This window comes from Sphingomonas sp. SFZ2018-12 (assembly GCF_022496715.1).
Lineage (GTDB): Bacteria > Pseudomonadota > Alphaproteobacteria > Sphingomonadales > Sphingomonadaceae > Sphingomonas.
The window spans coordinates 1,646,647-1,758,363 of record NZ_WTFM01000001.1 but is presented as its reverse complement, the minus strand read 5'-3'; the positions used below and the strand labels follow the sequence as shown (position 1 = coordinate 1,758,363).

The 111,717-nt window shown below is 67.6% G+C and carries 110 protein-coding genes, 2 tRNA genes, 1 other RNA gene and 1 pseudogene (2 of these 114 cut by a window edge); 69 read left to right on the top strand and 45 right to left on the bottom strand.

Annotated features, from left to right (window positions below; all coding sequences use genetic code 11):
* The 12 genes from tolQ to GO308_RS08190 all read left to right on the top strand — a co-directional run.
* Window positions 1–660, top strand: partial view of a protein TolQ gene (gene tolQ / locus GO308_RS08245; RefSeq protein WP_066476473.1) — the 3' portion only. Its footprint begins 27 nt before the window's first position; the window shows 660 of its 687 coding nt (coding positions 28–687); its start codon lies off the left edge, out of view; the stop codon is at window positions 658–660.
* A 4-nt stretch (window positions 661–664) separates the two neighbouring features.
* Window positions 665–1,105, top strand: a complete 441-nt coding sequence (gene tolR / locus GO308_RS08240) for a protein TolR (RefSeq protein ID WP_240885098.1) — start codon at window positions 665–667, stop codon at window positions 1,103–1,105.
* On the top strand, window positions 1,102–1,989 hold the full coding sequence (locus GO308_RS08235; RefSeq protein ID WP_240885097.1) for a cell envelope biogenesis protein TolA: 888 nt from the start codon (window positions 1,102–1,104) through the stop codon (window positions 1,987–1,989). Before tolR ends, GO308_RS08235 begins: the two co-directional genes overlap by 4 nt.
* A 74-nt stretch (window positions 1,990–2,063) precedes the next feature.
* On the top strand, window positions 2,064–3,389 hold the full coding sequence (gene tolB / locus GO308_RS08230) for a Tol-Pal system beta propeller repeat protein TolB (RefSeq protein WP_066673165.1): 1,326 nt from the start codon (window positions 2,064–2,066) through the stop codon (window positions 3,387–3,389).
* Between the two features lie 43 nt (window positions 3,390–3,432).
* A complete protein-coding gene (gene pal, locus GO308_RS08225) occupies window positions 3,433–3,951 on the top strand; it encodes a peptidoglycan-associated lipoprotein Pal (RefSeq protein WP_240885096.1) in 519 nt (172 codons plus the stop codon).
* Between the two features lie 151 nt (window positions 3,952–4,102).
* A complete protein-coding gene (locus tag GO308_RS08220; RefSeq protein ID WP_197417154.1) occupies window positions 4,103–4,597 on the top strand; it encodes a spore coat U domain-containing protein in 495 nt (164 codons plus the stop codon).
* Between the two features lie 139 nt (window positions 4,598–4,736).
* Entirely contained in the window at window positions 4,737–5,414 is a 678-nt protein-coding gene (locus tag GO308_RS08215) for a fimbria/pilus periplasmic chaperone (protein ID WP_240885095.1), read from the top strand.
* Window positions 5,415–5,436: 22 nt separating this feature from the next.
* Window positions 5,437–7,794, top strand: coding sequence for a hypothetical protein (locus GO308_RS08210; protein ID WP_240885094.1), 2,358 nt, complete (start codon window positions 5,437–5,439; stop codon window positions 7,792–7,794).
* A 67-nt stretch (window positions 7,795–7,861) separates the two neighbouring features.
* Complete coding sequence (locus GO308_RS08205) at window positions 7,862–8,758, top strand: SPFH domain-containing protein (RefSeq protein WP_240885093.1); 897 nt, start codon at window positions 7,862–7,864, stop codon at window positions 8,756–8,758.
* A gap of 10 nt (window positions 8,759–8,768) precedes the next feature.
* Window positions 8,769–8,972 (top strand): hypothetical protein, encoded by a 204-nt coding sequence (locus tag GO308_RS08200; protein ID WP_066476446.1) that lies wholly within the window; start codon window positions 8,769–8,771, stop codon window positions 8,970–8,972.
* On the top strand, window positions 8,972–9,190 hold the full coding sequence (locus tag GO308_RS08195; protein WP_197419062.1) for a hypothetical protein: 219 nt from the start codon (window positions 8,972–8,974) through the stop codon (window positions 9,188–9,190). Before GO308_RS08200 ends, GO308_RS08195 begins: the two co-directional genes overlap by 1 nt.
* A gap of 73 nt (window positions 9,191–9,263) precedes the next feature.
* On the top strand, window positions 9,264–10,250 hold the full coding sequence (locus GO308_RS08190; protein ID WP_240885092.1) for an alpha/beta hydrolase: 987 nt from the start codon (window positions 9,264–9,266) through the stop codon (window positions 10,248–10,250).
* Window positions 10,251–10,459: 209 nt separating this feature from the next.
* Here GO308_RS08190 and GO308_RS08185 read toward each other — a convergent pair whose 3' ends face one another.
* From GO308_RS08185 to GO308_RS08175, 3 genes are all read right to left on the bottom strand, one after another.
* Window positions 10,460–11,347 (bottom strand): S1/P1 nuclease, encoded by an 888-nt coding sequence (locus tag GO308_RS08185; protein ID WP_240885091.1) that lies wholly within the window; start codon window positions 11,345–11,347, stop codon window positions 10,460–10,462.
* Between the two features lie 227 nt (window positions 11,348–11,574).
* Window positions 11,575–12,525: an isoaspartyl peptidase/L-asparaginase gene (locus tag GO308_RS08180; RefSeq protein WP_066548209.1), complete on the bottom strand. Its 951-nt coding sequence runs from the start codon at window positions 12,523–12,525 to the stop codon at window positions 11,575–11,577.
* A gap of 46 nt (window positions 12,526–12,571) precedes the next feature.
* Window positions 12,572–13,780, bottom strand: coding sequence for an acyltransferase family protein (locus GO308_RS08175; protein WP_240885090.1), 1,209 nt, complete (start codon window positions 13,778–13,780; stop codon window positions 12,572–12,574).
* A 118-nt stretch (window positions 13,781–13,898) separates the two neighbouring features.
* Between GO308_RS08175 and ispG the strand changes: the two genes are divergently transcribed.
* The gene (gene ispG / locus GO308_RS08170; RefSeq protein ID WP_240885089.1) at window positions 13,899–15,014 is read left to right on the top strand and encodes a flavodoxin-dependent (E)-4-hydroxy-3-methylbut-2-enyl-diphosphate synthase; all 1,116 of its coding nucleotides are present in this window, start codon (window positions 13,899–13,901) and stop codon (window positions 15,012–15,014) included.
* A gap of 21 nt (window positions 15,015–15,035) precedes the next feature.
* On the opposite strand, the gene GO308_RS08165 is transcribed toward ispG, so the two are convergent.
* The 4 genes from GO308_RS08165 to GO308_RS08150 form a co-directional block, all read right to left on the bottom strand.
* Window positions 15,036–16,052: a glycosyltransferase family 2 protein gene (locus GO308_RS08165; RefSeq protein ID WP_240885088.1), complete on the bottom strand. Its 1,017-nt coding sequence runs from the start codon at window positions 16,050–16,052 to the stop codon at window positions 15,036–15,038.
* Window positions 16,053–16,401: 349 nt separating this feature from the next.
* On the bottom strand, window positions 16,402–18,684 hold the full coding sequence (locus GO308_RS08160; protein ID WP_240885087.1) for a UvrD-helicase domain-containing protein: 2,283 nt from the start codon (window positions 18,682–18,684) through the stop codon (window positions 16,402–16,404).
* Between the two features lie 50 nt (window positions 18,685–18,734).
* Complete coding sequence (rsmD, locus tag GO308_RS08155; RefSeq protein WP_240885086.1) at window positions 18,735–19,274, bottom strand: 16S rRNA (guanine(966)-N(2))-methyltransferase RsmD; 540 nt, start codon at window positions 19,272–19,274, stop codon at window positions 18,735–18,737.
* The gene (locus tag GO308_RS08150; protein ID WP_240885085.1) at window positions 19,275–20,348 is read right to left on the bottom strand and encodes a pseudouridine synthase; all 1,074 of its coding nucleotides are present in this window, start codon (window positions 20,346–20,348) and stop codon (window positions 19,275–19,277) included. It abuts the gene before it with no gap.
* A 132-nt stretch (window positions 20,349–20,480) separates the two neighbouring features.
* Here GO308_RS08150 and GO308_RS08145 point away from each other — a divergent pair, with 132 nt between their 5' ends.
* Window positions 20,481–20,915 carry a response regulator gene (locus tag GO308_RS08145; protein ID WP_066476414.1) on the top strand — a complete coding sequence of 145 codons (435 nt, stop codon included), beginning with the start codon at window positions 20,481–20,483 and terminating at the stop codon, window positions 20,913–20,915.
* Here the strand turns inward: GO308_RS08145 and GO308_RS08140 are convergent.
* Together GO308_RS08140 and GO308_RS08135 are read right to left on the bottom strand one after the other, a co-directional pair.
* Window positions 20,887–21,258: a YdeI/OmpD-associated family protein gene (locus tag GO308_RS08140; protein ID WP_331709948.1), complete on the bottom strand. Its 372-nt coding sequence runs from the start codon at window positions 21,256–21,258 to the stop codon at window positions 20,887–20,889. The two genes, GO308_RS08145 and GO308_RS08140, sit on opposite strands and share 29 nt — an antisense overlap.
* Window positions 21,255–22,388 carry an aromatic ring-hydroxylating dioxygenase subunit alpha gene (locus GO308_RS08135; protein ID WP_240885084.1) on the bottom strand — a complete coding sequence of 378 codons (1,134 nt, stop codon included), beginning with the start codon at window positions 22,386–22,388 and terminating at the stop codon, window positions 21,255–21,257. Before GO308_RS08135 ends, GO308_RS08140 begins: the two co-directional genes overlap by 4 nt.
* 56 nt (window positions 22,389–22,444) lie before the next feature.
* On the opposite strand from GO308_RS08135, the gene GO308_RS08130 reads away from it, so the two are divergent.
* Window positions 22,445–24,097, top strand: coding sequence for an MFS transporter (locus GO308_RS08130; protein ID WP_346769042.1), 1,653 nt, complete (start codon window positions 22,445–22,447; stop codon window positions 24,095–24,097).
* Window positions 24,098–24,214: 117 nt separating this feature from the next.
* Here the strand turns inward: GO308_RS08130 and GO308_RS08125 are convergent, their stop codons facing one another.
* The 7 genes from GO308_RS08125 to glpK all read right to left on the bottom strand — a co-directional run bounded on the left by GO308_RS08125 (window position 24,215) and on the right by glpK (window position 31,178).
* Window positions 24,215–24,640, bottom strand: coding sequence for a DUF6628 family protein (locus GO308_RS08125; protein WP_066673687.1), 426 nt, complete (start codon window positions 24,638–24,640; stop codon window positions 24,215–24,217).
* Window positions 24,641–24,710: 70 nt separating this feature from the next.
* Window positions 24,711–26,033, bottom strand: coding sequence for a folylpolyglutamate synthase/dihydrofolate synthase family protein (locus GO308_RS08120; RefSeq protein ID WP_240885083.1), 1,323 nt, complete (start codon window positions 26,031–26,033; stop codon window positions 24,711–24,713).
* Between the two features lie 19 nt (window positions 26,034–26,052).
* The gene (gene accD, locus GO308_RS08115) at window positions 26,053–26,910 is read right to left on the bottom strand and encodes an acetyl-CoA carboxylase, carboxyltransferase subunit beta (protein ID WP_066548118.1); all 858 of its coding nucleotides are present in this window, start codon (window positions 26,908–26,910) and stop codon (window positions 26,053–26,055) included.
* Window positions 26,907–27,698 carry a tryptophan synthase subunit alpha gene (gene trpA, locus GO308_RS08110; protein WP_066476400.1) on the bottom strand — a complete coding sequence of 264 codons (792 nt, stop codon included), beginning with the start codon at window positions 27,696–27,698 and terminating at the stop codon, window positions 26,907–26,909. Before trpA ends, accD begins: the two co-directional genes overlap by 4 nt.
* A gap of 34 nt (window positions 27,699–27,732) precedes the next feature.
* A complete protein-coding gene (gene trpB, locus GO308_RS08105; RefSeq protein ID WP_240885082.1) occupies window positions 27,733–28,962 on the bottom strand; it encodes a tryptophan synthase subunit beta in 1,230 nt (409 codons plus the stop codon).
* A gap of 49 nt (window positions 28,963–29,011) precedes the next feature.
* The gene (locus GO308_RS08100) at window positions 29,012–29,647 is read right to left on the bottom strand and encodes a phosphoribosylanthranilate isomerase (RefSeq protein ID WP_240885081.1); all 636 of its coding nucleotides are present in this window, start codon (window positions 29,645–29,647) and stop codon (window positions 29,012–29,014) included.
* Window positions 29,648–29,705: 58 nt separating this feature from the next.
* Window positions 29,706–31,178, bottom strand: a complete 1,473-nt coding sequence (gene glpK, locus GO308_RS08095; RefSeq protein ID WP_240885080.1) for a glycerol kinase GlpK — start codon at window positions 31,176–31,178, stop codon at window positions 29,706–29,708.
* Between the two features lie 70 nt (window positions 31,179–31,248).
* Here glpK and GO308_RS08090 point away from each other — a divergent pair, with 70 nt between their 5' ends.
* From GO308_RS08090 to GO308_RS08080, 3 genes are all read left to right on the top strand, one after another.
* On the top strand, window positions 31,249–32,472 hold the full coding sequence (locus GO308_RS08090) for an AI-2E family transporter (protein ID WP_082731185.1): 1,224 nt from the start codon (window positions 31,249–31,251) through the stop codon (window positions 32,470–32,472).
* Window positions 32,473–32,495: 23 nt separating this feature from the next.
* Window positions 32,496–32,572 (top strand) — tRNA-Asp (locus GO308_RS08085).
* Window positions 32,573–32,700: 128 nt separating this feature from the next.
* Window positions 32,701–33,057, top strand: a complete 357-nt coding sequence (locus tag GO308_RS08080; protein WP_066476393.1) for a PRC-barrel domain-containing protein — start codon at window positions 32,701–32,703, stop codon at window positions 33,055–33,057.
* 29 nt (window positions 33,058–33,086) lie between these two features.
* Here GO308_RS08080 and GO308_RS08075 read toward each other — a convergent pair whose 3' ends face one another.
* From GO308_RS08075 to GO308_RS08055, 5 genes are all read right to left on the bottom strand, one after another.
* Window positions 33,087–34,451 carry an AarF/ABC1/UbiB kinase family protein gene (locus GO308_RS08075; RefSeq protein ID WP_240885079.1) on the bottom strand — a complete coding sequence of 455 codons (1,365 nt, stop codon included), beginning with the start codon at window positions 34,449–34,451 and terminating at the stop codon, window positions 33,087–33,089.
* 154 nt (window positions 34,452–34,605) lie between these two features.
* A complete protein-coding gene (locus GO308_RS08070) occupies window positions 34,606–34,812 on the bottom strand; it encodes a DUF2842 domain-containing protein (protein WP_066548133.1) in 207 nt (68 codons plus the stop codon).
* Complete coding sequence (locus tag GO308_RS08065; protein ID WP_346769040.1) at window positions 34,812–35,375, bottom strand: 5-formyltetrahydrofolate cyclo-ligase; 564 nt, start codon at window positions 35,373–35,375, stop codon at window positions 34,812–34,814. Before GO308_RS08065 ends, GO308_RS08070 begins: the two co-directional genes overlap by 1 nt.
* A 441-nt stretch (window positions 35,376–35,816) precedes the next feature.
* Window positions 35,817–36,119, bottom strand: a complete 303-nt coding sequence (locus GO308_RS08060; protein ID WP_240885078.1) for a cell division protein ZapA — start codon at window positions 36,117–36,119, stop codon at window positions 35,817–35,819.
* The gene (locus GO308_RS08055; RefSeq protein ID WP_240885077.1) at window positions 36,116–36,331 is read right to left on the bottom strand and encodes a hypothetical protein; all 216 of its coding nucleotides are present in this window, start codon (window positions 36,329–36,331) and stop codon (window positions 36,116–36,118) included. Before GO308_RS08055 ends, GO308_RS08060 begins: the two co-directional genes overlap by 4 nt.
* A 166-nt stretch (window positions 36,332–36,497) precedes the next feature.
* On the opposite strand from GO308_RS08055, the gene tkt reads away from it, so the two are divergent.
* From tkt to GO308_RS07890, 33 genes and pseudogenes are all read left to right on the top strand, one after another.
* On the top strand, window positions 36,498–38,462 hold the full coding sequence (gene tkt / locus GO308_RS08050; protein ID WP_240885076.1) for a transketolase: 1,965 nt from the start codon (window positions 36,498–36,500) through the stop codon (window positions 38,460–38,462).
* Window positions 38,463–38,486: 24 nt separating this feature from the next.
* Window positions 38,487–39,494, top strand: a complete 1,008-nt coding sequence (gene gap, locus GO308_RS08045; RefSeq protein ID WP_066476370.1) for a type I glyceraldehyde-3-phosphate dehydrogenase — start codon at window positions 38,487–38,489, stop codon at window positions 39,492–39,494.
* A gap of 9 nt (window positions 39,495–39,503) precedes the next feature.
* Complete coding sequence (locus GO308_RS08040) at window positions 39,504–39,962, top strand: MOSC domain-containing protein (RefSeq protein ID WP_066548145.1); 459 nt, start codon at window positions 39,504–39,506, stop codon at window positions 39,960–39,962.
* Window positions 39,959–41,149 carry a phosphoglycerate kinase gene (locus GO308_RS08035; protein ID WP_240885075.1) on the top strand — a complete coding sequence of 397 codons (1,191 nt, stop codon included), beginning with the start codon at window positions 39,959–39,961 and terminating at the stop codon, window positions 41,147–41,149. Before GO308_RS08040 ends, GO308_RS08035 begins: the two co-directional genes overlap by 4 nt.
* Window positions 41,150–41,182: 33 nt before the next feature.
* Window positions 41,183–42,088: a fructose bisphosphate aldolase gene (locus GO308_RS08030; protein ID WP_240885074.1), complete on the top strand. Its 906-nt coding sequence runs from the start codon at window positions 41,183–41,185 to the stop codon at window positions 42,086–42,088.
* Between the two features lie 7 nt (window positions 42,089–42,095).
* On the top strand, window positions 42,096–42,812 hold the full coding sequence (gene thiE, locus GO308_RS08025; protein ID WP_066673664.1) for a thiamine phosphate synthase: 717 nt from the start codon (window positions 42,096–42,098) through the stop codon (window positions 42,810–42,812).
* 249 nt (window positions 42,813–43,061) lie between these two features.
* Window positions 43,062–45,383 carry a TonB-dependent receptor gene (locus GO308_RS08020; RefSeq protein WP_240885073.1) on the top strand — a complete coding sequence of 774 codons (2,322 nt, stop codon included), beginning with the start codon at window positions 43,062–43,064 and terminating at the stop codon, window positions 45,381–45,383.
* Between the two features lie 208 nt (window positions 45,384–45,591).
* Window positions 45,592–46,155: an elongation factor P gene (efp, locus tag GO308_RS08015; RefSeq protein ID WP_066476360.1), complete on the top strand. Its 564-nt coding sequence runs from the start codon at window positions 45,592–45,594 to the stop codon at window positions 46,153–46,155.
* Window positions 46,156–46,160: 5 nt separating this feature from the next.
* Complete coding sequence (locus GO308_RS08010; protein WP_240885072.1) at window positions 46,161–46,478, top strand: cupin; 318 nt, start codon at window positions 46,161–46,163, stop codon at window positions 46,476–46,478.
* Between the two features lie 128 nt (window positions 46,479–46,606).
* Window positions 46,607–47,422, top strand: a complete 816-nt coding sequence (locus tag GO308_RS08005; protein WP_066548158.1) for an inositol monophosphatase family protein — start codon at window positions 46,607–46,609, stop codon at window positions 47,420–47,422.
* A gap of 128 nt (window positions 47,423–47,550) precedes the next feature.
* On the top strand, window positions 47,551–47,925 hold the full coding sequence (ndhC, locus tag GO308_RS08000; protein WP_066476354.1) for an NADH-quinone oxidoreductase subunit A: 375 nt from the start codon (window positions 47,551–47,553) through the stop codon (window positions 47,923–47,925).
* A gap of 5 nt (window positions 47,926–47,930) precedes the next feature.
* Window positions 47,931–48,473: an NADH-quinone oxidoreductase subunit B gene (locus GO308_RS07995; protein ID WP_197419061.1), complete on the top strand. Its 543-nt coding sequence runs from the start codon at window positions 47,931–47,933 to the stop codon at window positions 48,471–48,473.
* Window positions 48,470–48,718, top strand: a complete 249-nt coding sequence (locus GO308_RS07990; protein ID WP_240885071.1) for a hypothetical protein — start codon at window positions 48,470–48,472, stop codon at window positions 48,716–48,718. Before GO308_RS07995 ends, GO308_RS07990 begins: the two co-directional genes overlap by 4 nt.
* Complete coding sequence (locus tag GO308_RS07985) at window positions 48,711–49,643, top strand: NADH-quinone oxidoreductase subunit C (RefSeq protein ID WP_240885070.1); 933 nt, start codon at window positions 48,711–48,713, stop codon at window positions 49,641–49,643. Before GO308_RS07990 ends, GO308_RS07985 begins: the two co-directional genes overlap by 8 nt.
* 2 nt (window positions 49,644–49,645) lie before the next feature.
* Window positions 49,646–50,014, top strand: a complete 369-nt coding sequence (locus GO308_RS07980; protein WP_066476345.1) for a cupin domain-containing protein — start codon at window positions 49,646–49,648, stop codon at window positions 50,012–50,014.
* 65 nt (window positions 50,015–50,079) lie between these two features.
* Window positions 50,080–51,246: pseudogene (locus tag GO308_RS07975) on the top strand (NADH-quinone oxidoreductase subunit D); the annotation flags it as partial.
* Window positions 51,243–51,698, top strand: coding sequence for a hypothetical protein (locus GO308_RS07970; protein ID WP_240885069.1), 456 nt, complete (start codon window positions 51,243–51,245; stop codon window positions 51,696–51,698). The pseudogene GO308_RS07975 and the gene GO308_RS07970, both read left to right, overlap by 4 nt.
* Window positions 51,691–52,362: an NAD(P)H-dependent oxidoreductase subunit E gene (locus GO308_RS07965; RefSeq protein ID WP_240885068.1), complete on the top strand. Its 672-nt coding sequence runs from the start codon at window positions 51,691–51,693 to the stop codon at window positions 52,360–52,362. Before GO308_RS07970 ends, GO308_RS07965 begins: the two co-directional genes overlap by 8 nt.
* Window positions 52,359–52,529, top strand: coding sequence for a hypothetical protein (locus tag GO308_RS07960; protein WP_156454185.1), 171 nt, complete (start codon window positions 52,359–52,361; stop codon window positions 52,527–52,529). The genes GO308_RS07965 and GO308_RS07960 overlap by 4 nt, the downstream gene beginning before the upstream one ends.
* Complete coding sequence (locus GO308_RS07955) at window positions 52,529–52,762, top strand: hypothetical protein (RefSeq protein ID WP_066548168.1); 234 nt, start codon at window positions 52,529–52,531, stop codon at window positions 52,760–52,762. Before GO308_RS07960 ends, GO308_RS07955 begins: the two co-directional genes overlap by 1 nt.
* Window positions 52,762–54,066 (top strand): NADH-quinone oxidoreductase subunit NuoF, encoded by a 1,305-nt coding sequence (gene nuoF / locus GO308_RS07950; protein WP_240885067.1) that lies wholly within the window; start codon window positions 52,762–52,764, stop codon window positions 54,064–54,066. Before GO308_RS07955 ends, nuoF begins: the two co-directional genes overlap by 1 nt.
* On the top strand, window positions 54,066–56,072 hold the full coding sequence (gene nuoG, locus GO308_RS07945; RefSeq protein ID WP_240885065.1) for an NADH-quinone oxidoreductase subunit NuoG: 2,007 nt from the start codon (window positions 54,066–54,068) through the stop codon (window positions 56,070–56,072). Before nuoF ends, nuoG begins: the two co-directional genes overlap by 1 nt.
* A gap of 115 nt (window positions 56,073–56,187) precedes the next feature.
* Window positions 56,188–57,369 carry an NADH-quinone oxidoreductase subunit NuoH gene (gene nuoH, locus GO308_RS07940; RefSeq protein WP_066673646.1) on the top strand — a complete coding sequence of 394 codons (1,182 nt, stop codon included), beginning with the start codon at window positions 56,188–56,190 and terminating at the stop codon, window positions 57,367–57,369.
* Window positions 57,366–57,851 carry an NADH-quinone oxidoreductase subunit NuoI gene (nuoI, locus tag GO308_RS07935; RefSeq protein ID WP_066476314.1) on the top strand — a complete coding sequence of 162 codons (486 nt, stop codon included), beginning with the start codon at window positions 57,366–57,368 and terminating at the stop codon, window positions 57,849–57,851. Before nuoH ends, nuoI begins: the two co-directional genes overlap by 4 nt.
* Before the next feature lie 185 nt (window positions 57,852–58,036).
* Entirely contained in the window at window positions 58,037–58,648 is a 612-nt protein-coding gene (locus GO308_RS07930; protein WP_066476311.1) for an NADH-quinone oxidoreductase subunit J, read from the top strand.
* 106 nt (window positions 58,649–58,754) lie between these two features.
* Entirely contained in the window at window positions 58,755–59,060 is a 306-nt protein-coding gene (nuoK, locus tag GO308_RS07925) for an NADH-quinone oxidoreductase subunit NuoK (protein WP_066476309.1), read from the top strand.
* A 148-nt stretch (window positions 59,061–59,208) separates the two neighbouring features.
* Window positions 59,209–61,323, top strand: coding sequence for an NADH-quinone oxidoreductase subunit L (gene nuoL / locus GO308_RS07920; RefSeq protein ID WP_240885063.1), 2,115 nt, complete (start codon window positions 59,209–59,211; stop codon window positions 61,321–61,323).
* Entirely contained in the window at window positions 61,320–62,927 is a 1,608-nt protein-coding gene (locus GO308_RS07915; RefSeq protein WP_082731666.1) for an NADH-quinone oxidoreductase subunit M, read from the top strand. The genes nuoL and GO308_RS07915 overlap by 4 nt, the downstream gene beginning before the upstream one ends.
* Entirely contained in the window at window positions 62,927–64,372 is a 1,446-nt protein-coding gene (nuoN, locus tag GO308_RS07910; RefSeq protein ID WP_240885061.1) for an NADH-quinone oxidoreductase subunit NuoN, read from the top strand. The genes GO308_RS07915 and nuoN overlap by 1 nt, the downstream gene beginning before the upstream one ends.
* An 8-nt stretch (window positions 64,373–64,380) precedes the next feature.
* On the top strand, window positions 64,381–65,082 hold the full coding sequence (locus GO308_RS07905; RefSeq protein ID WP_240885216.1) for a biotin--[acetyl-CoA-carboxylase] ligase: 702 nt from the start codon (window positions 64,381–64,383) through the stop codon (window positions 65,080–65,082).
* A gap of 21 nt (window positions 65,083–65,103) precedes the next feature.
* Window positions 65,104–65,910, top strand: a complete 807-nt coding sequence (locus tag GO308_RS07900) for a type III pantothenate kinase (protein ID WP_066476302.1) — start codon at window positions 65,104–65,106, stop codon at window positions 65,908–65,910.
* A 40-nt stretch (window positions 65,911–65,950) separates the two neighbouring features.
* Window positions 65,951–67,585, top strand: a complete 1,635-nt coding sequence (locus GO308_RS07895; RefSeq protein ID WP_066476592.1) for a ribonuclease J — start codon at window positions 65,951–65,953, stop codon at window positions 67,583–67,585.
* 4 nt (window positions 67,586–67,589) lie between these two features.
* The gene (locus GO308_RS07890; protein WP_066476300.1) at window positions 67,590–67,850 is read left to right on the top strand and encodes a DUF1467 family protein; all 261 of its coding nucleotides are present in this window, start codon (window positions 67,590–67,592) and stop codon (window positions 67,848–67,850) included.
* A gap of 26 nt (window positions 67,851–67,876) precedes the next feature.
* On the opposite strand, the gene GO308_RS07885 is transcribed toward GO308_RS07890, so the two are convergent.
* Window positions 67,877–70,159, bottom strand: a complete 2,283-nt coding sequence (locus GO308_RS07885; RefSeq protein ID WP_240885059.1) for a hypothetical protein — start codon at window positions 70,157–70,159, stop codon at window positions 67,877–67,879.
* A gap of 110 nt (window positions 70,160–70,269) precedes the next feature.
* Between GO308_RS07885 and GO308_RS07880 the strand changes: the two genes are divergently transcribed.
* Entirely contained in the window at window positions 70,270–70,563 is a 294-nt protein-coding gene (locus GO308_RS07880; protein ID WP_066476297.1) for an Hpt domain-containing protein, read from the top strand.
* 106 nt (window positions 70,564–70,669) lie between these two features.
* Here GO308_RS07880 and GO308_RS07875 read toward each other — a convergent pair whose 3' ends face one another.
* The 6 genes from GO308_RS07875 to moaA form a co-directional block, all read right to left on the bottom strand.
* A complete protein-coding gene (locus GO308_RS07875) occupies window positions 70,670–71,848 on the bottom strand; it encodes a VWA domain-containing protein (protein ID WP_240885057.1) in 1,179 nt (392 codons plus the stop codon).
* A gap of 28 nt (window positions 71,849–71,876) precedes the next feature.
* A complete protein-coding gene (locus GO308_RS07870; protein WP_240885055.1) occupies window positions 71,877–73,301 on the bottom strand; it encodes a hypothetical protein in 1,425 nt (474 codons plus the stop codon).
* A gap of 102 nt (window positions 73,302–73,403) precedes the next feature.
* Window positions 73,404–74,540 (bottom strand): FMN-dependent L-lactate dehydrogenase LldD, encoded by a 1,137-nt coding sequence (gene lldD, locus GO308_RS07865; RefSeq protein WP_240885054.1) that lies wholly within the window; start codon window positions 74,538–74,540, stop codon window positions 73,404–73,406.
* 148 nt (window positions 74,541–74,688) lie between these two features.
* A tRNA-Asn gene (locus GO308_RS07860) sits at window positions 74,689–74,763 on the bottom strand.
* A 76-nt stretch (window positions 74,764–74,839) separates the two neighbouring features.
* The gene (locus GO308_RS07855; RefSeq protein WP_066478077.1) at window positions 74,840–75,616 is read right to left on the bottom strand and encodes an NAD kinase; all 777 of its coding nucleotides are present in this window, start codon (window positions 75,614–75,616) and stop codon (window positions 74,840–74,842) included.
* Window positions 75,613–76,614 (bottom strand): GTP 3',8-cyclase MoaA, encoded by a 1,002-nt coding sequence (gene moaA, locus GO308_RS07850; protein WP_240885045.1) that lies wholly within the window; start codon window positions 76,612–76,614, stop codon window positions 75,613–75,615. The genes GO308_RS07855 and moaA overlap by 4 nt, the downstream gene beginning before the upstream one ends.
* A gap of 94 nt (window positions 76,615–76,708) precedes the next feature.
* On the opposite strand from moaA, the gene GO308_RS07845 reads away from it, so the two are divergent.
* Window positions 76,709–78,709, top strand: a complete 2,001-nt coding sequence (locus tag GO308_RS07845; RefSeq protein WP_240885043.1) for a GGDEF domain-containing phosphodiesterase — start codon at window positions 76,709–76,711, stop codon at window positions 78,707–78,709.
* Between the two features lie 7 nt (window positions 78,710–78,716).
* On the opposite strand, the gene chrA is transcribed toward GO308_RS07845, so the two are convergent.
* From chrA to GO308_RS07830, 3 genes are all read right to left on the bottom strand, one after another.
* Complete coding sequence (chrA, locus tag GO308_RS07840; protein WP_240885036.1) at window positions 78,717–79,901, bottom strand: chromate efflux transporter; 1,185 nt, start codon at window positions 79,899–79,901, stop codon at window positions 78,717–78,719.
* A 125-nt stretch (window positions 79,902–80,026) separates the two neighbouring features.
* Entirely contained in the window at window positions 80,027–83,626 is a 3,600-nt protein-coding gene (gene mfd, locus GO308_RS07835; RefSeq protein ID WP_240885034.1) for a transcription-repair coupling factor, read from the bottom strand.
* Between the two features lie 64 nt (window positions 83,627–83,690).
* Window positions 83,691–84,011, bottom strand: coding sequence for a succinate dehydrogenase assembly factor 2 (locus GO308_RS07830; protein WP_240885032.1), 321 nt, complete (start codon window positions 84,009–84,011; stop codon window positions 83,691–83,693).
* A gap of 152 nt (window positions 84,012–84,163) precedes the next feature.
* Here GO308_RS07830 and recG point away from each other — a divergent pair, with 152 nt between their 5' ends.
* On the top strand, window positions 84,164–86,224 hold the full coding sequence (gene recG, locus GO308_RS07825; RefSeq protein ID WP_240885031.1) for an ATP-dependent DNA helicase RecG: 2,061 nt from the start codon (window positions 84,164–84,166) through the stop codon (window positions 86,222–86,224).
* Window positions 86,225–86,246: 22 nt separating this feature from the next.
* Window positions 86,247–86,690 (top strand): DMT family transporter, encoded by a 444-nt coding sequence (locus GO308_RS07820; RefSeq protein ID WP_066478061.1) that lies wholly within the window; start codon window positions 86,247–86,249, stop codon window positions 86,688–86,690.
* Window positions 86,691–86,698: 8 nt separating this feature from the next.
* Here GO308_RS07820 and GO308_RS07815 read toward each other — a convergent pair whose 3' ends face one another.
* A complete protein-coding gene (locus GO308_RS07815; protein ID WP_066478059.1) occupies window positions 86,699–87,019 on the bottom strand; it encodes a PilZ domain-containing protein in 321 nt (106 codons plus the stop codon).
* 115 nt (window positions 87,020–87,134) lie between these two features.
* The gene (gene tyrS, locus GO308_RS07810) at window positions 87,135–88,364 is read right to left on the bottom strand and encodes a tyrosine--tRNA ligase (protein ID WP_240885029.1); all 1,230 of its coding nucleotides are present in this window, start codon (window positions 88,362–88,364) and stop codon (window positions 87,135–87,137) included.
* A gap of 616 nt (window positions 88,365–88,980) precedes the next feature.
* Between tyrS and GO308_RS07805 the strand changes: the two genes are divergently transcribed.
* Window positions 88,981–89,808 (top strand): hypothetical protein, encoded by an 828-nt coding sequence (locus GO308_RS07805; RefSeq protein WP_240885026.1) that lies wholly within the window; start codon window positions 88,981–88,983, stop codon window positions 89,806–89,808.
* 206 nt (window positions 89,809–90,014) lie between these two features.
* Here GO308_RS07805 and GO308_RS07800 read toward each other — a convergent pair whose 3' ends face one another.
* Window positions 90,015–90,611, bottom strand: coding sequence for an alpha/beta hydrolase (locus GO308_RS07800; RefSeq protein ID WP_240885025.1), 597 nt, complete (start codon window positions 90,609–90,611; stop codon window positions 90,015–90,017).
* Between the two features lie 381 nt (window positions 90,612–90,992).
* The gene (locus GO308_RS07795; protein ID WP_066481211.1) at window positions 90,993–91,673 is read right to left on the bottom strand and encodes an alpha/beta hydrolase; all 681 of its coding nucleotides are present in this window, start codon (window positions 91,671–91,673) and stop codon (window positions 90,993–90,995) included.
* Between the two features lie 568 nt (window positions 91,674–92,241).
* Here GO308_RS07795 and GO308_RS07790 point away from each other — a divergent pair.
* Together GO308_RS07790 and GO308_RS07785 are read left to right on the top strand one after the other, a co-directional pair.
* Window positions 92,242–93,834: a P-loop NTPase fold protein gene (locus GO308_RS07790; RefSeq protein ID WP_240885023.1), complete on the top strand. Its 1,593-nt coding sequence runs from the start codon at window positions 92,242–92,244 to the stop codon at window positions 93,832–93,834.
* A 57-nt stretch (window positions 93,835–93,891) separates the two neighbouring features.
* Window positions 93,892–94,389, top strand: a complete 498-nt coding sequence (locus tag GO308_RS07785) for a hypothetical protein (RefSeq protein ID WP_240885021.1) — start codon at window positions 93,892–93,894, stop codon at window positions 94,387–94,389.
* Window positions 94,390–94,587: 198 nt separating this feature from the next.
* Here GO308_RS07785 and GO308_RS07780 read toward each other — a convergent pair whose 3' ends face one another.
* The 3 genes from GO308_RS07780 to GO308_RS07770 form a co-directional block, all read right to left on the bottom strand.
* The gene (locus tag GO308_RS07780; protein ID WP_240885019.1) at window positions 94,588–95,019 is read right to left on the bottom strand and encodes an MAPEG family protein; all 432 of its coding nucleotides are present in this window, start codon (window positions 95,017–95,019) and stop codon (window positions 94,588–94,590) included.
* Window positions 95,020–95,400: 381 nt separating this feature from the next.
* The gene (locus GO308_RS07775; protein ID WP_240885017.1) at window positions 95,401–96,462 is read right to left on the bottom strand and encodes a deoxyhypusine synthase; all 1,062 of its coding nucleotides are present in this window, start codon (window positions 96,460–96,462) and stop codon (window positions 95,401–95,403) included.
* 149 nt (window positions 96,463–96,611) lie between these two features.
* Window positions 96,612–97,853, bottom strand: a complete 1,242-nt coding sequence (locus GO308_RS07770; protein WP_240885016.1) for a type III PLP-dependent enzyme — start codon at window positions 97,851–97,853, stop codon at window positions 96,612–96,614.
* Window positions 97,854–98,004: 151 nt separating this feature from the next.
* Between GO308_RS07770 and GO308_RS07765 the strand changes: the two genes are divergently transcribed.
* The gene (locus GO308_RS07765; RefSeq protein ID WP_240885015.1) at window positions 98,005–98,997 is read left to right on the top strand and encodes a threonine/serine dehydratase; all 993 of its coding nucleotides are present in this window, start codon (window positions 98,005–98,007) and stop codon (window positions 98,995–98,997) included.
* Between the two features lie 62 nt (window positions 98,998–99,059).
* Window positions 99,060–99,497 carry a hypothetical protein gene (locus GO308_RS07760; RefSeq protein WP_066480087.1) on the top strand — a complete coding sequence of 146 codons (438 nt, stop codon included), beginning with the start codon at window positions 99,060–99,062 and terminating at the stop codon, window positions 99,495–99,497.
* A 54-nt stretch (window positions 99,498–99,551) separates the two neighbouring features.
* Here GO308_RS07760 and GO308_RS07755 read toward each other — a convergent pair whose 3' ends face one another.
* Window positions 99,552–100,256, bottom strand: a complete 705-nt coding sequence (locus GO308_RS07755; RefSeq protein WP_240885013.1) for a Crp/Fnr family transcriptional regulator — start codon at window positions 100,254–100,256, stop codon at window positions 99,552–99,554.
* A gap of 106 nt (window positions 100,257–100,362) precedes the next feature.
* Between GO308_RS07755 and GO308_RS07750 the strand changes: the two genes are divergently transcribed.
* Entirely contained in the window at window positions 100,363–100,536 is a 174-nt protein-coding gene (locus GO308_RS07750) for a hypothetical protein (RefSeq protein WP_197417173.1), read from the top strand.
* Between the two features lie 110 nt (window positions 100,537–100,646).
* On the opposite strand, the gene GO308_RS07745 is transcribed toward GO308_RS07750, so the two are convergent.
* A complete protein-coding gene (locus GO308_RS07745) occupies window positions 100,647–101,303 on the bottom strand; it encodes an alpha/beta hydrolase (protein WP_066480083.1) in 657 nt (218 codons plus the stop codon).
* Between the two features lie 105 nt (window positions 101,304–101,408).
* Here GO308_RS07745 and GO308_RS07740 point away from each other — a divergent pair, with 105 nt between their 5' ends.
* From GO308_RS07740 to GO308_RS07710, 7 genes are all read left to right on the top strand, one after another.
* Window positions 101,409–102,512 (top strand): aminotransferase class V-fold PLP-dependent enzyme, encoded by a 1,104-nt coding sequence (locus tag GO308_RS07740; RefSeq protein WP_240885011.1) that lies wholly within the window; start codon window positions 101,409–101,411, stop codon window positions 102,510–102,512.
* Entirely contained in the window at window positions 102,509–103,594 is a 1,086-nt protein-coding gene (locus tag GO308_RS07735) for a cysteine desulfurase family protein (protein ID WP_240885005.1), read from the top strand. Before GO308_RS07740 ends, GO308_RS07735 begins: the two co-directional genes overlap by 4 nt.
* Window positions 103,591–103,926: a 2Fe-2S iron-sulfur cluster-binding protein gene (locus GO308_RS07730; RefSeq protein ID WP_066480080.1), complete on the top strand. Its 336-nt coding sequence runs from the start codon at window positions 103,591–103,593 to the stop codon at window positions 103,924–103,926. The genes GO308_RS07735 and GO308_RS07730 overlap by 4 nt, the downstream gene beginning before the upstream one ends.
* Window positions 103,927–103,929: 3 nt before the next feature.
* Window positions 103,930–104,811, top strand: coding sequence for a class A beta-lactamase (bla, locus tag GO308_RS07725; protein WP_240885003.1), 882 nt, complete (start codon window positions 103,930–103,932; stop codon window positions 104,809–104,811).
* Window positions 104,812–104,862: 51 nt separating this feature from the next.
* An RNA gene (ffs, locus tag GO308_RS07720) (signal recognition particle sRNA small type) lies at window positions 104,863–104,960 on the top strand.
* 352 nt (window positions 104,961–105,312) lie between these two features.
* Window positions 105,313–106,944 (top strand): DNA polymerase III subunit gamma/tau, encoded by a 1,632-nt coding sequence (locus tag GO308_RS07715; RefSeq protein ID WP_240885001.1) that lies wholly within the window; start codon window positions 105,313–105,315, stop codon window positions 106,942–106,944.
* Window position 106,945: 1 nt separating this feature from the next.
* The gene (locus tag GO308_RS07710) at window positions 106,946–107,269 is read left to right on the top strand and encodes a YbaB/EbfC family nucleoid-associated protein (RefSeq protein ID WP_240885000.1); all 324 of its coding nucleotides are present in this window, start codon (window positions 106,946–106,948) and stop codon (window positions 107,267–107,269) included.
* Window positions 107,270–107,370: 101 nt separating this feature from the next.
* On the opposite strand, the gene GO308_RS07705 is transcribed toward GO308_RS07710, so the two are convergent.
* Window positions 107,371–108,066: a YafY family protein gene (locus GO308_RS07705; protein ID WP_240884998.1), complete on the bottom strand. Its 696-nt coding sequence runs from the start codon at window positions 108,064–108,066 to the stop codon at window positions 107,371–107,373.
* On the bottom strand, window positions 108,066–108,443 hold the full coding sequence (locus tag GO308_RS07700; protein WP_240884996.1) for a VOC family protein: 378 nt from the start codon (window positions 108,441–108,443) through the stop codon (window positions 108,066–108,068). The genes GO308_RS07705 and GO308_RS07700 overlap by 1 nt, the downstream gene beginning before the upstream one ends.
* Window positions 108,444–108,631: 188 nt before the next feature.
* Between GO308_RS07700 and GO308_RS07695 the strand changes: the two genes are divergently transcribed.
* The gene (locus GO308_RS07695; protein WP_066551148.1) at window positions 108,632–108,919 is read left to right on the top strand and encodes a hypothetical protein; all 288 of its coding nucleotides are present in this window, start codon (window positions 108,632–108,634) and stop codon (window positions 108,917–108,919) included.
* A 137-nt stretch (window positions 108,920–109,056) separates the two neighbouring features.
* Here GO308_RS07695 and mtgA read toward each other — a convergent pair whose 3' ends face one another.
* From mtgA to GO308_RS07680, 3 genes are all read right to left on the bottom strand, one after another.
* Window positions 109,057–109,773 (bottom strand): monofunctional biosynthetic peptidoglycan transglycosylase, encoded by a 717-nt coding sequence (gene mtgA / locus GO308_RS07690; RefSeq protein WP_240884994.1) that lies wholly within the window; start codon window positions 109,771–109,773, stop codon window positions 109,057–109,059.
* A gap of 92 nt (window positions 109,774–109,865) precedes the next feature.
* Window positions 109,866–110,771 (bottom strand): RNA polymerase sigma factor RpoH, encoded by a 906-nt coding sequence (gene rpoH, locus GO308_RS07685; RefSeq protein WP_240884992.1) that lies wholly within the window; start codon window positions 110,769–110,771, stop codon window positions 109,866–109,868.
* A gap of 44 nt (window positions 110,772–110,815) precedes the next feature.
* Window positions 110,816–111,717, bottom strand: partial view of an RluA family pseudouridine synthase gene (locus tag GO308_RS07680; RefSeq protein ID WP_240884985.1) — the 3' portion only. Its footprint extends 49 nt past the window's final position; the window shows 902 of its 951 coding nt (coding positions 50–951); the start codon falls outside the window, past its right edge — the gene reads right to left on this strand; the stop codon is at window positions 110,816–110,818.

Below are 111,717 nucleotides of genomic sequence, written 5' to 3'. Positions count from 1 at the left end.
GCGACGCTGTCGCCACTTGCGTTGTTCCTCCAGGCCGACTGGGTGGTGAAGGCGGTGATGCTGGGCCTGCTCGCCGCCAGCATCTGGACGTGGGGGATCATCATCGCCTTTCTGACCCGGCTGGGGGGCGTACGCAAATCGATCGCGCGCTTCGACGCGGACTTCGACCGGGCGGAGGACATCGACGCCTTCTACCGCATCCATTCAAAGGGCGAGACCGCGATCGAGCGCGTTTTCGTCGCCGGCGTCGATGAATGGCGGCGATCGACCAGCGGCAAGGTGATCGACCGCGAAGGCACGCGCGAGCGCCTCGCCACCGCGATGGGATCGCGCGTCGCCGCCGAAATCGACGCGCTGGCGGATCGCTTGAACGTGCTGGCGACGGTCGGTTCGGTCGCGCCGTTCGTCGGCCTGTTCGGCACGGTGTGGGGGATCATGCGAAGCTTCACCGCGATCGCGCAGGAACAGAGCTCGTCGCTCGCGGTCGTCGCACCGGGGATCGCCGAGGCGCTGTTCGCGACCGCGATCGGCCTGTTCGCGGCCATCCCGGCGGTGATCGCCTACAATCGTTTCGCGCACCGCATCAACGGCGTCGAGGCACGGCTGAGCCGTTTCGCCGACAAGTTCCACGCCCAGCTCAGCCGCGCGCTGGAGGGGTAGGGCGATGGCGATGAACCTGCCGTCATCCAAGGCGAAGGGGCGGCGCGCGCCGATGGCCGACATCAACGTCACCCCGCTGGTCGACGTGATGCTGGTGCTGCTCATCATCTTCATGGTCACCGCGCCGCTGCTCACCGCGGGGGTGCCGGTCAACCTGCCCGACAGCCGGGCTAGGGCGCTCGACCAAGACCAGCAGCCGGTCCAGGTCGCGATCGACGCGGACGGCCGCATCTTCGTCGACAAGGACGAGGTGACTGAGGCGATCCTGCCCGACGTGCTGGCGCGAATTGCCGCGCGCAGCGGCCCCGATGGGCAGCCGCCCCAGGTCTATCTGCGCGCCGACCGCTCGCTCGGCTATGGCCGGGTGATCGGGGTGATGGGCGAGCTCAACCGCGCCGGGCTCAATCGCGTGGCGCTGGTCAGCGCGAGCCGGGACGCGCGGTGAGCGCGGCGACGGCAGGTCCCGGGCGCGCGGAATGGGCGGGGATCGCGGTCGCCGCGATCGCCCATGTCGCGCTGTTCGGCCTGTTGTCGCTCGGCTTCCTCGAAACCCCCAATCCGCTCAATCTGAAGTCCAAGGCGATCGACGTATCGCTGATCGACGATGTGGCGCTGGAGGCCGCCGCCCCGGTCACCGCGGACGCGCCCGCGACTTCGATCGCGCCCGATGCCGGCCCGCCCGAGGATGCCGCGCCCGCCGAGCCGGTGCGGCCATTGCCCGAGCCCGAGCCGGTTGCCCCGCCCGCACCCAAGGCCGCGCCGCCGCCCCGGCCCGAGCCTGCGGCCAGCCCCAAGCCGCCGACCCCCGCCAGGGCGGAGCGCAAGCCGGAGCCGGCCAAGGCGGAGGCGAAGCCCGCGCCCAAGACGACGACCGCCAAGGCGTCGGGTAGCGATCCGGCAGCAAAGCGTCCGCGACCGACCGGGGCGCGGCTGGGCAGCGATTTCCTGAAGGGAATCGTCGATCGGCCGTCGGCGGGCAAGGCACAGACGCCGCGCGCTGCCAATGTCGGTGCCCAGGCGGTCGCGGGCCTGGCCGACGCGATTGCGCGCCAGGTCCAGCCCTGCGCCAACCGCATCCCCAATCCGGGCCCCGGCGCCAACCTGATCCGGTCGCGCATCCGGCTCCAGATGAAGCCCGACGGGACGATGGCGGTGCGCCCCGAGCTGCGCGGCCAGACCGGGGTCAATGACGGCAACCAGCGTTATGCCCAGCGCGTCGCCGAACTTGCGATCGCTGCGTTCATTCAGTGCGCGCCCTACACGCTGCCGGCGGAGCTTTACGAAGGCGGCTGGGAAGACATCATTATCAATTACCGGCTTCCCGAATGATGCCGATGCGAAACGAACTTGGATCACGACCGTTCAACGCCCTAACGACGGCGACGAAGAGGATGAGGACCCCGATGCGTAATTCGATCGCCCTTGCGCTTGCTTTGTTCGGTGTGGTCGCTGCCACGCCAGCCTTTGCCCAGGTGGAGGTCGACATCGTCGGTGGCATCAGCGCACCCATGCCGATCGCCATCCCGCCGATGCCGACGCCCAGCGTCGCTTCGACCGCCGCCGGCTCGACCGACGCGCTCGGCCGCGAAGTGGCGCAGGTGGTGACCAACGACCTGCGCAATTCCGGCCTGTTCCGCCCGCTCGGCCCCAATGTCCTGCGCAACGTGACGATGGCGGAGGTGACCGCGCCCGATTACGGCTATTGGGGATCGACGGGTGCACAGGCGCTGATCGAGGGGTTCGTGCGCGCCAATGGCGACGGCACGCTGACCGTCGGCTGCTATCTCTACGACGTATTCGCCCGCACCGAACTGACCCGCCAGGGCTTCGTCGTCCAGCCTGCCGAATGGCGGCGCGCCGCGCACAAATGTGCCGACGCGGTCTATACCCGCCTGTCGGGCGAGGGACCCTATTTTGACAGCCGCATCGTCTATGTCTCGGAAACGGGGCCGAAGAACAAGCGGATCAAACGGCTGGCCATGATGGACCAGGACGGGGCCAACCACCGTTTCCTGACCAACGGCCAGTCGATCGTGCTCAACCCGCGCTTCTCGCCGTCGGGCGACACCCTTGTGTTCATGAGCTACGAGAATGACCGGCCGACGATCTACAGCTACAATCTCGCCACCCGAGCTCAGCGCGCGCTGGTGACCAATGTCAGCCTGGCCTTCGCGCCCAAATTCTCGCCCGACGGCCGCTATGTGCTGTTCTCGATGGCGCGGGCGGGCAATACCGACCTGTATCGCGTGCCCGCCGGCGGCGGCACGCCGCAGCGGCTGACCACCGCGCCCGGAATCGACACGTCGGGCACCTATTCGCCGGACGGGTCGAAGATCGTGTTTGAAAGCGACCGTTCGGGCGGCCAGCAGCTTTACGTGATGAACGCCGACGGGTCGAACCAGCAGCGCATCAGCTTTGGCGGCGGGCGCTATGCGACGCCGGCATGGAGCCCGCGCGGCGACCTGATCGCGTTCACGCGCGTCGGCGGCGGCAAATTCTCGATCGGGGTGATGAGCCCGTCGGGCGGTAACGAACAGATCCTGACCGACGCCTGGGGCGACGAGGGACCGAGCTGGTCACCCAATGGCCGCGTCCTCACCTATCTGCGCACCGCGCAGGGGTCGGGCCGCGCCGAAGTTTGGTCGGTCGACCTGACCGGGGTCAATGAGCGGCGCATTCCGACCCCGCTCGATGGATCGGACCCCGATTGGGGACCGTTACGCAAATGAGCCTGCGGGCGCGACGCAACCTATCTCACAAGGAGAAACGATCATGGCCAAGACGATGACCAAGCTGGTGCTGCTGGCGGCACTCGCCGCGACCGCCGGATGCGCGAAGAAGCGTCCCGACGTGCTGCCGCCCGCCGCGGGCGAGGCACCCGCCCAGACCACGCCGGAAACCACCGGCCCGGTCGGCAACGCCGTCGTCCCCGGGTCGGCGGAGGATTTCCGCCGGACTGTGCGCAGCGACACGGTCAATTTCGCGCTCGACCAGTATGAGATCGACGCGACAGCCGGCGGCATCCTCGACAGCCAGGCGGCGTGGCTGTCACGCTATCCCAATGTCCGCGTGACGATCGAAGGCCATGCCGACGAACGCGGCACGCGCGAATACAACCTCGCGCTCGGCGACCGCCGCGCGAATGCGGTCGCGACCTACCTCGCCAATCGCGGGATCGCGGCCACGCGAATCACCACGATCAGCTATGGCAAGGAACGCCCGCTGGCACTCGGCTCGGACGAAGCGAGCTGGGCGCAGAACCGCCGTGCGGTGACCGTCGTCGTCGAGTAAGCCAGACGCGGCGCAGCGGGAAACGACGCTGCGCCGCGCTTTTTCATCGCGGTCAAAACGCGTTCCAGCTCGCGAGACACTGTTAACACCCTTCATCATCTCTTTACACTAAGTCATTAACTTGACTGGGCAATATGGGATGGTGGTTCCGATGCTCTTTCGTCTTACATCGACTGCATTCGCGGCGGTTTCGCTGGCGGTAGCGACCCCGGTTCTGGCGCAGTCGCGCTCCACGACGATGGCGGTCACCGCCACCGTGCTGGAGAATTGCAATATCGCGGCAACGCCGATGGCGTTCGGGACGCTGGGTGGCGTCGGCGGCACCGATAGCGACACGACCGCATTGGTCACGCTGACCTGTACGCCCAACGCCGACTTCGAGGTCGCGATGGACAACGGCCAGAACGCCCAGGCGTCGCAGCGCCGCCTGCGCAGCGTGCTGGGCACCGAATATCTGCCGTACCAGATCTATCGCGACGCGGGCCGCACCCAGGCGTGGGGCAGCACGAGCGGGCTCAACACCCAGCCCGGCACCGCACCGCTGGGTCTGGCGACCTTCACCGCTTATGGGCGCATTCCCGCGAGCGCGACCCCGGTCACCGCGGGCGTCTATACCGACACGGTCACCGTGACGGTCAATTTCTGAACATGCGATGGGAACGCGTCGCCCCTTGACGATTGCCCGCCGTGCCCCGCCGCGGGTCGATCACGGGCCTGTCGGATCACGCCGGCGCGGTTCCGGCCGGCCGCGTCGCATCCGGACGGCGGCGGCGATCGGGTTGGCAATGCTCACGGTTGCGACCGCAACCCGCGCCGCGTTGCCGGGGGGCCTGGAAATGAGCCCGTTGCGGATCGACCTGACCCCGGAAGTCCCGGCACAGCGGCTGACGCTGCGCAACGGCGGCGATCGGCCGGTCGCGGTGCAGCTTCGCGCGTTCGAGTGGCAGCAGGACGGGCAGGGCGACGTCTATTCGCGCACCGATCGCCTGAGCGTGACGCCCGCGATCGTCGAGATCGCGCCAGGCGCGACGCAGCTGTTCCGGGTTGCGCCGCGCGCCGCCGCCGACGTGCCCGAGCAGCGGTATCGCGTCGTCGTCGACGAGTTGCCCGCCCCCGAGGCCACGCCGGTCGCAGGCATGGCAACCCGGTTGCGGATCACCGTGCCGGTGTTCGTGGCTGCCCCGGCGGCACGCGACAGTCGCCTGCGCTGGACCCTGTCCGCAGCGGGGCTGCGCGTTGCCAACCTGGGCGACCGAAGCGCGCGCCTCTATCCCGGCAGCATCGTGAACGCGGCCGGGCAGACCGTCGCGATCATGGCCGCGCCGCCGCGTTACCTGCTGGGCGGCAGCGCGTTACCGGTCATGCTCGACCGGGTGCCGAGTTGCGCGGCGGGGGAGCTGACGCTCGTTCGCGCCAACGCGGACGGCTCCTCCGATGCACCCCAGCCGATCCTGTGCGGCTAAGCTTGCGCACGCCCTGTCCCCGGTGTCGCTACTGGTGGGCTTTGCGGCGGCGTGGCCGGCGGCGGCCGCCGACCGGGACGATCCGTTCAGGCTCAATCCGCTCGAACTGAAACGCGGATCGACGGGAGCGACCGAGTGGCTGGTCGAGGTCGAGATCGACGGCGACCGCACCGACATGCTGGTCGCGTGCCGGGTGACGCCCGAGGGGCTGCTCCTCGCCGCGGAGGATGCCCGGCGCATCGGGGTGTCGGGCATAACGGTTCCCGGCGGGGTGCTGTTGCGCGCGGGCGCTCCGGGGTGGCGGCTGGATCGTGCGAACGGGGTGCTGATCGTCACGACCGCCGATCGCGTCCAGCAGATCGACCTGGGCGCGCCGGCGCAACCGCAGGCGACGGGGCGGGTGCGGCCGGTGGTCGCGGTGATCGCCGACTATGATCTCAACCTGATCGCCGACCGCGACGGCGTTCGCCCAGCAGGTCTGGTCGCCGGAAGGCTGGCGCGCGGGCCGAGCGCGCTCGACACCGGATGGGCGATCACGGCGGGTCCGGGCGGCGGCACGCGGCTGGCGCGGCTCGACACCAGTTTCTCGACCTTCTGGCCCGATCGCACGCTGGGCATCCGGATCGGCGACTTCATTTCGCGGCCAGGCCCGGCGACGCGCGCGCTGCGGCTGGCGGGCGTCCAGTTCGGGACGCGGTTCAACGTCGCGCCCGATCTGATCACCCGGCCGGTGGCCGAGCTGTCGGGATCGGTCGCAGTCGCCTCCACGCTCGACCTGCTGCTCAACGATCGGCGGGTACGCCGCGACCAGGTGAGCGGGAATTACGCGCTCAGCCGCGTTCCCCTGGTGCCCGGGCGCAACCGGATCGACGTCGCGCTGACCGACGTGACCGGGCGACAGGTGATTGAGACGCAGCGGGTCTACAGCCTGAGCGACGCGCTGGCCGCGGGGCGCACCGACTTTTCGATCGAGGCGGGCCTGATCCGCAGAGGATATGGCTTCCGCAATCCGCGCTATCGGGGTGCCGCCGCCAACATGGTCGTGCGCCACGGCCTGAGCGATCGCATCACCGGCGAGATCAACGCACAGCTTGCCGGTGACTTCGCCTCGATCGGCGGGGTCGGTCACCTCACGGTCGGGGGGCTCGGCGCGCTCAGCCTGGGGACGCAGGCGAGCCGGTCGGCGCGCGGGGGCCGGACCCGATCGGGCGCGGCGTTCACCGCGGCGTTCGAATCGATCGGCCCCGTGGTGTCGGGGCGGATCGCGGCGCGACACACATCGGGCGACTATGCCGACCTTGCGCGATCGGCGGGTGACCCGCAACCCGAAGCGTTTGTCGTTGGGACCGTCGATTTCGACCTGGGTCGCCTGGGCGCGATCGACCTTCAGGTGGCGGAGCGGAGCGGGCCGGGAATCCGCCGGCTTGACGATGCGCCGCCGCGCAACAGCCGGGGCGTTTCGATCGGGTATCGCCAGACGCTGGCGCGCCGGATGAGCCTGTATGTGCGGGCAGACGGGCGGCGCGACGCCGGGTGGCGCTTTTCGGCGATGGCTGGGCTGTCGGCGGCCTTCGGGCCGCGCACGACCGTGTCCGCGTCGGTCCTGGCCGCACAGGGCGGGACGCTCGCCACCGCCGGCGTCTATCAGGGCGACACCGCTGCGGGCGAATGGGGATATGCCGTCCAGGCCGTCACGGGTGGCGTCGATGCGGCCGAGGTCGCCGTCGCCCGGCGCTGGCACGGCGTGCGCGGCGAGGCCGGACTGCGCCTGGTCGAGGGGACGGCCCAGGGTCGCGTGAACGCACGCGGCACCGTCGTGTTCGCCGATGGCAGCGCATTCGCGACGGCATCCAGCCATGGCGGCATCGCCATCCTGCGGACCAGTTCGCCGACCGCGGTGCGGGTGATGCATGAAGGGCGTCCCGCCGGTGAGGCGAGCGCGCGGCGTCCCGCCATGATCGCCAACGTTCCCGCCTTCGTTCGCTCACGGTTCGAGATCGACCCGGTGAGCATTCCGCCCGACGCAGTGGTGCGTCAGGCCGGTGTGGTGGCGTCGGTGCCCGACCGCGGCGTGATCGCGGTCGACCTGGCGGTCGAGCGCTATGTGGCGGCGCGGCTGGCCCTGCGCGATGCGGACGGCAACCCGATCCCGCCGGGCACCGCGCTTTACGCCTTTCCCTCAGGCGCACGCTACCGGGTGGGTTTCGATGGCGAGCTGGAGATCAACGCGGCGCTCGCGGATGCTGAACTGCGCGTCCGCCATGGTCCGTCGACCTGCTTCGTCGCGCTCGACGGCCGCGCGAATCCTGTCGCCGACACGCCGGCGGTGCGGACATGCCATCCCCGGATCGCGGACACGGGCGGTTCGGGTCCGCGTTAGCCGAAATGGCTTGCCCGCCACCGTTGCGTGATATAAAAGTGATATCACATTAACGGGAGGCAAAAGCATGAATACGGCGAACGACCGCGCGCTGCGCATGACGTCGGAACGCGAAATAACGACGCGAAGCGGCTATGGCATGTTGGCGGTGGCACTGGTCTTGAGCGTCGCCAGCGTCGGGGCGACGACGATGGTGCGCGCCGCGCCGGCGCCGACGGTGACGGTCATGGTGATCGCCGGGCTGCTTACGATCTTCGTCCTGGCGGGCTTCTACCTGCTCCAGCCCAATCAGGCGGCGGCGATCCTGCTGTTCGGCGATTATCAGGGGACCGATCGCACCACCGGGCTGCGCTGGACCTGGCCGTGGCTGTCCAAGAAGAAGGTGTCGGTGCGCATCCACAACATCACGTCGGAAAAGCTGAAGGTGAACGACCTGCGCGGCAATCCGGTCGAAATCGCGTCGAACGTGGTGTGGCGTGTGGCGGACACCGCCCAGGCGCTGTTCGACGTCGACGATTATCGTGAGTTTATCAACATCCAGATCGAGAGCGCGGTGCGCGCGATCGGGTCGCGCTATCCCTATGACGATTTCGACGCCGACAGCGTGACGCTGCGCGGCGACGGCGATCATGTCGCCAACGAACTGCGCCGCGAGCTGCAGGAACGCGTCGAGATGGCGGGCATCCAGATCGACGAGTGCCGGCTGACCCACCTCGCCTATGCGCAGGAAATCGCGCAGGCGATGCTGCGCCGGCAACAGGCCGAAGCGGTCATCGCCGCGCGCGCCAAGCTGGTCGAGGGCGCGGTGTCGATGGTCGAACATGCGCTGGAACAGCTGTCGAGCAAGCAGGTGGTCGAACTGGACGACGAACGCCGCGCGGCGATGGTGTCCAACCTGATGGTCGTGCTGTGTTCGGAGCGCGACACCCAGCCGGTGGTGAACGCGGGTTCGCTGTACCAGTAAGCATCGAAAGGTGGCCGTTCCCCCCAAAAAGGCGTTTCCGCTAAGGCTCGACCCCGCATTGTTCGCGGCGATCGAGCGGTCGGCGGCGGGTGACCTGCGCAGCGTCAACGCGCAGGTCGAGTGCCTGCTGCGCGAGGCGCTGGCGCGGCGCGGCGTGCGGCTGGCCCCGCCCGAGCGCGCCCGGCGGGGGCGGCCACCCAAGGAGAGTGAATGATGCGCGGAAATTCGTGTTTCAAGTGCGGCGGCTCGATGACGGAGGGGTTCACCTTTCGCACCAATCACAGCGGCCAGCATGCCGTGGCGGAATGGATCGAGGGCGCGCCGCAGAAAAGCTTCTGGAACGGGCTCAAGCTCTCCGGTCGCAAGCGGATCGACATCCAGACCTATCGCTGCAGCCGCTGCGGCCTGCTGGAATCATATGCCCGCAGCTGAGGACCCCAAGCTTGCGATGATGCGAACGTGCCGGCGACTTGGGTCGCCGGGCAAACCGGGAAGGGGACGGACGATGCGACCGAGACTGACGGGACTGACCAGCGCCGTGCTGGCGATGGCGACACCCTGCGCGGCCCAAGGGGCTGATCCGACCGCGCCGGTCGAGATCGCGACCGCCGGCCCCCGGGGGCCGCTGGCCGGCACGCTGATCCCGCCGGCGCCCGATCGGCCCGTGGTGCTGATCCTGCCCGGATCGGGTCCGACCGACCGCGACGGTAACAGCCCGCTGGGTATCCGGGCGAGCAGCTACCGCCTGCTCGCCGAGGCGCTGGCACGGCGCGGCATCGGCAGCGTGCGCGCCGACAAGCGCGGCCTGTTCGGCAGCAAGGACGCGGTCGCCGACCCCAATGCGGTCACCGTCGCCGACTATGCCCGCGACGCGGGCGGCTGGATCGACACGATCAGGAAACGGACGGGGCGGCCCTGCGTCTGGCTCGCCGGTCATAGCGAGGGCGGGCTGATCGCGCTGGTGACGGCACAGGGGCGCAGCGATATTTGCGGGGTGGTGCTGATCGCCGCGCCGGGCCGCAAGCTGGGCGACGTGTTGCGCGAACAATTGCGCGCCAACCCCGCCAATGCGCCCCTGCTGCCCGCGGCGATGGCAGCGATCGACACGCTGGAGGCCGGCGGATCGGTCGACGCGGCGACGTTGCCGCCGCCGTTGCTGGCGCTGTTCAATCCGGCCGTGCAGCCGTTCCTGCGCGACCTGATGGCGCAGTCCCCGATCGCACTTGCGGCGGCGTTGAAGGCGCCGCTGCTGGTCATCGCCGCCGAGCGCGACATTCAGGTGCCGCCTACCGACGGTGAGGCGCTGGCGGGCGCGAAGCCCGGCGCGGTGCTGGTCCGCGTGGCCGATGCCAACCACGTGTTGAAACGCGTGACGTCGGACGACCGTGCGGCCAACCTGGCGACCTATGCCGACCCGTCGCTGCCGGTGGTGCCGGAGATCGTCGACGCGATCGTCGCGTTCATCGGCAAGGATTTGGGTTCGGCCCGCTAACGGATCTGCGTATGTCGCAAGGCCTCTCCGTCGAACCCGATTGGATCGTCACCCCGGCCTCGTGCCGGGGTCCACTGCGCCACATCGCGGCCGCCGCGCCGGTCTGAGCCGCCTCAACGGCGTAAGGTCATGTATCCTCGCGTCGGGTCAGAGGCCTGTGCCGGCTGACGGCGGGTGTTGGAAATGACCCGTGATGGCATCGACCCGTGTCAGCGCCGCCGCCGCTCCGCGCGCGAGTCGTACGCGTTGGCGGGGTCGAACGCCTCGTCGAGCAAGCGGGCGAGGCGCAGGCCGGCGCGCTCGACCTGAAGGCGCTGGGGATCGACCGAGCGGTTGATCGAATCGTTGCTGAGCTTCACCGCCGACTGGGGCGGGCCGCACGGGTCGCCGCCCTGCGCTTCGGCATAGGCGACGTCGCGCGCCACCTGCCACGCCTGCTGCGCCCAGTCGGCGGTGGTGCCGGCGGTGATCGCCGACTTTTCATCGGCGGTATAGCTGCGGACGAGGCTGGGCGGCGTCGAGATCGCGCGTTCGGCCAGTGCGCCGTCCCAGATCGAATGCAGGTTCAGCCGCTCGCTCTCATAATCGCCATAGGCCGCCTTGACCGCATTGCCGCCGCGATCCTGGCGATTGCCCGAATGGAGCGGCATGTGCATGTCGCCGACGAAGTGGATGAGGAAAGCGAGCGCGGCCACCTTCTCGCGCATCGGGATCGAGCTGTCCTGCAGCAGCTTCACGTCGCGGTCGATCTGTGCCGAGACGCAATTGCCGTTGGCGCACGCGCTTTCCAGATCGAACGGCTTGCAGATGTCGATCGTCTGGTAATGCCAGGGTGCCGAATAGTTGAAACGCAGCCCCATGCCGCGGATGCAGTCGGGCCAGACGCTTGCGTCCTCGGGCGTCGCCGCGCGGCACGTCGGCGTTTCCAGCAGCGCCGATTTCGCCAGCATCGCGCGCACCTTGGCGCGGGTCGCGGGGCGGACATTGGCCATCGCGATATCGGCAATCGTCGCGTGCGCGTAACGGCCATAGGCGTTCGCCGTCGACGGCAGGAGGAGGCTGGCGATGGCGAGCGCGGCGAGGAGATGTCTGAGCATGAATGGCCTGCCTGAAGATGGATTTCAGTTACGCAACCCGCTCATCCTGAGTAGCCGCTGAGCGAAGCCAAAGCGGCGTATCGAAGGACGAGCGCGCGGTCTCTGTCCTCCGATAGCGGCCTTCGACTTTGCTAAGTCCCTACTCAGGATGACCGGTTTGGGTGTGTGGCTGGCCGCTACCGGCCGATTGCGACGATTGAAAGACGGTCGCGGGGCCGACTTTCCGATTATTCCTCATCCCCGTAAATCGCGACCTTGCGCGTCCCGCCGGCGATGGCGCGGCCGCGATACATGCCCGGCGTGTTGAAGCTCCACGCTGCCTCCCCGGTCGGGCCGGTGACGATGACGCCGCCGTCGCCGCCCAGGTCGGCGGTTTCCTTCATCACGGCGTCGGCGGCCTGTTGCAGCGTTTCGCCCTTGAAGCGCACGCGCGCGCAGATTTCGTGCGCGACGCCCTCGCGGATGAAGAACTCGCCCGCGCCGGTGGCGGAGACCGCGCAGGCGCGATCGTCGGCATAGGTGCCCGCCCCGATCACCGGCGCGTCGCCGATCCGGCCCCAGCGCTTGCCGGTCAGCCCGCCGGTCGAGGTCGCGGCGGCGACATGTCCTGCCTTGTCGAGCGCGACGGCGCCGACGGTGCCGTATTTCAGGTCGATATCGAACCAGCCCGCCGAACGCGACTTGAGCTCGTCGAGCTGGCGACGGCGCTCGGGCGTGGCGAACCAGCTGGGGTCGACCGTCTCGACGCCGTTGTCGCGCGCGAACTCCTCCGCCCCCGCACCCGACAGCATCACGTGCGGGCCCTTCTCCATCACCTTGCGCGCCAGCGTGACCGGGTTCTTGATCGTCGACACGCCGGTGACGGCCCCGGCACCACGCGTAGCGCCGTCCATGATCGCGCTGTCGAGTTCATTGGTGCCGTTCCAGGTGAACACCGCGCCGCGCCCGGCGTTGAAATGGGGGTCGTCCTCCAGGATCCGGACTGCAGCCTCGACTGCATCGAGCGCGCTGCCGCCGCGTTCGAGCACCGCCGATCCCGCGACCAGCGCCTGGTCGAGCGCGGCGCGCACCGCCTTGTCCTGTTCGGGCGTGATCCGTTCGCGTTCGATCACGCCCGCGCCGCCATGAATGACGAGCGTCCATTGCGGGCGATCCTGGGCGTGGGCGGGCAGGGACATCAGCAGGGCTCCGATCAACAGGGGAAGACGCATCAGATGGGTTCCTTCACGACTGGGTCGCGACCCTAGCAGGCATCGCGCGCGGTTCCAGCCGGGGACGCAGGCCGATCAGTGGCCGCAGCCAGCCGATGCGCCGCCCGGCGAGATAGAAAGCCCAGCAGCCCGCGACCGTCGCCGCCAGCGTGATTGCGAACTCGATCGGCGCCGAGGGGGCAAATCGACGCAGCGCCCACACCACCGCGACGATGATCGTCTGGTGGATGAGGTAGAAGGGAAAGACCGCCTCGGTCAGCATCGTGCGGCGCGGATGGTCGCGGTCGAGGAAGCGGTCGGCAAGCCCGATCAGCGCGACGATCGCCCCCCATTGCTGGACGCTGTGCGCGGACAGATAGACCGGCAGGAAGTCGCGCGCGATCGGGATCGCACCGGGCCAGTTGAGCTCGGCTGCCGCCTTGACGCCATAGCCCGCGATCGCGGCCAGTCCGGCGACTTTCCACCACCGGCGGATCGCCGCCATCGCCGCCGCCGACCCGGCCAGTCCGAAGCCGAACAGGAAGGCCGGTAGATAGATGGCATGGGCGACCGGATCGTCGAACAGCGCGTGCGTCTCGCCGCGCATCGGGAACCAGCGCAGATGGACCGCGAGCAGCCAGGCGAGCGGCAGCACGAGCACGCCGACGCCGCCGAAAGCGCGGTCGAACACGCGCTGGAGCCACGATGTGCGCACAAGTGCGATCAGCACCGCCAGCGCCATGGTATAGACCCACAGATAACCGACGAACCACAGATGGTTCCAGGTCGGCAGGACGAGCCCGTCGAGCGTGCCGAAGCGGAAATAGTCGTGGATCCAGAAATGCGGCAGCCCGAAGCCGTAGCCATGCTTGGTGACGAGCTCGATCCAGGGCTGGGGCGGCACGACGACGATGACGCCGAACAGGAGCGGCACGACCAGCCGCATGGTGCGGTTGCGCGCGAACGCCGTCACACCGCCGGCGCGGCGCAGCAGCGCGCGCGTGGCGTAGCCCGAGACGACGAATAATAGCGCCAGCCGCCACGCGTTGAGCGCCAGCATCGGTACCACCACCCAATCGGCAACGTGCGGCGACTTCACGTGGAAGTTCCACGGCGCATAGACGAGGCCGATATGATAGAGGATCAGCAGCGCGAACGCCGCGATCCGCAGCCAGTCCATCCCGTAATGCCGCGCGATCGGCGGGGCCGCGTCCGGGCGGGGGGCGGTCGCCGTGTTCGTCATCGCTTCGCTTTAGGGGGAAACCGACCGCGACGATAGCGGGGTCGGCGCGTATCGCCTTCCGCTGTCGCGGCGGGGCGGCTATACCGGCCGCATCATCGGCTCTTCAGCGGGAAACCCCATGTCTGTTCGTCCCTGGCGCGATATCATCCGCCGCAAGTCCCGCCAGATCATGGTCGGCAACGTCCCCGTCGGCGGCGATGCGCCCGTCACGGTGCAGACGATGACCAATACCGAAACTTATGACGTCCGCGGCACGATCGACCAGATCCGCCGTTGCGAGGAAGCGGGGGCCGACATCGTCCGCGTGTCCTGCCCCGATGTCGAAAGCACCGCGGCGCTCAAGCAGATCGTCCGCGCCGCCCGCGTGCCGATCGTCGCCGACATCCATTTCCACTACAAGCGCGCGCTCGAGGCCGCGGATGCGGGCGCGGCATGCCTGCGCATCAACCCCGGCAATATCGGTTCGGCCGACCGGGTGCGCGAAGTGGTCAACGCCGCCAAGGCCAATGGCTGCGCGATCCGCATCGGCGTGAATGCCGGCAGTCTGGAGAAGGACCTGCTCGAAAAATATGGCGAGCCGTGCCCGGAGGCGCTGGTCGAAAGCGCGCTCGACCATATCAAGCTGCTGCAGGACCATGATTTCCACGAATTCAAGGTGGCGGTGAAGGCATCCGACATCTTCCTGGCGGTCGCGGCCTATCAGCAGCTCGCGGAAGCCGTGGATTGTCCGCTGCACCTGGGCATCACCGAAGCCGGCGGGTTCGTCGGTGGCACCGTCAAGTCGGCGATCGGTATCGGCAGCCTGCTCTGGTACGGTATCGGCGACACGATCCGCGTCAGCCTGTCCGCCGAGCCCGAGGAGGAGGTGCGCGTCGGCTTCGAGATCCTCAAGAGCCTGGGGATCCGCAACCGCGGTGTGCGCGTCGTGTCGTGCCCCAGCTGCGCGCGCCAGGGCTTCGACGTGATCCGCACCGTCCAGACGCTTGAGGAGCGGCTCCAGCATATCCGCACGCCGTTGTCGCTCAGCGTGTTGGGCTGCGTCGTTAACGGCCCGGGTGAGGCGCGTGAGACCGATATCGGGCTGACCGGCGGCGGTGCGGGCAAGCATATGGTCTATCTGTCGGGCGTGACCGACCACACGGTCGAGGACGCCGACATGGTCGATCACATCGTCCGGCTGGTCGAGGCCAAGGCCGCCGAGATCGAGGCCGCGAACGAGGCGAAGGCGGCCTGACCCGAGGCGCCGGGCCGCGGGTCAGGCCGCGTCCGGTTCCGGCCCCGACGGCATGTTGGGTGCGACATCCTCCGCGCGGAAGCCCAGCGTCACGTGGCGCTTCACCTCGCCAGCGACATCGCTGACGAGATAGAGCGGCCGCCGCTTGGCCTCGACATAAAGGCGGCCGAGATATTCGCCGATCATGCCCAGCACGAACATCTGCACTGCGCCCAGCACGACCACGACCAGCATCAGCGACGTCCAGCCCGGCAGCGCGTGGCCCATCGCGAACGCGCCCAGGATATAGATGACGAGCAGCACCGACGCCGCCGTCAGCCATAGTCCGACATGGCTGGCGAAACGCAAGGGCGCGGTCGAGAAGCCGGTAACCGCATCGAGCGCGAATCGGATCATCTTGGCGAGCGGATATTTGCTCTCGCCTGCGATGCGTTCGGCGCGGTCATAGGCGAGCGGCACCTGGCGGAAACCGATCCACGCGACCATGCCGCGCACGAAGCGCGCCTGTTCGGGCAGCGCCAGCAGCGCATCGAGCGCGCGGCGGCTCATCAGGCGGAAATCGCCGGTGTCGAGCGGGATCGGCGTGTCGGTTACGCGGTCGAGCACGCGATAGAAGGCGGCGGCGGTCAGCTTCTTGAAGAAGGTCTCGCCCTCGCGCTTGCGGCGCACGGCATAGACGACGTCGGCCCCCTCCGCCGCCATCACGCGGCGCATTTCGCTCAACAGTTCGGGCGGATCCTGAAGGTCGGCATCGATGATCAGGATCTGGTCGCCCGCGCACAGATCGAGCCCGGCGGTCAGCGCCAGCTGGTGCCCGTGATTGCGAGAGAGGTTGATCGCGACGACGTGGCGGTCGCCCGCCGCCAGCCGCTGCATGACCGGCCAGCTGGCGTCGCGCGACCCGTCATTGACCAGAACGACCTCGTAATCCTCGCCCACCGCCGCGCGCGCCGCCGCCGATACACGCGCGTGCAGGGCGTCGAGGCACCCTTCCTCATTGTAGCAGGGGATGACGATCGAGAGCGCGGGGCGAATCATGGCCGCGCGGTCTACGCCTTTTCGCTGCCGAGTCGAGGGGGCGGGGGCGGAGCGCTACCGCGACATCGTTGCTGTCCTTCTCAGAGGCTGACCGGGAAAGGGGATGATCGCAAGACCCCGCCACTCCTTCTTCGTCACCCCGGCCTCGTGCCGGGGTCCACCGCGCAACCCGCACGGGTCCATCATCGGCGCGCTTCCCGTGCCCAGCGCATTGGCTCGGCTCCAACTGGCGCGCAACGGTGCTTTGCGGCGCGGTGGACCCCGGCACAGGGCCGGGATGACGGGTTCTGGTGGTGGGAAGCGCGCGCGGGCCTGGCTCAGCGATGGCGCTATGTTCGCGGCTCCCGCCTCAGGCCGCCACCGTCACAAAACTGTCCATCACGCGCTTGCGTCCGGCCTGCTCGAAATCGATCTCCAGCTTGTTGCCCTCGATCTCCGCGATCGCGCCATAGCCGAATTTCTGGTGGAAGACGCGCATTCCGACCGCGATGTCCTTGCGCGCCGGGGCGCCGACGCTGACCGCCGACGCGCGGCCCTCGAACACGCGCGGGCTTTCGCGGACGAAGGTGGAGGCGGGCGACGCCGCGCGCTGCCATCCGGGCCCACGCCCGGTGCCGCGCGCGACGTCGGCGAACGGATCGCTGCGTTCGGACCAGTTGGCGCGCCACAGGCTTTCGCCGCCGCTCATCGTCGTCTCGCTTTCGATATGCTCGGGTGGCAGTTCACCGACGAAGCGGCTGGGGATGCTGCTCGTCCACTGGCCATAGATGCGGCGGTTGGCCGCGTGCAGGATCACCGCGCGCCGCCGCGCCCGCGTGATCGCCACATAGGCCAGCCGGCGCTCTTCCTCCAGGCTGGCGAGGCCGCCTTCGTCGATCGCGCGCTGCGAGGGGAAGACGCCTTCCTCCCACCCGACCAGGAACACCGTGTCGAACTCCAGCCCCTTGGCGGCGTGGATCGTCATGATCGTCACCTGCGGCTCGTCGCGCCCGCCGTCATTGTCCATGACCAGGCTGACATGCTCCAGGAACGCGCCGAGGCTTTCATATTCCTCCATCGCGCGGACGAGTTCGTTCAGATTCTCGAGCCTCCCCGCCGCCTCGGCGGTCTTGTCCGCCTGCCACATCGCGGTGTAGCCGCTTTCGTCGAGCAATTGCCGGGCGAGCTCCGGGTGCGGCAGGTCGCGCGCCATGTCGCGCCAGCGCCCGATGTCGCCGATCAGGCTGCCGAGCGCGCGGCGCGCCTGCGGCGTCAGCTCGTCGGTGTCGAGGATGCGCGCGGCGGCGTGGAGCAGCGGCAGCCCCTGCGCGCGCGCCAGCTGATGCACCTTCGCCACCGCCTTGTCGCCCAGACCTCGTTTGGGCACGTTGACGATGCGCTCGAACGCCAGGTCGTCGGCGGGCTGGTTGACGATGCGCAAATAGGCGAGCGCGTCGCGGATTTCCTGCCGCTCATAGAAGCGGAAGCCGCCGACGATGCGATAGGGCATGCCGATCGCGATGAAGCGGTCCTCGAACTCGCGGGTCTGGTGCTGGGCGCGGACCAGGATCGCGAACTGGTCGAGCGGCTGGCCATCGCGCTGGCCGCGCTCGATCTCCTCGCCGACGCGGCGGGCCTCCTCCGGCCCGTCCCAAACGCCGATGACGCGCACCTTCTCGCCCGCGTCCAGCTCGGTCCACAAGGTCTTGCCCAGCCGCCCGCCATTATGGGCGATCACCCCTGCGGCTGCGCCCAAGATGTGCGGGGTCGACCGGTAATTCTGCTCCAGCCGGATGACCTTGGCGCCTGGAAAGTCGCGCTCGAAGCGCAGGATATTTTCGACCTGCGCGCCGCGCCACGAATAGATCGACTGGTCGTCATCGCCGACACAGGCGATGTTGCGCCGCTCCTGCGCGAGCAGCCGCAGCCACAGATACTGGACGCTGTTGGTGTCCTGATACTCGTCGACCATGATGTAGCGGAAGCGCTGCTGATAGCTGCCCAGCACCTCACGGTCAGTTTTCAGGATCGTCAGCACGTGGAGCAGCAGGTCGCCGAAATCGCAGGCGTTGAGGGCGCGCAGCCGGTCCTGATAGGCGCGGTACATTTCCTGACCGCGGCCATTGGCGTAGAGCTCGTTCTCCCCCGCATCGAGATCGGCCGGGGTCAGCCCCTTGTTCTTCCACCCGTCGATCAGCCCGCCCAGCTGACGCGCCGGCCAGCGTTTCTCGTCCAGGTCGGCGGCGGCGATCAGCTGCTTGAGCAGGCGCAGCTGGTCGTCGGTATCGAGGATGGTGAAGTTGGATTGCAGCCCGACCAGTTCGGCGTGGCGGCGCAGCATCTTGGCCCCGATCGCGTGGAAGGTGCCGAGCCACGGCATCCCCTCGACCAGGTCGCCGACCATGCGGCCGACCCGCTCGCGCATCTCGCGCGCCGCCTTGTTGGTGAAGGTGACCGACAGTATCTCGCTCGGATAGGCGCGGCGCGTGTAGAGCAGATGCGCGAGCCGGGCGGTCAGTGCCGCGGTCTTGCCCGTGCCGGCGCCCGCCAGCATCAGGACCGGCCCGTCGGTGGTCAGCACCGCCTCGCGCTGCGGCGGATTGAGCCCGCGCAGATAAGGGGGATCTTCGGGGGCGGACGCGGGAAGACTCATCGGTGAACAGTTAGGGAACGCGCAGGCCTGGGGCAACCCGGTTCGCGGGTTCAGGCGCGGCGGAGCAGTGTCAGCTTGGCCTTGCCGTGCACCCGCTCGGCGTCGATCGCGAAGCCTGTGGCATCGACATCCTCGTCGCGCGCGGTTTCGACGCTGATCCAGGTCGCGGGGCCGATCCAGCCGAGCCGCGCCAGCTTGTCGAGCGCGACATTGCCCGCCCCGCTGCGATAGGGCGGATCGACCAGCATCAGGTCGACCGGCTGGCTGACCGGGCCCAGCGCCAGCACCGATTGCGCACGCACATCCGCGCCGGTTGCGCCGAGCCGCGCGACATTGGCCTTCAGCGCGTCGAGCGCGGCGCGGTCCTGTTCGACGAACAGGCATGCGGCAGCGCCGCGCGACAGCGCCTCCAGCCCCAGCGCGCCCGATCCGGCGAACAGGTCGGCGACGCGCAGCCCGTCGAAGCTGCCGACCCGACTGGTCAGCATCGAAAACAACGCCTCGCGCGTGCGGTCGGCGGTGGGGCGGGTGGCGTCCCCTTTGGGCGCGATCAGCGGCCGTCCGCGCCATGTGCCGGCGATGATCCGCATCTATCGCGCCTTCTTCGTGGTACCGCCGGGGTCGCGCTTGCGCCGGGGCGGACCCGGTTTGGCCTTTTTCTTCGCCCAGCCTGCGGGCTTCTTGGCCGGTCGCGGCGCGCGTTCGGGCTCCGGTGCCGGCGACTCGCGCGCGGTCCGTTCCGCCGGTGCCGCCTTCACGCGCCGCGGCTTTGCCTCTTCGGCGGGCTTTGGCCGGGGCTTGGCCTCACCGGCTGGCCGCGCATGCGACCTGGTCTTCGGCGGCGAGTCCGGCTCGCCCCTGCGCTCCGGCCTGGGTCGCCTTTCGGCCGCGGCCGCGACCGGAATCGTCACGCGGACCGGAGCCATCGCGTTCATGTCCTTGCGGAACGCGACGACGTCGTGCTGGCGGATTTCGTCGACCGCGCCGATGCCCAGCCCGTCGAGCAGGAACGGGCCATAACGCGTGCGGATCAACCGGGAGACCTGGAGCCCGAGATGTTCGAGCACGCGGCGGACCTCGCGGTTCTTGCCCTCGGTCAGCGTCAGCTCGATCCACATGTTCGCGCCCGTGCGCCGTTCCAGATTGGCGTTGATCGAGCCGTAGCGCACGCCATCGATCTCGACGCCGAGCATCAGATCCTCGAGCTGCGCCTGGCTGACCTGGCCATAGGCGCGCGCGCGATAGCTGCGCTCGACCCCTGATTTGGGCAGTTCGAGCTGGCGCTTCAGTTCACCGTCGGTGGTGAGCAGCAACAGGCCCTCGGTATTGAGGTCGAGCCGCCCGACCGGCATCACGCGCGGCAGGTCGCGCGGCAGGCGGTCGTAAATCGTCGCGCGGCCCCGCGGATCGCGCTCGGTGGTCAGCACGCCGCTGGGCTTGTGAAAGCGGAACAGCCGGGCCGGGGCAGGAGCCTTCACCGCCTGCCCGTCGACCGTCACGCCCCTGAGCGATGTGAGCACGGTCGCAGCGGTCTCCAGCGGCTTGCCGTCGAGCGCGATGCGACGCTCGTCGATCATGCGCTCGATTTCGCGGCGCGACGCGATGCCGGCGCGCGACAGCAATTTCGCGATGCGCTGCGGTTCTTTCGGTTTGGACGGCCCCATGGCGACGGTGATATAGACACTGCTGGCCGACCGACAAAAAAACTTTGCTGCCGGGCGGCGATTTCGTCGGCAGGACGTTGTGCGGAAGGGGCCGCGCAGACGGTCGCTTCAGGGACGAGCGAATACGACAAGATGCTGTTTACCCGCAAAACCCGGCGCATTACGCGCATCATGGTGGTCGAGGACGAGCCGCTCGTCGCGTTCGACACCGAATATCATCTGACCGAATCCGGCTTCGAAATCGCCGCGACGGTCGATTCGGTCGCGGATGCGCTGGCGGTGATCGCGCGTGACGAGCCGCTGGACCTGGCGCTGGTCGACCTGACGCTCGCGGACGGTTCGGGAATCGATGTCGCGCGCGCGGCGGTGGCGCGCGGCGTCATGGTGCTGTTCGTTACCGGCAATTGTCCGGGCGATGCCCGCGCGCTCGCGGCGGGCTGCCTGTCGAAACCCTATGGTCCGCGTGACCTGACGGCGGCGATCGACGCGATCGAGGCGGTGCTTGACGGCCAGCAGCCCAAGAAGCTCTCGCCCCCGTTCAGCCTGTTTCTGGAGCGCGCCGTTTGACCCCGTCGATCAGAACGGCCTTTTGCCATCGGCCCGGTGCCTTGTCGGGACGGTGAATGCAGCCGGCCCAGCAGCAGGGCCGCTTCTTTCCCTCCAGCAATTCCTCACAGGTTCGGCGCAGCCGTCGCGCGCGGGTCGCCGGCTGTTTCGCATCCTCGACCCAGCAGATGAATTCGTTGCGCCCGAGTGGGGTCAGCGCCTGCCACCGCGCATATAGTTCGGGGCTTGCCCGCAGCGCGCGCTGCAGGTCCTCGGCGGCCTGATGGACCGTTCCGTGCTTGAAGTCGTCAGCCATGTCCGCGGTCGTGTCGCGCGCCGCCGCCCTGCCGTCCAATCGTTTCACGCACCGAGCATCCCCTCCACCGCGTCGTGGAAGTGCCGGATGCCGCGTTCGAGCTGGCCGAGCGTCAGGCGGTCGATCGCGCCGCTGGCCAGACCCTGCTGACCGAGCTCGGCGGCGCGGAAATCCTCTGCCGCGAACACGCCCTGGTCGAGCAGCTGCCAGCTGCGTTCCCAATGGTCGCGCGCCTTGTCGGTCGCCGGGGCTTCGGGGATCAGCATGAGATCCTCGACCAGGACGCGGTCGTGCGCCTGAGGCATCAGGATCATCAGGTTGATGTAATCGGGGCTGACGATGAGGACCGTGCCCGGAAACAGTTGATAGGTATAGGTGATCGCACGGCGCAGCACCGCCCAGTCGCCCGACGACAGCGCGTCGGCCTCCGCCGCGCGGCCGACCGCCGAACGCTGGTGCGCGCCAATCGTGTCGGCGGTGGACACCCCGTCCTGGAAGAACGGCGCGATCGTGCCGGCGTGAAGCCGTTGCACGTGATACGCCTCCAGAAATGCATCCATGATCAGCTTCCAGTTGGCGCGCACCTCATGGGTGCGGCGGCGGAACAGGTGCTGTCCGGCCAGGTCGAACGCCGCGAAGTCACGCGCCAGGATGTCGGCATCGGCGAAGTCCGCATCCGCATCGAAACTGAACCAGATCAGGCCGCCCGCTTCATGCGTCGGTAGCCGCTTCAGGCCGAACTCGCCCTTGTCGAGCCCAGGAAAGGTTTCGGGTCGCGGCAACCCGGTCAGCCGGCCGTCGAGCGCATAGGTCCAGGCGTGGTAGGGGCAGACGAGACGCGGCGATTTTATCGCAGCACAGCCCTCCACCAGACGCGTGCCGCGATGGCGGCAGACGTTGAGGAAGACATGCGCCCGCCCGTCACCGTCGCGCGCAACCAGCAGCGGCTTGCCGAAGCCGTCATGCGGCACCGCCATGTTGCGATCGGGCAGCAACGCCGATGGGGCGATGACCAGCGGCACGCGGTTGAAGATCCGCGCCTGTTCGGCGTCATGCCGCGCCGCACGGGTATAGGCGTCCGCCGCGACGTGCGCGATGCCGTCGTCGCGCGCGGTGCCGCCGCGGCCAAGTTCCGCCGCCAGGGCGAGCTGGCCCGGCGTCGGGGTGAGCGCGTTCATGGCTATTCTTCCCTCTCGTTTTGGCTAGTGTTGCGCCTTTGGGACAAGGGTTCAAGGTGACGGACAGGGTGAAGGGGGTGGCGCTGCTGCGCGCGGCGCTGCGCAATCGCAAGACATCGGCGATGCTGGTGCTGGGCTTTGCCTCCGGCCTGCCGTTCGTGTTGCTGATTGGGACGCTCAACGCGTGGCTGGGCGAGCTGAAGGTCAGCCTGGCGACGATCGGGGTCGTGTCGTGGATCGGTCTGGCCTATGCCTTCAAGTTCCTGTGGTCGCCGCTGGTCGATCGCGCGCAGTTGCCGCTGCTTGGCCGGTTGGGTCGCAGGCGATCCTGGCTGGTGCTGTGCCAGGGGGGGCTGGCGCTGCTCCTCGTCGCGCTGGCGCTGACCGATCCGGTGACCGCGATCGGCAGCTTTGCCGTGCTCGCGGTGATCGCGGCCTTCCTGTCGGCGACGCAGGATGTGGTGATCGACGCCTGGCGCATCGAGGTGGCGGACGAGACCGCGACCGTCGACCTCCTTTCCGCCATCTATCAGCTCGGCAACCGGCTGGCGGCACTGACCGGCGGCGCGCTGGCGCTGGTGCTGGCGGCGCGTATCGGCTGGCCGGCGGTCTATATCGGCTTTGGCGGTGCCATGATCGGTGCGCTCGTCATGACGCTGTTCACGCCGGAGCGGCCGCGCGACCGGATGGACGAGCGCGCGCCGCTCGCCGGGCATGTCGTCCCCGAGCCGCGTGAACGCGCCATCGCGCTGGGCATCGTCGCGGTCTGCTGGCTTTGGGCGATCGCGGTGCTGGGCAGCTTCATGGCCGCGGCGCTCAGTCCGGTGCCGCCGGGCGAGAGCGCGCCATCGGCGGGGAACTTCACCCGCGACTGGGGGCCGTGGATCATCGTCGCGACCGTCATCATTCCCGCGATGGTGTCGGCGTGGACCAACCGGCTGCCCCGCCGTATCGAGGATGCGGCGGGGCAGGGCGGGCTTCAGGCGACCGCCAATCATTGCTATCGCGCGCTCATCCTGCCGCTGGCCGAGATCGTCGGGCGGCTGCGCTGGGGCGCGATTCTCGTCCTCGCGGTCATCCTGCTCTATCGCATCGCCGATTCGATCTGGGCGCCGTTCGCCTTTCCCTTCTACCTCGATTTCCTGGGCTACACGAATGACGAGGTCGCGTTCGCGTCCAAGCTGTTCGGGGTGATCATGACGATCGCCGGGGTCGCGATCGGCGGGGTGATGCTGGCGACGCTGGGGCGGATGCCGACGCTGCTGCTTGGCGGGATCGTCGCGGCGCTGTCCAACCTGCTCTATGCCGATCTCGCCAATGGCGGCGCGGGAATTGACGGCTTTGCCGGGCTGCTGTTCCTCGACCAGATCGGGGTCGACCCCCGGATGCTGCGGCTGATGGTCGCCATTTCGGGCGAGAATATCGCGGGCGGTTTGGCGGGTACCGCCTTCGTCGCCTATATCAGCGCGATGACGTCGCGCGATTTCAGCGCGGTGCAGTTCGCGCTGCTGTCCTCCATGACCTTTCTGGTCGGCGCGCTTGGCCGCGCCGCGATCGGCGAGGCGCTCGAGCTGTACGGCTATGCCAACATATTCTTGCTGACCGCCGCGTTGGGCGGCGTCGCGGTGGTCCTGGTGCTCGCCGACTGGTGGCGCCAGCGGACGAGCGCGTCGGGGGTCGAGGGCGAGGCGGTGGCGACCGCGGCTTGAGACCGGTGTTCAAAAACTTGGCGCAGTTTCCGTTCGTTTCGAGCGAAGTCGAAAAACGTATCTCGACTCCGCTCGATACGAACGGGTGAGCGTAGATCGACGAGAAGCGTGGTCCGTTTATTCCAGCGCCAGCCCGGCTTCGGCAAAACTCTGCGCCAATAGCTGCGCGGTCGCGATCGGCACCGCGCGCTGCGGCGCGCCGAGCACGTCCGCAAGCAGGATCAGTGCGCGCTCCGGCCGGTCGGGCGCGGCGGTCAGCGCAGCGATGATCCCCGCTTCGTCGCGGGTCATGCGTTGACAGCACCACGGCGCGATCTGGATCGGGCGGGACGATACCGACGACATGTCGCTCATCAGCGCGCGGAGCAGCACCAGCGGGCGGCGAAAACGGCGGCCGAACGCGGTGACGAAGGCATTGGCGACGGCCGCGTCGTGCAGACCCTGCGCGCCGGTCTGGCGGATCGCGAACAGCAGCAGGCGCACCGCCGGCGCATCGGGTGCGCGATGGGGCAGGGCGGTGGCGATCGGGTTGGCAGGCGACATCGGACGTTCCTCTCGACAGGGACGCCAGGCTATCAAACCGCTATTGATAGTCAATCGCAAAAAGGGTGGATCAGTCGGGCAGCTCCTCGTTTGCGGCGAGTACGCGTCCGGCGAGGTAGAGCGATCCCAGTACCAGCACGGTGACTGGCGAGCGGGTTGCTGACGCGATCGCATCGAGGGCGTCAGGAACATCGGCGGCGGTGTCCGTCACGCCGATCCCCAGCGCCTTGCCCAGCGTGGCGAGGGCTTCGGGCACGTGATGCGCGTGGCCGGGAACCGGCACGGCGACAAGCCGGTCGGTCATCGCTGCGAACGGGGCAAGCAACCCGTCCGGATCCTTGTTGGCGAGCATGCCGAGCACGATCGCGATCGGGCGGCTTTCAGCCACCCCGGCGAGGGCGTCGCGCACGGCCTGAGCTGCGGCGGGATTGTGCCCGCCATCCAGCCACAGCGTCGACCCGGCGGGCAGCCGGCGGGTCAGCGGCCCGTCCGACAGGCGTTGCATCCGCGCCGGCCAACGCGCTCCACTGGGCATCGCGGCGATCGCAGCGTCGGGGATGTGCAGGGCGCGTTGATGTCGCAGCATCGCGGTTGCCAGCGCGCAGTTTGCCGCTTGGTGCGAGCCGGCCAGCACGGGCAGGTCGAGCCTGAGTACGCCCCCGCCATCGCGATAGGTGAGGCGGCCGTCGGTGATGTCCCAGTGCCAGTCGGCGCCGGCGCGCAGCACCGGTGCGCGGCGCGTATGGGCGGCGGCTGCGACGACGTCGCGTATCGCTGGCGGATAGTCGAAGGTGACGAGCGGCACGCCGGGCTTCGCGATCCCGGCCTTTTCGGCGGCGATTGCCTCGATCGTGTCGCCGAGGAACGCCTGGTGATCGAGCCCGAGCTGGGCGATGCCGCACACCGTGGGATGGTCGATCACGTTGGTCGCATCCAGCCGCCCGCCCAGCCCGACCTCGATCACGCATGCGTCCGCCGGCGTGCGCGCGAATGCGAGAAACGCGACCGCCGTCGTCACCTCGAAGAAGCTTGCGCCGATATCGCTGCCCGCGTCGAGCACTTCGGCGAGCAGCGGGGCAAGCGCCGCATCCCCGATCAGCTGGCCCGCGACCCGGATTCGCTCGTTGAAGCGCACCAGATGCGGACTCGTATAGACATGGACGCGATGGCCCGCCGCCTCCAGCCCGGCGCGCAGATAGGCGCAGGTCGATCCTTTGCCGTTGGTGCCCGCGACATGGAACACCGGCGGCAGGTGGCGGTGCGGGTTGCCGACCCGGTCGAGCAGCCGGGTGATGCGGTCGAGCCCCAATATGTCCGCACCCGGCCCGAGCAGGCTCAGCCGGTCGAGCTGGCGCTGCACCGCCGGATCGGTCGAGGTTGCGAAATCGGGCATGATCGGCGGGGGTAGCGCGTCAGGCGGCCTGGCGCTCCCCGCACAGATAGCCGATCACCTGCGCCAGCGTGTCGCGCAGCGCCTTGCGCTCGACGACCATGTCGATCAGGCCATGGTCGCGATAATATTCCGCGGTCTGGAAATCGTCGGGCAGCTTTTCGCGGATCGTCTGCTCGATCACGCGCCGCCCGGTGAACGCCAGCGTCGCCTTGGGCTCGGCGATGTGGATGTCGCCCAGCATCGCATAGGCAGCCATCACCCCGCCCGAGGTCGGATCGGTCAGCACGACGATATAGGGCAGGCCCGCCTCGCGAAGCATCTCGATCGCGACGGTGGTGCGTGGCATCTGCATCAGGCTCAAAATGCCTTCCTGCATCCGCGCGCCGCCCGATGCGGTGAAGACGATGAACGGAGCTTTGGCGGCGATCGCGGCCTCGGCGCCCGCGATGAACGCCTCGCCCACCGCCTGGCCCATCGATCCGCCCATGAAGGCGAAGTTCTGCACGCCGATCACCGCACGGTGCCCGTGAATCGTGCCGCGCGCGTTGACGAAGGCATCCGGATCGCCGGTTTCGACGCGTGCGGCCTTCAGCCGGTCGACATAACGCTTGGAGTCGCGGAACTTGAGCGGGTCTTCGGGCACGCGCGGCGCGGGCAGCAGCTTCATCGATCCTTCGTCGAACAACTGCGCGAACCGCTCCTTCGGGCCGATGCGCTCATGATGGCCGCAGGACGGACAGACGTGCAGATTTTCCTCGAACTCGCGGGTGAAGATCAGCTGCTGGCATTTGGGGCATTTATGCCAGAGATTGTCGGGCGTTTCCTTGGTCGCGACGACGGAGGCGATCGCGTTGCGAACGCGGTTGAGCCAGCTCATGCAGGTTCCTTCTGCGCCGCGTCGATCGCGGCGCGCAGTGATTGGACATAGGCGGTGACGGCGGCGGGCGCGTCGGCACCGTTCGCGGCGATCAGCTCGACGATCGCCGATCCGACGACCACGCCGTCGGCGACGCGGGCGATGGCCGCCGCCTGTTCGGGCGTGCGCACGCCAAAGCCGACCGCGATCGGCAGGTCGGTCGCGGGCTTGAGCCGGGCGACTGCCGTTTCGATCGAGGCCTGCGCGGCCTGTTGCAGCCCGGTGATTCCGGCGACCGAGACATAGTAGAGAAAGCCCGATGCGCCATCGAGCACGGCTGGCAGGCGCGCGGTATCGGTGGTGGGGGTGGCGAGCCGGATCGGCGCGATGCCCGCGGTGCGCAGCGCCGGGCCGAGCTGATCGTCCTCCTCGGGCGGGATGTCGACGCAGATGACGCCGTCGATACCGGCCGTCGCGCACTGCTCAGCAAACCACTCCGCCCCGCGCCGGAGCATCGGGTTGGCATAGCCCATCAGGACGAGCGGGACGCTGGGATGGCGGGCGCGAAAATCGGCAGCGATCGCCAGGATATCGCGCGTCGTGGTGCCGACGGCGAGACTGCGCAGATTTGCCGCCTGGATCGCCGGACCATCCGCCATCGGATCGGTGAACGGCATCCCCAGCTCGATCACGTCCGCCCCGCCCGCGACGAGCGCGTCGAGGATGGCGGGGGTGGGGCCGTCGCCCGCCGTCACGAAGGTGACGAGCGCGGCGCGATCAGCCGGGAAAGCAGCGGAAAGGCGGGTCATATAGCCCTCTCGCCTGACGTGGAGTGGCTCCGATTCACATCGCCACTCCCAGCGCCTCGGCGACGGTGAAGATATCCTTGTCGCCGCGTCCGCACAGGTTCGCGAGGATGACCTGGTCGGCGCGCATCGTCGGCGCGACCTTGGCGACGGCGGCGATTGCATGGCTCGGTTCGAGCGCCGGGATGATGCCTTCGGTGCGGCAGAGCAGCTGGAACGCATCGAGCGCCTCAGCGTCGGTGATCGAGGTATAGTCGACCCGGCCGATATCCTTCAGCCACGCGTGTTCCGGCCCGATGCCGGGATAATCGAGGCCGGCCGAAATCGAATGCGCCTCGGTGATCTGGCCGTCCTCGTCCTGGAGCAGGTAGGTCTTGTTGCCGTGCAGGATGCCGGGGAAGCCCCCCGCCAGCGACGCGGCGTGTTCCTTGTCGAGCCCATGCCCGGCCGCCTCGACGCCGAGCATCCTGACGTCCGCGTCGTCGAGAAAGGGGTGGAACAGCCCGATCGCGTTCGATCCGCCACCGATCGCCGCGACCAGCAGATCGGGCAGGCGGCCGGTGCGGCTGAGCATCTGCGCGCGCGCTTCACGCCCGATCACGCTCTGAAAATCGCGGACGAGCTCGGGATAGGGGTGCGGCCCGGCGGCGGTGCCGATGATGTAGAAGGTGTCGTGGACGTTCGCGACCCAGTCGCGCAGCCCCTCATTCATCGCATCCTTGAGCGTCGCAGCCCCGCTCGTCACCGGGCGGACCTCCGCGCCCAGCAGCTTCATGCGGAACACATTGGGCTGCTGCCGCTCGATGTCGCGTGCGCCCATGTAGATGACGCACGGCAGGCCGAAGCGCGCGCATACCGTGGCGGTCGCGACGCCATGCTGGCCGGCCCCCGTCTCCGCGATGATCCGCGTCTTGCCCATACGGCGCGCCAGCAGGATCTGGCCGATGCAGTTGTTGATCTTGTGCGCGCCGGTGTGGTTGAGCTCGTCGCGCTTGAACCAGATTTCCGCGCCCATGCCGTCGGGGGCACCCGCGCGGAGCGCCTTGGTTAGCCGCGGCGCATAATAGAGCGGGCTGGGGCGGCCGACATAATGTTCGAGCAGGTCGTCGAACTCGGCGTGAAACGCCGGATCGGCCTGCGCCGCGCGATATTCGCGCTCCAGGTCGAGGATCAGCGGCATCAGCGTTTCGGCGACATAGCGGCCGCCATAATCGCCGAAATGCCCGCGCTCGTCGGGTTGGGCCCGGAAACTGTTGGGTGCGTTCATGATGCGGGTGCGTTTAGCACCTGCGGGCCCCAAGTCGATACGGCATCGCCTATCCGTGCACCGCCTTCAGGAACGCGGCGATCTTCGCCGGGTCCTTGGTGCCCGGTGCGCGCTCGACGCCGGACGACACATCGACCAGGGTCGCGCCGGTGCGCCGGATCGCTTCGGCGACATTGCCCGCGTCGAGCCCGCCGGACAGCGCCCAGGGCAGCGGGTGCCGGAACCCGTCGAGCAGCGCCCAATCGAAGCGTACACCCATGCCGCCGGGCAGCGTCGCGCCCTCCGGCGTCTTGGCGTCATAAAGGATGCGGTCGGCCGCGCCCGCGAAACCGCGCACCTGGTCAAGATCGCGCGCGGTCTTGATCGCCACCGCCGCCCAGGTCTCAAGCCGGGTGCGCGCGCCGATCGCCGCGACGCGTCCGGGCGCGGTCTTGTGAAGCTGCAAGGCATCGAGCCTGCCCGCCGCAACCGCCGCGTCGATCAGGGTGTCGTCGGGATCGACGAAGACGCCGACCCGCGCGACCCGATCGGGCACGCGCGCCGCGAGCGCCATCGCCTGTTCGAGGGCGAGGTTGCGCGGGCTTGGCGCGAAGAAGACGAACCCGACATGGCTCGCGCCGCCGCCGATCGCGGCATCGAGCGTGTCGGCGGTCGACAGGCCGCAAATCTTGACCGTGGCGGGCATCGCGCCGCCATAGAAGCCTCGGCGGCGCGCGCAAGCCCCGGCAGTCAGGCGCCGGTGGTCAGGCGGGCGCCAGCACCTGCTTCACTGCGTGCGCCCAGCCCGCCAGCCGGCGCGCGCGCAGGTCCGGGTCGATCGACGGGGTGAATTCGCGCACCGGTCCGCGCATCGCCGCCGCCGCCTCCAGCGAGGCGAAGCGGCCGCAGCCCAGCCCGGCAAGCATGGCGGCACCCATCGCGGTGGTCTCCGCAAAATCCGGGCGCTCGACCGTCACGTCGAGCATGTCGGCCAGGTCCTGGGCCATCCAGTCGTTGGCGACCATGCCGCCGTCGATGCGCAGCCGCGCCCAGTCGGCACCATCGGCGGCGAAGGCGGTCTTAAGGTCATGCGCCTGGTGCGCCATCGCCTCCAGCGCGGCGCGGACGATGTGCGCGCGGGTACTGGAAAAGCTGAGGCCGGAAATCGCGGCGCGGGCGTCGGGTTGCCACCACGGCGCGCCGATGCCGCTCAGCGCCGGGACCAGATAGACGCCGCCATTATCGGTGACGCTGCGGGCCAGATCCTCGGTTTCCTGCGCGGTTCCGATCAGGCCGACCTGGTCGCGCAGCCATTTGATCAGGCTGCCGGCGACGAACACCGACCCTTCGATCGCATAGGCGCGCCGCCCGTCGATCTGCCACGCCAGCGTCGCCAGCAGCCGGTGGCGCGATACCGGCGGCGTCGCGCCGGTATGGGTCAGCACGAACGCGCCCGTGCCGAACGTCGCCTTGGTCTCGCCGGGATTGAGGCACGCCTGGCCGATCGACGCGGCCTGCTGGTCGCCGGCCATGCCGGTGATCGGGACGGGATGGCCGAACAGGGTCGTCTCGCCGAACGATCCGGCGCAATCGACGATCGCGGGCAACGCCGCGCGCGGCGCGCCGAACAGCTCGATCAGCCCGTCGTCCCAGCTGCCGCTGCCCAGCGCCATCAGCAAGGTGCGCGATGCGTTGGTCGCATCGGTGACATGCACCCCGCCGGTCAGTTTCCACACGAGCCAGCTTTCGACGGTACCGATTGCCAGCCGGTCGGCTTGCGCCGCCGCGGCGACCTCGGGCCAGTTCGTCATCGCCCAGGCGACCTTGCTGCCCGAGAAGTAGGGATCGAGCCGGAGCCCCGTGCGCGCCTGCACCCCGGGTTCCTCGCCCGCGTCGCGCCACGCGGCGCACAGATCGGCCGTGCGGCGGTCCTGCCACACGATCGCCGGGGCGAGCGGCTCGCCCGTTGCCCGGTCCCAGAACACGACGGTTTCGCGCTGGTTGGTGATGCCGATCGCGGCGATCCGGTCGGCGCCGCCGGCACGCGCGACCATCGCGTGTGCGCACGCCAGCGATTCGCGCCAGATTTCGCCGGCGTCATGTTCGACCCAGCCGGGGCGTGGGTAATGCTGCGTGATCGGCCGGCCTTCGTGGGCGACATGGCCGCGGTCGGGGTCGAACAGCATCGCGCGGGTGGAGGTGGTGCCCGCGTCGAGCACCAGGATCAGCTTTTCCATCGCATCAGCATAGGCCGGACGACCGGCGGGGGGAATTCCCCTTGCCCGCTGGCTGTTCTACACAGGCAGCATGAACCAGCACAACGTCACCGGGCCGGGCGAGCATGATCCCGAACGCCTGACCGGCGATACCCATCATGACGAGGAACTGCGCCGCGACCGCCTGCTCGCCGGGCTGACCCTGATCGCGGGCGTCGGACTGGTGCTCGCGCTGCCCTTCGCGCTCCAGGCCGGATATCGCTTCTTCCTGCCGCTGACCGCGGCGATCGTCGTCGCGATCGCGCTGGTGCCGTTGCTGGAATGGCTGGAACGGCGGCGGCTGCCGTCGCCGCTCGCGGCGTTCCTGTGCGTGTTCGTGTTCCTGGCGATCGCCAACATCGCGCTCGCCTCGATCGTCGTGCCGGCGTGGAGCTGGGTCCAGGTGCTGCCCGAGCGGATCGCCCGCATTCAGACGAACATCGCCCCGCTCATCGATTTCTATTCGAGCTTCGAGAAGTTCGTGAACCGCCTGATCAGCGAGGTGGCGAGCGCGCCCGCCCGCCGCAACGAAGCCGTCGTGGAGCCGCCCCGTTCGCTGCTCGACCTGGTCGGGACGTCGGCCCCGTCGGCGCTCATCGAAATGTTCTTCGTCATCCTGGTCATCTATTTCTTCCTGTCGGGGTGGACGCGGCTGCGCCAGTCGGCGATCACCAGCCGATCGAGCTTCGGCGGGGCGCTGGCGACGGCGCGGGTGATCCAGGACGTCGTCGACGACACGTCGGCCTATCTGGGCACGATCACGCTGATCAACCTGTCGCTCGGCCTGGTCGTCGCGGGCGGCGTCTATCTGATCGGGATGCCGACGCCGCTGATGTGGGGCGGGATCGTCGCGCTGCTCAACTACATCCCCTATTTCGGGCCGATCCTGGCGGCGGCGCTGCTGGCGCTGGGCGGCCTGATGACCTTCGACCAGCTGTGGTGGGCGCTGATGCCGGCCTTCATCATGATCGCCGCGCATCTGGTCGAGGCGAACCTGTTCACGCCGCTGGTCATCGGTCACCGGCTGACGATCAATCCGCTGTCGATCCTGATCGCGCTCAGCTTCTGGGGCTGGGTGTGGGGAACGGCCGGCGCGCTGCTCGCGGTGCCGCTGCTGATCATCTTTCAGCGGGTGCTGCGCGCGGCAGGGCGTCCCGATATCGCGGGCTTCCTGTTCGAGCATGGGACGCTGGTGAACGAGCCGCCGCGCGAGCATGCGCCGAAGCGCGAAACATCGCCCGCCGGGGGTGTTGACAGCCCCGAGGCCGTCCTCTAGGTGCCGCGCTCTCGCAAGGATATGCGGGTGTAGCTCAGTTGGTTAGAGCGCCGGCCTGTCACGCCGGAGGTCGCGGGTTCGAGCCCCGTCACTCGCGCCATTGCCCGCGCAGCGCCGCGCGTTTGGCCGCGCCAAAATTTCTCGAAAATCGTTGAACTTAACCCGGACACGGGGCGTTCCCTTCCTGTCGCCGCCGCCAAGGAGCGGCGACCAGTATGGAGGGTAACCATGGACATCGACTCACGCGAAACCATTGATCTGATCGCTTCGGACAAGGTCGAGGGCACGGCGGTCTACGGCGCCGACGGCGACCGGCTCGGCACGATCGAGCGGTTCATGGTCGGCAAGATGTCGGGCCAGGTTGAATATGCGGTCATGTCGTTCGGCGGCCTGTTCGGCATGGGCCACAGCCACTATCCGCTGCCGTGGCAGACGCTGACCTATGACACCGACAAGGGCGGCTATGTCGTCAGCCTGACCAAGGAGCAGCTGGAGAACGCACCGCGCTACGATCAGGACGAGCCGACCTATGATCGCGCCTATGGCGAGCAGGTCCATGGGTATTATGGCCTGAACTACGCCTGATCATCCAGAAACGGGCTCCGGCGCCGCCGTCATATGACGGCGGCTGCCGGCGTCGGCAATTGCACGTCTGCGGGCAGATAGCGCTCGAACAGCGTGCGCACGTTCACCCGCGCGCGCAGTCGGGTAGCCAGTAGATACATGCCGCCGATCTTGCGCTGGATGAACAGCGTGTCGACCGGGGGCAGGAACCACTGGCTGCGGTCGGCGGCCAGTTCGACGCCCTCCGCCCGCATCTCCGCCAACATGTCGCGCGCGCCGAAATCAAACATCGCGTCGCTACGCAGTGGCGCGAGGCCGCGATCCAGCATCGCAATCACCTTTTCCTGCCGCCAGCGCGGCGCGTCCGCATTGATGAAGCCCGCCGCCGCCGCAACCTCGCGCGCGCGGTCCAGATCGCCGTCGAGTGCGGCGTTCAGCAGGCGCGCATACCCCGCCGCGGTTTCCGGCGCGATTTCACGCGCGGCCCCGAAATCGAGCAGCGCGATCCGCCTGGTCGCGGGGTCGTAGAGATAGTTGGCGAAATTCGGATCGGTCTGCATCAAACCGAATTCAAAAAGCTCGCGCAGCACCAGTTCGAGCAGCAGCGTGACGACGCGGTCGCGCTCGGCTTGCGGCGCATCGACGAGCGACTCGACCGGGACGCCCGTCACGAAATCCATGGCGAGGATGGTCGGGCGGGTAAGGTCGGCGTGCGAGTCGGGCACGACGAATTCCGGCCGATCGGCGAGCAAGGTCTTGAACCGCGCCAGATAAGCGCCCTCGCGCGCATAATCGGCTTCGTCGTGCAGCTGCCGCTTCGCCTCCGCCAGCAGCGGCGCGACGTCGATCTGTTTGGGGACGAGGCCCGATACGCGGAGCAGTGCGGTGACGTTGTCGACATCGCTGTCGATGCTGCGGGCGACGCCCGGATACTGGATCTTGATCGCCAGATCGCGGCCGTCGCGCGTGCGCGCACGGTGCACCTGGCCGATCGACGCGGCGGCGATCGGGCGCTGACCGAACTCGGCGAACTGCCGGCGCCAGTCGCGGCCCCATGCCTGGCCGAGGACCGTGTTGAGCTGACCCGGCGGCATGTGATCGGCGTCGGCGCGCAGCCGGGCGAGGATGTCGGTCAACTCGCGCGGCAGCAGCTCGCCCGCATCCATCGACAGCAACTGCCCCATCTTCATCGCCGCGCCGCGCAGCTGCGCGAGCTGCGCCGTCACCCGCATCGCATTGGCAGGAGTCAGCAACAGGTCGCCGACGTTCGGCCGCTTGCCGGCGGCGAATTGTCGCGCCCCGTCGACCAGCATGCCGCCGGCCACGCCCGAGGCAAGGCCGCCGAACCTGGCCAATCGCGCGAACCGTCCGGTGGGCACTGCGGTGCCGTGCCGGCGATCGGGGGGAAGGGCCATTTGGACATGCTCCGGTGAAAGGCTTTATCCCACGCAGGTAAGGCGCGGCGGTCGCGCTTCAATGCGGGCTATGGGGCAGGGGGCGTTCCCGCATTCGTCAATGGTTCCGGCCTCCGCCGGGGCGACGCGCGCAACCTTCGTCCCAGATCGGGCGCTATCGCCAGTGCCCGGTTTCCATCCAGCGCAGCAACGGCTTCATCGGCGCGATCCAGATCACGCCGGTCACCGCGTAGACCAGCGCCTGCACCGCCCAGTGCAAGCCCCCGATCGTCGCCGAAAAGCTCGCGACGAGGCCGATCCACACGAAGGCGGCGACCAAAATCGCCAGCATGCCGACGGGCTTGCGCCAATTGGGTTCCATTACCAGTCTCCGGTCATGAACAGGCCGCGTTCGGTGATCACGGCGTGCAGCGGCACGTCCCACGGGTCGACCGGCACGGCGGGCACCTCCTGCACCGACCATGCGACGCCGATGCGGAGCGCATCGGGGAAGCGGGCAAAGGCGCGGTCGTAATAAGCTGCGCCCTGGCCGAGCCGGTTGAGCGCATCGTCAAAACCGATCAGCGGCGTCAGGATGATGTCGGGGACGAGCTCGGTCGCGCTGGCGGCGGGCTGCTTCAGGCGCATCGGCCCGTCGACCAGAGGCTGGCCCGGCGACCAGGCGAGGAAGCGCATCGGCACCGCACGCGAGGCCGCGACATGCGGAAGCGCGATCGCCGCGCCCAGCATCCGGGCATCGCGCTCGATCCCCGACGGATCGGCTTCGCTGCCGACCGCCCAGTAGCTGGCAATGACGGTGCCCGGCGCGATCCGCGCGCGCAGCCATCCCGGCATGACGAAGGCGGCTTCCTTGTCCGTGGCAAAGCCATCGCGGCGCGCGCGCAATTCGGCGCGCAGGGCGGATTTGTCGGTGTCCATCGTCATTTCTGGGCCTGTCTGCATGTGGACAGATCTCTAAACCCGCTAATCCTGAGTAGCCATTGAGCTTGTCGAAATGGCGTATCGAAGGACGAGAGCGCGCGTGAGTCCTTCGATACGGGTCCCTTCGACTGCCTGCCAAGGCAGGTGCTCAGGACAGGCTTCCGCTCCGCTCAGCCCCTACTCAGGATGAGCGGTATGTGACGCGATGGAACATCTTGACGACCACCCGTGGGCGATCTGATCGTCGTCCCATCAACTTTCGCAAACGGGGGTGGCGGGGACCACCATGGGTCGGTTGCTGGAATATCCTCTGACGCCGGTAACGTCAGGTGGGGGCCATGTGCTTCGGACCAGGGTCCGGGCAGGGACAGCTCCCTTGGATGATTTTATCGCCTCAGGGATTTTCGCTAAAGCTCGTACCGGGCAGTTCCCGCCGCCCCCTATCTAGGAGGTCGGCGCGTCTTCCTCAAGCACCGCCGCGATTGCTTCGAGTCGTTCGGCCAGGTTGGAAAGCAGGTGGTCTGCAACCCCCGATGGCGGATTGGCCTGGGCATCGGCCAGTTCGTCGGCGATCATCAGCGCGACGAACAGCATCGCGCGCTCGCCGGGCACGCCGCCGGCGACCTTGATCGCGGCGTCCGAATGGCGATCGAGCAGGGCGGCCAGCCGTTCGAGCCGCGCCTCGTCGCCGGGACGGCACGCGACCTGATGCTGGCGCCCGGCGACGGTGAGCACGACGTGGCTCATTCGTCCTCGGTCCCCCGCGCCTCTTGCGCGGCGATCAGCGTGTCGAGCGCGTCGAGCGCGTCGGTCATGCGTGCACGCAGCAGCTGGTGGCGTCGCGTAAGCGCGGCGGTGGCGGCGACGCGCGCAGCAGACGCCCGCTCGATACGCGCCACGGCGCGTTCGATTCGCGCGAGGGCAGGGTTGGTCATGTCGTCGGAACTAAGGTCGGCCATCGCATGACGATTACGCCGCCCGGCACGCACGGGCAAGCGCGGCTGGCCGGTTGACGAAGGCGCGTCGCCGCCGCAAAGGGGCGGGCCATCAGCATTATGGCCGCGGCCGATCCCGGCACCGTGGCGCGATGGGCCAGGCGATCCGGCTGGCCGAACAAGGAGCAGCATGGCCGCGACCGACACCCAACTCGCCAACGCGATCCGGGCGCTTGCCATGGATGCGGTCGAAGCCGCCAATTCGGGCCATCCGGGGATGCCGATGGGGATGGCGGACGCCGCGACCGTCCTGTTCACGCGGTTCCTGAAGCACGATCCCGCCGACCCGCGCTGGCCCGACCGCGATCGTTTCGTGTTGTCGGCCGGGCATGGGTCGATGCTGATCTATGCGCTGCTGCACCTGACCGGCTATGCGCGCCCGACGATCGACGACATCCGCAATTTCCGCCAGCTCGGCAGCCCGTGTGCGGGGCACCCGGAGAATTTCGAGCTGCCCGGCGTGGAGACGACGACCGGGCCGCTGGGCCAGGGCTTTGCCACCGCGGTCGGCATGGCGATCGCCGAGCGTCATTTGAACGCGGTGTTCGGCGACGCGCTGGTCGACCATCGCACCTGGGTGATCGCCGGCGACGGCTGCCTGATGGAAGGCATCAACCATGAGGCGGTGGGGCTGGCCGGGCATCTGAAGCTCGGGCGGTTGAACGTGCTGTGGGACGACAACCGCATCACCATCGACGGCGCGGTCGCGCTGTCGTCGAGCGAGGATATCCCCGCGCGCTATCGCGCATCGGGCTGGCACGTCGTCGAATGCGACGGGCATGACTTCGCCGATGTCGAGCGCGCGCTGACCGAAGCCCGTGACTCGGACCTGCCGTCGCTGATCTGCTGCCGCACGACGATCGGCAAGGGCGCGCCCAACAAGGGCGGCACCTCAGGCGTCCACGGATCGCCGCTCGGTACCGCCGAAGTCGCCGCCGCGCGCGAGGCGCTGGGCTGGACCGCGCCGCCGTTCGAGGTACCGCAGGACATTCGCGATGCGTGGCTTTCGGCGGGCAGGGCGCACGCCGGTCTTCACACCGAATGGCAGCAGCGCCTGGCAAGCCATCAAGATAAAGACGAATTTCTGCGACAGATGTCGGGCGAGATATCCGCCGATTTCAGCCTCGCCGCGCATGTCGACGGACTGATCGCGGCCCCGCAGAAGGTCGCGACGCGCAAGGCGTCCGAATTGGCCCTGGGCGCGATCAATGCCCAGCTGCCCGAGACGATCGGCGGTTCGGCAGATCTGACCGGCTCCAACAACACGCGGACGAAGGATCAGGCACCGCTGACGGCCGACGATTATTCGGGCCGCTATGTCAGCTATGGCATCCGCGAATTCGGCATGGCAGCGGCGATGAACGGGATGGCGCTGCATGGTGGCGTCATCCCGTACGGCGGCACGTTCCTGGTCTTCGCCGATTATTGCCGCGCGGCGATCCGTCTGTCGGCGCTCCAGCAGGCGCGCGTCATCTATGTGCTCACGCACGATTCGATCGGGCTGGGCGAGGACGGGCCGACCCACCAGCCGGTCGAGCACCTGACCAGCCTGCGGTTGATCCCCAATCTGGAGGTCTATCGGCCCTGCGATGCGGTCGAGACCGCAGAATGCTGGGAGCTCGCGCTGCGGCGCGCCGACGGCCCGGCGGTGCTGGCGCTCACCCGCCAGAACCTGCCCCAGCTGCGCACCGAAGCGGCGGGCGAGAACCGCTCGGCGCGCGGCGCCTATCGCCTGCAGACGGCCAGCGCGCCGCGTCGTGTGGTGCTGATCGCCACCGGTTCCGAGGTCGAGATCGCGGTCGCGGTGCGCGCGGCGCTGGAGGAGCGCGGCATCGGTGCCGACGTCGTGTCGATGCCGTGCTGGGAACGGTTCGACGCGCAGGACGCGGGTTATCGTGCCGACCTGTTGCCCGTCGACGCGCTGCGCGTGTCGATCGAGGCGGGAACGACGCTGGGCTGGGAACGCTATACCGGAACGGACGGGCTGCGCTTCGGGATTGACAGCTTCGGTGCGTCGGCACCGGCGCCGGCGCTCTACCAGCATTTCGGGCTGACCGCGGATGCGATCACGCCGCGGATCATCGAACGACTCTAACGGCTTCACGGGAGTAAGCACGACATGACGAAGGTTGCGATCAACGGCTTTGGGCGCATCGGCCGCCTCGTGGCGCGCGCGATCCTGGAGCGTCCGGATTGCGGGCTCGAGCTGGTGACGATCAACGATCTTGCCGATGCCAAGTCGAATGCGTGGCTGTTCAGCCGCGATTCGGTGCACGGCAAGTATCCGGGCAGCGTCGCCGCCGACGGTACCGACCTGGTGATCGACGGCAAGCGCATCGCCGTCACCGCCGAGCGCGATCCCGCCAACCTGCCGCACGCCAAGCACGGCGTCGACATCGTGCTGGAATGCACGGGCTTCTTCACCGACCGCGCGTCGGCGCAGAAGCATATCGATGCAGGTGCCAAGAAGGTGCTGATTTCCGCCCCCGGCAAGAATGTCGACCTGACGGTCGTCTATGGCGTCAACCACGACAAGCTGGAGGCCGCGCACACCATCGTGTCCAACGCGTCGTGCACGACCAACTGCCTGGCCCCGGTTGCCAAGGTGATGAATGACGCGATCGGGATCGAGCGCGGGCTGATGACCACCGTCCACGCCTATACCAACGACCAGAAGATCCTGGATCAGATCCATCCCGACCTGCGCCGCGCGCGGGCGGCCGCGATGTCGATCATCCCGACCACCACCGGTGCTGCGCGCGCGGTGGGCGAGGTGCTGCCCGAGCTGAAGGGCAAGCTCGACGGTTCGGCGATCCGGGTGCCGGTGCCGGACGTCAGCCTGGTTGACCTGACCTTCACGCCCGCGCGCGAAACGACGAAGGACGAGGTCAACGCGATCCTGAAGGCCGCGTCGGAAAGCGGGCCGCTTGCCGGCATCCTCGACTATTCGGACGAGCCTCTGGTCTCGATCGATCTGATGCACAATCAGGCGTCCTCGACAATCGACAGCCTGGAGACCGCGGTGATCGACGGTAAGCTGGTGCGCGTCGTCAGCTGGTACGACAATGAATGGGGCTTCTCCAACCGCATGGTCGATACCGCCAGCGCGATGGCGAAGCTGGGCTGAGCCAGGACGATGACCGGTCGCCTCGCCGGGATCGCCCGACATGCCCGGCCCCGCGCGCCGATCGAGGTGGTCGATGCGGTGGCGGTCAGCATCGACGGTGGCCTGCACGGTGATTTTCGCGGGGCGATCAAGCCCGGCGGTCGCGGCCGCCGCCAGGTGACGCTGATCGAGGCGGGCGACTGGGCACAGGCGATGGCGGAGGTCGGCCACACGCTGCCGTGGTGGCACCGGCGCGCCAACCTGCTGGTCGAGGGGCTCGACCTCCCGCAGCAGCCGGACATGCTGCTGCGCATCGGTGCGGAGGTTGTGCTGCGCGTCACGGTCGAATGCGAACCGTGCAGCCGCATGGAGGAAGTCGCGCCCGGACTGCGTGCCGCGCTGACCCCGGACTGGCGGGGCGGGGCATGTACGAAGGTCGTCACCGGCGGGACCATCCGCATCGGCGACGCAATAAGGATCGAAGCATGAGCCGCAATTTCAAGACCCTCGACGATATCGGTGACGTCACCGGCAAGCGCGTGCTGGTGCGCGAGGATTTGAACGTGCCGATGGCCGACGGCGCGGTGACCGACGACACGCGGCTGCGCGCCGCGGTGTCGACGATCACCGAACTGGCCGATCGTGGCGCGATCGTCCTGATCCTGGCGCATTTCGGCCGGCCCAAGGTGCCGTCGCCCGAACATTCGACGGCCCAGATCACGCGCCCCCTGTCCGACGTGCTCGGTCGTGCGGTGCGATATGTCGACTGGGAGGGCGCGGCGGAATCGGTCGCGACGCTCCAGCCCGGCGATATCGGGCTGCTCGAGAATACCCGATTCTTCGGCGGTGAGGAAAAGAACGATCCGGCGGTGGTCGAACGCTTCGCGGCGCTGGGCGACCTCTATGTCAACGATGCCTTCTCGGCCGCGCACCGCGCGCATGCCTCGACCGAGGGTCTGGCGCATCGCCTGCCGGCCTTTGCGGGGCGTCAGATGGAGGCCGAGCTCGATGCGCTCGACAAGGCGCTGGGCAATCCCGAGCATCCCGTCGCCGCGGTGGTCGGCGGGGCGAAGGTGTCGACCAAGCTCGACGTGCTCAGGCACCTGGTCGCGCGCGTCGATCACCTGATCATCGGCGGCGGCATGGCCAACACCTTCCTCGCCGCACGCGGCGTCGATGTCGGCAAAAGCCTGTGCGAGCATGACCTGACCGCAACCGCGGAGGCGATCCTGGATGCGGCCGATGCCGCCAACTGTACCGTCCACCTGCCCTATGACGTGATGGTCGCGACCGAGTTCGCCGCGCACCCCGCATCGCTGCGCACCGCCAATGTCCATGAGGTCGCCGCCGACGAGATGATCCTCGACATCGGACCCGCAGCGACTGAGGCGCTCGCCGACGTGCTCAAGACCTGTCGCACGCTCGTATGGAACGGCCCGCTCGGTGCGTTCGAGACGCCCCCGTTCGATGCCGCGACCGTGGCGCTGGCCCGCACCGCCGCCGCGCTGACCCGCGAGGGGTCGCTGGTGTCGGTCGCCGGCGGAGGCGACACCGTCGCCGCGCTCAACCAGGCCGGGGTCGCGGCCGACATGACCTTCGTCTCGACCGCCGGCGGCGCGTTTCTCGAATGGATGGAGGGCAAGGCGTTGCCCGGCGTCGCTGCCCTTGCCCGCTAAGCCGAACCGAACCCGTACAGGAGAACAGAGTTGATGAACCAGGCCGACATGACTGCCCGGATCGCCGAGGGCATCGGCTTCATCGCCGCGCTCGACCAGTCGGGCGGATCGACGCCCAAGGCGCTCAAGGGCTATGGCGTCGACGAAACCGCGTGGTCGACCGATGAGGAGATGTTCGCGCTCATCCACGCCATGCGGGCGCGGATCATCACTTCGCCCGTATTCACCGGCGACAAGGTGCTGGGCGCGATCCTGTTCGAGCGGACGATGGACGGCGAAGTGGCGGGGCAGCCGACCCCTGCGGCGCTGATCGCGCGCGGGGTCGTGCCGTTCATCAAGATCGACAAGGGGCTGGAAGACGAGGCGAACGGCGTCCAGCTGATGAAGCCGATGCCCGATCTCGACACGCTGCTCACCCGCGCGCGGGCGCTGGGCGTGTTCGGGACCAAGGAGCGTTCGGTCATCAACCTTGCCAACCAGGCCGGCATCGCGGCCGTCGTCGCGCAGCAGTTCGAGGTGGCACGTCAGGTCCTGGCGAGCGGGCTGGTGCCGATCATCGAGCCGGAGGTGAACATCAAGTCGCCCGAGCGCGCGGCCGCCGACGCGGTCCTGCGCGACGAGATCCTGCTGGCGCTCGACGCGATGCCGGGTGACGACCGCGTGATGCTCAAGCTGTCGATCCCCGCCACGCCGGGCCTGTTCGATCCGCTGGTCGATCATCCGCGCGTGTTGCGCGTCGTTGCGCTGTCGGGCGGCTATGCGCGCCCCGAGGCCTGTGCCGAGCTGGCGAAGAATCGCGGCATGATCGCAAGTTTCAGCCGCGCCCTGCTCGAGGAGCTGCGCCATCCGATGAGCGACGCGGAATTCGACGCCGCACTCGGCACAGCGATCGACGACATCTACACCGCGTCGGTCGACAAGGTCGCCGTGCCGGCATGACCGCGGCATGACCGACGACGATCCGCTCGGCCCGCTCGACCCCGATTTCGCCGCGCAGTTCGTGCGCGACGATCGGCGTCCGGCCTGCCAGCTCTATCTGGTGTCGCCGCTGGACGTGGGCGGGGGGTTCCCCGACCGGCTGGCGCGTGCGCTCGATGCCGGGCCGGTGGCGGCGTTTCAGTTCCGGGTCAAGGGCGTCGACCAGCATCAGGCCGCACGGTTGGCCGAGCCGCTGCAGCGCATCTGCGCCGATCGCGATGTCGCCTTCATCGTCAACGACGAGGTGTCGCTCGCCCGGCGGCTGGGGGCGGACGGCGTCCACCTGGGGCAGGGCGACGGCGATCCGCGCGAGGCGCGTCAACTGGTCGGGCCGTCGATGCAGATCGGCGTGACGTGTCACGACAGCCGCCATTTGGCGATGGAAGCGGGCGAGGCGGGGGCGGATTATGTCGCGTTCGGCGCCTTCTTTCCTTCGACGACGAAGGATGCGCGCCACCGTGCGGATCCCGTGCTGCTCAGCTGGTGGACGACGGTGTTCGAGCTGCCCTGCGTGGCGATCGGCGGGATCACCCCCGCAAACGCGCCCGCGCTGATCGCGGCCGGTGCAGATTTCATCGCGGTTTCGGGCGCGGTGTGGGCAGGCGACGAAGCGCAGGCGATGCGCGATTTCGCCGCGGTGCTGAGGTCCGGGGGGCACGATACTTCGGTCGCAGCCCCGAAATAACGACTGCACCGCGCACGAAGGCCGCGCATTTTATGCGCGCAGCGGTCGAAATCGCTTGTCAGATTAGATCCATTTTTGCAGCTTCTTGTTCTGGCGTTCCGCAGGGCGCCGGACGCGGCGTCGGACGGCATGGTTTCGTTCGATGCGGCGGAGACATATTCACCAGTTCGACCGACAGCCGGCAAGCGGCGCGGCGGAAACAGGTGGAGACGGAGAGGCCTGGATTCACTTCCGAAGGGGGAAGATTCCATGCTGGTCACCTGCGCGCGGTCGACGACCGCGATGATCGTCGTATCGCTTGCTTCGCTTTCATCCCTGTCGCCCGCCGCGCGCGCCCAGTCGGTCGCCGGTGCCGCCAGCCAGCGGCCGGAAACGCCGCCGGACGAGGAAATCTATGTCACCGGCCGGCGCGTGTCCGATGCCGAGGTCGCGATCGGCACCGACCAGACGACGTCGACGATCTCGATCACGCGTGAGGCGCTGCTGTCCGCGCCGGCGGGCATTTCGGGCCTCAAGATGCTCGAGGGGCTGCCCGGGTTCAACGTCCAGGCCAACGACGCGCTCGGTCTCTATGAATTCGGCAACTCGGTGTTCGTCCGCGCTTTCAATTTTCAGCAGATCGGCTTCGTGCTCGATGGCGTGCCGATGGGGCGTTCGGATCAGTTCGGGGGCAGCCCGATCTTCCGCTATGTCGAGAACGAGAATCTCGAGCGGGTGACCGCCAGCCCCGGCGCGGGCGACGTGTCGCTGCCCAGCTATGCCTCGCTCGGCCCCATCGTTCAGTATTTCACCACCGACCCCGATGATGAAATGGGCGCGACCAGCCAGTTCACCGTCGGCGCCGATTCCTTCACGCGCGGCTATCTCCGCCTCGATACCGGCAATCTCGGCGGCTTCTCCGCTTATGCCAGCTATTCGAAGCTCGACGCCGATGTGTGGCGCGGGCCGGGCACGATCGATCGCGAACATGTCGAGGCCAAGGCGCGCTATGCGTTCGGCGATCACGCGATCCGCGCACGCTTTCTCTACAACGACTATTTCGACTTCGATTCGCCGGCGATCAGCCAGGCGCAGTATGAGGGGACGGCGGGCGATCCGTTCGGGCGCAGCGGCCGCTATTTCGCCTATCTGGCCGAGGTGCCGGTGCTGGCGCCGCTGGCGACCGCGACGACCATTCCGTTCTCGAACGCGCTGTACAACCAGTATTTCAAGCAGGCGATCAACTCGCGCACCGACTATCTCTACAGCGTTTCCGGCGATTTCCAGGTAACGGGCGGCTTCTCGTTCAAGCCGGTCCTCTATTATGAGGACAAGAAGGGATACGGCGTATCGCCCGAAGCCTATGCGACCTCGCTTGCGTCCCACAACGCCCAGCGCCTGATCGTGCCCGGCCTGTTTGCGCCGCGCGGCCTGCAATACGGCCTGTCGACGATCGAGGGCACACGGTACGGCGTCGTCGGCGACTTCAGCGTCGATGTCGGCCCGCACCTGGTCCAGTTCGGCTTCTGGGGCGAGAATGACGATTACCATCGCACCCAGGACCGCTTCAACCACGCCAACGGCAATCCCGACGGCGAGCCGCTGCTGAACGAGCCGGTCCACCGCCAGCGCGATTACGTCTCGACCCGCGAAACGCTGCAACTCCATGCCAAGCTGTCGCTCAACCTGCTCGACGACCGGCTCAAGCTCGATCTCGGGGCCAAGGGGTTGACCATCGGCTACGAAATCCGGGGGTATCGCAACCCGGCGGACTATATCGCGCGACGCCAGCCGCGCCTGACCGACCGTTATGAAGATCTGTTCCTCCCCCAGGTCGGGGCGGTCTTCAACATCACCCGACGCGAACAGATTTTCGCGTCCTATTCGGAGAACATGGCGTTGCCGCGCGGTGCCGACGACATCTTCTCCGCCGCCAGCCCGCTCGCGCCCGGCCCGGACGCGGAAACATCGAAGAATTACGAGCTCGGCTTTCGTACCAATCGCCCGGCATTCAATGCGTCGCTTGCGCTGTTCTACACGCGCTTCGACAACCGGCTTCAGTCCTTTGCCGCACCCGTCCCGGGTTCGCCGCAGCTCGAGACCTTTTTCCAGAATGTCGGATCGGTCGAGTCCTATGGCGCGGAATTGACCGGCATCGTCAAGCCGGTCGACTTCCTCTACGTCAACGCCAACGTCACCTACAACATCGCGAAATTCCTGGACAATTATTCGACGCTGTCGATCGCGGGCAACCGGGTGCCCGACAATGCCGAATGGCTGGTCCAGGCCGGGGTGACGATCGAGCCGACCAGCTGGCTCGTCGCCAACTTCTCCGGACGTTACCTGAGCGAGCGCAACACCAATTTCATCAATAGCCAGCAAATCCCCGGCTACGCGATCTTCAACGCCTATGTCGACTTCGGCGAGGGCATCGATGCGGGACCGTTCAAGGCGATCCGCATCCGCGCCAATGTCGATAACCTGTTCAACAAGGACTATCTGGGCACGATCAACGTCGCGACGACGGGGCTCGCGACCTTCCGGCCGGGCCCCGACCGGACGTGGCAGCTTTCGATCCGCGCCGATCTGTAGACCCGGTTCGCCGCGGGACCGGGAAGCGATGTCCCCCGGTCCCGCGGCACGATCCACCCGGCCTGCTGGCCTTGCCCGACCGGGCAGGGGCTGCGCGCGGCCGACGGAGGGTGCCCGCAATCGGGCAATATCGTGGAGGTTCTTGCCCCCGCGCCCCTGCACGGATAAAGGCCCGGCTTCTCGCTCTTTCCAACTTGCAGGCACAGCCATGAAGATCAGCGGCGTCGACATTCGCCCCGGCAACATCATCGAATATGAAGGCGGCATCTGGCGCGCCGTGAAGATTCAGCACACCCAGCCGGGCAAGGGCGGTGCCTATATGCAGGTCGAGATGAAGAACCTGCGCGACGGCCGCAAGAACAACGTCCGCTTCCGCTCGGCCGAGACGGTCGAGCGCGTCCGGCTGGACACCAAGGATTTCCAGTTCCTCTATCCCGAGGGCGACATGCTCGTCTTCATGGACAAGGAAACCTATGAACAGACCACGCTGCCCCGCGACTTGCTGGGCGATGCGGCCGCCTTCCTTCAGGACGGCATGGACGTGGTGATGGAACTCTATGACGAGGAAGCGATCAGCGTCCAGCTGCCCGACACGATCGAGGCGACGATCGTCGAGGCGGATGCGGTGGTAAAGGGCCAGACCGCGTCGTCGAGCTACAAGCCCGCTGTCCTCGACAATGGCGTGCGCGTGATGGTGCCGCCGCATATCGGCGCGGGCACCCGCATCGTCGTCGACGTCTATGAACAGACCTATGTCCGCCGCGCGGATTGAACGACATGCCGACGATCATCACAGACGCGCGCAGCTTTCGCGCTGACCGCGCCTGGGGCGCGCGCGAACTGGCCGAGTTCGACGGCGCGACAGTGCGGCTGCATTGGACCGACCAGCCCTATAAGTGGCACGTCAATGACGGTGCCGAGGTGTTCGTGGTCATCGATGGTACGGTCGACATGCACTATCGCGTCGCAGGCGAAGAGCATCGCGTGCTGCTGAATAGCGGCGACATCTTCATGGCCGATGTCGGCGACGAGCATGTCGCGCGTCCGCAGGGCGAGGCGCGCATCCTGGTCGTCGAACGAAAAGGCTCGGTGTAAGAGCCTTTGAATCTCCCTCTCCCCGTCGGGGGGAGGGTCGGGGAGAGGGGCTGGCTTAGGCCGGTCGATCTCCCCTCATTCCCCTCTCCCAACCCTCTCCCCATGGGGGAGTGGGCCAAAGGTTTAATATGGTAGCCCATTCCGGCCTGATTACCGTCATCGACCGCGCCGCGCGCAAGGCCGCGCCGCGCCTGCGCCGCGACTTCAACGAGGTCCAGCACCTGCAGGTCAGCCGCAAGGGACCGGCCGATTTCGTGTCGATGGCCGACAAGCGGGCCGAGCAGACGATCGTCGAGGAACTGCGCAAGGCGCGGCCCGACTGGGGCATGCTGCTCGAGGAAGGCGGCGAGATCGCCGGCGATCCCGACAAGCCGCGCTTCATCGTCGATCCGCTGGACGGCACGAGCAACTTCCTGCACGGCATCCCGCATTTCGCCATCTCCATCGCGGTCGAGGACCCGCGCGGGCCCCAGGGCAAGCCGGAGATCACGCACGGCCTCGTCTATCAGCCGCTGACCGATGAGAGCTTCTGGGCCGAGAAGGGCCGCGGTGCGTGGCTGACCGACCAGCGGCTGCGCGTATCGGCGCGCACCGAGTTGGCCGATGCGCTGATTGCGACGGGAATTCCGTTCCTGGGCCACGGCAATTTCGCCGAGTGGAGCCGCATTTTCGGCGCAGTCGCGCCCGAAGTCGCGGGCATCCGGCGGTTCGGCTCGGCGGCGCTCGACCTTGCCTGGGTCGCGGCGGGGCGCTTCGACGGCTATTGGGAAAGCGGGCTCCAGCCGTGGGATGTCGCGGCCGGCATGCTGCTGGTCAAAGAAGCGGGCGGCTTCGTCACCGACTTTCGCGGGTCCGATCGGGCGATGGAGCGCAACGAGTTCCTGGCCGCCACCGACGGCCTGCATTCCAAGCTGCACAAGCTGGTTGCGACGTCGCTGCGCTAGACGCGGCGCGCGCTGGGACCCGCGATTTTCGGGGCCGGGACCGCATGTTTTTTGCCGCCCGCGCCCTTGCTCCGCCACCCCCATCGGCCTAGAAGCCGAGCGATATTCCGCAACCGCGAGAAGGTGCCTTGCCCGACCTGCTGCAATATCTGCCGATCCTGCTGTTCCTGGGCGTGGCGCTGGCGCTTTCCTGTGCGTTCGTGTTCCTGCCGATGGTGGTGTCGCGGCTGACCGGCACGCACCAGCCGACGCCGGAAAAGCTTGCCGAATATGAATGCGGCTTTCCCGCGTTCGAGGATTCGCGCAGCCAGTTCGACGTGCGCTTCTACCTTGTCGCGATTCTGTTCATCGTCTTCGATCTGGAGGCCGCATTCCTCTATCCCTGGGCGGTGACGGTGTTCGACCTTGGCTGGGTCGCGTGGATTTCGATGATGATCTTCATCGGCGAACTGGCGCTGGGCCTGATCTATGCCTGGAAGGTCGGCGCGCTGGATTGGGAATGAGTGAGATGAACCAGCTTACCCCCGCGGTGCCGGGTGATGCGATCGTCCCGCCGGACGTGCAGTTTTACAACGATCTGAACGGCGAATTGGGGGACAAGGGCTTCCTGGTCACCTCGACCGAGGACCTGTTCAACTGGGCGCGCACCGGCAGCCTGTGGTGGATGACCTTTGGCCTGGCGTGCTGCGCGGTCGAGATGATCCACGTCAACATGCCGCGCTATGACATGGAGCGGTTCGGCGTCGCCCCGCGCGCGTCCCCACGCCAGTCGGACGTGATGATCGTGGCGGGCACGCTGTGCAACAAGATGGCACCGGCGCTGCGCCGGGTTTACGACCAGATGTCGGAGCCCAAATACGTCATCTCGATGGGCAGCTGCGCCAATGGCGGCGGCTATTACCACTACAGCTACAGCGTGGTGCGCGGCTGCGACCGGATCGTGCCGGTCGACATCTATGTCCCCGGCTGTCCGCCGACCGCCGAGGCGCTGCTCTATGGCGTGATGCAGTTGCAGCGGAAGATCCGCCGTGTCGGGACGATCGAGCGGTGAACGCGCCTTCGTCATTCCTGGACAGGCCGACGCGGGTCACGAAGGCCAGCGCAACCGGTGCGACCGCCACGGGCGCGGGCGCGGTCGGTATGCTGGCCGGCGGCGCGCTGGCCGCGGGGTTCATCGCGCTGGGCGCGGTCGTCATCGGCCGGCTGATCATCCGCCGCGCGCGCGTCGAGCGGCTTGAGGTCGGCGAACTGGTGATCCATCGCCTGACCCGTGTGGAGGAGGCGCGCGATGCTTAGTTCGGCCCCCCGCTATGTCGCGAATGACGGCGTGATCGACACCGCGCGCGCCGCGCTGGGCGACATGATCGTCGAGGCGCAGGACCTGGTCGGCGAAGTGACGCTGACCGTGGTACGCGACCGCCTGGTCGAAGCGATGATATTGCTGCGCGATACGCCGGGCCTGGAATATCAGCAGCTGATGGAGATTGCGGGAGTCGATTATCCCGCGCGGGCCGAGCGGTTCGACGTCTGCTACCATCTGCTCAGCCTGACGCGAAACCACCGCGTCCGCGTGCGCGTCACGACCGACGAAGTTGCGGCAGTGCCGTCGGTGACGGGGATCTGGCCGGTCGCGGGCTGGTTGGAGCGCGAAGTGTACGACATGTACGGCGTGCTGTTCGACGGCAATCCGGACCTGCGCCGCATCCTGACTGACTATGGCTTTCGCGGGCATCCGTTCCGCAAGGATTTCCCGCTGAGCGGGCATGTCGAGCTGCGCTATTCCGAAGAGGCCAAGCGCGTCGTCTATGAACCGGTCAAGCTGGCGCAGGATTTCCGTACCTTCGACTTCCTGAGCCCCTGGGAGGGCGCGCAATATGTGCTGCCGGGCGACGAGAAGGCGCCCGCGCCGCCTGCACCTCCGCCGCCCGCTCCTGCGCCGCCGGCTGCGCCCGAGGCCAAGGGGGCGCCGACGCCGGCAACCGCTGATCAGGTCGCCAAGGCCGGCGCATCGCCCGCGGTCGCGCCCGCGGTCAGCGAGGTCAAGACCACCGAGCATACCGGCCAGAGCGGTGCGGGCCAGCCGCATCCGGGCGACCTGCCCGCGGAAAAGCCCAAGGCCAAGCGCGCGCCACGCGCGAAGGCTGCCGATCCCGCGACCGAGGCGAAGCCGGCGGCAAAGCGCGCCCGCAAGCCCAAGGCCGAGCCGAAAGGGGAGGTGTGACGATGCCCGCACCTGAACCGATCGTGCTGGCGGACAAGCTGGCGGCGTTCGCGGATCATTGGAATCCGCGCGTCATCGGCAGCTATAACGGCCATGAGCTGCGCGTTGCCAAGGTGCAGGGCGACTTCACCTGGCATGCCCATGCCGACACCGACGAACTGTTCCTCGTCCTAAAGGGCGAGCTGGGGATCGAGTTTCGCGACGGCGTGCGCCGGCTGCGTGCGGGCGAAATGATCGTCGTGCCGCGCGGGACCGAGCATCGCCCGTTCGCCGAGGAAGAAGTCCACATGTTGATGATCGACCGCGAAGGCGAACCGAATACGGGCGACGCACCCTCGCACCTGACCCGCGCGACGCTGGAGACATTGTGATGGCCGAGACGATCGACGCCACCGCGCCGGCGACCAGCGATGGCGCCGCCACCGACGAAGTGATGATCGAGAACTACACGATCAACTTCGGCCCGCAGCACCCGGCCGCGCACGGCGTGCTGCGGCTGGTGATGGAGCTGGACGGCGAGATCGTCGAGCGGCTCGACCCGCATGTCGGCCTGCTCCACCGCGGCACCGAAAAGCTGATCGAATACAAGACCTATACCCAGGCGATCCCCTATTTCGACCGGCTCGATTACTGTTCGCCGATGTGCATGGAGCACAGCTTCGTGCTGGCGGTCGAAAAGCTGCTCGACCTCGACGTGCCGCTGCGCGCGCAATATCTGCGCGTATTCTTCGCCGAGCTGACGCGCATCAAGAACCACATGCTCAACCTGGGCTCACACGTCATGGACGTCGGCGCGATGACGCCCAATCTGTGGATGTTCGAGCTGCGCGAAGACTGCATGAACTTCTACGAGCGCGCGTCGGGTGCGCGGATGCACGCCAATTATTTCCGCGTCGGCGGCGTGCATCAGGACGTGCCGCTGAAGCTGCTGACGGACATCGCCGACTGGCTCGACACCCGCCTGCCGCGCCTGTTCGAGGATGCAATCAGCCTGGTCGCCGAAAACCGCATCTTCAAGCAGCGCAATGTCGACATCGCCATCGTCAGCCGCGAGGACGCGATCAAATGGGGCTTTTCCGGCCCGATGATCCGTGCGGCCGGCATCCCGTGGGATCTGCGCAAGTCGCAGCCCTATGACGTCTATGACCGCATGGAGTTCGACGTGCCGGTCGGCACGCGCGGCGACTGCTACGACCGGTTCATGGTGCGGGTCGAGGAGGTTCGCCAGTCGGCGCGGATCATGAAGCAGTGCCTGGCGCAAATGCCCGAAGGCCCGGTGATGACGCTCGATCGCAAGGTCGGCCCGCCGCCGCGCGGCGAGATGAAGCGCTCGATGGAGGCGCTCATCCACCACTTCAAGCTCTATACCGAGGGCTATCACGTCCCCGCCGGCGAAGTATATGTCGCGACCGAAAGCCCCAAGGGCGAGTTCGGCGTCTATCTGGTCAGCGACGGCACCAACAAGCCCTATCGCTGCAAGATCCGCCCGACCGCGTTCAGCCATTTGCAGGCCATGGACTTCATGTCGCGCGGCCACATGCTGGCGGATACCACGGCGATCCTTGGCGCGATGGACATCGTGTTCGGGGAGTGTGACCGGTGATCGCACTGGCGCTCGCCGCTATGGTTATGTGTCCGGATGCGGCCCTTTCAAAGGCCGCATATCAGGGTGAGGTCACGACCATTTTGGCTGAGCGGAGTGTCACAATTTTAAGAGGTGATCGGTCTGCGCAGCAGTTTTTGAGCGAAGACGCTGAGTTTTCGCTAGTGTTTGGCGATGTCGGCGCTGCCATTGGGCGGGGGCGTGCAGGTGCTGACGAACTCAACAAGAAAATTGCTGCATCTACGTTCGAGTATGGGGTGTGGACGAGCGTTCCCATGCCTGCTCAGCCTTGCGTCCGTCAAACGGTCGAAGTTCGGTTCTTTGACGAATCTAACGAGACAGGCGTGGTCGTAGAATTTGAATATGCGAACGGTGTGCTGATCCGGGCAACCGGGCGAAATATTGCACGGGTAGTTCGCAGTGTTGCGACAACAGAGAAAACGAATGGCTGACACCCCAAACCTCCCCTCCGAAGCGGAAGTCCGCGCGCGCTGGGCGTCGTTCGAGTGGTCGATCGACAATGCGGTCAAGGCGCGTGAGATCGTTGCACGTTACCCCGCCGGCCGCCAGCAATCGGCGACGCTGCCGCTGCTCGACCTCGCCCAGCGCCAGGTGGGGGCGGAGACCAGTACCCAGGGCTGGCTGCCCGTGCCGGTTATCGAATATGTCGCCGCCTATCTCGGCATGCCGTACATGCGCGTGTTCGAGGTCGCGACCTTCTACACCATGTACAATCTGGCCCCGGTCGGGCGTTTCCATGTCCAGGTGTGCGGCACGACGCCGTGCATGCTGCGCGGCTCCGACGACGTGTTCCAGGCGTGCAAGGACAAGGGGCTGGCCAAGGGCAAGACGACGGCGGACGGCCTGTTCACGCTGACCGAAGTCGAGTGCATGGGCAATTGCGCGTCCGCGCCCATGGTCCAGATCAACGACGACAACTACGAAGACCTGACCTATGATCGCATGGCCGCGATCCTCGACGCGCTGGCAAAGGGCGAAGCGCCCCGGCCCGGCACGCAGGAGCCCGGCCGCCACACCGTCGAGCCGCTGGGCGGGCCGACGACGCTGACCGCGATGGTCGCCGAAAACCACGATTATCGGAAGGAATGGGCATGAGCGCGAAGGACAAGAACCTGATCGTCACCATCCTGGCGATCATCGGCGGCATCGTCGTGCTCGGCTGGGTGCTGAAACTTACCTTTGCGCTGTTCGGCCCGCTGCTGGTCATCGGCCTGGCGGTGGTCGTCTATCTGTGGATGACCAAGGACAAGGGGCGGCGGTGATGCCCGAAGAAGCGGAAATCCTGAACTTCATCGGCGAGCAGTTTCGTCGCCTCAACGGCCGCCTCGATCGCATCGAGAGCGACCTGGGCGACATCAAGCTGCGCGTTACCGCCAGCGTGGAGCATATGGCATCGATGATGATGTCGATCGCCGGCATCAATTCGCGCATGGACAAGATGGACGCACGGCTGGCGCGGGTTGAGCGCCGCCTTGATTTGACGGATGCCGGATGATGCTCGCGGACAAGGATCGCATTTTCACCAATCTCTACGGCTATCAGCCGTGGAATATCGACGCGGCGATGAAGCGCGGCGATTGGGACGATACGAAGTCGCTGATGGCGCGCGGCCAGGACGCGATCATCGACCAGATCAAGGCGTCCGGCCTGCGCGGGCGGGGCGGCGCGGGCTTTCCGACCGGCGTGAAATGGGGCTTCATGCCCAAGGAGCCCAAGGCGGAGCGGCCCAATTTCCTGGTCATCAACGCCGACGAATCCGAACCCGGTTCGTGCAAGGACCGCGAGATCATCCGCCACGATCCGCACAAGCTGATCGAAGGCGCGCTAATCGCCGGCTATGCGATGCGCGCGCGGGCCGCGTACATCTACATTCGCGGCGAATACATCCGTGAGGCGGAGACGCTGTTCGCCGCGGTTGCCGAAGCCTATGCCAAGGGGTTCCTGGGCAAGAATGCCTGTGGCTCGGGCTATGATTTCGACGTGTTCGTCCACCGCGGCGCGGGCGCGTACATTTGCGGCGAAGAGACCGCGATGCTCGAAAGCCTGGAGGGCAAGAAGGGCCAACCGCGCCTGAAGCCACCCTTTCCGGCGGGCGCGGGGCTGTATGGCTGCCCGACCACGGTCAACAACGTCGAATCGATCGCCGTCGCGCCGACGATCCTGCGGCGTGGGCCGGAGTGGTTCTCGAGCTTCGGGCGCGAGAACAACAAGGGCACCAAGCTGTTCCAGATCAGCGGGCATGTCGAAAAGCCCTGCGTGGTCGAGGAAGCGATGAGCATCCCGTTCCGCGAGCTGATCGAAAAGCATTGCGGCGGCATTCGCGGCGGCTGGGACAATCTGCTCGCGGTGATCCCCGGCGGCTCGTCGGTGCCTTTGGTGCCTGCCGAACAGATCATGGACGCGCCGATGGATTTCGACGGGCTGAAGGCGCTGGGTTCGGGCCTCGGCACCGCCGCCGTCATCGTGATGGACAAGTCGACCGACGTCGTCCGCGCGATCAGCCGCCTGAGCTATTTCTACAAGCATGAAAGCTGCGGCCAGTGCACGCCGTGCCGCGAGGGCACCGGCTGGATGTGGCGGGTGATGGAGCGGCTGCGCAGCGGTGACGCCGACGTCAGCGAGATCGATACGCTCTATCAGGTCACCAAGCAGGTCGAAGGCCACACCATCTGCGCGCTTGGCGACGCCGCCGCCTGGCCGATCCAGGGCCTGATCCGCCACTTCCGCCCCGAACTGGAGCGCCGCATCGCCGAGCGCCAGGGCGGCGACCTCACGCCGATGCAGGAGGCGGCGGAGTAATGCCTAAACTTACCGTAGACGGAATCGAAGTCGAAGTGCCGCAGGGCGCGACCGTGCTTCAGGCGTGCGAGGCGGCGGGGAAGGAGATTCCGCGCTTCTGCTATCATGAGCGGCTGTCGATCGCCGGCAATTGCCGGATGTGCCTGGTCGAGGTGAAGCCCGGGCCGCCCAAGCCGCAGGCGTCGTGCGCGCTGCCCGCCGCCGACAATCAGGAAATCCGCACCGATTCAGCGATGGTGAAGGCCGCGCGCGAAGGGGTGATGGAGTTCCTGCTGATCAACCACCCGCTCGACTGCCCGATCTGTGACCAGGGCGGCGAGTGCGACCTGCAGGACCAGTCGGTCGCCTATGGCCGGGGCGCCAGCCGCTATACCGAGAACAAGCGCGCGGTGACCGAGAAGTACATGGGCCCGATCGTCAAGACGGTGATGACGCGCTGCATCCAGTGCACGCGCTGCGTCCGCTTTGCCGAGGAAGTCGCGGGTGTCGAGGAGATCGGCGCGATCTATCGCGGCGAGAATATGCAAATCACCAGCTATCTGGAAAAGGCGGTGACAAGCGAATTGTCGGGCAATGTCGTCGACCTGTGCCCGGTCGGCGCGCTGACGTCCAAGCCCTATGCGTTCGAGGCGCGGCCCTGGGAGCTCAAGAAGAACCTGGCGATCGACGTGATGGATGCGGTCGGCACCAATATCCGCCTCGACAGCCGTGGGCGCGCTGTGCTGCGCGTGCTGCCGCGCATCAACGAGGACGTGAACGAGGAATGGGCGCACGACAAGACGCGCCACCATGTCGATGGGCTGGCGCGCAAGCGGCTCGACCGGCCGTTCGTGCGCCGCGACGGCAAGCTGGTGCCCGCCACCTGGGAAGAAGCTTTCGATGTCATCGCCGATCGCGCCAGGGCGGCGGGGTCGAGCGTCGCGGCGATCGCCGGCGACCTGCTCGATTGCGAGACGATGTTCGCGGCCAAGTCGCTGGTCAACGCGCTCGGATCGACGCTGCTCGAGGGGCGGCAGACCGGCATGGCCTATGACGTCACCAATCTGGGCGCGGTCGCGTTCAATACGACGATCGCGGGGGTCGAGGACGCGGACGCGATCCTGCTGGTCGGCAGCAACCTGCGCTGGGAAGCGCCGCTGATCAACACGCGGGTGCGCAAGGCGATCAAGCACGGGGGCAAGGTGTTCGCGATCGGGCCGGAGGTTGACCTGACCTATCCGGTGACATGGCTGGGCAACGACCTGTCGCTGCTGAACAAGCTGCCCGATGCGGTGCGCCAGGCTTTCGGCGCGGCTGAGCGGCCGGTCGTGATGGTGGGTCCGGGCGCGCTCAAGCAGGGCTTTGGTGGTGCGCTGGCGCTGGCCAACCCGCTCAATCTGGTGCGGGATGGCTGGAACGGCTTCAACGTCGTCCATACGGCGGCGGCGCGGATGGGCGGGCTGATGCTCGGCTATGCGCAGCCGGGCGGCATCGCGGATATCGTCGCGGCGGCGCCCAGGCTCGCTTTCTTCCTGGGCGCGGACGAAGTCGATTTCACCGCGTTTGCGGGCAGCTTCAAGGTGTTCATCGGTCATCACGGCGACAAGGGCGCGCATGCCGCCGACGTGATCCTGCCGGCGGCGAGTTATGCCGAGAAGAACGGCACCTACGTCAATCTGGAAGGCCGCGTGCAGTTCAGCAACCGCGCCGCCTTCCCGCCGGGGGACGCGCGTGAGGATTGGACGATCCTGCGCGCGCTGTCGGAGCGGCTGGGCCACACGCTGCAGTTCGACACGTTCGACCAGTTGCGTGGCCAGATGGCGAAGGCGGTGCCGGCGCTAGGTGAGGAAGGGCTGGTCCGCTACGACTGGAACCCGCCCGCGCTCGATGCGGTGGCGTCGGGCGAGGTGACCTATCCGATCAGCGACTTCTACCTGACCAACGCCATCTGCCGCGCCAGCCCGACGATGCAGCGCTGCTCGGCCGAACTGATCCACGGCCAGGATTTCGCGGAGGCGGCGGAATGACCTTGCACCTGGCCTCTCCCGTTCGTGTCGAGCGCAGTCGAGACACGTTGGCATTGCGTTCCGTCCCCGTATCTCGACTTCGCTCGATACGAACGGCGAGAGGAGCGCGCGCGAAATGACCGAGTTTTTCCAGACCTCCGCCGGCTGGTCCTTCGAAGCCGCCTGGTTCACCGCGACGATCATCGGCATCCTGCTGATCGCGTTCCCGGTCATGCTGGCGGTCGCGATGATCATCTATGCCGACCGCAAGATCTGGGCGGCGATGGCGCTGCGCAAGGGGCCGAACGTGGTCGGCCCGTTCGGGCTGCTCCAGTCGTTCGCCGATGGTCTCAAGGTGTTCCTGCAGGAAACGATCATCCCTTCGGGGGCCAACCGCGGGCTGTTCCTGCTCGCGCCGATCATCACCTTCACCATCGCGCTGATCGTGTGGGCGGTGGTGCCGTTCGATGTCGGCGTCGTGCTGTCCGACATCAATGTCGGGCTGCTCTATGTGCTCGCCGCGTCGTCGCTCGGCGTTTATGGCATCATTCTGGCGGGCTGGTCGTCCAACTCGAAATACCCGTTTTTCTCGGCGATCCGCGCGGCGGCGCAGATGGTGTCGTATGAAGTTGCAATCGGGTTCGTGCTGATCTCGGTCGTGCTGTGGGCCGGCACCTTCAACCTGTCGGGAATTGTCGAGGCGCAGCGCAATGTGATGGGGACGCCGGTCAACGGCTTCTTCCTCAACCCGCTGTTGTTCCCGATGGCGGTGGTGTTCTTCATCTCCTCGCTGGCCGAGACCCAGCGTGCGCCGTTCGACCTGACCGAAGCGGAAAGCGAGCTGGTTGCGGGATACCAGACCGAATATTCGTCGATGGCGTTCGCGCTCTACTGGCTGGGCGAATATGCCAACGTGATCCTGATGTGCGTGCTCAACGCGACCCTGTTCTGGGGCGGCTATCTGCCGCCGTTCGACTGGGCGCCGCTTTATGCCGTGCCGGGCATCATATGGCTGTTCGTCAAGATGCTCGCCTTCTTCTTCCTGTTCAGCTGGGTGAAGGCGACGGTACCGCGCTATCGCTATGACCAGCTGATGCGGCTGGGCTGGAAAATCTTCCTGCCGCTGTCGCTGCTGTTCGTCTTCCTGGTGTCGGGTTTCCTGATGCTGACGCGCGTCGGGACCGAATGCGCCCCCGCCGATCGCATGTATGTCAGCGGTGCGAACATCAGGGGCGTCGACGTGCGCGTCGATCCGCCGCGCTACCCGGCCGACGGCATTTGCCGCGACAAGCTTTTCAACGGAAAGTCGAGCCAATGAGCCTCGCCCAGACCCTTCGTTCGTTCACGCTCTATGAGTTCGTGAAGGCGCACGCGCTGACGCTGCGCTACTTCTTCAAGAAGAAGGCGACGATCAACTATCCGTACGAAAAGAACCCGATCTCGGCGCGGTTCCGTGGGGAACATGCGCTGCGTCGCTATCCCAATGGTGAGGAGCGCTGCATCGCGTGCAAACTGTGCGAGGCGGTGTGCCCGGCGCTCGCCATCACGATCGAGGCCGAGCCGCGCGAGGACGGCAGCCGCCGCACGACGCGCTACGACATCGACATGGTCAAGTGCATCTATTGCGGGCTGTGCCAGGAAGCGTGCCCGGTCGACGCGATCGTCGAGGGGCCGAATTTCGAGTTCGCCACCGAAACGCGCGAGGAATTGATCTATCACAAGGAAAAGCTGCTGGCGAACGGTGACCGTTGGGAGCAGGCGATCGCCGCGAACCTTGCCGCCGACGCGCCCTATCGGTAAGCGGCCAGCATCAAAGGGCTCGCTATGATTCAAACCACTCGCGTCGCCCCAGCGAAAGGGCCCCCGCAAAGTAATGCTTTGCGAGGATCCCCGAAGGCTGGGGCCTCAATCCGGCAGGGTGCGTCCTTGCGGCACGAGACCCCGGCCTTTGCCGGGGTGACGAACCTTGTTCGCCGGGGGAATGCGTGATCCAGGCCATCGCCTTTTACCTGTTCGCGACCGTGGTCATCGTCAGCGCGACGATGACGATCGCGTCGCGCAACCCCGTACATTCGGTGCTGTGGCTGATCCTGGCGTTCTTCAACGCCGCCGGGCTGATGGTGCTGGTCGGGGCCGAATTCATCGCGATGCTGCTGGTCATCGTCTATGTCGGCGCGGTCGCCATCCTGTTCCTGTTCGTCGTGATGATGCTCGACATCGATTTCGCCGAGCTGCGCGCCGGGGTGGTCAATTATTTCTGGATCGGGCTGACGCTGGCGGTCGCGCTGGCGGCAGAGATTTTCATCGCGGTCGGCGCATGGTCGGCGGGCGGCGTGAAGATCGCGGACCGGCTGGCCCCGATCGACCCGACGGTCCCCAATATCGAGGCGATCGGGCGGCTGCTCTATTCGCGCTACCTCTATCTGTTCGAGGGCGCGGGGCTGGTGCTGCTGGTCGCGATGATCGGTGCGATCGTGCTGACCTATCGCCAGCGCGAAGGCGTGCTGCGCCAGAATGTCAGCCGCCAGATCAACCGCCGCGCCAAGGATGCGGTGCGTAACGTCAATCAGCCGGTCGGGCAGGGGGTGGAGCTGTGAGCGCGACCAATCCCCAAACGCCGTTCGCTTCGAGCGAAGTCGAGAAGCGTATCTCGACTGCGCTCGATACGAACGGTCCCTGTTTGCGTTTGAAGGGGCTCACCGCATGATCGGGATCACCCATTACCTCGTCGTCTCCGGCATCCTGTTCACGCTCGGCGTGCTCGGCATCTTCGTCAACCGCAAAAACCTGATCGTCATCCTGATGGCGATCGAGCTGATCTTGCTCGCGGTGAACCTCAACCTCGTCGCGTTCTCCGCCTATCTCGGCGACCTGGTCGGCCAGGTGTTCGCGATGTTCGTGCTGACCGTCGCGGCGGGCGAAGCGGCGATCGGGCTGGCGATCCTGGTCATTTATTTCCGTGGCCGCGGCACGATCGCGGTCGACGACGTCAACCGGATGAAGGGGTGATGGTGACGAAGAAAAGCGTCGTCCCGGCGAAGGCCGGGACCGCCGGGCTATTGGCGCTCTGTAAATTGCCAGCGGCCCCGGCCTTCGGGGTTCCCCGCAAAGGAATACTTTGCGGGGGCCCACGCGCCGGGGCGACGGAGGGGCTTCGGTGAACACCATCGCCATCATCGTCTTCGCGCCCCTGGTCGCGTCGATCGTCGCGGGGCTGTCGAACCGCGCGTTCGGGATCGCGTTCCCGAAGCTCATTACCACCGCCGGCCTGTTCATCGCCTGCGCGCTCAGCTGGCCGATCTTCGTCGGCTTCCTGTCGGGAACGGCCGAAGCCAGCGTGGTGCCGGTGCTTACCTGGATGCGATCGGGCACGCTTGATGTCGAGTGGGCGTTGCGCGTCGATACGCTGACCGCGGTCATGCTGGTGGTCATCACCACCGTGTCCGCGCTCGTCCACCTCTATAGCTGGGGCTATATGAGCGAGGACCCGGATCAGCCGCGCTTCTTCGCCTATCTGTCGCTGTTCACCTTCGCCATGCTGATGCTGGTGACTTCCGACAACATCGTCCAGATGTTCTTCGGCTGGGAAGGTGTCGGTCTCGCCAGCTACCTGCTGATCGGCTTCTGGTTCAAAAAGCCCTCGGCCAATGCGGCGGCGATCAAGGCGTTCGTGGTCAACCGCGTCGGCGATCTCGGCTTCATGCTCGGCATCTTCGGGCTGTTCCTGGTCTTCGGCACCGTGTCGATCCCGGAGATCCTTGCCGCCGTGCCCAACCAGGCGGGATCGACGATCGGCTTCCTGGGCTATCGCGTCGACACGCTGACGCTGATCTGCCTGCTGCTGTTCGTCGGCGCGATGGGCAAGTCGGCGCAGCTTGGCCTGCACACCTGGCTGCCCGACGCGATGGAGGGGCCGACGCCCGTTTCCGCGCTGATCCACGCCGCGACGATGGTGACGGCGGGCGTGTTCATGGTTTGCCGCCTGTCGCCGCTGTTCGAAGCCGCGCCGATCGCGCTGGGCGTCGTCACCGTCGTGGGGGCCGCGACCTGCATCTTCGCCGCCACGATCGGCACGGTGCAGACCGACATCAAGCGCGTCATCGCCTATTCGACGTGCAGCCAGCTCGGCTACATGTTCTTCGCCGCCGGCGTCGGTGCGTATGGCGCGGCGATGTTCCACCTGTTCACCCACGCCTTCTTCAAGGCGCTGTTGTTCCTGGGCGCGGGCAGCGTGATCCACGCGATGCACCATGAACAGGACATGCGCTTCTATGGCGGGTTGCGTCGGCACATCCCGATCACCTTCTGGACGATGATGGCCGGCACGCTGGCGATCACCGGGGTCGGCATCGCGCCGATCTTCGGCAACGAGCCGTTCGGTTTCGCCGGTTTCCATTCCAAGGACGCGATCCTGGAAGCGGCCTTTGCGTCCGGCGAGGGCGTCGGCGCGTTCTGGGTCGGGACGTTCGCCGCCCTGCTCACCAGCTTCTATTCGTGGCGTCTGATGTTCCTAACCTTCTGGGGCACGCCGCGCTGGGCCGCGTCGGAGCATATCCAGCACGCGATTCACGATGCGCACGGCCATGATACGCACGGCCATGACGATCACGCGACGCACGGCCATGGCGACGTCGCGGCCAACGCGCCGGCTCAGGAAGACGCCGGCCACGCGCCCGCGCATGTCGAGCATCACGTGACCGAGGGTACCGGCGGCTACCACCCGCATGAAAGCCCGTGGGTGATGCTGGTGCCGCTGCTGGTGCTGACCATCGGCGCGATCGCCTCCGGCTTCGGCTTCTTCCACCAGTTCATCGAAGCGGAAGCGGGTGATGCGTTCTGGAAGGGAAGCATCTTCTTCGACGCAACGCTGGCGCATGCGATGCACGAGGTGCCGTTGCTGGTGAAGCTGGCCGCGACCATCGTCATGGCGATCGGCTTCGTCGTCGCGGTCTACGCCTATCTTCTGCGGCCCGGCTTCCCGGCGCAGTTTGTCGAGCAGTTCCGCATCCTCCACCGCTTCCTGCTCAACAAATGGTATTTCGACGAGCTTTACGGCCATCTGTTCGTCCGCCCCGCGCTCGCCTTTGGCCGGCTGTTCTGGAAGCAGGGCGACGAGGGCACAATCGATCGCTTCGGGCCCAACGGGTCGGCGGCATTGGTGATGGCGGGGACGCGCGCGGCGGCAAAGCTGCAATCGGGATATGTCTATAGCTATGCGTTCGTCATGCTGATCGGGCTCACTGCCGCGGTCACCTGGATCATCACGCGATGACCGGTTTTCCGATCCTCTCCGTCATGCTGGCGGTGCCGCTGGTCGCGGCACTTGCCTGCCTGTTCACCGATGCCAGGTCGGCGCGCTGGATCGCGCTGGCCGCGACGCTGGTCGATCTGGCGCTGGGTGCGTTGCTCTGGGCCAATTTCGACCAGTCGGCGCAGGCCGCACAATGGCAGTTCGTTGAATATGCGCCGATCTTCGGCCGTTTCGCCTGGGCGGTCGGCATCGACGGCATTTCGCTGCTGCTGATCCTGCTCTCGGTATTCCTGATGCCGATCTGCATCGGGGCGAGCTGGGAAGCGATCACCGATCGCGTGCCCGAATATATGGCGGCGTTCCTGCTCACCGAAACGCTGATGATCGGCACGTTCGCGGCGCAGGACCTGTTCCTGTTCTACATGTTCTTCGAAGCCGGTCTGATCCCGATGTACCTGATCATCGGCATTTGGGGCGGCGCGAACCGCATCTACGCCAGCTATAAGTTCTTCCTCTACACGCTGCTCGGCTCGCTGCTGATGTTAGTCGCGATGATCTACATGACCACGACGGCGGGGACGACGAGCATCCCGGCGCTGATGGCATATGACTTCCCGCCCCAGGTTCAGACCTGGCTGTGGCTCGCCTTCTTCGCCTCATTCGCGGTCAAGATGCCGATGTGGCCGGTCCACACCTGGCTGCCCGACGCGCACGTTCAGGCACCGACCGCGGGGTCTGTCATCCTGGCCGGCGTGCTGCTCAAGCTCGGCGGCTATGGCTTCCTGCGCTTCTCGCTGCCGATGTTCCCAGAGGCATCGGCGCAGCTGACCTGGCTGATCCTGGCCTTGTCGGCGGTGGCGGTGATCTACACCTCGCTCGTCGCGCTGGTGCAGGCGGACATGAAGAAGCTGATCGCCTATTCCTCGGTCGCGCACATGGCGATCGTGACGATCGGCCTCTTCGCGTTCAACCAGCAGGGGATCGAGGGCGCGATGATCGTCATGCTCTCGCACGGCCTCGTCTCGGGCGCGCTGTTCCTGTGCGTCGGCGTCATCTATGACCGGCTGCATACGCGCGAGATTGACCGTTATGGCGGCCTGGCGATCAACATGCCGCGCTACGCCGTGTTGTTCCTGCTGTTCACCATGGCGTCGATCGGCCTGCCGGGTACCAGCGGCTTTGTCGGCGAGTTTCTCAGCCTGATGGGCACCTATCAGGTGTCGACCTGGGCAGCGGTGCTCTGCACGACCGGCATCATCCTGGGCGCCGCCTATATGCTTTGGCTCTATCGCCGCGTCGTGTTCGGCGATCTGGTCAAGGACGATGTCCGCGCCATGCCCGACCTGTCGCCGCGTGAGATCGCGCTGCTCGCGCCGATTGCGGCAGTGGTGCTGTGGATGGGCGTCTATCCCGAACCGTTCATCGCGCCGATGCGGGCCGATGTGACGACCCTGCTCGCGCGGCTCGATCGCGCTGCGCCGGCGGGCGATTCGCGTCCGACGCCGGGCACGGCTGCAGGGGCAGCGGCTTACGCGGCGCGGGTCGAGGTGGCGCGCGGGCACCATGAGGGCGCTGGCGAACATTCAACGGGCGCGGGCGAAGCCACCGCCGCGGGGACGCATTGATGGATTACGGTTCGCAACTGGTTCTGACCCTGCCGGAGATCGTGCTGACGCTCGGCGCGCTGGCATTGATGCTGGCGGCTGCCTGGGGCGGCACGGCGGCAACGCGCACGATCAGCACCGCGTCGGTCGCGATCCTGATCGGCGCGGGGATCGCGCTGACCGGCCCGGCGGGCAATGGCGGCGATGCCTTTTACGGCCTGTACCGCGCCGACGTCTTCTCCACATTCGCCAAGGTGCTGATCTATCTGGGCGCGGCGGTGGCGATCCTGATCGCGCCGCGCTTTTTCGAGCGCACCTCGGGCGAAAATCTGCGGCCTGAATATCCGATCCTGATCCTGCTCTCCTCGGTCGGCATGGGCATGATGGTGTCGGCGACCGACCTGCTCACCCTCTATGTCGGGCTCGAGCTGCAGAGTCTCGCAGCCTATGTGCTGGCCAGCTTCATGCGGCGCGACACGCGTTCGGCGGAAGCGGGCCTCAAATATTTCGTGCTCGGCGCGCTGGCGAGCGGGATCCTGCTCTACGGCATCTCGCTGGTCTATGGCTTCAGCGGCACCACCGCGTTCGACTTGATCGCGTCGCGCTATGCCGAGGGGCGCTCGATCGGCCTCTTGTTCGGCCTGGTGTTCGTGTTTGCCGGGCTCGCGTTCAAGATGTCGGCGGTGCCGTTCCACATGTGGACGCCCGATGTCTATGAAGGCGCGCCGACGCCGGTCACCGCCTTCTTCGCCTCTGCGCCCAAGGTCGCGGCGGTCGCGCTCGCCACCCGCGTCGCGGTCGAGGCGATGGGCCCGGCGCTGGGCGACTGGCGCCAGATCGTCGTGTTCGCCGCGCTTGCCTCGATCATCCTGGGGGCGGCTGCCGCGATCGGGCAATCCAACATCAAGCGGCTGCTCGCCTATTCGTCGATCAACAATATCGGGTTCATCCTGATCGGGCTTGCCGCCGGCACCCCGACGGGCGTGGCATCGGTGATGTTCTACCTCGCCGTCTATCTGGTGATGACGATCGGTTCGTTCGCGCTGGTGCTCCAGATGCAGCGCGCCGACGGAAGCTCGATCGAGACGATCGACAGCCTGGCCGGCATGTCGCGCACCCGGCCGCTACTGGCGCTCGCGCTCGCGATGTTCATGTTCTCGCTCGCCGGGGTGCCGCCGCTGTTCGGTTTCTGGGCCAAGTTCGCGGTGTTCGATGCGGCGATCCAGGCCGGACTGTTCCCGCTGGCGGTGATCGGTATCGTGGCGTCGGTGATCGGCGCCTATTATTATCTGCGCATCGTCAAGGTGATGTATTTCGACGCGCCGGCAGAGGCATTCCCGCCCGTCGCCAGCCCTGTCGAAGGCGGCATCATCGCGGTGACGGCGGTCGCGATCTCGCCGCTTGGCATGTTCGCGATCCCCGCGCTGACGCTGTGGTCGAACGCGGCGGCGCAGGCGCTGTTCTGACCTCGACGATCCGCACGGTCGCGACGACGCGATCCACCAACGCCGATTGCCTTGCGCTTGCCGCCGCCGGAGCCTCCGAGGGGTTCTGGCTGCGCGCCGAGACGCAGACCGGGGGGCGGGGCCGGCAGGGTCGCGCATGGCAATCGCCGCCCGGCAATCTTTACGCCAGCACCATCGTCCGGCTGCGCCCCGGCGACCCCGCGGCGGCCACGCTCGGCTTTGTCGCGGCGGTGGCGCTCGCCGATGCGGTGATCCAGGCCGCCGGGCCGATCGCCGCGCTGACGCTCAAATGGCCCAACGACGTGATGATCGGCGGCGCGAAGCTGGCGGGCATCCTGCTCGAGCGCGCCGGGGACGCGGTTGTGATCGGCTTCGGTGCCAACCTCGCCGCGCACCCCACCGATCTCGATCGGCCGACCACCAGCCTGGCCGCACAGGGTCGTAAGGTCGAACCGCTCGCGCTGCTCGACCCGCTGACCGCCGCGCTCGCCGTCACGCTCGACAGCTGGCGCGGACATGGCTTCGCTGGCATTCGTCAGCGCTGGCTGGCGCTCGCGCATCCGCCGGGCACGCCCCTTCGGGTCCGGGCGGGGGACCGGGAAGCATTTGAAGGCAGGTTCGACGGGCTCGATCCCGATGGCGCGCTGATCCTGCGCTTGGCCGATGGCGCGGCGCGTGTCATTCACGCGGGCGACGTGTTCCTGATCTGATGGGACGAAAGGGATAGGGCCATGCTGCTCGCGGTCGATGCCGGCAACACCAATATCGTCTTTGCACTGGTTGAGCCGGGGAATGTGGCGGGCGGCGGGACGATCCGCGCGCGCTGGCGCATCGCCACCGATCCGCGACGGACGGCGGATGAATATGCGGTGTGGCTGAGCCAGCTGCTCCAGCTTGAGGGCTTCGACCGGGCGGTCGTCGACGCGGTCATCATCGGCACGGTCGTCCCGCGCGCGCTGCATAATCTCCAGGTGCTCGCCCAGAAATATTTCGGGGTGGAGGCGGTGGTGGCCGGGCGCGGCGCGGCGCAATGGGGCTTTGCGCTCGACGTCGACGAACCCGACAATCTGGGTGCGGATCGCGCGCTCAACGTCATTGCGGCGCATGCCCAGCACCCGGGCGACCTGATCATCATCGATTTCGGCACCGCCACCACCTTCGACGTCGTCGATTTCCGCGGCGCCTATAAAGGCGGCGTGATCGCGCCCGGCATCAACCTGTCGCTCGATGCGCTGGTGACCGCGGCGGCCAAGCTGCCGCGCATCGCGATCGAGGCACCGGCATCGGCGACCGTCGTCGGACGCAGCACCGTCGAACAGATGCATATCGGGATCTATTGGGGCTATATCGCGATGATCGAGGGGCTGGTCGCGCGCACCCGGGCCGAGATCGGCCGCCCCGCCCGCGTCATCGCCACCGGCGGCCTGGCGGTGCTGTTCGAGCAGCATACACAGGTTTTCGACGTGATCGAGCCCGATCTGACCATTCAGGGGCTGGCGATGCTGTGGTCGCGCGCCCATAATGGGGGTGCGGACTGACGCGCAGGCCTGCGCCCCCGCCAACCAGAAACGGAACCCAGTGACCCCAGGTAACGAACTGCTTTTCCTCGCGCTCGGCGGATCGGGCGAGATCGGGATGAACGTCAATCTTTACGGCACCCAAGGCAAATGGGTGATGGTCGATTGCGGCATCACCTTTGCCGATCCCGGCTATCCGGGCATCGACATCATCCTGCCCGACCTGCAATTCATCGAGGAGCGTTTGGACGACCTGCTCGGCATCGTGCTGACGCATGGGCATGAGGATCATATCGGCGCGCTGCCCTATCTCGCGGCCGATCTCGACGTTCCGCTGTACGCCACGCCCTTCACCGCCGGATTGATTCGCGGCAAGCTGGAGGAAGAGGGGATTGCCGACCGCGTCCGGCTGAAGATCGTGGAGAATGAGGGCAGTTTCCAGTTGGGGCCCTTCGGTTTCCGCTACGTGCCGCTGGCGCATTCGATTCCGGAGGGCAATGCGCTGGTGATCGACACGCCGCATGGGCGCATTTTCCACACCGGCGACTGGAAGCTGGATAATCAGCCGCTGCTGGGCGAGCCATCGACCGAGGCCGAGCTGCGCGCGATCGGCGATGCGGGCGTGCTGGCGATGGTGTGCGATTCGACCAATGTCTTCAATCCCGAAGCCTCGGGGTCGGAGGGCGATGTCCGCAAGGGGCTGGACGAGGTGATTGCCGCGGCGACCGGTCGCGTGCTCGTCACGACGTTCGCCTCCAACGCCGCCCGGCTGCAGACGCTGGGCGAGGTGGCGCGCGACACCGGCCGCGAGCTGTGCGTCGCCGGCCGATCGCTGGACCGCATTCTTCGGGTGGCGAAGGCGACGGGCTATCTCCGCGACTTCCCCGACACGATCGATTTCGACACCGCGATGTCGCTGCCCCCCGGCCGGGTGATGATCGTCGCGACCGGCGGCCAGGGCGAGCCGCGCGCGGCGCTGTCGCGCATTGCGGAGGGAACGCACCAGATCAAGCTGGGGCAGGGCGACCTTGTCGTCTTTTCCTCCAAGCAGATTCCCGGCAACGAGATCGCGATCGGCCGCATCCAGAACACGCTGGCCGCTGCGGGCGTCGCAATGATCACCGATCGCCAGGCCTATGTGCACGTGTCGGGCCACCCGGGCCGGCCGGAACTGGCGGCGATGTATGGCTGGATCCGTCCCGAAATCCTCGTGCCAGTGCATGGCGAGCTGCGCCACATGGCCGAGCAGGCGCGCTTTGCGCTGAGCGAGGGCGTACCCCAGTCGATCGTGCAGAAGAACGGCGACATCGTCCGGCTGGCACCCGGCAAGCCCGAACGAATCGGTGCCGCGCCCTCCGGTCGGCTGGTGCTCGACGGCGACGTCATCCTGCCCGCCGACGGCACGACGATCAACGAACGGCGCAAGCTGGCGCTCTATGGCCAGGTTTCGGTCGCGGTCGCGCTGCGCAAGGGCGCGCTTGCCGGCACGCCCGAAGTGCGCATCCAGGGCGTGCCCGTCGAGGAGGATCGCGAACCCTTCATCGCCGACGCCCAGGATGCGGCAGCCGGCGCGGTCAAGGGCGACACGCGCGACCGCGAAAAGGTCCGTGAGGCGGTCCGGCTTGCGGTGCGGCGGGTTGCGACCCGCTGGACGGGCAAGAAGCCGATCGTCGACGTGCTGATCGTGGACGCCTGATCCGATGGCGTGGCAGTCGGGGCTGGCGATCTATTTCCTGTTCTGGGTGTTCGCGGTGTTTCTCGTGCTGCCCTTCGGCGTACGCACCGCGGATGAGGCCGGCGTCGCCAAGGTGCCCGGCCAGGCCGACAGTGCCCCCGTCGGCTTCAGCATCCGGCGGCTGATGATCCGCACGACGATCGTCGCGACGGTCGCGTTCGCGCTGTTCTACCTCAATTACGTCTATGGCTGGGTCACGCCGGCGATGCTCGACTACTATAATTGAGCCGGTAACCGCGCGACGCGGCGCGGTCAGGTCCGCAGCCGTTCGATCGCCTGGGCGAGCGCGACGTACAGCTTGCCCATGTCCGACGACAGCAGCGTGACCGCAAGCTGCGAGCCCTCGCGCAGCGCCAGAATCTGGCGCAGCATCGCCTCGAAATCGTGGATGTAGCGATTGACCTGCTCGCGGAACTCGGCGTCCTGATCGTAATGGCCTGAAATCTCGCGAACCTGCCCCGCATCGAGGAGGCGCACCGCGCGTCGTGTGAACACGCCCCGGTCGCCCTTCAGATACGCCGTCCACGCGCTGTCGGACACTTCTTGCGCGAGCGATTTCGACAGGTCGATCGACATCGAATTGAGCGCCTCGATCAACAGGGCGACGCGGCGCGACAGGGTGTCGCTGCTGTTGCGCTGCTGCTCGTCGCGCGCGACCTCCAGTCGATGCTCCATCGTCATGCTGGTTTCCGCGATCGCCAGCATCTGCTTGCTCAATTCCTCGGCCGCGCGCGCGGCGGTGGCGGCGGCGCGATCGGCGACGTCGTTCAGCTCGACGATATGGCGCGCGACGCTTTGCTCCATCGCGCGGCCGAGCGCGGCCGCGCCCTCGCGTTCCAGAGCCTGCGCGGCTTCGGGGATCACCGCGGCGAGCGCCTTGCGGGCATGGTCGCTCGCGGCGGTGGCGGTTTCGCGGATGCGGTTGAGCGCCTCGATCAGCTGGGGCGCGGCATCGTCGCTGAAACGGCGCGTGCCGGCGATCGTCGTGTCGACGATGCCCTGGATGTCGTCGATGCGCGCACGGCTGGTGTCGAGCGTCGACAGCAGCGACTGCGACACGCCGCCCAGCGTGTCGCGCTGGATCGCGATCACCCCGGCGATCGCCTCGATCGCTTCATGCGTGCTCTCCGCCGCAGTGACGAGCGCGAGCAGTTCGGGCTTGGCCTCGCCGACGATCGCGCGGCTTGCTTGGATCCGCTGGTCGAGCCGGGCAAGCGCTTCCGGCATCGTCTCGTCCATCTCGCGCGACGCAGCGTCGAGCGCGGTCAGCAGGTCCTCGGCGGTGCCGATCACGCGGCGCGCGGTCTCGTCGCCGACGCGCATCGTTTCGGTCATCGCGCCGGCGCTGCCGTCGAGCGCGCTGATCGCCGCGGCGAGCGACTGCGTGCGGTCGAGCCCGGTCGTGTGGAGCGCCGCCAGCTTCTGCTCGGTTGCCTCGATGCCCGTGACCAGATTGTCGAACAGATGCTCGCTGCGCGTGCGTTGCTGGCCGAGCAGGTCGCCGATCCGGGCGATCGCCCCCTCGACCGCGCTGATCCGGTCGCTGAGTGCGGCGATGCCGTCGGCCCCGGCACGCTCGATCGACGCCTGATTGTTCGCCAGCATCGCCAGCATCGCGTCGCCCTGGGCGCTGATCCCCTTGCGTGCCTCGTCGACGGCATGCGCCGCGCGTTCGAGCACGCCGTCGACCGCGCTGGTCATTTCGCCGGTCACGGCTTCCAGCCGCGCGCCGGCGGTCTCGCTGGTCGCTTCCATCCGCGCGATGTGCGCGGCGAGCCGCTCGGCCGCGCCGCTGGCGACCGCGTCGGCCTCCTTGCCGCGTTCGGTGATCGATGCGAGCTGCGCGGCGAGCGCGGCCGCATTGGCGCTGGCGGACAGCCCCGCCCGGTCGAGCGCGGTCGCCATCGCTTCGGTTTCGGCCTGCGCCTTGGGTACGGAGGCGAGCAGTACGCTCAGCCGCGCGGCCGCGGCGATGGTTGAATCGTTGAGTTGATTGGCACTCTGGTCGATCTCGCGCGCGCCGGCCGCGACGCTGGAGCCTACCTCCTGCATCCGCGCCGCGACCTGATCGGCAAGTGCGAGCAGCGCGTCGGTCTGGCGACCGAGCTCGGCGCGGTTCTGTTCGAGGACCGACGCCATCTGGCCCACCGCGTGCTCCAGCGCATCCGCCTGCGCGCGCATCGCCCGCGCGGTGCGGCCGAAGCGTTGGGCTTCCGCCCGGCTGGTGCGCAGCGCGAGCAGCGCCAGCACACCGATCAACGCCAGCGGCGCGCACAGGACCGCAATGAACTGCAGCCATTCGCCCGGCGTCGCGCCGCCGCGCAGGTTCGGCCAGCTCGCCCACAGCGCCGCGCCGATCCAGCCGATCGCGGCGAGGATGGCGAGCGCGGGCACCAGCCGGCCGGACGGGGCGTCCGAAGGAGCCTCTTCCGGGGCGGGTGGCGCCTCGGGTGCCTCCGCCACGGTGCCCAGCACCAGTTCGTCGTCGTGCGCCACGGCCTCGGTCAGCACCGCGTCGTCGTCCTCATGCCGCAAGCCGGCGATCCTCGAGCGTCCCGTCATGGCGGGACAGTAACAGGAATTGCCGCGCCGCAAACCGGCAACCGACAACCTCGTCTTAATCTTTGCGGGGTTATCCACAATTTATGGCATATGATCCCGGTGCAATCGATGCGACGCTGGCCGCGGCGGTGGGTGACGAACCCGCGCTGATCGCGGAGCTGCGCGAGGCATTTTTCGACAGCAGCCGCCGCGCGGTCACCGCGCTCGAGGATGCGGTCGACGTCGAGGGCTGGCGTGCCGCCGCGCTTCGCCTCAAGGGGCTGGCCGCGAGCTTCGGCGCGATCCGGCTGATGGCGCTGGCGGACGAAGCCGCCAATGCGACCCAGGGCGATCCGATGGTGCTGCGCCGCCTGCACAAGGCGATCGAGCGGCTCTGACCCTCTTTCGGCACGCGGCCGAAGCATAAAGTCGTCGCCCCGGCCTCCGCCGTGGCGACGAAGAATTTCTTCGCGCCGTCGCACCTGCGCGTGAACTCGACCCGCCCTATCGCTTGCGCGTCAGTTCCCGCATCGCGTCGTCCAGGCCGGCGATCGTCAGCGGGTACATGCGGTCGTTGACCAGTTCGCGCATGATGCGGATCGACTGCGAATAGCCCCATTGTTCCTTCGGAATCGGGTTGATCCACGCGGTCGCCGGATAGGTGTTGGTCAGCCGCTGGAGCCAGATGACCCCGGCTTCCTCATTGAAATGCTCGACCGATCCGCCGGCATGGGTGATCTCGTACGGGCTCATCGACGCGTCGCCGACAATCACCAGCTTATAGTCGTGGCCGAACTTGTGCAGCACGTCCCAGGTGTTGGTGCGTTCGGTGAAGCGGCGGCGATTGTCCTTCCACACGCCTTCGTAGATGCAGTTGTGGAAATAGAAGAATTCGAGGTTCTTGAACTCCGACGTCGCGGCAGAGAACAGCTCCTCGCATAGCTTGACCCAGGGGTCCATCGATCCGCCGACGTCGAGGAACAGCAGCAGCTTGACCGCATTGTGCCGCTCCGGGCGCATCCGGACGTCCAGCCAGCCCTGCCGCGCGGTGCCGTCGATCGTCGCGTCGATGTCGAGCTCGTCCGCCGCGCCCTCGCGCGCAAAGCGGCGCAGGCGGCGCAGTGCCACCTTGATGTTGCGGGTGCCCAGCTCGCGCGTGTTGTCGAGGTTCTTGAACGCGCGCTGGTCCCAAACCTTGATCGCGCGCTGGTGCTTGCCTTCGCCACCGATACGGACGCCTTCGGGGTTGTAGCCCGAATTGCCATAGGGGCTGGTGCCGCCGGTGCCGATCCACTTGTTGCCGCCCTGGTGCCGGCCCTGCTGTTCCTCAAGCCGCTGCTTGAGCGTCGCCATGATCTCGTCCCACGACCCGAGCGACTCGATCGCCGCCATTTCCTCGGGCGTCAGATATTTCTCGGCGACGGCACGCAACCACTCCTCCGGGATCGCCGCCTGTTCGGTCGCATAGCTGGTGGCGATGCCGCGGAACACCTTGCCGAACACCTGATCGAAGCGGTCGAGCAGCCCCTCGTCCTTCACGAAGGTTGCGCGGGCGAGGAAATAGAAGCTCTCCGGCGTCCGGTCGATCACGTCGCGCTCCAGCGCGTCGAGCAGGACCAGATGTTCCTTCAGGCTGGCCGAAATGCCGGCGGCGCGCAGCTCGTCGATGAAGGAGAAAAACATGACCGTGCCTTTCGCGCGCCGCCCCGCCTCACCTGGGGTCCGGCACGACACGATAGAGCCGCCAGGCGGTTCCCGAAAGCCCCCCGGTCATGCCTGCTCGGATCGGCTGGGCGCGCACCCCGCATGCAGCCAGCCGGGGCGCAAGCCGGTCGTCGGGCGAGCCGTCGACATACAGGAACTCCGCGTCGGGGCAGGGGGCGGTGCTGATCGACAGCGGGTCGCCCGCGACTGCCGCCGCCGCGCGGAGCGGCGCGATCGATCGCGTGCTCGCCACCCACACGCGCGACTTTCCGGGCGTCGCCGCGACGATCGGAGCGAGTGCCCGCTCGGGATGGCCGCGTGCGGCGTGGATGGTCGCGTCGTTGGTGGCGAGCGCCCCGATCGCGGCAAGGCCCAGCCCCAGCATCGTCGCCACCCGCGCCGGACCCGGCGTCGCCATCGCCCGCCCGCCAACCCGCGCGAGCATCAGCAGCAGGGCGACGGCCGCAAGCAGATAATAGCGTGGAAACTGGCTGTTCCCCAGACGCAGCAATGCCACCGTCGCAGGAAAGGCGAGCGTCGCCAGCACGATGAACGGCATCGGCCCCCGCAGCCGCTCGACCACGAGCGCGATTAGGAGGAGCACGATGGCGGTGGCTGCGCCGATGCCGGCGGGCAGTCCCGCCAGCCCAAGCGTGTATGCGGCGAGCTGATCTAGCGCGGTGGCGAAATGGCCGGGGCTGAAGCGCGTATATTCGCCGAACGTAAAGCCGCCGCGGGCATGCGCGCTGGCGAACACGAAAGCGATGACCGCGATGCTGGCCAGAACCGCGGGCGCGAAGCGCCGCGCGGTCGTGACCGCCGCCTCGCGCCAGCTGCCCGCCATCGCCCGCGCCACCAGATGCCACCCGGCCAGTGCGGGCAATGCAAAGACCAGCGTCAGCTGCGCGAACAGCCCGATGAAAAAGCTTGCTGCGATGCGGCCGGGAGCCGCTCCGTCATCCTCCCCCGCGATCATCCGCTGGGTAAGCCGGATCGCGACGAGCAGGGCGAGCACCATCGGCGCATAGCCGCGCGCTTCCGATCCATAGGTGACCAGGATGGGCGAGAAGGCGAACAGCGCGGCGGCGATCATCGCCTGCGGTCGGCCCCAGCGCGCGGCGATCGCGGCGGCGAGGGGCACGGCAGCGACCCCGGTCGCGACCGACAACAGCCGCGACACGACGGGCGGCGCACCGAGGCCGGTCAGCTGCAACCACAATGTGTTCCAGTGATGATTGTTGTCATGGCCGATATTGAACCAGATGCCGGCAGGCGTCCCGACTTCAAACGCGAAGGTCGCCGACCACGCCTCGTCCAGCCACAAACCGCCGTTGGCCGCCGCGGTCAGGCGCAGCACCGCCGCACCGACCAGCATGGCGACCACCCAGATCCTGACTTCGCGATCGGAAACGCCGCCGGTGTCTTCGCGCATAGATCCCCCGGTACAGGCCGCGCGTTCTAGCCGATCCGCCCGAAAGCGAAAGCGCCTATCGGTGGCCGCACGGTCGCCGAACGATCGGGGCGCGCCATCGGCTCAGGCTTTCGCCAGGATGTCCCGGTCGATCGCATCGATGCGGTTGACCCCGGTCAACGTCATGGCGACCGTCATCTCGCGCGCGATCAGGTCGAGCAGCTTGGTCACCCCGGCTTCCCCGCCGGTCGCCAGCGCGAACAACCACGCACGACCGAGCAGGACGCCGCGCGCGCCGAGCGCCAGCATGCGCACGACGTCAAGGCCCGAACGCACCCCGCCGTCGACCAGCACGGTCATCCGGTCGCCGACCGCATCCGCGATCGTCGGCAGCGCGCGTGCCGACGACATCACCCCGTCGAGCTGGCGTCCGCCGTGGTTCGACACAACGATCGCGTCGGCACCCAGCGCAGCCGCCTCGCGTGCGTCGTCGGGGTCCAATATGCCCTTGATGACCAGCGGGCCGTCCCACAGCTCGCGGATCCAGCCGAGATCGCGCCACTGGATCGACGGATCGAAATTGGCCCCCAGCCAGCCGATATAGTCGTTGAGCCCGCTGTTGCGGCCAAGCACCGCCGCCAGGTTGCCCAGCGTATGCGGCCGTCCCATGACGCCCACGTCCCAGGCCCAGCCGGGCTTGCCCATCGCCTGCACCACGCGTCGATAGGCGGCGTTCGGGCCCGACATGCCCGAATGCGCGTCGCGATAGCGCGCGCCGGGCACCGGCATGTCGACGGTGAACACCAGCGCCTTCGCCCCCGCCGCCTTGGCGCGCGCGATCAGGTCGCGCATGAATGCGCGGTCGCGGATGACGTAGAGCTGGAACCAGAAGCGGTCGGGCGCGGCGGCGGCGACGTCCTCGATCCCGCAGATCGACACGGTGGACAGGCACGTCGGGATGCCCGCGCGCGTGGCGGCGCGTGCGGCCTGCACCTCGCCCCGCCGCGCATACATGCCGCTGATGCCGACGGGGCCGAGCATGACGGGCAGGTCCTGCTGCGCGCCCAGGATCTGTGTCGTCAGGTCGATCGTCGCGACGTCCTTCAGCACCCGCTGGCGCAGCGACAGTTCCGACAGGTCGCTGACATTGCGGCGCATCGTGTCCTCGGCATAGGCGCCGCCATCGGCATAATCGAACAGGAAACGGGGCACACGGCGGCGGGCCGCCTCACGGAAATCCGCGGTCGAGGAGATGATCATGCCGCTCTTCTGATCGAGCGTTCGGCGTCTGCCAAGTGGCATGGAGGGTCAGATGGTGGGCATGTGTCGCGGCAGGTGCCGTTGCGACGCGGGACGGCGCGATACCGACGGCACCGCGCGTCGTCATCCAGCTGATACCAAAGGACGGTGGCTCCCCGGGCCGGATTCGAACCAGCGACCGATCGGTTAACAGCCGATTGCTCTACCACTGAGCTACCGGGGAATGCCTGGTCAGCGGCGGGCGTCGCCCCCGCGAGAGGCGCGCCTATAGCAGCGAGTTTCAGCCGAACGCAAGCGGTTCAAGCAATGAATTGCTCCATCGTGATTCGCTCGTCCAGCGCGTGTTCGGGATCGAACAACAGGGTCAGTTCCTGGCTGCGGTCGATCTCGACATCGACGCGCACGACGTCGCGCACCTCGCGCTGATCGGCGACCGCGCTGACCGGGCGTTTTTCGGCTTCCAGCACCTCGACGCCGATCCGCGTCTTTTCGGGCAGGATCGCGCCGCGCCACCGGCGGGGGCGGAACGGACTGATCGGGGTCAGCGCGAGCAGCGCGGAGCCGAGCGGCAGGATGGGGCCGTTGGCGGACAGGTTATAGGCGGTCGATCCCGCCGGCGTCGCCACCAGCACGCCGTCGCAAACGAGTTCGGGCAGCACCGGCCGGTCGTTGACATGGATCGCCAGCTTGGCGGTCTGGCGGGTTTCGCGCAGCAGCGACACTTCGTTGATCGCCGGCAGGACGACCACCTCGCCCGCGATCGTCGTCGCGGTCATGCGCAGCGGCGTCACGCGAAACGCCTTGGCCCGGTGCAGCCGGCCGTCGAGGTCACCGGCATCCCAATCGTTCATCAGGAAGCCGACGGTACCGCGATTCATGCCGAACACCGGCACGATGCGGCGGCGCTCCAGCATGGCGTGCAGCGTCTGGAGCATGAAGCCATCGCCGCCCAGCGCGACGATCAGTTCCGCCTGATCGAGCGGCACCCAGTCATAGCCGGCGTCGAGTTCGGTGACGGCGGCGCGGGCGGGATCGGCGGGGGAGGCGAGCAGCGCGCGCCGGGCGGGAATGCTCATCCCCCGGTCATGCTCATGTAGCGCGCGACTGCGGGCGTGGCGCCGGGCGCGATGCGGAAGTCGTGGCGCTCGGGCTTGATCGCGAGCGCGGTGTCGATCGCGTCGTCGACCGCCGCCAGCCCGCCCGAACGGATCGCGGTCTTCAGGTCGACCTGGTCGTCGTGGCCCAGGCACGCGAACAGGCGTCCGTCGGTGGCCAGCCGGACGCGATTGCACCCCGCACAGAAATTGCCGGTCAGCGGCGTGATCAGCCCCAGCCGCATGCCGAACGGCGCAACCCGCCAATAGCGCGCGGGTCCGCCGCCGGCCCGGGCGGTGTCGGGGGTGAGCGCGAACATGGCCGCCAGCCGCGCGAACACGGTGTCGAGCGGCACGAAGCGGTCGGCGCGATCCTCGTCGATCCGGCCAAGCGGCATCGTCTCGATCAGTGTCAGGTCATGGCCCTGGCTGCCGCACCAGGCGAGCATTTCGGGGATCTCGTCCTCGTTCAGCCCGGCGAGCGCGACCATGTTGATCTTGATCGCCAGCCCCGCCGCCCTTGCCGCCGCGATGCCATCGAGCACGCGGGCGACATCGCCGGTGCGGGTGATGAAGCGGAACCGGTCGGGATCGCGGCTGTCCAGGCTGACATTGATGCGGCGGATGCCCGCGCGGGCCAGCGTTTCGGCATGTTCGGCCAGCCGGGTGCCGTTGGTGGTGAGCGTGAGTTCGTCGAGGCCATGGTCGACATGCCGGCCCAGCCGCTGGATCAGGTCGATCGCATCGCGCCGGACCAGCGGCTCGCCGCCGGTCAACCGGACCCGCCGCACCCCGCGCGCGATGAAGCGTTCGACGATCATCGCCATTTCGTCGAGCGTCAGCAGCTCGGCGCGCGGCAAGAACGTCATCGTCTCGGCCATGCAATAGCGACAGCGCAGGTCGCAGCGATCGGTGACGGAAACCCGCAAATAGCTCACCTGACGGCCATGTCGGTCAATCAGGGCGGGGGCGGCGGCCATGGCGGCAGAGCTAGGCCCTCTTGTCCCCCCAAACAAGTGCGATTGGCGCGGGGCGAGACAGCAGCTAGACCCGCGCGATGCTACGAGCGTTTCGATGATCCTTTCGCCTCCTTCCACGACGTCGCGGCCGATTTTCGTCCTCTCTTTTCGCCAGCGCGACGAGCTCGCCGCCGCACTGTCGGCGGACGGGTGGCAGGTCATCGCCGCGCGCCGGGACGAGGGGACGGCCGGGCGGCTCGCGTCGAGCGGCGCGCCGGTCGCGATCGTCGACGCGCGCGGCGCGATCGAGGAGGGGCTGGCCGCGATCCGACGGCTGTCGCCGCTGATCGAGGCGAGCGGCGGCGCGCTGCTCGCGCTGGTGTCAAAGATCGACAGCGACCGGATCGGGCATGTCCATGATGCGGGCGCCACCCATTTCCTGTTGAGCCCGATGCGCGCACCCGAGATCATCCAGGCGCTGCGCTTCGCCTGTCGCCATGTCGAGCGGGTCGCGGCGGATACCGGCGCGCAGGCCGCGATCGCGCGCGCGGTGCCGGTCGAGACGCTGGGCTTTCGCTACGATCCCGCCGACCGCTCGCTCCAGGCGACACAGGGGTTGGCGCGCTGGCTGGGCACCCCGGATGCGCCGTCCCCCCGGATGCTGCTGCGCCGCCTGTCGCCGGAGGATCGCGTGCTGGCGCTGACGGCGCTGCGGCGGCTCGACGATGCGCGCGGTTCGACCGCGTTTGCCGCCGACCTGCCCGGCCTCGGCCGCTCGGTCGCGCACCTCCAGCGCGACGCGCGCACCCGCCGGCTGCATGTGCTGATCGAGCCGCTGGGCCGCACGCCCGAGCCCAGCCTGGCGCTGCGCGAGGCGCTGGCCGACGCGCGCGACGCCAATGCCGCGCGGCGCTGGATCGAGCGGCGCCTGGCGGCGGACGCGTCGGTTGCCGTCATCCTGATCGGTATCGGCCAGTTCGCCGCGCTCAACACCGCCTTTGGTCGCGCGTCGGGCGATCAGGTGCTCGGTGCGCTGCTCAAGCGTATCGAGGCCCCGGTGCGCGAGCTGTTCGGCAAGGCGGCGATCGTGGCGCGCGTCGGCGGCGCGGAGTTCCTGGCGGCGGCGGCGACCGCCGATCCCGCCCGCGTCGAGGTCGCCGTCGCGCGGATCGAGGCGGCACTGGCCGCGCCGTTCCTGATCGGCGACCGCGCGATGACGCTCGATGTGCGCTCCAGCGTTGCGTGGAGCGCGCCGGGTGCCGATGCCGCGACGATGCTGCGCCAGGCCAGCGCCGCGCTGGTCGAACCCGCGGCACCCGTCACCGCTCCCACCGATCACGCGGCCACGATTTCCGCCCAGTCGCTCGACCAGCTGGGGCGCGACGTCGTCGCGGCGCTCGACGCGCACCAGATCGACATCCTGTTCCAGCCCCAGGTCGCGACGTCGACCGGGCGGATCGAAGGGGTCGAGGCATTGGTGCGGTGGCGCCACCCCGCGCTCGGCGAACTGGGCGCGGAGACGCTGTTCGCATCCGCCGTGCGTGCGGGGATCGCGCCCGCGCTGTCCGAACAGGTCCAGCGCCACGCGCTGGCGCTTGCGGCGACATGGACCGGGGCGCTCGCGCGCCTGCGCCTGTCGATCAACGTGACGGCGGAGGATGTCGCGCGGCCGAGCTTTGCCGACGCACTGCTCGACCGCATCGACTCGAGCGGGTTTCCGCGCGACCGGTTGACGGTCGAGATCACCGAGAGCGGGCTGATGGAGGATCTGGGTCAGGCCGCGCGCCTGCTCGCCCAGCTGCGCACCGCCGGCTGCCGCGTCGCGATCGACGATTTCGGCACCGGCTATTCCAGCCTCGCCTATCTGAAGGCGCTGCCGCTCGATTATCTCAAGATCGATCGCAAGCTGAGCCAGGACATCGCGGGTTCGCCACGCGACCGGGTGGTGGTGCGCGGCGTCATCGACATGGCCCGCGCGCTGGGGCTGACCGTCATCGCCGAAGGGGTCGAGACCGAGGAACAGCTCGACCTGCTCGCCAAGGAAGGCTGCCAGTATTTCCAGGGCTTCCTGTGCGCCGGCCCGCTGACCGTGGAGGAGCTGGCGGCGCTGGTCTGAGCGCGCGCTAGGGGCGCAGCAACATTCCCGCGACAGCCGCCGCCGCAAGGATCGCCGGCGTCACCCAGCCGCCCTTCAACCGCCACGCCGCGACGGTGGCGAGGACCAGGATGGCGAGCCCGAGCAGGGGCTGGGCTAGGCGCGGTGCCAACGCTGTCCCGAGCTGGACCGTGGTGGCGGCGATGATCCCGACCGCGGCGGCGGCAACCCCGGCCAGCGCGCGGCGCAGCGCGGGTGCTTCGACGATCGCCTCCAGCCGCTCGAAGAAAATCAGCGAGAAGGCGAAGGCAGGCAGGAACATCCCCGCCGTGATCGCCAGTGCCCCCGTCGGCCCTGCGGCGACATAGCCGGCAAAGGTCGCGAAGATGACGAGCGGTGCGGGCAGCATGCCGGCGACCGCGACGCCGTCCAGAAAGCTCGCATCGCTGATCCAGCCGCGCCCGACCGTGTCGGCGCGCACATAGGGAATGGCGGTGTACGCCCCGCCAAAGGTCAGCAGGCCGCCCTTCAATCCGGCGATGAACAGCGCGCCGATGCTGGCGGGCGTGGCGCTGTTGGCCGCGTCGCCGCCGGGGCTCCAGTCGACGGTCAGTGCCGCCACCGCGATCGCCACCGCCAGCACCGCCAGGGCGAGCCCGCGTCGCGCGGCCAGGCCATAGGCGAGGCCGCCCGCGATCAGCGGCAGCCAGAAGGGCACGCCGATCAGCGTCGCCGCCAGGCTGGCGCCCGCGATCACCGCCAGCGCCGCATCCTCGATCACATGCCTGCCGATCCGCCACACCGCGCGCGCGATCACGCCGATGACGGCGATCTGCACCGCCAGCAACAGGCCGGGCAGGCTGCCGCGCGCCTCCACCCAGCCGACATAGGCCCATGCCGCCGCCAGCATCAGCACAAGTCCCGGGAGCATGAAGCCCAGTCCGGCGAGCAGCCCGCCGATCCGCCCGCGCGCCAGCATGCCCATGTGCACGCACAATTCATGCGCCTCGGGCCCCGGCAGCACCTGCATCACCGCCAGCAGCCGGTTGAAGCGCGCCGAATCGATCCAGCGTTCGGTATCGACCAGTTGGTGGCGCAGCATCGCGATCTGCGCGACCGGCCCGCCAAAGGCGAGGCAGCCGAAGCGCAGGAACTTGAGGAACAGGGCACCCAGGCCGATGGCCGGGGGGGCGGGGGTATCGATACGATCCATCAACGTCGCTCCGTCGCCGCAGGCGCGGCGGGTGGAGCGGACTTGGACGGTGACCGTCTGAACGGGCGTCCGCGCCGGCCCGTTGGACGCTCGACTACCGGCCGATTGCCGCCGGTGTCAACGCCTCACCCCGCCGCCTTGGCCAGCCCGCGCGAGATCTGCAGCGCCGCATTGAGCCGCGCCTTGGGATTGGCCCAGGCGCGCGTCACCACCAGCTTCATGTCGGGACGCAGCTTGGCCGTCCCATCCAGCCGCGCCACGTAGCTCAGCAGCCCGTCGACATTGGGAAAGCGATCCTCGTGGAAATGGACCAGCGCGCCCTTCGGCCCGACATCGAGCTTGGCGATGCACGCCGCCTTGGCGTTGAGCTTGGTCTCGATCAGCGTCAGCAGATTTTCGGTCGGCTCGGGCAGCTTACCGAACCGGTCGATCAGCTCGGCGGCGAACGCTTCGATCCCCTGGCGATCCTCGACCTCGTTCAGCCGGCGATAAAGGCCCATGCGGAGATCGAGGTCGGGGACATATTCCTCGGGGATCAGGATCGGCGCATCGACGGTGATCTGGGGCGAGAATTCCTTGGGTCGGTCGTCGCGCAGACCACCCGCCTTGGCATCCAGGATCGCGTCCTCCAGCATCGACTGGTAAAGCTCATAGCCGACCTCCTTGATGTGCCCCGACTGCTCGTCGCCCAGCAGGTTGCCCGCGCCGCGAATGTCGAGATCGTGGCTGGCGAGCTGGAACCCCGCACCCAGTGACTCGAGGTCGGACAGCACCTTCAGCCTTTTGTCCGCCGCCTCGGTGACGATGCGCTGGGGCGGGGTGGTGAAATAGGCATAGGCGCGCGTCTTGGCGCGGCCGACGCGCCCGCGCAGCTGATAGAGCTGGGCAAGCCCGAACTTGTCGGCGCGGTTGATGATCAGCGTGTTGGCGCTGGGAATGTCGAGGCCGGATTCGACGATCGTCGTCGACAAAAGAACGTCGTAGCGCTTGTCGTAGAATGCCGACATCCGCTCTTCGACCTCGGTCGGGCTCATCTGGCCGTGCGCGACGACGAAGCTGACCTCGGGCACGTCCTTGCGCAGGAATTCCTCGATGTCGGGCAGGTCGGCGATGCGCGGGGTGACGAAATAGGACTGTCCGCCGCGATAATGTTCGCGCAGCAGCGCCTCGCGCAGCACCACCGGATCCCACGGCATTACATAGGTGCGCACCGCGAGGCGATCGACCGGCGGCGTCTGGATGACCGACAGGTCGCGCAGCCCCGACATCGCCATCTGCAGCGTGCGCGGGATCGGCGTTGCGGTCAGGGTGAGCACATGGACATTGGCCTTCAGCGCCTTCAGCCGCTCCTTGTGCGTGACGCCGAACCGCTGTTCCTCATCGACCACCACCAGGCCCAGGCGCTTGAACTCCAGCCCCTTGGCGAGCAGCGCATGGGTGCCGATGACGACGTCGATCGTCCCCGCCGCCAGCCCCTCCTTGGTCGCCTTGGCCTCGGCCGCGGTGACGAGGCGAGAGAGGCGCCCGACCTCGATCGGAAACCCCTCGAACCGCGCCTTGAAGTTCTGGAAATGCTGGCGGGCGAGCAGCGTGGTCGGGCAGATGATTGCGACCTGCATCCCCGCCATCGCGGCGACGAACGCGGCGCGCAACGCCACTTCGGTCTTGCCGAAGCCGACATCGCCGACGATCAGCCGGTCCATCGGCTTGCCCGCGCCCAGATCGTCGAGCACATCGGCGATCGCGCGGTCCTGATCTTCGGTTTCTTCATAGGGAAAACGGTCGAGGAAGGCCGGATAACCGCTGGCATCGGGCTCGGCGATGTCGCCGGGGCGCAGCGCACGGGCAGCCGCCGTGGCGATCAGCTCGCCCGCAATCTCGCGGATGCGCTCCTTCATCCGGCTCTTGCGCCGCTGCCACGCCTCGCCGCCCAGCCGGTCGAGCGATGCGCCCTCTTCGTTGGCACCGTAGCGGGAGAGGACTTCGAGATTTTCGACCGGCACGTAGAGCTTGTCGCCGCCGGCATAGCTCAATGCGACGCAGTCGTGCGGCGCCTGCTGCACCGGGATCTGGGTAAGCCCCTCATAGCGGCCGATGCCGTGATCGGCATGGACGACCAGATCGCCGGGCGACAGCGTCGCCAGCTCGTTCAGGAACGCATCGGTCGACTTCTTGCGCTTGCGCCGCCGCACCAGCCGGTCGCCCAGCATGTCCTGCTCGGTCAGCAGCGCGACGTCGGGGGTGGTGAAGCCATGGTCGAGCGGCAGGACGATGAGCGGGACCGTGCTGCTTCCCGATCCTCCCCGGGACGGGGAGGGGGACCGCCGACCGGAGGTCGGGGGTGGAGGGGGAGCGCCATCGAGCGCGTCGCTTGCGGTGACGCCCCCTCCACCATGCTGCGCATGGTCCCCCTCCCCGTGCCGGGGAGGAGTGGCCGCGCCCAGGGCCTCCTGCCAGCCATCGACCAGCCGGGTGGTCTTCAGCCCATGATCGGCGAGCAACCCCGACAACCGCTCGCGCGCGCCGATGGAATAGCTGGCGAGGATCGGCCGCTTGCCGGCTTTGCGCAGCGCCGCGACATGATCGACCACCGCGTCATAGACATTCTGGCCGCCGGTTCGCTCGGGCGCGAAATCGCGCGGGCCATCGACCTGGAAATCGAGCACCGTCTTGCTTTCCGGCTCGTGAAAGCTGGTAGTGAGGTGCGCGGGCGCGTCGGCCAGGCGGCGTTGCCATTCGTCGGCGAGCAAATAGAGCTGGTCGGTGCCTAGCGGGCGATAGCTGCCGGGGTCGGACGACTGGGCGCGCACGCGATTGGTCTGGTAGTCGGCGATCGCCTCGAACCGCTGCTCGGCCGCCGCCTGGCCCGCGCCGTCGCGCAGGATCACCGCATCGGCGGGCAGGTGATCGAACAGCGTCTCCAGCCGTTCCTCGAACAGCGGCAGCCAATGCTCCATCCCCGCCAGCCGCCGCCCGTCGCTGATCGCCTGATAGAGCGGATCGCCGGTCGCGGTCGCGCCGAACCGTTCGCGATAGCCGGCACGGAACCGCTTGACGCTGTCCTCGTCGAGCAGGGCTTCCGACGCGGGCAGCAGGGTGAAGCCGTCGACCCGGCCGGTGGTGCGCTGGTCGGCGGGGTCGAAGGTCCGCACGCTTTCGATCTCGTCGCCGAAAAAGTCGAGCCGCAGCCCTTGTTCGGAGCCCGAGGGGAACAGATCGACCAGCCCGCCGCGCACCGCGAACTCGCCGGCGTCATGGACGGTATCGACGCGGTGATAGCCATTGGCCTGGAGCAGCTGCGACAAGCGGTCGAGCGAGATGCGCTCCCCGGGCGCGAGGCGTGCGACCAGCTGACGGATGCGGAACGGGGTCAGCGTGCGCTGGATCGCGGCGTTGACCGTGGTCAGAACCAGGCGCGGGCGATCGGGCTTTTGCTGAAGCTGGTGAAGCGTCGCCAGTCGCTCCGCCATGACCCGCAATGTAGGCGACGCGCGGTCATAGGGCAGGCAGTCCCAGGCGGGAAAGCACAGCACCTCCAGCTCGGGCGCGAAATAGGGCGCAGTCGTCTCGATGCTGCGCATCGACGCTTCGTCAGGCGCGATGAACACCGCCCCGCCGCGCGCCGCGCGCGCCAGATCGGCAAGCAGCGCGGGCTGGAAGCCGGTCGGCACGCCGGCAAGCGTCAGCGGGGTGCGGGCAGCAAGGATAGCGTCGAGTTGCGGCATGAATTCTCAAGCAAAAGCCCTCTCCTCCACGGGGAGAGGGTTGGGAGAGGGGGTAGGGCTGAGGTCAGGAAGCCGGGCTTCCCCTCTCCCCGACCCTCTCCCCTTCAGGGGAGAGGGAGTGGCTGGCGATAGGGATGTAATCCAGCGCGTGCATCTGCTCCATCATCTTGCCCGCGAACTGCTCGGGCACCGGCGCGGTGCCGATCGCCCAGGCCATGATGTCGACATCCTGTTCCTCCAGCAGCGCCTCGAACCAGTCGATCTCGGCCATGTCCCACCCCGCATGGTGGCGGTCGAAATAGCCGCCGATCAGCAGGTCGGCCTCCTTGGTGCCGCGATGCCAGGCGCGAAAGCGCAGGCGCTTGATACGGGTGTCGCGATTCATGCTGGCTCCAATGGCGAATGGCCGGCATGACCAAATCGTCATGCCAGCGAAAGCTGGCATCTCGTGCCCCAACTCCCCCGGGTCAAGGCCCGGCGGCGCAAGATGCCAGCTTTCGCTGGCATGACGAAGCGCGGACGGGCTAATCGAGCCTGATGCGCCCCGATCTGCTCAACCCGTTGTTTGCCGAGGTGACGGCGCTGAAAGGCATCGGCCCGGCGCTGGCGCGCCCGCTCGAGCGGCTGGGGCTGGCGCGCATCGTCGATGTGCTGTTCCACCTGCCCACCGGATGGATCGACCGGCTGCCCCGCGATGAACTCGATATGGCGGATGCCGGGCGCGTCATCGCGATCACCCTAACCCCGATCGAAATCCGCGCGAGCCTCGGCCGTGGGCCTACGCGGGTGCGCGCCGTCGATGCACAGGGCAATCATGTGCTGCTCGTCTATTTCGGCGGCAATTCGGCATGGGTGAAGAAGCTGTTCCCGCTCAATGAGCCGCGCCGCGTTTCGGGCAAGCTCGAAAGCTATGGCCAGGAGCTTCAGATCGTCCACCCCGACTATGTCGGCGATCCCGACGACACGGGCGCGCTGGCGATGCGCGAGGCGGTTTATCCGATGTCGGAGGGGATCACGTCGCGCCGGATCGCCCAGCTTGCCGAACAGGCGATCGACCGCGCGCCGGTGCTCCCCGAATGGATCGAGCCTGGTCTGAAGGACCAGCGCGGCTGGCCCGGCTGGCGCGAGGCAGTCGCGCGCATCCATGCCGATCCGGCGGATGCAAAGGCGCGCGAGCGGCTGGCCTATGACGAAGTGTTCGCCAACCAGCTGGCGCTGATGCTGGTGCGCGGCGCGGCGCGGGCCAAGCGGGGGCGTGCGCTGACCGGCGACGGGCGGCTGCGCGCGCGGCTCGACCTGCCCTATGCGCCCACCGGCGCGCAGGCGCGCACGATCGCGGAGATCGAGGGCGACATGGCGCAGACCCAGCCGATGCTGCGGCTGCTGCAGGGAGATGTCGGGTCGGGCAAGACGCTGGTCGCGATCATGGCGCTGCTGATCGCGGCGGAAGCGGGCGCTCAGGGCGCGATGCTTGCGCCGACCGAGATCCTGGCCCGCCAGCATTATGAGACGCTCAGCCGGATGCTGTCGGGCCTGGGCATCCACGTCGCGGTGCTGACCGGACGCGACAAGGGGCGGGTGCGCGAAGCGACGCTGATGGGGCTGGCCGACGGGTCGATCGACATCCTGGTCGGAACCCACGCCATCTTCCAGGACGCGGTGCGCTACAAGGATCTGGGGCTGGTGGTGGTGGACGAGCAGCACCGCTTCGGCGTCGCCCAGCGCATGATGCTGCAGGCCAAGGCGGAGCGGCCGCCGCACCTGCTGGTGATGACCGCGACGCCGATCCCGCGCACGCTGACGCTCGCCCAATATGGCGAGATGGACGTGAGCCGGCTCGACGAGATGCCGCCGGGGCGCGAGCCGATTCAGACCAGCGTGATCAGCGAGGACCGGATCGGCGATGTCGTCGATGGCCTCGCGCGGCATTTGTCGGGCGGTGGCCAGGCCTATTGGGTGTGCCCGCTGGTCGAGGAGAGCGAGAAGAGCGACCTTGTCGCCGCCGAGGCGCGGGCCGAGGCGCTGGGCGCGCGGTTCGGCGACCGGGTGGGGCTGATCCACGGGCGGATGAAGCCGGCGGACAAGGACGCGGTGATGACGCGCTTTGCCGCGGGTCAGCTTGGCGTGCTGGTGGCGACGACGGTGATCGAGGTGGGGGTGGATGTGCCCAACGCGACGCTGATCGTGATCGAGGCTGCGGACCGCTTTGGCCTGGCCCAGCTGCACCAGCTGCGCGGACGGGTGGGGCGCGGCGGGGGCAGGTCGGTGTGCGTGCTGCTGCGCGGCAATGCGCTCAGTGAGACATCGCGGGCGCGGCTGGCGCTGATGCGCGAGACCAATGACGGCTTCCGCATCGCCGAGGAGGACCTGCGGCTCCGCGGCGCGGGTGAGCTTCTGGGCACGCGGCAGTCGGGGGAGGCGCAATACCGGCTGGCGACGCCCGAGATGCTGGCCGAGCTGCTGCCGCCGGCGACCGGGGACGCGCGGTTGCTGATCGACCGCGACGGCGGGCTTGAAGGTGCGCGCGGGGCGGCGGCAAGAATCGCCTTGTACCTGTTCGAGCGGGATTCGGCGGTCGCGCTGTTGCGGTCGGGCTGATCCCTGGCGTAGCGCAGGGGCCATGCAATTGCTTCTGCCCATCCTGATGACGCTGATCGCCGGCATCGGCATCGCGATCCAGCCGCCGACCAACGCGGTGCTGGCGCGGGCGTCGGGATCGGTGCTGCTGGCGGCGCTGATTTCGTTCGCGGTGGGCACCGCGATCCTGCTGGTCGTGTGGGCGTTCAGCGACCGGGGATCGATTGCGGGACTGCGCCAGGTGCCGTGGTGGTCGTGGCTGGGCGGGCTGTACGGCGCGGTGTTCGTCAGCGCCGCCGCCTATGCGGCACCGCGGCTGGGGCTGGCGACGATGCTGACGCTGGCGATCGGGACGCAGCTGACCGCGGCGCTGGTCATCGACCAGTTCGGGCTGCTTGGGCTTGCCCGTTCACCGGTCACGCCGGTGCGGCTGGCGGGATTGGTGCTGTTGCTGGCGGGCGTCGCGCTGATGCTGCGCCGGGGCTGATCCAGGGATCAGCGGCGGAGCAGGCCGGCGAGCAGTTCGTAATAGCTGGCGCGGTCGATCGGCTGTTCGAACTGACAGCCCATCCGCCCGCCGAGCCACCAGCGCACCTCCGCCACGGTCACGCCGATCACCGGCATGTTGATGCGGATGCGGGTGCCGGGGGCGTATTCGTCCTCGCATCGCGCCATCAGGCCGTGGGGCGAGATGTTGACGACAAGGAGATTGATCGGCCGCGCATCGGGGCCGAAGGCGCGGGCGCGGTAATGCACCTCGTCGCGTTCGACGGCGCGCTGGTCGACAATGGCCAGATTGGTCGCTCGCATCGCCATGCGTGAATTCCCTTAACAGGCTGAGCACCAGGCTAGGGCGACAGGCGTGAACAGCGCCGCAATGAACAGGGTTAGCAAGCGGTGAATCGCACCCGCATGCGACCAGCCGAAACCCTCACCCCGCCGGGCGCAGCAGCCCGTGATGCTTCTTGCCCGCCGAGACGCGCACCTCGCCCGCGACCGCGACGGTCGCGGCCTCATCCGCCACCTTCTCCCCCTCGACCCGCGCGCCGCCGCCCTTGATCAGCCGCCGCGCCTCGCCCTTCGACGCGGCAAAGCCCAGCCCGACCAGCGCGTCGACCAGCGCGATCCCGCCCCCCGCCACCGCAAGCACGGGCAGCGCACCGCCGGACGCGCCCTCCTCAAAGGTCCGGCGCGCGGTTTCGGCCGCGGCTTCGGCGGCGTCGCGGCCGCGGCACATGGCGGTGGCCGCATTGGCCAGCACCTTCTTCGCCTCGTTGATCTCAGCGCCTTCCAGCGCCTCCAGCCGGGCGATCTCGTCCAGGGGCAGGTCGGTGAACAGGCGCAGGAAGCGGCCGACATCGCGGTCGTCGGTGTTGCGCCAGAATTGCCAGTAATCATAGGCGGGCAACGCGCCCTCGTTCAGCCACACCGCGCCCGACATGGTCTTGCCCATCTTGCCGCCGTCGGCGGTGGTGATGAGCGGGGTGGTGACGCCATAGACCTCTGCGCCGGCCACGCGGCGGGTGAGTTCGATGCCGTTGACGATATTGCCCCACTGGTCCGACCCGCCCAGTTGCAGTCGGCAGCCGAAGCGGCGGTTCAGTTCCAGGAAATCATAGGCCTGGAGGATCATATAGTTGAATTCGAGGAAGCTGAGCGATTGTTCGCGATCGAGCCTGAGCTTGACCGAATCGAAGCTGAGCATCCGGTTGACCGAGAAATGCTGGCCGATGTCGCGCAGGAACGGGATATATTCCAGCCGATCGAGCCATTCGGCATTGTCGAGCAGCACCGCGTCGGTCGGGCCATCCCCGAAGGTCAGAAAGCGTTCGAACACGGTGCGGATCGACGCGATGTTCGCCGCGATCGTCTCCGCCGTCATCAGCTTGCGTGCTTCGTCCTTGAAGCTGGGATCGCCGACCTTGCCGGTGCCGCCGCCCATCAGCACGATCGGCTTGTGCCCCGATTGCTGGAGCCGGCGCAGCAGCATGATCTGAACCAGGCTGCCGACGTGGAGCGACGGTGCGGTGGGATCGAAACCGATATAGCCGGGCACGACCTGTTTCGCGGCGAGCGCGTCGAGCGCCGCCGCGTCGGTCATCTGATGGACATAGCCGCGCGAGGTGAGCAGCCGGACGAGATCGGAGGAGGCGTCAGTCATGGTTGCGCGCCCATAGCGAAGCCGGGGGCGGGTGTCATGCGGCGCGTGGCGGCGCGGCGGAAGTTGACACTGGGTTGACACTGTCGGGGTGGTTGCGGGTGGCGCGCGCGGGGGCGAAGTTGCGGAAGTTGCGGGCTGTGTGGCGTTGCGCGCGGACGGGCGCGGCGGGGGTGCGTGCGGGGGTGACGGGGGAGGGGATGGGTCGCGCCATGCGGGGAGGATGGCATGGGGTGGGGGGTGTAGGACAGGGGGGTGGCGGTGGCTGGTTTTGGGGCGCTTGCTCGAAATACGGCTTCCAGACACGCATGCATAACAAGCGCACTTAGGAGGCGGAGGACACGAACAGAGGCTTCAGACACGGACTTTAGGAGACGGAGTATATGAATAGAGGCCTCCGACCAGAGCCGGCCGATCCCGGCAGGCATTTCAAGCGTCTGCTCACCGTGATTTGGTACCAATGTGCGAACAGGCAGTGGCAGGGCCAGTTCGGTATCTGCCGAATGCCGACCACGCTGAACTATTTCTGTCACTGGCAGCGCTACGAGTTGTAAAGGCCCTGAATTCCTTGCGCTTGGGTGCCGACCCCTGTTAGCTGTTCGCTCGAGGGGGCGGCATAGTGAAACCGATCGTTGGATTTTTGTCCGAGCCACTGGTGGGGACCGCATTGGGCTTTATCGGCGTCACATTGGCTGTGTACTTTTACTTCAAATCCAAACAAGTCGCGCGTCTCGCTCTTCAGTCAGAGGAGATTGCAGTCGTTGGGAGCGCAACTTCTGCATTCGACCAGCATCTAGAAGTCCGTTTTGAGGGAGAACTTGTTCAGCGCGTAACTAAAACTCGAGTAATTATATGGAACTCTGGTAATACAACTATAGAAGGAAGTCGGATAACTGAGGTGGATCCGTTGCGTGCGGTTGTTGACGCGGGGAGCCAAATTCTACGGGTTGAACTGGTACGACAGACTCGGCCTGTGAACGGTGTAAAGTTCACTATCGATGAACGCCAGGTTTTATTCAGTTTCGACTTTTTTGATCCAAACGATGGGTTCGTTGTTGAGTTCATACATTCTGGAACGAGGGGGGAACTCGAATGGTTTGGTACGATTCGGGGTATTCCAACTGGCTTAAGCACGTTCAATTCGCGAAATCCCATTGAGCGCTTAGTTTTCCTGTTACCAAAGCAGATTTTGCGGACCGGTAGAGTTGCCGCGCCTCTCTTCGCCACACTGTTAGGTGTCGGAATGGCGACCGCAGGCCTTTTCAGTGACCAGCTAGGGAAGTTCATACCGGGTCTTTATTGGCCGTTGGAGGCGAAAACCGGCCCACAGTGGCTCATGGTCGCGACCGGTGCGCTCTATGCGTCGCTTCCGCTCGGGATGCTGTGGATGACGCGGCGGCGTTTTCCGGCTGCTTTAGATGTGCGGGCGAAGCCCCAGAGCGAATGAGAAGGAGCGTCAATAGGATCAACCGATTGAGATGAATGGAATTATGCCAGCCACCGGTTGCGGACACCCGGGCGCAACGGCGATCCGCAGAAATGCACCAACAGCGGCTTATGAAAACCCCGCCTCGATGTGCAATTTGGGGAGCTTGGCGTGACTTGCCAATAACGACATTGAGGCGCGTTTCTGTCACTACGCCACCCCAACCCTCACCCCCGTCGCTCTCCCACCATCATCCCCATCCGCCGCGCGCGTTCGATGTCGCGTTCGACGACGGCGGCGGTGAGGCGGTCGATCATCAGGCGGGCGCGTGCGGTCATGCTGCGCGGGGCGTCTTCGACCAGGCCGGGCAGCAGGCGCGCGCCCCACTCATCGGCCAGCCCCGATGCGCGCGCCGATCCATCGGCCGCAACGACGATGGCCGGGAAGGGCAGCGGGCAGGCGGGCGAGGCGAAGCCGTCGCGCAGCGCCGCGCGCGTCATGGGGCCGCTCGCCCGGCGATCGTCCGGCTCGATCAGGATGGCGCCGGCGACGCGCTCGACATAGCTGGCGGGCGACAGGCGGCTCCACCAGGCGGCGGCGAAGCACGCCGCGCCATTGGCGATCAGCACCGCGGAATCGTCCACGTCCTGCACCAGCCGGTCGAGCGCGGTGGCGAAGCGGTTGCGGCTGGCGCGATCCGCGCTGCTGAGCGGCAGGACCGCCGCGCCGCGCATCCCGATCAGCCGGGCCATCGCCGCCGGGGCCGCGCCATCGACCAGCGCGATGAAGGAATAGGGCGGGGCAGCCTGAGCAAGCGCAGTCATGGGCGTCGTCCATTCCCGGTCGCGACCGGTCGTGTCGCGAATCGCGCGAGATTAGCATGATTGTTGCCTGCCCGCGCCGCCCGGCGACGGTTCGGCCCCGGCGATGGTCGCACCGCCGGGGCCGCTCGTCGTGATTTGATCGACTTGTGTTCGGCTTCGCAGAGCCGGCACCGGCCTTCACCGCCGTTCCAACGATCCTGCGGATTGCCGGGACCCTGGGCCGTTCCGCCCGCTCCCCCGCCTGGCCACCCACGCGTATATCCTGATGGGGGGCCGGGTGCGGGTAGGCCTGCAACGACGTACGTTGCGGGGATCCCGTGGGGGAGCGGGCCGGTGCCGCGCCTGTTTCCGCCGGATTGAAACAGGCGCCGAGCGTAACGCTCAGGCGGTCGGGCGGCCGAGATAGTGCGATTGCGCGGCGTCGGTGGCGTTGATCGCCAGGATCGACCGGGCCTCCACCGGCGGGCGCGGGCGGCCGTGGCGATCGGCGGCGGCGTCGATCACCCGGTCGAGCAGCGCCTGGCCCTCCGTCCACCAGCCGATGCCGCTGTCGGCGTTCAGGTGCCCCTGTGACCCGGCATCGACGAAGTGGCTGCCCCAATCGACCGCCAGGCTGTGCGCGCGCTCGATCGAGATCCAGGGATCGTCGCTGCTGGCGATCAGGATCGACGGAAAGGGCAGCGGCTGGCGCGGGGCGGGGGCAAAGGCACCGAGCGACGGCGGCGCATCGGCGCGGTCGACATCCGCCGGCGCGACCAGCAGGGCACCGGCGACCGGCGCGCCATAAGGCTGGGGCGACAGCGCCGCCCACCAGGCGACGGCGAGGCAGCCCAGGCTGTGCGCGGCGAGCACCACCGGGGCCTGGGCGGTGCGGATCGCCTGGTCGAGCCGCGTCACCCAGGCGTTGCGGTGCGGCGTGTTCCACATGCCCAGCTCAACGCGATGCACGTCGGGCCGGGATTCCTCCCACAGCGTCTGCCAATGCGACGGGCCCGATCCGCCAAGGCCGGGAACGGTCAGAACGATCGGCGAGGTGTCGTCGAGATGCGAGAAACTGCCCATGCTGCCAACTCCGCTGCGAGGAAGGCGATGGCGCGGCCGGAAACGCTCTAGGGGGACGCACCGGGCCGCGCCACCACCCGCCGCAAACATATTCCTATCAATTTAGTGGGCAATAAAGATTTGCTGTGGGTGCGGCGAAGCGGGAGCGCGGTGCGACGGGTGGAAGCAGAGCATGAGTGGCGAGGCGCGGCGGCGGAAGTTGACACTGGGTTGACACTGTCGGCGCGGTGCCGAGGCAGGCGTGAAGTTGCGGAAGGTGCGGGCTGTGCGCGATTGCGGGCAGGCGTGCGCGGAGCGGAGCGCCGGAGTCGCGGAGGAGGGGACGAGGTGCGCCATGTGGGGAGGATGGCATGGGGTGCGGGGTGTAGGACAGGGGGTGGGTGTCCGGCTTTTGGAGATTAGCTCCTGGTTACGAACGAGCGAAGGTCGGTCCTTATCGGCCGGCCGAGTCCACTCACTTGAAATGAAGCTCTGGTAGACTGCGAACCAGCTTGCATGGGAGCAGAGCGGGACTGTCGTCAAATCGCTAGCTGTGGCATTGTCACTAGCAACTTTAAGGCGGATCACATTGTCTAAATACTTCAATGATAGCCCGATCGAGCGGGCAGAAGATGACCAATATGGCATCGCACCATTTGCGGCCGCGATCGCGGCCAGTCTCGTAAAGATTGAAGACCCAATCGGTGCGACAATTGCGGTCAACGGTCCGTGGGGGTCGGGGAAGAGCAGCGCGGTCAATCTGATCCGCAGCGAGTTGGACCAGTTTAACGATCCGGCCCTTAAGGTCGTCGATTTCCGGTGCTGGTGGTATCGGGGCGAGGAGGCGCTGGCGCTCGCCTTCCTGCAGAAGCTTAACAGCGAGCTTGAAGAGACAGTCGGGCACAAGGTCAAAGGTCTTATACCAGAAATTGGTCGCCACCTACTTCAGGCGGGGCCGGTTGTTGGCACCGCTGTTTCGCTCGCGACCGCCAGCGGAGTGGGCGCGCTAGTTTCGGGCTCGGCCGCGTTCGCCAAGCGATTCTTTCCCGATAAGGATTCGCTCGAAAAGACTTTCCGGAAACTCTCAAAAACGCTGGGTGAGCAGAACAAGCGTCTCCTCGTAATTGTGGACGATATCGACAGGCTTTCACCTGATGAGGCACTGGCGATATTCCGGCTTGTTAAATCGGTCGGTCGGCTGCCAAACGTGATGTATCTGTTGGTATTCGACCGCGAGCTTGCTGAGCGGGCGGTTGCGGCTCACTATCCTTCCGAAGGGCCGCATTTCCTTGAGAAGATCATACAGGCAAGTTTCGAGTTGCCCGCCCCATTACCAACCGATCTCAACAATGCGATGCTCGGCTCGGTCGAGAAGATTTGCGGCTCGCCTCCTGAGCAGCACGTAGTGCGGTTCATGAACCTTTTCTACGACATCGTAGCGCCTTACTTAACGACCCCCCGGCATGTGACGCGGCTCATCAACGCGATAAGCGTGACTTGGCCTCCGATGGCGGAAAGTGTAAGCCGGGCCGATTTTCTTGCTCTGGAGACGCTCCGGCTCTACGAGTCCGGCTTGTTCAGGGCCATTCGCGCGAACCGAGAAGAAGTAATTGGCAACGGCAAGAGCCTTTATCGGGACACGCGCGATAGCTCGAAATTTGAGTCGTTCCTGCGCGGCGTGCCGGACGAACGCCACACTCAATTCAAGCTGATCCTCCAGCGCCTGTTTCCTGCCTTAGAGGACACAATGTACAGTGAGGGGTTCGGCAGCATCTGGGATGCCGAGCGCCGCGTCTGCATTGGCAAGAACTTTGACACCTATTTTCGCCTATCGTTGAGCGACGAGACAATTTCGAACGCTGAGCTGAGCGAACTCATAGCGCGTGCCGGCAATAAGACTTTCATCCAAGGGCGCTTTCGTGCGGCGGCAGCCCAAGTTCGTAAAAGCGGCAAATCAATGGTGCCGGTGCTGCTTGATGAGTTGACCTCACACGCCCGTGAGGTAGCACGCGAGGATGTCGAGCCATTAGTTTCGGCTATTTTCGAGATTGCCGACGAGATCAGTCTGTCGCAGGATGACGAGCGGGGATTTATGATCGGTTCGACGCAGCTGCGTGTTCACTGGCTGATCCGCCGCCTGACGGCAGACCGCTTTAAGCTCGAAGAACGGAGCGCGATGTAGGTCGCGGCAAGTGCGTACGCTTCGACCGGGTGGCTGGTAAACTTCACTTCGTCGGCGGTGGATGACTATCGCCCCAAGGAGGGCGAAGGGGTCAATTTGGACCAGTGCCTCGTGGTGGAAGCTGCTTTGCCGGAGCTCAGATCGCTTGCTCTCAAAAAGCTTAAACAAGCCGCGCATTCTGGCGAATTAATCCAGAAACGCGATCTGATCTATAATCTTTATCGCTGGTACGATTTAAGCGTCGATGAGGGTTCGGAGGTCAAGAGCTGGCTGGCCGAGCAGATGAAGGATGATGCCGTGCTCGTCATTCTTGCTAAAGCGTTCACTGGGGAGTCGTGGAGCACTGGGCTAGGCGGCTTCGGCGGGCTGGGTGACCGCGTTTCTAAGCGAAGTGTGCGGGCGCAAATCACTGACGATACACCTCTGCTCAATGCCGCTGCCTTTAGGTTTCAGCTTGAAAGAATAGTGAAAGAGCGCAAGCTGACAAAGGAGGATCTCGGGGCTGTCGAGATACTGCTCAAGGCATGGGATAATCGGCGCGGTACGCGAGATTGACCATATCGGTCGGGCGGGCGGCTTTGACGCCGCCGATCAACCAAGCGCACTTGTATTGCCTCGACGTCGTTGTTTGGCTCTTACGCGCTATAGGCTGTTTAGATCGGACCAAGCGCCTAGCAGCTTTTGGGTCGATTGTCGGCTACCCGTATCGATCGAGTTTGACCGCGTAGCTATCGATCCGCCCCCCACCCCCCTTCAAAACACCGCGATCGCCGCGTGGAGCGTCAGCGCGAGCAGCGTCAGCGTGGCGAGCGCGAACAGGGCGAAGCGGACGATGACGCGGTTGGTGGTGACCTGGACGAGGCTGTGCGCGATGCGCAGCGCGACATAGGCCCAGGCAAGCACGAGGTTGAAGCCGCCGCCCCAGCCGGTCAGCGCGAGTACGATGGCGATGGCATAGAAGATGGTCGGCTGTTCGAGCAGGTGGTTGTAATTGTCGGCGGGCCAGCCGGCGCGTGCGTCCAGCCGCTGGCGCAGGTCCGCGCCGGTGCCGCCGACCAGCGTGGTGGCATCGATGCCGGCGCGGCGCATCGCCGGGATGCGGCGGACGTACATCCATCCCCACATCACGAGCGTCCACGCGGCGAGCGCGACGACGGGCGCGAGGATCGGGCTGTGGCTGGTCATGGTGATGCTCCCCCCTTGTGTTCGGGGGCAGCGTGGCGGGATGCGTTGCGGATTGCAACGGGGTGGGAGGCGAGGGTGCGCGGGTCCTTCGATACGCGCCCCGTCGACTGCCTGCCGGGCAGGCGCTCAGGACAGGCTTCGCCAAGCTCAGTCGCTACTCAGGATGAGCGGACACCGATAACATGTTTGCCGTCGCCCCGGGTCAAGCCCGGGGTGTCGCGATGGGGGAGTACGCCAATGATGGCGCTGTGACTGCTGTGCCGTGGACCCCGGCACTAGGCCGGGGTGACGGTTTGCGCTGATTTCCGTGGGGTTCGGCGCTTGTGGACAGGCCCCACCCCAACCCCTCCCCTGAACGGGAGGGGCTTGAGCGTCGCGCGATCAGGCGAACAGCTTGGCCCAGCCACGCTTAGGGCGGTTCTTCCACGCGCCGCGGTGCCAGGCGTCGCTGGCGAGGAGGGGCATGACGCTGCCGGCCTCCGCAAACACCATCTGCTCGTGCACGGTCTGGACCTTGCCCCAGCTCGCCGCTTCCTGAAGCGTCGAGGACGAGCAGGCGCCGTCACGCACGTCGGCGACGGTGATCTGAACGGCGTATTTGTGCATCTCGACATCGTCGTGACCCAGAATCTCGGCGCAGACGACGGTGTCCTGGATGAAGTTCTTAGGGACCCCGCCGCCGATCATCAGCAGGCCCGAGGCACCGGCCGCGATCTTGATGTCGGTCAGCTCGCGGAAGTCGGCGATCGCGTCGAGCATCATGTAGGGCTTGCCCTCCTTCATCCGCTCGACCTGGTGCTTGACCAGGCCGAAGCCGGCGGAGGAGTCGACGAATGCCGGGCAGAAGATCGGTACGTCATGCTCGTAAGCGAGCTTGACGAGGCTGTTGTCCTTCTTGCCGTGCTCTTGCAGGTACTTGCCCATCGCGGCGATGAACTCGCGGCTGGAATAGCCGCGCGGCTCCAGGCTGTCGGCGATGCGACCGATGGTGTGGTCGCAGTCCTGGAGCTGCTCTTCGTCGATATAGGTGTCGTAGATGCGGTCGATGTAGAGCGAGCGCAGCGTGTTGTCGTCGGGGATTTCCAGCGCCTGATAATGCTTATGGCCAAGGCCTTCGAAGAAATCCATGTCGACGATGCTGGCGCCGGTGGCGACGACCGCGTCGACCATGTTGGAGCGCACCAGTTCGGCATAGAGGTCCATGCAGCCGCCCGCGCTGGTCGAGCCGGCGATGACCAGGAAGATGGTGCAGTCGGGATCCTCGAGCATCATGTTGTAGATGCCCGTCGCGCGCGCGAGGTCGCGGCTGGTGAAGCTCATCTTGCCCATCGATTCGATGATCGGGCGCGCGTCGAAGCTGCGGATGTCGACATGCTCGACCTGATGCGCGAGCAGTTCGGCCTTGCGCTGGTCGTTGATGGGGGCGGTGAGGGTGTCGGTCATGGTCATTCCCTATCAAACAGCGTCGCCCCGGCGCAGGCCGGGGCCGCTAAGTTCGTGGCACAGCGATCGCCAACGGTCCCGGATCGGCTGGCAATCCAGGAAAGGCTAACGGCCCCGGCCTTCGCCGGGGCGACGTTGATGGATCTGCGTTACAGGCTGAAGACGTTCGACGCCACCATCGGCGCGGCTTCATCCTCGACGTAAAGGCTGGTCATCGGTTCGTCGTCGACGACCACCGTGTCGCCGGCACCGAAGCCGTTGAATGCGGTGCGCATCGCCGCGCCATACGCGCCGAGCATGCCGACCTCCAGATAGTCGCCGGCGCGCACGTCGGCGGGCAGCATGAACGGACCCGTCATGTGATCGAGATCGTCGCAGGTGGGCCCGTAGAAGCTGAACGCCATGTCGCGCGCATTCGAATCCGGCTCGCGCAGCAGACGAACGGGGAAGCGCCAGCCGAGATGCGCCGCATCGAACAACGCGCCATAGGCCCCGTCGTTGATGTAGAGCTCGTCCCCGCGGCGCTGTTCGACGCGCACGACGATCGAGCTGTATTCGGCGCACAAGGCGCGGCCCGGTTCCGCCCACAATTCCGCCGAGTAGCTGATCGGCAGGCTTTCAAAGGCGCGGTGGATGGTCGCGAAATAACGGTCGAGCGGCGGCGGTTCCATGCCCGGATAGCTCGACGGGAAACCCCCGCCGACATCGACCACGTCGACGGTGACGCCGGCATCGACGATCGCGATGCGCACACGCTCCATCGCGTTGGCATAGGCCTCCGGGCTCATCGCCTGGCTGCCGACATGGAAGCAGATGCCGAGCGCGTCCGCCGCCTGGCGCGCGGCCATCAGCAGCACGCGGGTGTCGCCCTGGCCGACGCCGAACTTCGACGCGAGGCTGAGCTTCGAATGGTCGGACGACACGCGCAGCCGGACGCACAGCGTGAGGTCGGTCGCGGCGTGGCCGGCTTCGTCGGTGGTCGCGCGGACGATCTTGTCCAGCTCCTCGATCGAATCGAGCGAGAAGACGCGCACGCCATGCGTGAAATAGGCTTCGCGAATCGCCTCGGGTGCCTTGACCGGGTGCATGAAGCACAGGGTCGCCTCGGGCGCGACGCCCGCGACCAGACGCACCTCACCGATCGACGCCACGTCGAAATGGGTGATGCCGGCATCGAACAGGATGCGGATCAGGTCGGGCGACGGGTTCGCCTTCACCGCATACATCGACCGGCCCGGAAACTTCTCGACAAAGTAACGGGCCGCACGACGGGCGGCGTGCGGGCGAACAAGCGTGACCGGCTGAACCGGCGCACGATTTGCGATGTCGATGCCGCGAACGGCAATCGAATGGGGAATCGCTAACCCCAGCGCGCTATGGTGCTTGGCCAATTCAAGGGACCTCCAATTGCCTTTCGGCATACGGTGACAAAAAGCTGCCTTGCGGTTGGAAGTCCCATGGGGCAGCGGAAGCGCCACATAGGGTTGACCCGGGGGTGTGTAAAGCGTTTTTGGACCCCGGAACGCCAGCCGAGGATCATTTGTGACGATTTTGCGACAGCCCACCCGCGCAGGGGTCCGCGACGCGGCGGCCAAGCTGGCGGCGGTGGTCCCGCCGACCCCGATCTTCGTCCATGAAATCAAGGGCGTGGCCGTCACGTTCAAGGCCGAATCGCTGCAGCCGATGGGGGCGTTCAAGCTGCGCGGCGCATGGCACCGGCTGACCGCGATCGAACCCGCACAGCGCGCCCGCGGGGTCGTCGCCTTCTCCTCGGGCAATCATGCCCAGGGCGTCGCCTGGACCGCGCGCCGGCTGGGCATGCCGGCGGTGATCGTGATGCCCGCCGATGCGCCGCGCGTGAAGCGCGAGTCGACGCTGGCGATGGGGGCGGAAGTGGTCGATTACGATCGCGCGACCGAAAGCCGCGAGAAGATCGCCGCGCACCTGGCCCATTCGCGCGGTGCGGTGCTGGTGCCGAGCTTCGACGATCCGTGGGTGATCGAGGGACAGGGCAGCGCGGGGATCGAGGCGGCGGAACAGATGCGCGCAATGGGCCTGGGCCTGCCCGCGCATGTCGTCACGCCATGCGGCGGCGGCGGGCTGGCGGCCGGGCTGGCGCTCGCGCTGCCCGACGCGCGGGTGACCGTGGTCGAGCCCGAAGGATGGGACGACATGCGCCGTTCGCTCGACGCGGGCTGGATCGAGCCGGTCGGGGCCGATGCCCCGCCGACCGCGTGCGATTCGCTCCAGACCAAGGAAGTCAGCCCGCTGACGTTCGAGGTGCTGGCCCGGCGCGGCGCAACCGGCGTCGCCGTCAGCGAAATGCAGGTCCGCGAGGCGCAACGCTGGGCAGCGCGCCACCTGCGGCTGGTGGTCGAGCCGGGCGGCGCGGTCGCGCTCGCCGCGCTGCTCGGCGGACAGGTCCCGGTCGAGCCGGGGATGCTGGTGATCCTGTCGGGCGGCAACGTCGATCCCGATGCCTATGCCGGGGTGCTAGCGGGCGAAATCATGCAGCGCGCGCACGAGACGATTTGACGGTCGTCAAAGCGGTACGGCCGCGCCGACGCTAGGCCGCTTCCAACAAGAGGAGGCGTCCCATGACCCAGCACCATCCCAAAGCCGTCTTTGCCCAGGCCGACCTGATCGTCGCGCCGCCCCAGCCGCAGGTGCCGCCGGTCCCCGATCGGGCACAGCGCAGCTTTGACCTGCACCCGGCGATCTTTGCCGGCATCTTCGGATGCTTTGCGGCCTATCTCGGCATCATGGGCGCGACCTTCATGGGGCCGGAGCTGGTGATCCCGTTCGCCATTTTCGGCGTGTTCCTGGTGATGTTCTTCGCGCTGCCGATCTGCTGGGCGCGCGTCACCGGCGACAAACCGGGCACGCCGCAGGGCTGGCACGATTTCATGCGCGAGGGCGTGATGACCGGCAGCGGCCACGCGACCGCCGGTGCTGCGCTGGCGCAGATTTTCACCCTGTTGCTGTTGATGGTCGGTTGGGGCGTGGCCGTCGCGGTGATCGTGGCGACGTTGTAAAAACGGGACGGCGTGCAGCAACCCGCGCTGCATGCGACGCCGGGCGGCTGGCCATCAACCCAGGCCAGCCGCCCGGTGCAACATGCCGACATCGCAAATGAGCAGGTGCCGCAAACCGTCGCGGCGGACGATGCCTTCGGCTTCGAGCGCGCCGATCTGGCGGCTGATCGTCTCGATCGTGGTGCCGAGCAGTGCGGCAATGTCGCCACGCCCGAGCGGCAGTTCGAGCCGCAGGCCGTTATCTGCCGGACCGTCGCAATGCTGATCGACGAGCAGGCACAGCAGTCCCGCCAGCCGTGCGCGCGCATCATTGCGCCCGATCAGCTCGATCAGCGCGTGCGACTGGGCCAGCTGATCGGTCGTCGCGGCGAGCACGCGCGCCATAAACCCGGAATGCGCGTGCATTTCGCGCTCGACATCGCTGCGCGCGAACAGGCAGAGTTCCACATCGGTGAGGGCGATGGCGCTGCTGTCGAGCGTCGGCGCGAACAGCCGGGCGAGGAAGCCGGCGGGATAGACCAGCCCGAGCATCCGTTCGGTCCCCTGCGCGTCGATGCGCGCAAGCTTGAGCGTGCCGCTGACCAATGTCGCGCAGGCGATGCTGTCATCCCCGGCCGCGAATATCGTCTGCCCCCGCGCAAAGCGCCGCCGCCGCCCGAGGCGCGCCAGGTCGCGGCGCTCCGCTTCGCCCATCCCCGCGCAGACCGCGATGTCGCGGACCGGGCATTCGGCGCAGTGCAACGGGTCGTGTTCGGCCATGCGGGGGTGTTAGGACTGGCCGGTCGATGCGGCAATGGCTTCGCAAGCGGGGCGGGCTCGGCTAATCGTGAGCCCGACGCCAAGCAATCGACAGGAACGACGCGCGATGAACGAGTTGCCCGCTGTCGCATCCGCCGCGCTGGCGGTGATGATGATCGCCGTCTTTGCGCTGACGATCGGTGCGGTGGTGCTGATCCGGCGCGGCGACTGGCGCAAGGGCGGGCTGATGCTCGCGGCGGCGGCGGTGATGCTGGGCAATGTGCTGATCTGGACGGTGTGACGAGGCGGGCACCGGCACGGGCGAAGCCCGTGCCGTCGGTCGGCGCGTTGCGCCGCCGGCCGTGATCGTCGCCGAGATGCGGATTAGCTTCTGCTAATCCGCTGCGACGATCAACGAATCGGCGAGTTCGGATCCAGCCGCATGTCGAGATATTTGTCCACGCTGCCCATCAGCTGATCCATTTCATGTTCAAAGAAATGGTTGGCGCCGGGGATGGTGTCGTGGTGGATGGTGATGTGCTTTTGCGTGCGCAGCTTGTCGACCAGCTTCTGCGTCGCGCTGGGCGTCACGACTTCGTCGGCGTCGCCCTGGATGATGATGCCCGAGCTGGGGCAGGGCGCGAGGAAGGTGAAGTCGTACATGTTGGCCGGCGGCGCGATCGAGATGAAGCCGCGGATTTCGGGCCGGCGCATCAGCAGCTGCATGCCGATCCACGCGCCGAAGCTGAAGCCCGCGACCCAGGTGGTCTGCGCCTCCGGGTGAAAGCTCTGCACCCAGTCGAGCGCGGCGGCGGCGTCCGACAGCTCGCCGATGCCGTTGTCGAACACGCCCTGGCTCTTGCCGACGCCGCGGAAGTTGAAGCGCAGCGTGGCGAAACCGCGGCGCTGGAACGTCTTGTAGAGATCCTGGACGATGCGGTTGTTCATCGTGCCCCCCGACTGGGGATGCGGGTGCAGGATCATCGCGACGGGCGCGCGCGGACGCGGGGCGGGCGCGAAACGGCCCTCGAGACGACCTTCGGGACCGGGGAAAATGACTTCGGGCATGGGGCTGGACGCTGACCTGTCTTGCAAGCGGGAACCGCGCTGGCGCGGATGGATTGCACGGCTATATAGACGCCAGGCGCAGCCGCGCAATCATTGGAGCCGAAGTTGAGCGATCGTCGATATTTCGATCATGCGGCGACCACGCCAATGGTGCCGGCGGCGCGCGACGCGGTGATCGCCGCGATCGGCGACTGGGCCAACCCGTCCTCTCCCCATGGCGAAGGCCGCGCCGCGCGCGCCGCGATCGAGGCGGCGCGGGCTGCAATCGCGCGCGGCTATGGCTGGCCGGGCGAGGTGATCTTCACCAGCGGCGCGACCGAGGCGATCGCGATCGGTATCGGCCGGGCACAGGTCGCCAGCCGGATGGTCGGCGCGACCGAGCATGACGCGGTGCTGCGCGTCGCGGGCGATGCGGTGCGGCTGCGCGTCGACCCCGATGGCGAGATCGACCTGGACGTGCTGACCGAGGAACTGGCGCGCGCCACCGCGCCGGCGCTGGTGTGCGTGCAATGGGGCAACAGCGAGACCGGGGTGCTGCAGCCGATCGCGGCGATCGCCGAGCGCGTGAAGGCTGCGGGCGGCGTCCTGTTCGTCGATGCGGCGCAGATGCCGGCGCATTGGGACGACGGCGACCGGCCGCAGGACCACGCCGACCTGATCGCGGTGTCGGCGCACAAGCGCGGCGGGCCGCCAGGGGTCGGCGCGCTGCTGGTGCGCGACCTGGCGCAGCTGCTGCCGAGCGGCGGGCAGGAGCGCGGCTATCGCGGGGGGACCGAGAATGTGCCGGGCGCGGTGGGGTTCGCGGCGGCGCTGGACGCGCCGGAGGACCTCGACATGATGGCCGAGCTGCGCGAGCGGATGGAGGACGCGATCGTCGAGGCGGGCGGCGAGGTGATCGCCGAGGAAGCGCGGCGCAGCCCGTTGGTCGGCGCGTACCGGATGCCGGGGGCGAAGGCGGCGGTGCAGCTGATCCGGTTCGACGTGGCGGGGTTTGCGGTGTCGGCGGGCAGCGCGTGCTCGTCAGGGAGCATGCGGCCCAGCCATGTGCTGGCGCATATGGGCATCGACGCCGACCTGGCGGACGAGGTGATCCGGATCAGCTTCGGCCGGCCGACGACCGCCGAGGATGTCGATGCGCTGGTCGCGACCTGGACGACGATCGCCGAGGAGATCGCGCACGGCCCGACCGCGGGCGAGATGATCGCGTGACCTATCTCGACTATCAGGCGACGACGCCGCTCGCGCCCGAGGCGCTGGCGGCGATGCTGCCGTGGCTCGCGCAGCAGCACGCCAACCCGCATTCCGCGCACGCACCCGGCCGGGCGGCGAAGGCGGCGGTCGAGGCGGCGCGCGCCGACATCGCCGCGCTGTTGCCGCCGGGCGGCACGGTGAGCTTCACCAGCGGCGCGACCGAGGCGCTCAACTGGGCGATCAAGGGGGTCGGGCCGGGGGGCATCGTCACCTGGGCGAGCGAGCATGCCGCGGTGCTGGACACGGTGCACGCGGCCGGCGCGGGCACGACGGTCCTGGGCGTCGGCGCGGACGGGCGCATCGACCTGAAGCTCGCGCGCGCGATGATCGAGCCGGGCACCGCCCTGGTTGCCGCCATGCTGGTCAACAACGAGATCGGGACGATCCAGCCGATCGCCGAGCTGGCGGGAATCGCGCATGACGCGGGCGCGCTGTTCCTGTGCGACGCGGTGCAGGGCTATGGCCGGATTGCGGTGCCGGAGGGGCCCGACCTGATCGCGATTTCGGCGCACAAGATTCATGGGCCGAAGGGCATCGGCGCGCTGTGGATTCGCGAGGGCGTCGAGCTCGCGCCGCTGATGCATGGCGGCGGGCAGGAAAAGGCCGGACGGTCGGGCACCTTGTCGCCGGCATTGTGCGCGGGGTTCGGCGCGGCGGCACGGCTGGCGCGCACGCAGATGGACGCGGACGCGGCGCATGTCGCGCGGCTGGCGGAGATGGCGCTGGCGCGGCTGGGGCCGGAATGGGTGCTCAACGGGTCACGCGACCATCGTTATCGCGGCAACCTCAATCTGCGGCGCGCGGGGCTCGACGTCGCGCGCCTGATGAGCGAGCTGCGCGACATCGCGTTTTCGGCCGGGTCGGCGTGCGCCAGCGGATCGGGCCGGGCGAGCCATGTGCTGCGCGCGATCGGGCTGAGCGAAGGCGAGGCACGCGCGTCGATCCGCCTGGGCTTTGGCCGATACACGACGGAGGAGGAAATGATGGCCGCGATCGACCGGATCGACAGCGCCGCGCGCGCCCAGCGGGTGGCGGCATGATCCGCGTGCGCTTCGTCAGCGCCGACGGCGGCGCGGTACGCGAGGTCAGCGCCGAGCCGGGCGCGGTGCTGCTCGACGTGGCCCAGGCCGACGGCCAGCCGCTGGAGGGGACGTGCGAGGGCCAGATGGCCTGTTCGACGTGCCACGTGCTGATCGCGGCGGAGGATTTCGACCGCCTGCCGCCCGCGCGCGAGGAGGAAGAGGACATGCTCGACCTGGCGGTCGGCGCGACGCGGCACAGCCGGCTGGCATGCCAGATCATGCTCGACGCGACGATGGACGGGATGACGGTGCGGATGCCGCCCGCGCACCGCAACATGCAGGGGCGCTAGGGCATGGCGGAGGTTTCACGCCGCGCGGTCGTCGCCGCCGGAATCGGTGCAGGTGCCGCGATGCTGCTGCCGCGCGCGCTGCACGCGCAGGCGCGCGACATGCTGGGCGACATCACGGCGGAGATCGGCGGGCGGCTGGGCGTATCGGTGTTCGACACCGGGCGCGGCTGGCGGCTGGGGATCGACCCGGACACGCGCTATCCGCTGTGTTCGACCTTCAAGCTGCCGCTGGCCGCCGCGATCCTGGCGCGCGCGGACATGAGCCAGCTGCCGCTCAATCGGATGATCCGCTATTCGGAGGCCGACCTGCTCGATTACGCACCCGCGGTGCGCGCCAAGCTGGCGGCGGGGCAGATGAGCGTGCTCGAGCTGTGCGAGGCGGCGGTCGTGCTGAGCGACAACAGCGCGGCCAACCTGTTGCTGCCCCAGATCGGCGGGCCGGCGGGGCTGACGCGCTTTTTCCGCGCGCATGGCGACCGGCTGAGCCGGCTCGACCGCGACGAGCCGACGCTCAACATCTTTCGCCGCGAGGACCCGCGCGACACCACCACGCCGCTGGCGATGACGATGCTGATGGAGCGGCTGTTGATCGGCGAGGCGCTCCAGCCGGTCTCGCGCGGGCGGCTGATCGAGTGGATGGTGGCGAGCCAGACCGGCGCGAAGCGGCTGCGCGCCGGATTGCCCAAGGGCTGGCGCACGGGCGACAAGACCGGGACGAGCGGCGCGGGCCAGTATAACGACATCGCCATCACCTGGCCGCCGGGCGGGCGCAAGCCGATCCTGATCGCGGTCTATATCGACGCGCCGGGGCTCGCGGCGGAACGCGCCGACGCGGCGATGGCGCGGATCGGCGGGCTGGTGGGCGACGTGTTCGGGCGCGGGTGAGCCGCCGTCCGCGCGAACCTTGCGTCGCGGGGCGGCTTGGCCCATATGGCGCGCGGGAGTCGGGCGGACGGGATCGTCGCCAACCCGGTCAGGTCCGGAAGGAAGCAGCCGTAACGATTTCGTCCCGGGTCGTTCCGGCTCCCACCTCCGCTTCATTTCATCGCCTCCCAAACCGCTATCTCGGCGTCGCCCCGGCCTTGCGCCCGGTTTTCGCTTCGTCGCGCCGGAACAGGCAGCGGGACCCCGGCGCAAGGCCGGGGTGACGGTTGGGGTCGGGTGGGTTCGACTTGCGTGCCGGGTGCTTCCGGGCGCGGGATGCGGCCCGGCGCACGCAGGGGTTTTCGGTCGCAGGGCCAGGCGGCGTGGTGGACCCCGGCACAAGGCCGGGGTGACGACGAGCACGTGGCGGTCGTCGGTTTGAGTGGCCCGTCAGATCCCTGCGATCAACAATGGGCGGTCCCCTTCGACACGCTCGCTGCGACCGGCTAGGACGGAAGGGCCATGGAAGACGGATTCGATCTGGGCGAGCCGCCCCAGCCCAAAAAGGCCGAGGCCTATCGCGTGCTCGCGCGAAAATACCGGCCGCAGACGTTCAGCGCGCTGATCGGCCAGGACGCGATGGTCACGACGCTGGCCAACGCGATCAAGCGCGACCGGCTGGCGCACGCGTTCCTGCTGACCGGGGTGCGCGGGGTCGGCAAGACATCGACCGCGCGGCTGATCGCCAAGGCGCTGAACTGCATCGGGCCGGACGGGCAGGGCGGGCCGACGATCGATCCGTGCGGGGTGTGCGAGCCGTGCCGCGCCATCGCCGAGGGGCGCCATATCGACGTGATCGAGATGGACGCCGCCAGCAATCGCGGCATCGACGACGTGCGCGAGATTGTGGAGGGGGTGCGCTATGCTGCTGTCAGCGCGCGGTACAAGATTCACATCATCGACGAAGTTCACATGTTCACCAAGGAAGCGTTCAACGCGATCCTGAAGACTCTGGAAGAGCCGCCGGGGCATGTGAAGTTCCTGTTCGCGACGACCGAGGTGAACAAGGTGCCGGTGACGGTGCTGTCGCGATGCCAGCGGTTCGACCTGCGCCGGATCCCGGCCGAATTGCTGGCTGCGCATTTCACCGAGATCGCGCGCGCCGAGGGGTTCGAGGCCGAGCCCGAGGCACTCGCGCTGATCGCGCGCGCGGCAGAGGGGTCAGCGCGCGACGGGCTGTCGATCCTTGACCAGGCGATCGCGCATGCCGACATGGACGGCAGCGGCGTGCGCGCCGACGCGGTGCGCGCGATGCTGGGCCTGTCCGATCGCGGCGCGATCCGGACGCTGTTCGAACGCGTCATCACCGGCGATGCGGCGGGTGCGCTGGCGGGCCTGCGCGATCAATATGATCTGGGCGTCGACCCGGTCGCGGTGCTGCGCACGCTGCTGGAGACGGTGCACGCGGTCACGCTGACCCGGATCGGCGCGGACCTGGGCGCGGGCGTGTCGCGCGAGGAGCGCGCGGCGTTCGAGGGCTGGGCGGAGAAGCTGTCCTTTCCGGCGCTGCACCGGCTGTGGCAGCTGTTGCTGCGCGGCCATGACGAGGTGGCGCACGCCGCCATGCCGATCGAGGCGTGCGAGATGGCGCTGTTGCGCGTCATCCATGCCGCATCTTTGCCCGATCCGGGCGAGCTGGCGCGTCAGTTGGCGGCCGGCGGGCCGGTGGCGGTGTCCGCCCCGGCGCCCGTGGCAGCAAGTCCCGAGCCGGCCCCGGCAGCGGCCCTGCCCCAGTCGGTTGTGGAAATCGCCGAGCTGCTGGGGCGGCACAATCGCCATCATCTGGAGGCGCAGGTGCGCAACTTGGTGCGGCCGATCCGCTGCGCGCCGCCCGCGCTGGAGATCAGCGGCGCCCGGCCCTTGCCGGCCGAGTTCAGCCGCGACCTGGCGGCCGCGCTGCGCGAGCTGACCGGGACGGCGTGGACGATCACGGTCGGGCGCGAGGAGGGCAGCGCGACGCTGCGCGAGCTGGAGGAGCGGCGTCAGGTCGACGAAAAGGCGGCGGTGCTGGCATCCCCCGTGGTCGCCGCCGCGTTTGAAGCATTTCCGGATGCCGAACTGATCGGCTGGACCAACACCAAACGGAGTGGCTGAGATGAAGAATCTCGATGAAATCATGGCGATGGCGCAGAATGTCCAGAACGAGCTGCAGAAGGCGCAGGCCAATCTGGACACGATCGAGGTCGAGGGGGTCGCGGGCGGCGGCATGGTCAAGGTGCGCGCCAGCGCCAAGGGCCGGGTGATCGGCGTCGACATCGACGAGTCGCTGCTGCAGCCGTCGGAAAAGAGCATGGTCGAGGACCTGATCGCCGCCGCGTTCAACGACGCGCGTGCCAAGGCCGATGCGGCATCCGCCACCGAAATGTCGAAGATGACCAGCGGCCTGCCGCTGCCGCCGGGGTTCAAGCTGCCGTTCTGAGACGGTTTTAGATCAAGCCGGTCCTTTCAGCCCCTCCCCTGAAGGGGAGGGGTGAGCCGGATTGATCGACCGCGGTTCCGAACCGTCTTTGCCTACATGGCTCAGTGCTGGGGGCCGTACTGCCCCTCGATCTGGCGGAGGCATTCGGCCAGCGACCGTTCGGCGGCGGGCGTGAAGCGTTCGCCGGTGCAGGCCAGCGCGGTCATGCGATCGATGCGGAACATGCGGAAATCGGCGCGTGTCTCGCACCAGCCGACCATCGTCCAGACCTTGCCCCAGAACCACAGCCCGAGCGGATGGACGCGCCGCGACGTCGCCACCTCATTGCGGTCGCGATAGTCGAAACGCAGGATGTCGAGCGTGTCGATCGCGCGCTGGATCAGATCGATCAGGTCGCGCACATCCTGGGCCAGACCCATGGGCGGCGCGAAGACGCTGGTCCGTGCGACGCGGCTGCGATCTGCCTCGGGCAGGACAAGTTCGATCTTCACCAGCGCCTCGGTCGCGGCGCGCGCCATGTCGATGCCGCCCCAGGACCGGACCATCCGGATGCCGGCGACGAGCGCCGCCACCTCGTCGCGCGAGAACATCAGCGGCGGCAGGTCGTAGCCGCTGCGCAGGATATAGCCGACACCGGGCTCGCCATCGATCGGGACCCCGGTACTCTTCAGGTCGGCGACGTCGCGATAGATCGTCCGTTCGGACACTTCGAGCCGGTCGGCGAGCGTCGCCGCGGTGACGAGCCGACCGCCGCGCAGATACTGGACGATCTGAAAAAGACGGTCGGCGCGTCGCATCAGCGCTTGTACCGGAACAGCCCCAGGCTGTTGCCCTCGCTGTCGATCGCGTAGAAGAACGCGCCGCTCGGGATGTCGATCACCTCCGACACCACCTCGCCGCCGCCGCGCCGGACGCGGTCCATCGCGTCGCTCAGATCGTCGGTGACGGCGAAGTGCGCGGTCATCCCCGCGCCATGCTGCGCAGGGGTGCCGGGATAGAGATGGCCGACGGGGTGACCTTCCGCGCCATGCGGGAACATCCAGACAGGGTTGGGGCCTTGGTCGTCATGGATGAGCGGGGCACCGAACAGGGTCTGATAGAAGTTGCAGGCTCTTCGTGCGTCCGCAACCGGAATCTCGGTGAAGACGATCGCGACGGGCGTGACATCGGGCATGGGTCCGTTTCCTTTCATGTTGGCGATCGCGTCTTGCCACAGCGGTCCTGACAGCGTTCTGTCAGCAGTCTCTTCGACGCCGGCCCGGCCGCTGGACCTGCGCGCGCGGTCGCGCCGTTGCGCGGACGGAACCTTCGGGACACGTGCGTCGTTCGATGCCGCGTCGGAAATTTGGAGGAGTTCGCCACATGACCACGGAACGCGTCGATATTCAGGGCACCAGCGCCACCCCCGCCGGCACCCAGCCCACGACCACGATCGTCGAGCATCGCAGCGGCGGCGGCTTCGGAACGGTGCTGATCGGGTTGGCGCTGCTGATCGGTGTGGTCTTCCTCGCCTATTTCCTGGTCCTGCGGCAGGACAATGAGAATATCGAGACGCGCGCGGTGACCGAAGCCGCCGCCGCGGTCGGCGAAGGCGCGCAGAAGGTCGGCGATGCCGCCGAAAAAGCCGGCGACAAGCTCACCAGCGAGTAAGTCGATGCCGACAGGCGGGACCGGCGACGGGCCGCCCGTTTGCAACAGGAGCGCCCGATCGGCCGATGGCGGATCGGGCGCTTTCCGTTCGGGGCAGGTGGGCGCGCCACGTTGAGTCAGTGCAAAGTCATCATGCTCTAACGCAGGCAGGCGTCCAGACCGTCGTCGCGCACGACGTTCATCCGCGCGGCGATCGAGTTGCCGTAGCGGCGGGTGAAGCCGCGGGGCGAGATGCCGGCGCGCTTCTTGGGGAGCGGCAGGACGGCGGCGATCTGGGCGGCCTCGCGTTTGGTGAGGCTGGTCGCGCCGTGCTTGAAATAGCGGCGTGCGCCCGCGTCGACGCCATAGGTGCCGATGCCGGTCTCCGCCACGTTCAGATAGACTTCCATGATCCGGCGCTTGCCCCAGACGCCCTCGATCAGCAGGGTGAACCAGGCCTCCAGCCCTTTGCGGAAGAAGCCGCCATTCTGCCACAGGAACACGTTCTTCGCGGTCTGCTGGCTGATCGTCGATCCGCCGCGGATGCGACCGCCCTTGGCATTGCGCAGCGCGGCGGCGGCGATCGCCTTGTAATCGAAGCCGCCATGCGCGCAGAAATTGGCATCTTCGCCCGCGATCACCGCGCGCGGCATGTCGGGGTCGATGCGGTCGAGCGCGACCCAGTTCTTGGTCGCGCCATGCCCCGCGATCACGTCGCTGAGCATCGTCAGCGTGATCGGCGGCGGCACGAAGCGATAGAGCAGGACGAGCAGCACGGACATCAGGACGAAGCCGAAGACCAGCCGGCCGAGCCAGCCGGCGATGCGCCGCCCGATCGAGCGGCGCGGCCGCTTTGCCCGACGCGCTGCACGCATGGCGGCGACTCCGTCCATGTCCAGTTCACGCAAGGGGACCGCCCCCGCGCCCGATCCGCCCCGATCCGTCATCGCGGCGTGGTGATGCCCGATCAGCCGGCGGTCAGCAACCGCTTCTCGCCCGCCAGCCGCATCATCGCCTTTTGCAGCTTCTCGAACGCGCGCACCTCGATCTGGCGGACGCGCTCACGCGACACGCCGTAGACCTGGCTCAATTCCTCGAGCGTCTTGGGATCGTCGGTCAGCCGGCGCTCGGTCAGAATGTAGCGTTCGCGCTCGTTCAAATTCTCCATCGCCTCGACCAGCATGTCGTGGCGGACATCGGCCTCCTGCGCGTCGGCGACGCGTTCGTCCTGAAGCGGCGAATCGTCGGCCAGCCAGTCCTGCCACTGGCTTTCCGAATCGTCGCGCATCGGCACGTTCAACGACGTGTCGCCGCCCATCGACATGCGCCGGTTCATGCTGGTGACCTCTTCTTCGGTCACCCCCAGATCCTTGGCGATCTTGGCGAGGTGTTCGGGCGTCAGGTCGCCGTCCTCGAACGCGTCGAGCTTGGCCTTCATGCGGCGCAGGTTGAAGAACAGCTTCTTCTGGGCTGCCGTGGTGCCCATCTTCACCAGGCTCCACGAGCGCAGGATGAATTCCTGGATGCTCGCGCGGATCCACCACATCGCATAGGTGGCGAGGCGGAAGCCGCGATCGGGCTCGAACTTCTTCACGCCCTGCATCAGACCGATATTCCCTTCGGAAATCAGCTCGCTGACCGGCAGGCCATAGCCGCGATAACCCATCGCGATCTTGGCCACGAGGCGCAGGTGCGAGGTGACGAGCTGGGCCGCGGCCTCCGGATCGCCATGCTCCTGAAAACGCTTGGCGAGCATATATTCCTGCTCGGGCGCCAGGATCGGGAATTTCTTGATCTCGGCCAGATAGCGGTTGAGGCTCGCCTCGCCGCCGAGCGCGGGGATCGTCGCGGGGACGTTGCTGCCGGTTGCCATGATCGTGTCTCCCTTCCCGGAACCGCGTGTGCGGCCCCGCATATTCATACGAGAAGCTTATCGAACAGTTCCTGCATGTCAGCAGGCAGTTCGCTATCGAACGCCAAAGCGTTACTTGTCAGGGGGTGGATGAACCCCAGCCGCGCCGCGTGCAAGGCCTGGCGACGGAAACCCAGCGTTTCGAGCAATCCGCGCTGGTTTCCCCGATTTCGCGCATAGACCGGATCCCCCAGCAGCGGGTGGCCGATCGATGCCATGTGGACGCGCACCTGATGCGTGCGGCCGGTTTCCAGCCGGCATTCGACGAAGCTGGCGTCGCGCAGCGGCCGGAGCAGCCGGTAATGGGTGACGGCGCGCTTGCCGCCCGACACGATCGCGACCTTCTTGCGGTCGTGCGGCGACCGGGCGAGCGGCGCGTCGATCGTGCCGCTGGCCGGCATGACCCGCCCGGCGGCGATCGCCTTGTAACGGCGGTCGATGCTGTGCGCCTTGAACTGGCGGGCCAGCCCCTCATGCGCGCGATCATGCTTGGCCGCGACCATCAGGCCCGACGTGTCCTTGTCGATCCGATGGACGATGCCGGGGCGCGCGACGCCGCCGATGCCCGACAATTGCCCCGCGCAGTGGTGAAGCAGCGCGTTGACCAGGGTGCCGTCGAGGTTGCCCGCGGCAGGATGGACGACCAGCCCGGCCGGCTTGTCGATGACGATCAGATGCTCGTCCTCGAACACCACATTCAGGGCGATCGCCTGCGCCACATTGTGCGCGGGCGTCGGTGCCGGCACCTCGACCCGGAACAGCGCGCCGGCCACCGCCTTGCGCGCCGGGTCGCGCGCGGGCGTCCCATGGGCATCGACGACGCGACCGGCGGCGATCAGCGTCTTCAGCCGCTCGCGCGAAAGGGTGGGGACGGCGTCCGCCAATGCCCGGTCGAGCCGCCAGCCAT

What these genes read in the sequence shown, in the direction of transcription:
- tyrS (WP_240885029.1), bottom strand. Translation starts at nt 88,364, where the DNA reads ATGACTGACGCCTCCTCCGATCTCGTCCGGCTGCTCACCTCGCGCGGC.
- trpB (WP_240885082.1), bottom strand. Translation starts at nt 28,962, where the DNA reads ATGAACGCACCCAACAGTTTCCGGGCCCAACCCGACGAGCGCGGGCAT.
- GO308_RS08125 (WP_066673687.1), bottom strand. Translation starts at nt 24,640, where the DNA reads ATGTCGCCTGCCAACCCGATCGCCACCGCCCTGCCCCATCGCGCACCC.
- GO308_RS07795 (WP_066481211.1), bottom strand. Translation starts at nt 91,673, where the DNA reads ATGGGCAGTTTCTCGCATCTCGACGACACCTCGCCGATCGTTCTGACC.
- GO308_RS08060 (WP_240885078.1), bottom strand. Translation starts at nt 36,119, where the DNA reads ATGAGCCACGTCGTGCTCACCGTCGCCGGGCGCCAGCATCAGGTCGCG.
- trpA (WP_066476400.1), bottom strand. Translation starts at nt 27,698, where the DNA reads ATGACCCGCCTTTCCGCTGCTTTCCCGGCTGATCGCGCCGCGCTCGTC.
- mtgA (WP_240884994.1), bottom strand. Translation starts at nt 109,773, where the DNA reads ATGCGTGCAGCGCGTCGGGCAAAGCGGCCGCGCCGCTCGATCGGGCGG.
- GO308_RS07700 (WP_240884996.1), bottom strand. Translation starts at nt 108,443, where the DNA reads ATGCCCGATGTCACGCCCGTCGCGATCGTCTTCACCGAGATTCCGGTT.
- GO308_RS08175 (WP_240885090.1), bottom strand. Translation starts at nt 13,780, where the DNA reads ATGACGAACACGGCGACCGCCCCCCGCCCGGACGCGGCCCCGCCGATC.
- GO308_RS07755 (WP_240885013.1), bottom strand. Translation starts at nt 100,256, where the DNA reads ATGGCCGAACACGACCCGTTGCACTGCGCCGAATGCCCGGTCCGCGAC.
- moaA (WP_240885045.1), bottom strand. Translation starts at nt 76,614, where the DNA reads ATGGCCGCCGCCCCCGCCCTGATTGACCGACATGGCCGTCAGGTGAGC.
- GO308_RS08010 (WP_240885072.1), top strand. Translation starts at nt 46,161, where the DNA reads ATGCCGACGATCATCACAGACGCGCGCAGCTTTCGCGCTGACCGCGCC.
- GO308_RS08035 (WP_240885075.1), top strand. Translation starts at nt 39,959, where the DNA reads ATGAGCCGCAATTTCAAGACCCTCGACGATATCGGTGACGTCACCGGC.
- GO308_RS07715 (WP_240885001.1), top strand. Translation starts at nt 105,313, where the DNA reads ATGGAAGACGGATTCGATCTGGGCGAGCCGCCCCAGCCCAAAAAGGCC.
- pal (WP_240885096.1), top strand. Translation starts at nt 3,433, where the DNA reads ATGGCCAAGACGATGACCAAGCTGGTGCTGCTGGCGGCACTCGCCGCG.
- GO308_RS08160 (WP_240885087.1), bottom strand. Translation starts at nt 18,684, where the DNA reads ATGAGTCTTCCCGCGTCCGCCCCCGAAGATCCCCCTTATCTGCGCGGG.
- tkt (WP_240885076.1), top strand. Translation starts at nt 36,498, where the DNA reads ATGGCCGCGACCGACACCCAACTCGCCAACGCGATCCGGGCGCTTGCC.
- GO308_RS08145 (WP_066476414.1), top strand. Translation starts at nt 20,481, where the DNA reads ATGCTGTTTACCCGCAAAACCCGGCGCATTACGCGCATCATGGTGGTC.
- mfd (WP_240885034.1), bottom strand. Translation starts at nt 83,626, where the DNA reads ATGCCGCAACTCGACGCTATCCTTGCTGCCCGCACCCCGCTGACGCTT.
- GO308_RS07815 (WP_066478059.1), bottom strand. Translation starts at nt 87,019, where the DNA reads ATGGCGATGCGAGCGACCAATCTGGCCATTGTCGACCAGCGCGCCGTC.
- GO308_RS07845 (WP_240885043.1), top strand. Translation starts at nt 76,709, where the DNA reads ATGATCCTTTCGCCTCCTTCCACGACGTCGCGGCCGATTTTCGTCCTC.
- GO308_RS08065 (WP_346769040.1), bottom strand. Translation starts at nt 35,375, where the DNA reads ATGACGATGGACACCGACAAATCCGCCCTGCGCGCCGAATTGCGCGCG.
- recG (WP_240885031.1), top strand. Translation starts at nt 84,164, where the DNA reads ATGCGCCCCGATCTGCTCAACCCGTTGTTTGCCGAGGTGACGGCGCTG.
- GO308_RS08180 (WP_066548209.1), bottom strand. Translation starts at nt 12,525, where the DNA reads ATGTCCCTGCCCGCCCACGCCCAGGATCGCCCGCAATGGACGCTCGTC.
- thiE (WP_066673664.1), top strand. Translation starts at nt 42,096, where the DNA reads ATGACCGACGACGATCCGCTCGGCCCGCTCGACCCCGATTTCGCCGCG.
- GO308_RS07890 (WP_066476300.1), top strand. Translation starts at nt 67,590, where the DNA reads ATGGCGTGGCAGTCGGGGCTGGCGATCTATTTCCTGTTCTGGGTGTTC.
- gap (WP_066476370.1), top strand. Translation starts at nt 38,487, where the DNA reads ATGACGAAGGTTGCGATCAACGGCTTTGGGCGCATCGGCCGCCTCGTG.
- GO308_RS08120 (WP_240885083.1), bottom strand. Translation starts at nt 26,033, where the DNA reads ATGCCCGATTTCGCAACCTCGACCGATCCGGCGGTGCAGCGCCAGCTC.
- GO308_RS08185 (WP_240885091.1), bottom strand. Translation starts at nt 11,347, where the DNA reads ATGCTCAGACATCTCCTCGCCGCGCTCGCCATCGCCAGCCTCCTCCTG.
- nuoG (WP_240885065.1), top strand. Translation starts at nt 54,066, where the DNA reads ATGCCTAAACTTACCGTAGACGGAATCGAAGTCGAAGTGCCGCAGGGC.
- efp (WP_066476360.1), top strand. Translation starts at nt 45,592, where the DNA reads ATGAAGATCAGCGGCGTCGACATTCGCCCCGGCAACATCATCGAATAT.
- nuoI (WP_066476314.1), top strand. Translation starts at nt 57,366, where the DNA reads ATGAGCCTCGCCCAGACCCTTCGTTCGTTCACGCTCTATGAGTTCGTG.
- GO308_RS07985 (WP_240885070.1), top strand. Translation starts at nt 48,711, where the DNA reads ATGCTTAGTTCGGCCCCCCGCTATGTCGCGAATGACGGCGTGATCGAC.
- GO308_RS07705 (WP_240884998.1), bottom strand. Translation starts at nt 108,066, where the DNA reads ATGCGACGCGCCGACCGTCTTTTTCAGATCGTCCAGTATCTGCGCGGC.
- GO308_RS08040 (WP_066548145.1), top strand. Translation starts at nt 39,504, where the DNA reads ATGACCGGTCGCCTCGCCGGGATCGCCCGACATGCCCGGCCCCGCGCG.
- GO308_RS07780 (WP_240885019.1), bottom strand. Translation starts at nt 95,019, where the DNA reads ATGACCAGCCACAGCCCGATCCTCGCGCCCGTCGTCGCGCTCGCCGCG.
- GO308_RS08080 (WP_066476393.1), top strand. Translation starts at nt 32,701, where the DNA reads ATGGACATCGACTCACGCGAAACCATTGATCTGATCGCTTCGGACAAG.
- GO308_RS07960 (WP_156454185.1), top strand. Translation starts at nt 52,359, where the DNA reads ATGAGCGCGAAGGACAAGAACCTGATCGTCACCATCCTGGCGATCATC.
- tolR (WP_240885098.1), top strand. Translation starts at nt 665, where the DNA reads ATGGCGATGAACCTGCCGTCATCCAAGGCGAAGGGGCGGCGCGCGCCG.
- GO308_RS08165 (WP_240885088.1), bottom strand. Translation starts at nt 16,052, where the DNA reads ATGATTCGCCCCGCGCTCTCGATCGTCATCCCCTGCTACAATGAGGAA.
- chrA (WP_240885036.1), bottom strand. Translation starts at nt 79,901, where the DNA reads ATGGATCGTATCGATACCCCCGCCCCCCCGGCCATCGGCCTGGGTGCC.
- rpoH (WP_240884992.1), bottom strand. Translation starts at nt 110,771, where the DNA reads ATGGCAACCGGCAGCAACGTCCCCGCGACGATCCCCGCGCTCGGCGGC.
- nuoK (WP_066476309.1), top strand. Translation starts at nt 58,755, where the DNA reads ATGATCGGGATCACCCATTACCTCGTCGTCTCCGGCATCCTGTTCACG.
- GO308_RS07955 (WP_066548168.1), top strand. Translation starts at nt 52,529, where the DNA reads ATGCCCGAAGAAGCGGAAATCCTGAACTTCATCGGCGAGCAGTTTCGT.
- GO308_RS08100 (WP_240885081.1), bottom strand. Translation starts at nt 29,647, where the DNA reads ATGCCCGCCACGGTCAAGATTTGCGGCCTGTCGACCGCCGACACGCTC.
- nuoH (WP_066673646.1), top strand. Translation starts at nt 56,188, where the DNA reads ATGACCGAGTTTTTCCAGACCTCCGCCGGCTGGTCCTTCGAAGCCGCC.
- GO308_RS07760 (WP_066480087.1), top strand. Translation starts at nt 99,060, where the DNA reads ATGACCCAGCACCATCCCAAAGCCGTCTTTGCCCAGGCCGACCTGATC.
- GO308_RS08220 (WP_197417154.1), top strand. Translation starts at nt 4,103, where the DNA reads ATGCTCTTTCGTCTTACATCGACTGCATTCGCGGCGGTTTCGCTGGCG.
- GO308_RS07900 (WP_066476302.1), top strand. Translation starts at nt 65,104, where the DNA reads ATGCTGCTCGCGGTCGATGCCGGCAACACCAATATCGTCTTTGCACTG.
- GO308_RS08070 (WP_066548133.1), bottom strand. Translation starts at nt 34,812, where the DNA reads ATGGAACCCAATTGGCGCAAGCCCGTCGGCATGCTGGCGATTTTGGTC.
- GO308_RS07750 (WP_197417173.1), top strand. Translation starts at nt 100,363, where the DNA reads ATGAACGAGTTGCCCGCTGTCGCATCCGCCGCGCTGGCGGTGATGATG.
- GO308_RS08055 (WP_240885077.1), bottom strand. Translation starts at nt 36,331, where the DNA reads ATGGCCGACCTTAGTTCCGACGACATGACCAACCCTGCCCTCGCGCGA.
- nuoN (WP_240885061.1), top strand. Translation starts at nt 62,927, where the DNA reads ATGGATTACGGTTCGCAACTGGTTCTGACCCTGCCGGAGATCGTGCTG.
- GO308_RS07730 (WP_066480080.1), top strand. Translation starts at nt 103,591, where the DNA reads ATGATCCGCGTGCGCTTCGTCAGCGCCGACGGCGGCGCGGTACGCGAG.
- GO308_RS07875 (WP_240885057.1), bottom strand. Translation starts at nt 71,848, where the DNA reads ATGTTTTTCTCCTTCATCGACGAGCTGCGCGCCGCCGGCATTTCGGCC.
- GO308_RS07820 (WP_066478061.1), top strand. Translation starts at nt 86,247, where the DNA reads ATGCAATTGCTTCTGCCCATCCTGATGACGCTGATCGCCGGCATCGGC.
- GO308_RS07870 (WP_240885055.1), bottom strand. Translation starts at nt 73,301, where the DNA reads ATGCGCGAAGACACCGGCGGCGTTTCCGATCGCGAAGTCAGGATCTGG.
- GO308_RS07980 (WP_066476345.1), top strand. Translation starts at nt 49,646, where the DNA reads ATGCCCGCACCTGAACCGATCGTGCTGGCGGACAAGCTGGCGGCGTTC.
- GO308_RS07830 (WP_240885032.1), bottom strand. Translation starts at nt 84,011, where the DNA reads ATGAATCGCGACACCCGTATCAAGCGCCTGCGCTTTCGCGCCTGGCAT.
- GO308_RS07745 (WP_066480083.1), bottom strand. Translation starts at nt 101,303, where the DNA reads ATGCCCGAAGTCATTTTCCCCGGTCCCGAAGGTCGTCTCGAGGGCCGT.
- GO308_RS07880 (WP_066476297.1), top strand. Translation starts at nt 70,270, where the DNA reads ATGGCATATGATCCCGGTGCAATCGATGCGACGCTGGCCGCGGCGGTG.
- nuoF (WP_240885067.1), top strand. Translation starts at nt 52,762, where the DNA reads ATGCTCGCGGACAAGGATCGCATTTTCACCAATCTCTACGGCTATCAG.
- tolB (WP_066673165.1), top strand. Translation starts at nt 2,064, where the DNA reads ATGCGTAATTCGATCGCCCTTGCGCTTGCTTTGTTCGGTGTGGTCGCT.
- accD (WP_066548118.1), bottom strand. Translation starts at nt 26,910, where the DNA reads ATGAGCTGGCTCAACCGCGTTCGCAACGCGATCGCCTCCGTCGTCGCG.
- GO308_RS07855 (WP_066478077.1), bottom strand. Translation starts at nt 75,616, where the DNA reads ATGAGCATTCCCGCCCGGCGCGCGCTGCTCGCCTCCCCCGCCGATCCC.
- GO308_RS08020 (WP_240885073.1), top strand. Translation starts at nt 43,062, where the DNA reads ATGCTGGTCACCTGCGCGCGGTCGACGACCGCGATGATCGTCGTATCG.
- ispG (WP_240885089.1), top strand. Translation starts at nt 13,899, where the DNA reads ATGTCTGTTCGTCCCTGGCGCGATATCATCCGCCGCAAGTCCCGCCAG.
- rsmD (WP_240885086.1), bottom strand. Translation starts at nt 19,274, where the DNA reads ATGCGGATCATCGCCGGCACATGGCGCGGACGGCCGCTGATCGCGCCC.
- lldD (WP_240885054.1), bottom strand. Translation starts at nt 74,540, where the DNA reads ATGATCATCTCCTCGACCGCGGATTTCCGTGAGGCGGCCCGCCGCCGT.
- GO308_RS08195 (WP_197419062.1), top strand. Translation starts at nt 8,972, where the DNA reads ATGCGCGGAAATTCGTGTTTCAAGTGCGGCGGCTCGATGACGGAGGGG.
- GO308_RS08075 (WP_240885079.1), bottom strand. Translation starts at nt 34,451, where the DNA reads ATGGCCCTTCCCCCCGATCGCCGGCACGGCACCGCAGTGCCCACCGGA.
- GO308_RS08205 (WP_240885093.1), top strand. Translation starts at nt 7,862, where the DNA reads ATGAATACGGCGAACGACCGCGCGCTGCGCATGACGTCGGAACGCGAA.
- GO308_RS07695 (WP_066551148.1), top strand. Translation starts at nt 108,632, where the DNA reads ATGACCACGGAACGCGTCGATATTCAGGGCACCAGCGCCACCCCCGCC.
- GO308_RS08005 (WP_066548158.1), top strand. Translation starts at nt 46,607, where the DNA reads ATGGTAGCCCATTCCGGCCTGATTACCGTCATCGACCGCGCCGCGCGC.
- GO308_RS08215 (WP_240885095.1), top strand. Translation starts at nt 4,737, where the DNA reads ATGCTCACGGTTGCGACCGCAACCCGCGCCGCGTTGCCGGGGGGCCTG.
- GO308_RS08150 (WP_240885085.1), bottom strand. Translation starts at nt 20,348, where the DNA reads ATGGGGCCGTCCAAACCGAAAGAACCGCAGCGCATCGCGAAATTGCTG.
- GO308_RS07710 (WP_240885000.1), top strand. Translation starts at nt 106,946, where the DNA reads ATGAAGAATCTCGATGAAATCATGGCGATGGCGCAGAATGTCCAGAAC.
- GO308_RS07775 (WP_240885017.1), bottom strand. Translation starts at nt 96,462, where the DNA reads ATGACCGACACCCTCACCGCCCCCATCAACGACCAGCGCAAGGCCGAA.
- GO308_RS07800 (WP_240885025.1), bottom strand. Translation starts at nt 90,611, where the DNA reads ATGACTGCGCTTGCTCAGGCTGCCCCGCCCTATTCCTTCATCGCGCTG.
- GO308_RS08135 (WP_240885084.1), bottom strand. Translation starts at nt 22,388, where the DNA reads ATGAACGCGCTCACCCCGACGCCGGGCCAGCTCGCCCTGGCGGCGGAA.
- glpK (WP_240885080.1), bottom strand. Translation starts at nt 31,178, where the DNA reads ATGGAAAAGCTGATCCTGGTGCTCGACGCGGGCACCACCTCCACCCGC.
- GO308_RS07995 (WP_197419061.1), top strand. Translation starts at nt 47,931, where the DNA reads ATGAACCAGCTTACCCCCGCGGTGCCGGGTGATGCGATCGTCCCGCCG.
- GO308_RS08190 (WP_240885092.1), top strand. Translation starts at nt 9,264, where the DNA reads ATGCGACCGAGACTGACGGGACTGACCAGCGCCGTGCTGGCGATGGCG.
- GO308_RS07915 (WP_082731666.1), top strand. Translation starts at nt 61,320, where the DNA reads ATGACCGGTTTTCCGATCCTCTCCGTCATGCTGGCGGTGCCGCTGGTC.
- GO308_RS07965 (WP_240885068.1), top strand. Translation starts at nt 51,691, where the DNA reads ATGGCTGACACCCCAAACCTCCCCTCCGAAGCGGAAGTCCGCGCGCGC.
- bla (WP_240885003.1), top strand. Translation starts at nt 103,930, where the DNA reads ATGGCGGAGGTTTCACGCCGCGCGGTCGTCGCCGCCGGAATCGGTGCA.
- GO308_RS08030 (WP_240885074.1), top strand. Translation starts at nt 41,183, where the DNA reads ATGAACCAGGCCGACATGACTGCCCGGATCGCCGAGGGCATCGGCTTC.
- GO308_RS08090 (WP_082731185.1), top strand. Translation starts at nt 31,249, where the DNA reads ATGAACCAGCACAACGTCACCGGGCCGGGCGAGCATGATCCCGAACGC.